Source organism: Sphingomonas sp. AX6, from assembly GCF_902506605.1.
GTDB lineage: Bacteria > Pseudomonadota > Alphaproteobacteria > Sphingomonadales > Sphingomonadaceae > Sphingomonas.
On the sequence record NZ_LR733979.1, the window covers coordinates 342,265 to 453,025 of the forward strand.

The 110,761-nt window shown below is 64.7% G+C and carries 117 protein-coding genes and 1 pseudogene (2 of these 118 running past the window's edge); 51 read left to right on the forward strand and 67 right to left on the reverse strand.

From position 1 onward, the window contains the following. Both ENHY17A_RS01655 and era read left to right on the forward strand, forming a co-directional pair. Positions 1 to 358, forward strand: partial view of a fumarylacetoacetate hydrolase family protein gene (locus tag ENHY17A_RS01655; RefSeq protein ID WP_159709482.1) — the end only. The gene continues 650 nt to the left of window position 1, outside the view; 358 of the gene's 1,008 nt are visible here — the last part of the coding sequence; the start codon falls outside the window, past its left edge; it ends in the stop codon at positions 356 to 358. Then, positions 355 to 1,260, forward strand: a complete 906-nt coding sequence (era, locus tag ENHY17A_RS01660) for a GTPase Era (protein ID WP_159709484.1) — start codon at positions 355 to 357, stop codon at positions 1,258 to 1,260. The genes ENHY17A_RS01655 and era overlap by 4 nt, the downstream gene beginning before the upstream one ends. Before the next feature lie 16 nt (positions 1,261 to 1,276). Here era and ENHY17A_RS01665 read toward each other — a convergent pair whose 3' ends face one another. Then, entirely contained in the window at positions 1,277 to 1,543 is a 267-nt protein-coding gene (locus ENHY17A_RS01665) for a hypothetical protein (protein WP_159709486.1), read from the reverse strand. Positions 1,544 to 1,623: 80 nt separating this feature from the next. Next, positions 1,624 to 2,688, reverse strand: coding sequence for a mannose-1-phosphate guanylyltransferase/mannose-6-phosphate isomerase (locus tag ENHY17A_RS01670; RefSeq protein WP_159709488.1), 1,065 nt, complete (start codon positions 2,686 to 2,688; stop codon positions 1,624 to 1,626). 164 nt (positions 2,689 to 2,852) lie between these two features. Between ENHY17A_RS01670 and ENHY17A_RS01675 the strand changes: the two genes are divergently transcribed. The 6 genes from ENHY17A_RS01675 (at position 2,853) to ENHY17A_RS01700 (ending at position 11,358) form a co-directional block, all read left to right on the forward strand. Beyond that, positions 2,853 to 4,241, forward strand: coding sequence for a TIGR03013 family XrtA/PEP-CTERM system glycosyltransferase (locus ENHY17A_RS01675; protein WP_159709490.1), 1,389 nt, complete (start codon positions 2,853 to 2,855; stop codon positions 4,239 to 4,241). Between the two features lies 1 nt (position 4,242). Beyond that, positions 4,243 to 6,300, forward strand: coding sequence for an XrtA/PEP-CTERM system histidine kinase PrsK (gene prsK / locus ENHY17A_RS01680; protein WP_159709492.1), 2,058 nt, complete (start codon positions 4,243 to 4,245; stop codon positions 6,298 to 6,300). Further along, the gene (prsR, locus tag ENHY17A_RS01685) at positions 6,297 to 7,658 is read left to right on the forward strand and encodes a PEP-CTERM-box response regulator transcription factor (RefSeq protein WP_159709494.1); all 1,362 of its coding nucleotides are present in this window, start codon (positions 6,297 to 6,299) and stop codon (positions 7,656 to 7,658) included. The genes prsK and prsR overlap by 4 nt, the downstream gene beginning before the upstream one ends. Positions 7,659 to 7,758: 100 nt before the next feature. Then, a complete protein-coding gene (locus ENHY17A_RS01690) occupies positions 7,759 to 9,762 on the forward strand; it encodes a tetratricopeptide repeat protein (RefSeq protein ID WP_159709496.1) in 2,004 nt (667 codons plus the stop codon). Between the two features lie 138 nt (positions 9,763 to 9,900). Next, positions 9,901 to 10,713: a DUF815 domain-containing protein gene (locus ENHY17A_RS01695; protein ID WP_159714013.1), complete on the forward strand. Its 813-nt coding sequence runs from the start codon at positions 9,901 to 9,903 to the stop codon at positions 10,711 to 10,713. A 60-nt stretch (positions 10,714 to 10,773) separates the two neighbouring features. Continuing rightward, positions 10,774 to 11,358 (forward strand): glutathione binding-like protein, encoded by a 585-nt coding sequence (locus ENHY17A_RS01700; RefSeq protein ID WP_159709498.1) that lies wholly within the window; start codon positions 10,774 to 10,776, stop codon positions 11,356 to 11,358. 44 nt (positions 11,359 to 11,402) lie between these two features. On the opposite strand, the gene ENHY17A_RS01705 is transcribed toward ENHY17A_RS01700, so the two are convergent. Then, complete coding sequence (locus tag ENHY17A_RS01705) at positions 11,403 to 13,178, reverse strand: ABC-F family ATP-binding cassette domain-containing protein (RefSeq protein ID WP_159709500.1); 1,776 nt, start codon at positions 13,176 to 13,178, stop codon at positions 11,403 to 11,405. 221 nt (positions 13,179 to 13,399) lie between these two features. Here ENHY17A_RS01705 and ENHY17A_RS01710 point away from each other — a divergent pair, with 221 nt between their 5' ends. The 7 genes from ENHY17A_RS01710 to ENHY17A_RS01740 all read left to right on the forward strand — a co-directional run bounded on the left by ENHY17A_RS01710 (position 13,400) and on the right by ENHY17A_RS01740 (position 19,930). Next, the gene (locus tag ENHY17A_RS01710) at positions 13,400 to 13,717 is read left to right on the forward strand and encodes a hypothetical protein (RefSeq protein WP_328799120.1); all 318 of its coding nucleotides are present in this window, start codon (positions 13,400 to 13,402) and stop codon (positions 13,715 to 13,717) included. A 35-nt stretch (positions 13,718 to 13,752) separates the two neighbouring features. Further along, the gene (locus tag ENHY17A_RS01715) at positions 13,753 to 14,433 is read left to right on the forward strand and encodes a response regulator transcription factor (protein ID WP_159709504.1); all 681 of its coding nucleotides are present in this window, start codon (positions 13,753 to 13,755) and stop codon (positions 14,431 to 14,433) included. Further along, on the forward strand, positions 14,402 to 15,832 hold the full coding sequence (locus ENHY17A_RS01720; protein WP_443018281.1) for a sensor histidine kinase: 1,431 nt from the start codon (positions 14,402 to 14,404) through the stop codon (positions 15,830 to 15,832). Before ENHY17A_RS01715 ends, ENHY17A_RS01720 begins: the two co-directional genes overlap by 32 nt. 209 nt (positions 15,833 to 16,041) lie before the next feature. Then, on the forward strand, positions 16,042 to 17,391 hold the full coding sequence (locus ENHY17A_RS01725; protein ID WP_159709506.1) for a M48 family metalloprotease: 1,350 nt from the start codon (positions 16,042 to 16,044) through the stop codon (positions 17,389 to 17,391). A gap of 15 nt (positions 17,392 to 17,406) precedes the next feature. Then, positions 17,407 to 18,147 carry a DsbA family protein gene (locus tag ENHY17A_RS01730; protein ID WP_159709509.1) on the forward strand — a complete coding sequence of 247 codons (741 nt, stop codon included), beginning with the start codon at positions 17,407 to 17,409 and terminating at the stop codon, positions 18,145 to 18,147. Between the two features lie 74 nt (positions 18,148 to 18,221). Next, on the forward strand, positions 18,222 to 19,157 hold the full coding sequence (locus tag ENHY17A_RS01735; protein WP_159709511.1) for an ABC transporter ATP-binding protein: 936 nt from the start codon (positions 18,222 to 18,224) through the stop codon (positions 19,155 to 19,157). Continuing rightward, positions 19,154 to 19,930 carry an ABC transporter permease gene (locus ENHY17A_RS01740; RefSeq protein WP_159709513.1) on the forward strand — a complete coding sequence of 259 codons (777 nt, stop codon included), beginning with the start codon at positions 19,154 to 19,156 and terminating at the stop codon, positions 19,928 to 19,930. Before ENHY17A_RS01735 ends, ENHY17A_RS01740 begins: the two co-directional genes overlap by 4 nt. Here the strand turns inward: ENHY17A_RS01740 and ENHY17A_RS01745 are convergent. Both ENHY17A_RS01745 and glpX read right to left on the reverse strand, forming a co-directional pair. Further along, on the reverse strand, positions 19,902 to 20,627 hold the full coding sequence (locus ENHY17A_RS01745) for a CPBP family intramembrane glutamic endopeptidase (protein ID WP_159709515.1): 726 nt from the start codon (positions 20,625 to 20,627) through the stop codon (positions 19,902 to 19,904). The two genes, ENHY17A_RS01740 and ENHY17A_RS01745, sit on opposite strands and share 29 nt — an antisense overlap. A gap of 123 nt (positions 20,628 to 20,750) precedes the next feature. Further along, entirely contained in the window at positions 20,751 to 21,722 is a 972-nt protein-coding gene (glpX, locus tag ENHY17A_RS01750) for a class II fructose-bisphosphatase (protein ID WP_159714015.1), read from the reverse strand. A gap of 130 nt (positions 21,723 to 21,852) precedes the next feature. On the opposite strand from glpX, the gene ENHY17A_RS01755 reads away from it, so the two are divergent. After that, complete coding sequence (locus tag ENHY17A_RS01755) at positions 21,853 to 22,215, forward strand: hypothetical protein (RefSeq protein WP_159709517.1); 363 nt, start codon at positions 21,853 to 21,855, stop codon at positions 22,213 to 22,215. Here the strand turns inward: ENHY17A_RS01755 and ENHY17A_RS01760 are convergent. The 4 genes from ENHY17A_RS01760 to ENHY17A_RS01775 all read right to left on the reverse strand — a co-directional run bounded on the left by ENHY17A_RS01760 (position 22,212) and on the right by ENHY17A_RS01775 (position 26,628). Beyond that, on the reverse strand, positions 22,212 to 23,396 hold the full coding sequence (locus ENHY17A_RS01760; RefSeq protein WP_159709519.1) for an NAD(P)/FAD-dependent oxidoreductase: 1,185 nt from the start codon (positions 23,394 to 23,396) through the stop codon (positions 22,212 to 22,214). The two genes, ENHY17A_RS01755 and ENHY17A_RS01760, sit on opposite strands and share 4 nt — an antisense overlap. 182 nt (positions 23,397 to 23,578) lie before the next feature. Continuing rightward, entirely contained in the window at positions 23,579 to 24,868 is a 1,290-nt protein-coding gene (locus ENHY17A_RS01765) for a homoserine dehydrogenase (protein WP_159709521.1), read from the reverse strand. A gap of 109 nt (positions 24,869 to 24,977) precedes the next feature. Beyond that, a complete protein-coding gene (locus ENHY17A_RS01770; protein ID WP_159709523.1) occupies positions 24,978 to 25,931 on the reverse strand; it encodes an isopenicillin N synthase family dioxygenase in 954 nt (317 codons plus the stop codon). A 214-nt stretch (positions 25,932 to 26,145) separates the two neighbouring features. Beyond that, positions 26,146 to 26,628 (reverse strand): hypothetical protein, encoded by a 483-nt coding sequence (locus tag ENHY17A_RS01775; RefSeq protein WP_159709525.1) that lies wholly within the window; start codon positions 26,626 to 26,628, stop codon positions 26,146 to 26,148. 112 nt (positions 26,629 to 26,740) lie between these two features. Here ENHY17A_RS01775 and ENHY17A_RS01780 point away from each other — a divergent pair, with 112 nt between their 5' ends. The 4 genes from ENHY17A_RS01780 to ENHY17A_RS01795 all read left to right on the forward strand — a co-directional run bounded on the left by ENHY17A_RS01780 (position 26,741) and on the right by ENHY17A_RS01795 (position 29,731). Beyond that, positions 26,741 to 27,970, forward strand: a complete 1,230-nt coding sequence (locus ENHY17A_RS01780; RefSeq protein ID WP_159709527.1) for a multidrug effflux MFS transporter — start codon at positions 26,741 to 26,743, stop codon at positions 27,968 to 27,970. Between the two features lie 116 nt (positions 27,971 to 28,086). Beyond that, complete coding sequence (locus ENHY17A_RS01785; protein WP_159709528.1) at positions 28,087 to 28,314, forward strand: hypothetical protein; 228 nt, start codon at positions 28,087 to 28,089, stop codon at positions 28,312 to 28,314. A 4-nt stretch (positions 28,315 to 28,318) separates the two neighbouring features. After that, positions 28,319 to 29,203 (forward strand): MliC family protein, encoded by an 885-nt coding sequence (locus ENHY17A_RS01790; protein ID WP_159709529.1) that lies wholly within the window; start codon positions 28,319 to 28,321, stop codon positions 29,201 to 29,203. A gap of 135 nt (positions 29,204 to 29,338) precedes the next feature. Next, positions 29,339 to 29,731, forward strand: a complete 393-nt coding sequence (locus ENHY17A_RS01795; RefSeq protein ID WP_159709530.1) for an acyl-CoA thioesterase — start codon at positions 29,339 to 29,341, stop codon at positions 29,729 to 29,731. A 134-nt stretch (positions 29,732 to 29,865) separates the two neighbouring features. On the opposite strand, the gene ppc is transcribed toward ENHY17A_RS01795, so the two are convergent. The 5 genes from ppc to ENHY17A_RS01820 form a co-directional block, all read right to left on the reverse strand. Continuing rightward, positions 29,866 to 32,541, reverse strand: a complete 2,676-nt coding sequence (gene ppc, locus ENHY17A_RS01800) for a phosphoenolpyruvate carboxylase (protein ID WP_159709531.1) — start codon at positions 32,539 to 32,541, stop codon at positions 29,866 to 29,868. Between the two features lie 59 nt (positions 32,542 to 32,600). After that, entirely contained in the window at positions 32,601 to 32,999 is a 399-nt protein-coding gene (locus ENHY17A_RS01805) for a septal ring lytic transglycosylase RlpA family protein (RefSeq protein ID WP_159709532.1), read from the reverse strand. Between the two features lie 140 nt (positions 33,000 to 33,139). Continuing rightward, entirely contained in the window at positions 33,140 to 33,508 is a 369-nt protein-coding gene (locus ENHY17A_RS01810) for a PilZ domain-containing protein (RefSeq protein WP_159709533.1), read from the reverse strand. Between the two features lie 99 nt (positions 33,509 to 33,607). Continuing rightward, the gene (locus ENHY17A_RS01815; RefSeq protein WP_159714016.1) at positions 33,608 to 34,078 is read right to left on the reverse strand and encodes a group I truncated hemoglobin; all 471 of its coding nucleotides are present in this window, start codon (positions 34,076 to 34,078) and stop codon (positions 33,608 to 33,610) included. Between the two features lie 29 nt (positions 34,079 to 34,107). Continuing rightward, complete coding sequence (locus tag ENHY17A_RS01820) at positions 34,108 to 34,998, reverse strand: DUF3034 family protein (protein WP_159709534.1); 891 nt, start codon at positions 34,996 to 34,998, stop codon at positions 34,108 to 34,110. A gap of 106 nt (positions 34,999 to 35,104) precedes the next feature. Here ENHY17A_RS01820 and ENHY17A_RS01825 point away from each other — a divergent pair, with 106 nt between their 5' ends. From ENHY17A_RS01825 to ENHY17A_RS01840, 4 genes and pseudogenes are all read left to right on the forward strand, one after another. Beyond that, positions 35,105 to 35,707 carry a cupredoxin domain-containing protein gene (locus ENHY17A_RS01825; RefSeq protein ID WP_159709536.1) on the forward strand — a complete coding sequence of 201 codons (603 nt, stop codon included), beginning with the start codon at positions 35,105 to 35,107 and terminating at the stop codon, positions 35,705 to 35,707. Between the two features lie 5 nt (positions 35,708 to 35,712). Beyond that, positions 35,713 to 38,022, forward strand: coding sequence for a putative bifunctional diguanylate cyclase/phosphodiesterase (locus tag ENHY17A_RS01830; RefSeq protein ID WP_159709538.1), 2,310 nt, complete (start codon positions 35,713 to 35,715; stop codon positions 38,020 to 38,022). 93 nt (positions 38,023 to 38,115) lie between these two features. Further along, positions 38,116 to 38,436, forward strand: a complete 321-nt coding sequence (locus ENHY17A_RS01835; RefSeq protein WP_268894004.1) for an HU family DNA-binding protein — start codon at positions 38,116 to 38,118, stop codon at positions 38,434 to 38,436. Positions 38,437 to 38,445: 9 nt separating this feature from the next. Next, a pseudogene (locus ENHY17A_RS01840) lies at positions 38,446 to 38,919 on the forward strand (YbaK/EbsC family protein). 143 nt (positions 38,920 to 39,062) lie between these two features. Here the strand turns inward: ENHY17A_RS01840 and ENHY17A_RS01845 are convergent. The 12 genes from ENHY17A_RS01845 to ENHY17A_RS01900 all read right to left on the reverse strand — a co-directional run bounded on the left by ENHY17A_RS01845 (position 39,063) and on the right by ENHY17A_RS01900 (position 47,435). Then, on the reverse strand, positions 39,063 to 39,545 hold the full coding sequence (locus ENHY17A_RS01845) for a hemerythrin domain-containing protein (RefSeq protein WP_159709542.1): 483 nt from the start codon (positions 39,543 to 39,545) through the stop codon (positions 39,063 to 39,065). Between the two features lie 83 nt (positions 39,546 to 39,628). Then, on the reverse strand, positions 39,629 to 40,036 hold the full coding sequence (locus tag ENHY17A_RS01850; protein ID WP_236547691.1) for a hypothetical protein: 408 nt from the start codon (positions 40,034 to 40,036) through the stop codon (positions 39,629 to 39,631). A gap of 66 nt (positions 40,037 to 40,102) precedes the next feature. Further along, positions 40,103 to 40,648: a demethoxyubiquinone hydroxylase family protein gene (locus ENHY17A_RS01855; protein WP_159709544.1), complete on the reverse strand. Its 546-nt coding sequence runs from the start codon at positions 40,646 to 40,648 to the stop codon at positions 40,103 to 40,105. Further along, positions 40,645 to 41,121 (reverse strand): disulfide bond formation protein B, encoded by a 477-nt coding sequence (locus ENHY17A_RS01860; protein ID WP_159709546.1) that lies wholly within the window; start codon positions 41,119 to 41,121, stop codon positions 40,645 to 40,647. The genes ENHY17A_RS01855 and ENHY17A_RS01860 overlap by 4 nt, the downstream gene beginning before the upstream one ends. 11 nt (positions 41,122 to 41,132) lie before the next feature. Beyond that, complete coding sequence (locus ENHY17A_RS01865) at positions 41,133 to 42,473, reverse strand: S41 family peptidase (protein WP_159709548.1); 1,341 nt, start codon at positions 42,471 to 42,473, stop codon at positions 41,133 to 41,135. 87 nt (positions 42,474 to 42,560) lie between these two features. Beyond that, positions 42,561 to 43,748, reverse strand: a complete 1,188-nt coding sequence (locus ENHY17A_RS01870; protein ID WP_236547692.1) for a murein hydrolase activator EnvC family protein — start codon at positions 43,746 to 43,748, stop codon at positions 42,561 to 42,563. A gap of 271 nt (positions 43,749 to 44,019) precedes the next feature. Then, complete coding sequence (locus ENHY17A_RS01875) at positions 44,020 to 44,442, reverse strand: 23S rRNA (pseudouridine(1915)-N(3))-methyltransferase RlmH (protein WP_159709550.1); 423 nt, start codon at positions 44,440 to 44,442, stop codon at positions 44,020 to 44,022. Positions 44,443 to 44,584: 142 nt separating this feature from the next. Next, positions 44,585 to 44,980, reverse strand: coding sequence for a ribosome silencing factor (gene rsfS, locus ENHY17A_RS01880; RefSeq protein WP_159709552.1), 396 nt, complete (start codon positions 44,978 to 44,980; stop codon positions 44,585 to 44,587). Between the two features lie 7 nt (positions 44,981 to 44,987). Then, positions 44,988 to 45,602, reverse strand: a complete 615-nt coding sequence (locus tag ENHY17A_RS01885) for a nicotinate-nucleotide adenylyltransferase (RefSeq protein ID WP_159709554.1) — start codon at positions 45,600 to 45,602, stop codon at positions 44,988 to 44,990. Further along, positions 45,599 to 45,886: a type II toxin-antitoxin system RelE/ParE family toxin gene (locus ENHY17A_RS01890; RefSeq protein WP_159709556.1), complete on the reverse strand. Its 288-nt coding sequence runs from the start codon at positions 45,884 to 45,886 to the stop codon at positions 45,599 to 45,601. The genes ENHY17A_RS01885 and ENHY17A_RS01890 overlap by 4 nt, the downstream gene beginning before the upstream one ends. Next, positions 45,874 to 46,137, reverse strand: coding sequence for a CopG family ribbon-helix-helix protein (locus ENHY17A_RS01895; protein WP_201296326.1), 264 nt, complete (start codon positions 46,135 to 46,137; stop codon positions 45,874 to 45,876). Before ENHY17A_RS01895 ends, ENHY17A_RS01890 begins: the two co-directional genes overlap by 13 nt. A 32-nt stretch (positions 46,138 to 46,169) precedes the next feature. Continuing rightward, positions 46,170 to 47,435 carry a glutamate-5-semialdehyde dehydrogenase gene (locus tag ENHY17A_RS01900; protein ID WP_159709558.1) on the reverse strand — a complete coding sequence of 422 codons (1,266 nt, stop codon included), beginning with the start codon at positions 47,433 to 47,435 and terminating at the stop codon, positions 46,170 to 46,172. A 92-nt stretch (positions 47,436 to 47,527) separates the two neighbouring features. Between ENHY17A_RS01900 and ENHY17A_RS01905 the strand changes: the two genes are divergently transcribed. From ENHY17A_RS01905 to ENHY17A_RS01915, 3 genes are all read left to right on the forward strand, one after another. Continuing rightward, complete coding sequence (locus ENHY17A_RS01905; RefSeq protein WP_159709560.1) at positions 47,528 to 48,586, forward strand: DUF3667 domain-containing protein; 1,059 nt, start codon at positions 47,528 to 47,530, stop codon at positions 48,584 to 48,586. A gap of 162 nt (positions 48,587 to 48,748) precedes the next feature. Beyond that, positions 48,749 to 48,958, forward strand: coding sequence for a cold-shock protein (locus ENHY17A_RS01910; RefSeq protein WP_159709562.1), 210 nt, complete (start codon positions 48,749 to 48,751; stop codon positions 48,956 to 48,958). Between the two features lie 78 nt (positions 48,959 to 49,036). Continuing rightward, the gene (locus ENHY17A_RS01915; protein ID WP_159709564.1) at positions 49,037 to 49,228 is read left to right on the forward strand and encodes a hypothetical protein; all 192 of its coding nucleotides are present in this window, start codon (positions 49,037 to 49,039) and stop codon (positions 49,226 to 49,228) included. Positions 49,229 to 49,269: 41 nt separating this feature from the next. Here the strand turns inward: ENHY17A_RS01915 and ENHY17A_RS01920 are convergent, their stop codons facing one another. From ENHY17A_RS01920 to ENHY17A_RS01960, 9 genes are all read right to left on the reverse strand, one after another. Beyond that, positions 49,270 to 49,644: a hypothetical protein gene (locus tag ENHY17A_RS01920; protein ID WP_236547693.1), complete on the reverse strand. Its 375-nt coding sequence runs from the start codon at positions 49,642 to 49,644 to the stop codon at positions 49,270 to 49,272. Between the two features lie 102 nt (positions 49,645 to 49,746). Then, positions 49,747 to 51,726: an ATP-dependent zinc metalloprotease FtsH gene (gene ftsH, locus ENHY17A_RS01925; protein WP_159709566.1), complete on the reverse strand. Its 1,980-nt coding sequence runs from the start codon at positions 51,724 to 51,726 to the stop codon at positions 49,747 to 49,749. Positions 51,727 to 51,809: 83 nt separating this feature from the next. After that, positions 51,810 to 52,790, reverse strand: coding sequence for a tRNA lysidine(34) synthetase TilS (gene tilS, locus ENHY17A_RS01930; RefSeq protein WP_236547694.1), 981 nt, complete (start codon positions 52,788 to 52,790; stop codon positions 51,810 to 51,812). A gap of 81 nt (positions 52,791 to 52,871) precedes the next feature. Beyond that, positions 52,872 to 53,765 carry a tetratricopeptide repeat protein gene (locus ENHY17A_RS01935; RefSeq protein WP_328799121.1) on the reverse strand — a complete coding sequence of 298 codons (894 nt, stop codon included), beginning with the start codon at positions 53,763 to 53,765 and terminating at the stop codon, positions 52,872 to 52,874. A 105-nt stretch (positions 53,766 to 53,870) separates the two neighbouring features. Further along, positions 53,871 to 54,680, reverse strand: coding sequence for a helix-turn-helix domain-containing protein (locus ENHY17A_RS01940; RefSeq protein ID WP_159709572.1), 810 nt, complete (start codon positions 54,678 to 54,680; stop codon positions 53,871 to 53,873). A gap of 102 nt (positions 54,681 to 54,782) precedes the next feature. Then, positions 54,783 to 57,065: a phosphoenolpyruvate--protein phosphotransferase gene (ptsP, locus tag ENHY17A_RS01945; RefSeq protein ID WP_159709574.1), complete on the reverse strand. Its 2,283-nt coding sequence runs from the start codon at positions 57,063 to 57,065 to the stop codon at positions 54,783 to 54,785. Positions 57,066 to 57,141: 76 nt separating this feature from the next. Then, entirely contained in the window at positions 57,142 to 57,897 is a 756-nt protein-coding gene (locus tag ENHY17A_RS01950; protein ID WP_159709576.1) for a hypothetical protein, read from the reverse strand. A gap of 131 nt (positions 57,898 to 58,028) precedes the next feature. Beyond that, complete coding sequence (locus ENHY17A_RS01955) at positions 58,029 to 58,511, reverse strand: hypothetical protein (RefSeq protein WP_159709578.1); 483 nt, start codon at positions 58,509 to 58,511, stop codon at positions 58,029 to 58,031. Between the two features lie 237 nt (positions 58,512 to 58,748). After that, positions 58,749 to 59,780, reverse strand: a complete 1,032-nt coding sequence (locus ENHY17A_RS01960) for an NAD(P)H-dependent flavin oxidoreductase (RefSeq protein ID WP_201296327.1) — start codon at positions 59,778 to 59,780, stop codon at positions 58,749 to 58,751. 106 nt (positions 59,781 to 59,886) lie between these two features. On the opposite strand from ENHY17A_RS01960, the gene ENHY17A_RS01965 reads away from it, so the two are divergent. Both ENHY17A_RS01965 and ENHY17A_RS01970 read left to right on the forward strand, forming a co-directional pair. Beyond that, complete coding sequence (locus ENHY17A_RS01965; RefSeq protein ID WP_159709580.1) at positions 59,887 to 60,696, forward strand: endonuclease/exonuclease/phosphatase family protein; 810 nt, start codon at positions 59,887 to 59,889, stop codon at positions 60,694 to 60,696. A gap of 54 nt (positions 60,697 to 60,750) precedes the next feature. Then, positions 60,751 to 61,125, forward strand: coding sequence for an energy transducer TonB (locus ENHY17A_RS01970; protein WP_159709582.1), 375 nt, complete (start codon positions 60,751 to 60,753; stop codon positions 61,123 to 61,125). Between the two features lie 3 nt (positions 61,126 to 61,128). Here ENHY17A_RS01970 and ENHY17A_RS01975 read toward each other — a convergent pair whose 3' ends face one another. Continuing rightward, the gene (locus ENHY17A_RS01975) at positions 61,129 to 62,385 is read right to left on the reverse strand and encodes an aspartate kinase (protein WP_159709584.1); all 1,257 of its coding nucleotides are present in this window, start codon (positions 62,383 to 62,385) and stop codon (positions 61,129 to 61,131) included. Positions 62,386 to 62,438: 53 nt separating this feature from the next. Here ENHY17A_RS01975 and ubiG point away from each other — a divergent pair, with 53 nt between their 5' ends. The 4 genes from ubiG (at position 62,439) to ENHY17A_RS14800 (ending at position 64,322) form a co-directional block, all read left to right on the forward strand. Then, positions 62,439 to 63,197, forward strand: a complete 759-nt coding sequence (gene ubiG, locus ENHY17A_RS01980) for a bifunctional 2-polyprenyl-6-hydroxyphenol methylase/3-demethylubiquinol 3-O-methyltransferase UbiG (protein ID WP_159709586.1) — start codon at positions 62,439 to 62,441, stop codon at positions 63,195 to 63,197. Between the two features lie 21 nt (positions 63,198 to 63,218). Then, positions 63,219 to 63,821 (forward strand): hypothetical protein, encoded by a 603-nt coding sequence (locus tag ENHY17A_RS01985; RefSeq protein ID WP_236547695.1) that lies wholly within the window; start codon positions 63,219 to 63,221, stop codon positions 63,819 to 63,821. Then, on the forward strand, positions 63,818 to 64,117 hold the full coding sequence (locus ENHY17A_RS01990; protein WP_159709588.1) for an alkylphosphonate utilization protein: 300 nt from the start codon (positions 63,818 to 63,820) through the stop codon (positions 64,115 to 64,117). Before ENHY17A_RS01985 ends, ENHY17A_RS01990 begins: the two co-directional genes overlap by 4 nt. A gap of 79 nt (positions 64,118 to 64,196) precedes the next feature. Next, positions 64,197 to 64,322, forward strand: a complete 126-nt coding sequence (locus tag ENHY17A_RS14800; RefSeq protein ID WP_268893983.1) for a hypothetical protein — start codon at positions 64,197 to 64,199, stop codon at positions 64,320 to 64,322. 196 nt (positions 64,323 to 64,518) lie between these two features. Here the strand turns inward: ENHY17A_RS14800 and ENHY17A_RS01995 are convergent, their stop codons facing one another. Next, complete coding sequence (locus ENHY17A_RS01995) at positions 64,519 to 65,283, reverse strand: MJ0042-type zinc finger domain-containing protein (protein ID WP_159709590.1); 765 nt, start codon at positions 65,281 to 65,283, stop codon at positions 64,519 to 64,521. 186 nt (positions 65,284 to 65,469) lie between these two features. Here ENHY17A_RS01995 and ftsE point away from each other — a divergent pair, with 186 nt between their 5' ends. Genes ftsE through ENHY17A_RS02015 form a run of 4 tightly spaced genes read left to right on the forward strand, consistent with a single transcriptional unit; the run spans position 65,470 to position 68,325 of the window. Continuing rightward, positions 65,470 to 66,177 (forward strand): cell division ATP-binding protein FtsE, encoded by a 708-nt coding sequence (ftsE, locus tag ENHY17A_RS02000; RefSeq protein ID WP_159709592.1) that lies wholly within the window; start codon positions 65,470 to 65,472, stop codon positions 66,175 to 66,177. Next, complete coding sequence (locus ENHY17A_RS02005) at positions 66,177 to 67,064, forward strand: cell division protein FtsX (protein ID WP_159709594.1); 888 nt, start codon at positions 66,177 to 66,179, stop codon at positions 67,062 to 67,064. Before ftsE ends, ENHY17A_RS02005 begins: the two co-directional genes overlap by 1 nt. Continuing rightward, positions 67,061 to 67,597 (forward strand): YdcF family protein, encoded by a 537-nt coding sequence (locus ENHY17A_RS02010; RefSeq protein ID WP_159709596.1) that lies wholly within the window; start codon positions 67,061 to 67,063, stop codon positions 67,595 to 67,597. The genes ENHY17A_RS02005 and ENHY17A_RS02010 overlap by 4 nt, the downstream gene beginning before the upstream one ends. Next, positions 67,594 to 68,325: a lysophospholipid acyltransferase family protein gene (locus ENHY17A_RS02015; RefSeq protein ID WP_159709598.1), complete on the forward strand. Its 732-nt coding sequence runs from the start codon at positions 67,594 to 67,596 to the stop codon at positions 68,323 to 68,325. Before ENHY17A_RS02010 ends, ENHY17A_RS02015 begins: the two co-directional genes overlap by 4 nt. 5 nt (positions 68,326 to 68,330) lie before the next feature. On the opposite strand, the gene ENHY17A_RS02020 is transcribed toward ENHY17A_RS02015, so the two are convergent. Beyond that, positions 68,331 to 69,239 (reverse strand): prephenate/arogenate dehydrogenase family protein, encoded by a 909-nt coding sequence (locus ENHY17A_RS02020; RefSeq protein WP_159709600.1) that lies wholly within the window; start codon positions 69,237 to 69,239, stop codon positions 68,331 to 68,333. Continuing rightward, positions 69,239 to 70,333, reverse strand: coding sequence for a histidinol-phosphate transaminase (gene hisC / locus ENHY17A_RS02025; protein WP_159714025.1), 1,095 nt, complete (start codon positions 70,331 to 70,333; stop codon positions 69,239 to 69,241). Before hisC ends, ENHY17A_RS02020 begins: the two co-directional genes overlap by 1 nt. Positions 70,334 to 70,412: 79 nt before the next feature. Between hisC and metX the strand changes: the two genes are divergently transcribed. Continuing rightward, complete coding sequence (gene metX, locus ENHY17A_RS02030) at positions 70,413 to 71,543, forward strand: homoserine O-acetyltransferase MetX (protein ID WP_159709602.1); 1,131 nt, start codon at positions 70,413 to 70,415, stop codon at positions 71,541 to 71,543. Between the two features lie 112 nt (positions 71,544 to 71,655). Then, on the forward strand, positions 71,656 to 72,240 hold the full coding sequence (metW, locus tag ENHY17A_RS02035) for a methionine biosynthesis protein MetW (protein ID WP_159709604.1): 585 nt from the start codon (positions 71,656 to 71,658) through the stop codon (positions 72,238 to 72,240). On the opposite strand, the gene ENHY17A_RS02040 is transcribed toward metW, so the two are convergent. From ENHY17A_RS02040 to ENHY17A_RS02065, 6 genes are all read right to left on the reverse strand, one after another. Further along, a complete protein-coding gene (locus tag ENHY17A_RS02040) occupies positions 72,237 to 73,022 on the reverse strand; it encodes a DUF1206 domain-containing protein (RefSeq protein ID WP_159709606.1) in 786 nt (261 codons plus the stop codon). The two genes, metW and ENHY17A_RS02040, sit on opposite strands and share 4 nt — an antisense overlap. Before the next feature lie 50 nt (positions 73,023 to 73,072). Further along, positions 73,073 to 73,606, reverse strand: coding sequence for a single-stranded DNA-binding protein (gene ssb, locus ENHY17A_RS02045; RefSeq protein WP_159709608.1), 534 nt, complete (start codon positions 73,604 to 73,606; stop codon positions 73,073 to 73,075). A gap of 33 nt (positions 73,607 to 73,639) precedes the next feature. Beyond that, positions 73,640 to 75,484, reverse strand: a complete 1,845-nt coding sequence (feoB, locus tag ENHY17A_RS02050) for a ferrous iron transporter B (protein WP_159709610.1) — start codon at positions 75,482 to 75,484, stop codon at positions 73,640 to 73,642. A gap of 4 nt (positions 75,485 to 75,488) precedes the next feature. After that, positions 75,489 to 75,749, reverse strand: coding sequence for a FeoA family protein (locus tag ENHY17A_RS02055; RefSeq protein ID WP_159709612.1), 261 nt, complete (start codon positions 75,747 to 75,749; stop codon positions 75,489 to 75,491). 73 nt (positions 75,750 to 75,822) lie between these two features. Next, entirely contained in the window at positions 75,823 to 76,485 is a 663-nt protein-coding gene (locus ENHY17A_RS02060; protein ID WP_159709614.1) for a COQ9 family protein, read from the reverse strand. Further along, a complete protein-coding gene (locus tag ENHY17A_RS02065) occupies positions 76,482 to 77,378 on the reverse strand; it encodes a DMT family transporter (protein WP_328799122.1) in 897 nt (298 codons plus the stop codon). Before ENHY17A_RS02065 ends, ENHY17A_RS02060 begins: the two co-directional genes overlap by 4 nt. A gap of 104 nt (positions 77,379 to 77,482) precedes the next feature. Here ENHY17A_RS02065 and ENHY17A_RS02070 point away from each other — a divergent pair, with 104 nt between their 5' ends. Continuing rightward, positions 77,483 to 78,568 carry an alkene reductase gene (locus tag ENHY17A_RS02070; protein WP_159709618.1) on the forward strand — a complete coding sequence of 362 codons (1,086 nt, stop codon included), beginning with the start codon at positions 77,483 to 77,485 and terminating at the stop codon, positions 78,566 to 78,568. Here the strand turns inward: ENHY17A_RS02070 and ENHY17A_RS02075 are convergent. The 9 genes from ENHY17A_RS02075 to gltX form a co-directional block, all read right to left on the reverse strand. Next, a complete protein-coding gene (locus ENHY17A_RS02075; RefSeq protein WP_236547696.1) occupies positions 78,565 to 79,083 on the reverse strand; it encodes a hypothetical protein in 519 nt (172 codons plus the stop codon). The two genes, ENHY17A_RS02070 and ENHY17A_RS02075, sit on opposite strands and share 4 nt — an antisense overlap. 175 nt (positions 79,084 to 79,258) lie before the next feature. Continuing rightward, complete coding sequence (locus ENHY17A_RS02080; protein WP_159709622.1) at positions 79,259 to 79,798, reverse strand: GNAT family N-acetyltransferase; 540 nt, start codon at positions 79,796 to 79,798, stop codon at positions 79,259 to 79,261. Beyond that, complete coding sequence (gene ribH / locus ENHY17A_RS02085; protein WP_159709624.1) at positions 79,798 to 80,217, reverse strand: 6,7-dimethyl-8-ribityllumazine synthase; 420 nt, start codon at positions 80,215 to 80,217, stop codon at positions 79,798 to 79,800. The genes ENHY17A_RS02080 and ribH overlap by 1 nt, the downstream gene beginning before the upstream one ends. A 2-nt stretch (positions 80,218 to 80,219) precedes the next feature. Next, a complete protein-coding gene (gene ribB / locus ENHY17A_RS02090) occupies positions 80,220 to 81,359 on the reverse strand; it encodes a 3,4-dihydroxy-2-butanone-4-phosphate synthase (protein ID WP_159709626.1) in 1,140 nt (379 codons plus the stop codon). Next, entirely contained in the window at positions 81,346 to 81,954 is a 609-nt protein-coding gene (locus ENHY17A_RS02095; RefSeq protein ID WP_159709628.1) for a riboflavin synthase, read from the reverse strand. The genes ribB and ENHY17A_RS02095 overlap by 14 nt, the downstream gene beginning before the upstream one ends. Before the next feature lie 13 nt (positions 81,955 to 81,967). Further along, entirely contained in the window at positions 81,968 to 82,963 is a 996-nt protein-coding gene (gene ribD, locus ENHY17A_RS02100) for a bifunctional diaminohydroxyphosphoribosylaminopyrimidine deaminase/5-amino-6-(5-phosphoribosylamino)uracil reductase RibD (RefSeq protein WP_328799123.1), read from the reverse strand. Next, complete coding sequence (locus tag ENHY17A_RS02105) at positions 82,951 to 83,301, reverse strand: hypothetical protein (RefSeq protein WP_159709630.1); 351 nt, start codon at positions 83,299 to 83,301, stop codon at positions 82,951 to 82,953. Before ENHY17A_RS02105 ends, ribD begins: the two co-directional genes overlap by 13 nt. A gap of 99 nt (positions 83,302 to 83,400) precedes the next feature. Beyond that, entirely contained in the window at positions 83,401 to 84,078 is a 678-nt protein-coding gene (locus ENHY17A_RS02110) for an energy transducer TonB (RefSeq protein WP_159709632.1), read from the reverse strand. Positions 84,079 to 84,310: 232 nt separating this feature from the next. Further along, positions 84,311 to 85,642, reverse strand: coding sequence for a glutamate--tRNA ligase (gene gltX / locus ENHY17A_RS02115; protein ID WP_159709634.1), 1,332 nt, complete (start codon positions 85,640 to 85,642; stop codon positions 84,311 to 84,313). A gap of 124 nt (positions 85,643 to 85,766) precedes the next feature. On the opposite strand from gltX, the gene ENHY17A_RS02120 reads away from it, so the two are divergent. Further along, entirely contained in the window at positions 85,767 to 86,702 is a 936-nt protein-coding gene (locus ENHY17A_RS02120) for a ribose-phosphate pyrophosphokinase (protein ID WP_159709636.1), read from the forward strand. A 129-nt stretch (positions 86,703 to 86,831) separates the two neighbouring features. Here the strand turns inward: ENHY17A_RS02120 and ENHY17A_RS02125 are convergent, their stop codons facing one another. Further along, a complete protein-coding gene (locus ENHY17A_RS02125) occupies positions 86,832 to 87,578 on the reverse strand; it encodes a sulfite exporter TauE/SafE family protein (protein WP_159709638.1) in 747 nt (248 codons plus the stop codon). Positions 87,579 to 87,665: 87 nt separating this feature from the next. Between ENHY17A_RS02125 and ENHY17A_RS02130 the strand changes: the two genes are divergently transcribed. After that, entirely contained in the window at positions 87,666 to 87,977 is a 312-nt protein-coding gene (locus tag ENHY17A_RS02130) for a PilZ domain-containing protein (RefSeq protein ID WP_159709640.1), read from the forward strand. Here the strand turns inward: ENHY17A_RS02130 and ENHY17A_RS02135 are convergent. Both ENHY17A_RS02135 and ENHY17A_RS02140 read right to left on the reverse strand, forming a co-directional pair. Beyond that, the gene (locus ENHY17A_RS02135) at positions 87,974 to 88,369 is read right to left on the reverse strand and encodes a hypothetical protein (RefSeq protein WP_159709642.1); all 396 of its coding nucleotides are present in this window, start codon (positions 88,367 to 88,369) and stop codon (positions 87,974 to 87,976) included. The two genes, ENHY17A_RS02130 and ENHY17A_RS02135, sit on opposite strands and share 4 nt — an antisense overlap. After that, positions 88,366 to 88,902 (reverse strand): sterol desaturase family protein, encoded by a 537-nt coding sequence (locus ENHY17A_RS02140; RefSeq protein WP_159714029.1) that lies wholly within the window; start codon positions 88,900 to 88,902, stop codon positions 88,366 to 88,368. The genes ENHY17A_RS02135 and ENHY17A_RS02140 overlap by 4 nt, the downstream gene beginning before the upstream one ends. A 145-nt stretch (positions 88,903 to 89,047) precedes the next feature. On the opposite strand from ENHY17A_RS02140, the gene sucC reads away from it, so the two are divergent. From sucC to ENHY17A_RS02160, 4 genes are all read left to right on the forward strand, one after another. After that, on the forward strand, positions 89,048 to 90,247 hold the full coding sequence (sucC, locus tag ENHY17A_RS02145) for an ADP-forming succinate--CoA ligase subunit beta (RefSeq protein WP_159709644.1): 1,200 nt from the start codon (positions 89,048 to 89,050) through the stop codon (positions 90,245 to 90,247). A 96-nt stretch (positions 90,248 to 90,343) separates the two neighbouring features. Further along, entirely contained in the window at positions 90,344 to 91,093 is a 750-nt protein-coding gene (locus ENHY17A_RS02150) for an electron transfer flavoprotein subunit beta/FixA family protein (protein WP_159709646.1), read from the forward strand. Continuing rightward, complete coding sequence (locus ENHY17A_RS02155) at positions 91,090 to 92,019, forward strand: electron transfer flavoprotein subunit alpha/FixB family protein (RefSeq protein WP_159709649.1); 930 nt, start codon at positions 91,090 to 91,092, stop codon at positions 92,017 to 92,019. Before ENHY17A_RS02150 ends, ENHY17A_RS02155 begins: the two co-directional genes overlap by 4 nt. 175 nt (positions 92,020 to 92,194) lie before the next feature. Then, positions 92,195 to 93,091: an HNH endonuclease gene (locus ENHY17A_RS02160; protein WP_159709651.1), complete on the forward strand. Its 897-nt coding sequence runs from the start codon at positions 92,195 to 92,197 to the stop codon at positions 93,089 to 93,091. A 200-nt stretch (positions 93,092 to 93,291) separates the two neighbouring features. Here the strand turns inward: ENHY17A_RS02160 and nhaA are convergent, their stop codons facing one another. Further along, on the reverse strand, positions 93,292 to 94,533 hold the full coding sequence (gene nhaA / locus ENHY17A_RS02165) for a Na+/H+ antiporter NhaA (RefSeq protein WP_159709653.1): 1,242 nt from the start codon (positions 94,531 to 94,533) through the stop codon (positions 93,292 to 93,294). 84 nt (positions 94,534 to 94,617) lie between these two features. Between nhaA and ENHY17A_RS02170 the strand changes: the two genes are divergently transcribed. Next, positions 94,618 to 96,114 (forward strand): DUF389 domain-containing protein, encoded by a 1,497-nt coding sequence (locus tag ENHY17A_RS02170; RefSeq protein WP_159709655.1) that lies wholly within the window; start codon positions 94,618 to 94,620, stop codon positions 96,112 to 96,114. Positions 96,115 to 96,302: 188 nt separating this feature from the next. Here the strand turns inward: ENHY17A_RS02170 and ENHY17A_RS02175 are convergent, their stop codons facing one another. The 5 genes from ENHY17A_RS02175 to ENHY17A_RS02195 all read right to left on the reverse strand — a co-directional run bounded on the left by ENHY17A_RS02175 (position 96,303) and on the right by ENHY17A_RS02195 (position 100,693). After that, entirely contained in the window at positions 96,303 to 97,889 is a 1,587-nt protein-coding gene (locus tag ENHY17A_RS02175; RefSeq protein WP_159709657.1) for a lysine--tRNA ligase, read from the reverse strand. 57 nt (positions 97,890 to 97,946) lie between these two features. Continuing rightward, positions 97,947 to 98,624, reverse strand: a complete 678-nt coding sequence (locus ENHY17A_RS02180) for a potassium channel family protein (RefSeq protein WP_236547697.1) — start codon at positions 98,622 to 98,624, stop codon at positions 97,947 to 97,949. Then, positions 98,614 to 99,942, reverse strand: a complete 1,329-nt coding sequence (locus tag ENHY17A_RS02185) for a TrkH family potassium uptake protein (RefSeq protein ID WP_443018282.1) — start codon at positions 99,940 to 99,942, stop codon at positions 98,614 to 98,616. Before ENHY17A_RS02185 ends, ENHY17A_RS02180 begins: the two co-directional genes overlap by 11 nt. A gap of 84 nt (positions 99,943 to 100,026) precedes the next feature. Beyond that, the gene (locus ENHY17A_RS02190) at positions 100,027 to 100,257 is read right to left on the reverse strand and encodes a hypothetical protein (RefSeq protein ID WP_159709663.1); all 231 of its coding nucleotides are present in this window, start codon (positions 100,255 to 100,257) and stop codon (positions 100,027 to 100,029) included. Positions 100,258 to 100,324: 67 nt separating this feature from the next. Then, a complete protein-coding gene (locus ENHY17A_RS02195) occupies positions 100,325 to 100,693 on the reverse strand; it encodes a DUF6481 family protein (RefSeq protein WP_159709665.1) in 369 nt (122 codons plus the stop codon). A gap of 192 nt (positions 100,694 to 100,885) precedes the next feature. Here ENHY17A_RS02195 and ENHY17A_RS02200 point away from each other — a divergent pair, with 192 nt between their 5' ends. Beyond that, positions 100,886 to 101,557 carry a spermidine synthase gene (locus ENHY17A_RS02200; protein WP_159709667.1) on the forward strand — a complete coding sequence of 224 codons (672 nt, stop codon included), beginning with the start codon at positions 100,886 to 100,888 and terminating at the stop codon, positions 101,555 to 101,557. Positions 101,558 to 101,596: 39 nt separating this feature from the next. Here the strand turns inward: ENHY17A_RS02200 and ENHY17A_RS02205 are convergent, their stop codons facing one another. Next, positions 101,597 to 103,420 carry a M61 family metallopeptidase gene (locus tag ENHY17A_RS02205; RefSeq protein WP_159709669.1) on the reverse strand — a complete coding sequence of 608 codons (1,824 nt, stop codon included), beginning with the start codon at positions 103,418 to 103,420 and terminating at the stop codon, positions 101,597 to 101,599. A 110-nt stretch (positions 103,421 to 103,530) separates the two neighbouring features. On the opposite strand from ENHY17A_RS02205, the gene ENHY17A_RS02210 reads away from it, so the two are divergent. From ENHY17A_RS02210 to ENHY17A_RS02220, 3 genes are all read left to right on the forward strand, one after another. Further along, positions 103,531 to 106,236, forward strand: a complete 2,706-nt coding sequence (locus ENHY17A_RS02210; RefSeq protein WP_159714031.1) for an ATP-dependent DNA helicase — start codon at positions 103,531 to 103,533, stop codon at positions 106,234 to 106,236. A gap of 9 nt (positions 106,237 to 106,245) precedes the next feature. After that, positions 106,246 to 106,785 carry a SixA phosphatase family protein gene (locus ENHY17A_RS02215; RefSeq protein WP_159709671.1) on the forward strand — a complete coding sequence of 180 codons (540 nt, stop codon included), beginning with the start codon at positions 106,246 to 106,248 and terminating at the stop codon, positions 106,783 to 106,785. Positions 106,786 to 106,901: 116 nt separating this feature from the next. Further along, positions 106,902 to 107,618 carry an energy transducer TonB gene (locus ENHY17A_RS02220; protein WP_236547698.1) on the forward strand — a complete coding sequence of 239 codons (717 nt, stop codon included), beginning with the start codon at positions 106,902 to 106,904 and terminating at the stop codon, positions 107,616 to 107,618. A gap of 12 nt (positions 107,619 to 107,630) precedes the next feature. Here the strand turns inward: ENHY17A_RS02220 and purH are convergent, their stop codons facing one another. The 3 genes from purH to ENHY17A_RS02235 all read right to left on the reverse strand — a co-directional run. Beyond that, positions 107,631 to 109,220, reverse strand: coding sequence for a bifunctional phosphoribosylaminoimidazolecarboxamide formyltransferase/IMP cyclohydrolase (purH, locus tag ENHY17A_RS02225; RefSeq protein ID WP_159709675.1), 1,590 nt, complete (start codon positions 109,218 to 109,220; stop codon positions 107,631 to 107,633). Positions 109,221 to 109,367: 147 nt separating this feature from the next. After that, the gene (locus ENHY17A_RS02230) at positions 109,368 to 109,949 is read right to left on the reverse strand and encodes an ABC-type transport auxiliary lipoprotein family protein (protein ID WP_159709677.1); all 582 of its coding nucleotides are present in this window, start codon (positions 109,947 to 109,949) and stop codon (positions 109,368 to 109,370) included. Between the two features lie 8 nt (positions 109,950 to 109,957). After that, a protein-coding gene (locus tag ENHY17A_RS02235; RefSeq protein WP_159709679.1) for an MlaD family protein crosses the window boundary here: on the reverse strand, positions 109,958 to 110,761 show its 3' portion. The gene runs 162 nt beyond the window's last position; only the last 804 of its 966 coding nucleotides appear in the window; the start codon falls outside the window, past its right edge; its stop codon occupies positions 109,958 to 109,960.

A 110,761-nucleotide genomic window follows, 5' to 3' on the forward strand; every position in this document is an offset into this window, starting at 1 on the left:
GCTCATGGTCGAGCTGAACGGCCAGCCGTTCGGCAGGGCCGATGCGGCCGAGGACATGACGTTCGATTTCGGAACGCTCGTGGCGCACGCCGCCAAGACCCGCGCGCTGGGGGCGGGCACGATCGTCGGATCGGGCACGGTCTCCAACCGCGACGCAGACGGCGGTCCCGGCAAACCGGTTGCGGACGGTGGCGTCGGCTATAGCTGCATCGCCGAAATCCGCACGATCGAAACCATCAAAGACGGCAAGCCGACGACCCCGTTCCTGAAGGCGGGCGACACAGTCCGCATCTGGGCCGAGGACGACAAGCATCATCCGATCTTCGGCACGATCGAACAGGCGGTGGTGGCCGCTTGACCCAACCTATCTCTCCCCATTGCGGTCTGGTTGCCGTTGTCGGCGCGCCCAATGCGGGCAAGTCGACATTGGTCAATGCGCTGGTCGGGCAAAAGGTCGCGATCGTCAGTCCCAAGGCACAGACGACGCGTACCCGGCTGATGGGCATCGCGATCGAAGGCGACACCCAACTGCTGCTGGTCGACACGCCGGGCATTTTCGAACCCAACCGGCGGCTCGACCGGGCAATGGTCGCGGCCGCGTGGGAAGGCGCGCGGGGGTCGGACGCGATCGTGCTGGTGGTCGACGCCAAGGGCGGGCTGCCCGAAAAGGTCCGCACCATCGCCGAGCGGATCGCCGAGCGCAAGGAGCCCCGCTTCCTGGTCCTCAACAAGGTCGATATCGCCGACAAGCCGCGCCTTCTCCGGCATGCGGAGCAGTTGAACGCGCATGTCCCGTTCGACGAAATCTTTTTCGTATCGGCCACAACCGGCGACGGCGTCCCCGAACTGAAGAAGGCGCTAGCGGCGCGGATGCCCGAGGGGCCGTGGCATTTCCCCGAGGATCAGGTGTCGGACGCGACCGACCGGATGCTCGCAGCAGAGGTCACGCGCGAACAGCTATACCATCAGCTCCATGCCGAATTGCCTTATTCGGCTGCGGTCACGACCGAACAGTATAAGGAACGCGAAGACGGCTCCGTCGAAATCCACCAGCAGATCCTGGTCGAACGCGACACCCAGCGCGCGATCGTGCTGGGCAAGGGCGGCCAGCGATTGAAGGAAATCGGTAGCAAGGCGCGCGCCGATTTGGCGGCGATCATGGGGGTACGCGTCCACCTCTATCTCCACGTCAAAGTCTCTCCGAAGTGGCAGGAGGACAAGAGCCTCTATCGCGACATCGGGCTGGATTGGGTGGAGTGAGCTGGACGCGTGACCATCACCAGTAAATCGTGACGCCGTTCCGACAAACGCCAACCTGGACCTGCTGCTCATAAGGCGTGATCGTGCCGTATGTGGGGCCGACCCCGGCATAACCTTGATAGCAAACGCCGGATTGGCTGCCGACCAGCTCGGAATAGGTCGCATCCGAGTAATAATTATAGTCGTAGAGCGGGATGTCGCCGCCAACTTGCGCTGCTGAGGTGCCGGTAACTGCGAATGCGGCGACGAGAGCAATTGCGCTCCACATCTTGGTCGATTTCATGGACTGCTCCTTTGCAAGAGCGACCAGTAGAAACAGCAATGCCGGGCGGATCAAACGCAAGTGCCTCCGCTATGGAGGGATCAACCGCCCCCGTCGTCCAGTTCGGCAATGATCCGCTTCACCTCTTGGCTGCGGCCGCGCGGCAGGATCAATATGTCGTTGCCGTTGGCGACCACGATCAGGTCGCTCACCCCGACCATCGCGATCCGCGCATGGTCGGTGCGCACCAGGCAATTCGTGGAGTCGATCGCGGTGACGTCGCCCGACAGCGCATTGCCGCCATCGTCATGCTTGCTGATCGCGTGAAGCGCGTCCCAACTGCCGACATCGCTCCAGCCCATCGAAACCGGAACGACGGCCACCCGCGTCGCCTTTTCCATCACCGCATAGTCGATCGATTCGGACGGCGACGCGGCGAAGGCGGCCGGATCGGGCAGGATGTGACGGTTCTCACGCGTTGCGCCATTTGTCGCCGCTGTCGCCGCTGCCAGAATGTCAGGCGCGTGTTCGCCGAGCGCATTCAGGAATGCATCGGCGCGGAACAGGAAAATGCCGCCGTTCCAGGCATGGTCGCCCGATGCGATCATTGCCTCGGCCGCCGCGCGCGGCGGCTTTTCGACGAAGCGCGCCACTTTGTGAGCCCCATCGGCGACCTGCTCGCCGATATGGAGATAGCCATAGCCGGTCTCGGGCGCGTCGGGCGCAATGCCGAACGTCACCAGCCAGCCGTCGCGCACCAGCGGCAATGCCAAGTCCACTGCGCGTTGAAATGCTGGTTGATCCGCGATGACGTGATCGGACGGCATCACCAGCAATGGTGCGTCGCCGCCGCCTGCCGCCAGTGCCGCCAGTGCGATCGCGGGTGCCGTGTTGCGCGCTGCCGGTTCGAGGACCAGGCAGGCATTGTCGATGCCGATCCCCGCCAGTTGCGCGTCGATCGCGTCGGCATGACGGGCGCTCGCCACCACGATCGGCGCGGCGTAACGTTTGCCGAATCGCACCCGATCGGCCGTCATCTGAAGCATCGTGTGCTCGCCGGTCAGTGCCAGCATCTGCTTGGGTGTATCGGGCCGCGACATCGGCCATAGCCGCGTTCCCGCGCCGCCGGACAGGATCACGGGGACAATCAGCGCATCGACGCCCATGTTCGGCGAACTCCCTCTGACGCCACGTTAATCGCTGGCGCGCTCGCGTCAAACGATGTCCGACGCCGAAGGGTTCTTCGGCATATTCAGAAAATCTTTGTCAATTATTGCGACAGAGGAAGGTGTCGGCGGGTTTTACACCCGCGCCCCGGACCCGTGCGCGCATGATCAGGTTGTTCAAACACTATATCCCGAACGCCGTGCTGCTGCTCGGCTTGCTGGATTTCATGCTGCTGCTGCTGGCGGCGGAGGCCGGGTGGCTGATCCGCGCGGATCAGATCGGGATGCTGGTCGAACCCATCCACACGCGGCTGCCGCAAATGTTCAGCTTTGCCGCCAGCCTGATGCTGGCGATGGTTGCGGTGGGCGTTTACGGTGCGCAGGCGACGCAATCGATCCGCTTTGCCGCCGCGCGCTTGCTCGTTGCGATCTCGCTGGGCGTCATCTTTCTCGCGCTCATTTTCTTCTTGGTCCCCGCACTGACGTTCTGGCGATCCAACCTGTTCTACGCGATGCTGGTGTCGATGGGGTTGCTGATCGGGCTTCGCATCCTGTTAGGCAAGACCTTGGGCGGACAGGCGTTCAAGCGGCGGATCGTCGTCCTGGGCGCAGGACCGCGCGCCCAACGCCTGAAGGTGCTGGCGCAACGTCCCGGCGCCGGGTTCGTCGTCGTCGGTTATGTGTCGATGAGCGAAGCCAACCGCGTCATTCCAGAGGCGATCGCGCGCGATGCGATCTACAATCTCGCCGACCATGTCGTGTTGTTGAACGCGTCCGAAGTCGTGCTCGCGCTGGAGGAACGACGCAATGCGCTGCCGCTCAAGGACTTGTTGCGGATCAAGACGACCGGGGTCCATGTCAACGAAATCTCGACCTTTCTGGAACGCGAGACGGGGCGCGTCGATCTCGACAGCGTCAACCCGAGCTGGCTGATCTTTTCCGACGGCTTTTCATCGGGTCGGATGTTTTCGAGCGCGTTCAAGCGACTGTTCGACATCGGCGCCAGCCTGTTGCTGCTGGTCCTGACGCTGCCGCTCATCCTGATCGCCGCGATCGCGGTCAAACTCGACAGCAAGGGACCGGCTTTCTACCGCCAGCGCCGCGTCGGGCTGTACAATCAGGGGTTCGACATCATCAAATTGCGCTCGATGCGCAGCGATGCCGAGGTCGCCGGGACCGCAGTTTGGGCGGAAAAGAACGACCCGCGCATTACCCGTATCGGCCGCATCATCCGCAAGATTCGCGTCGATGAACTGCCGCAATGCTGGAGCGTGCTGAAGGGCGAAATGAGCTTCGTCGGTCCGCGCCCCGAACGCCCGCAATTCGTCGAGGATCTCGAAACCCAGCTATCCTATTATGCCGAGCGCCACATGGTGAAGCCCGGCATTACCGGCTGGGCACAGATCAACTATCCTTACGGCGCCTCGATCGACGATTCGCGGCAGAAGCTGGAGTACGACCTCTATTACGCCAAGAATTATTCGCCGTTCCTCGACCTGTTGATCCTGCTTCAGACCATCCGTGTCGTGCTGTGGCCCGAGGGCGCGCGCTGACATGAGCGCATCCGCCGGCATCGTCATCTGGGGCCATGCCCTGACCGCTTTGCTGTTCGGTGCGTTGGGGGTGTGGACGCTTCGTCTCGATGCGAAGCGCATGCCGCGTATCCCGTTCGCGATCGCGTTGATCGCCACCGCGTTATGGGCGCTGTCCGTCGCGGGGATCGGTGAGCCGCAACCCGGCGTCGATCTGGCGCAGGGCGTGCGCGATCTTGCGTGGCTGGGGGTGTTGCTGTTGCTCCACCGTACGCTGAGGCCGGAAAACGGCTTTGCGCCGATCGGCAGCGTCTATGCCGTCGTGGCGCTGGTGCTCATTACGACGATGGTGCTGCGGTTGCTGGCTCGCGCGACCGAACAGGTGGCGGTCGCGGACGCGATCGATCAGGCCGCGACGATGCTGGCGATGATGACCGCGATTGCCGGGCTCTGGCTGGTGCAGGGGTTGATGAACGGCGCGGGCGGGCGCACGCGCTGGGCGATCGCGCTGGCCCCTGCGGCATTGTGGACGCTCGATCTGATCGTGCTGGTCGCTGGCCATGTCGCGAGCGATGCGGATTGGGCGCATGGCCTGCGCGGAATCGCGCTCGGATTGGTCGGTGCCCTGCTTGCGATCGGGCTGCACCGGGCCGACCAATGGAATCTGCGCGTATCGCGGATGGTCGCGCTGCAATCGATGTCGTTCGTCGCGGCAGGTCTATACCTCGTCTTCGTGGCGGCAGGCGCGACTGGAATCGCGCAAATGGGCGGTAGCCGCGCATTCCAGACCGTTTTCATCTTCGGCGCGACCACCACAGCGCTTGCCGCATTGTCCAGCCCGCATCTGCGCGCGTGGCTGCGCGTCAAGCTTGCTAAGCATTTCTATCGCCACCGCTATGACTATCGCGCCGAATGGATCCGTTTCACCGATACGCTGGGCAGTGGCGAAACCAGCCTTCAGGACCGCATCGTCAAAGCCGTAGCCGACCTGACCGAATCGCCCGGTGGTGTGCTGATGGTGCCGAGCGGTGCGGGGCTCGACATCGCTGCTCAGTGGCGTTGGGACGGTGCGGAGGTGCATCCGGGCGAGGGTGCCGATGTGCTGCTCGCGCATCTGGCCACCACGCGCCGCGTGATCGAACTTGACGCAGTGCGCGAGCATAAGGCCGACGCGGTGGACGCCGCCGCGGTCCCCGGCTGGCTCATCGACGTTGTCGATGGATGGGTGATGGTGCCGCTGCCGCATGGCGATCGGTTGGCGGGGCTGATCCTGCTGGCGCGCCCGCCAATCGAACGTCCGCTCGATTGGGAAGATTTCGATCTGCTCAAAATCGCGGGACGCCAGGTCGCGTCGCACCTGGCAGAGGCGCGCGCGCAGGAAGCGTTGGCGCAGGCTGAGCGGTTCGACGAGTTCAACCGGCGGTTCGCATTCATCCTTCACGACATCAAGAATCTGGTCAGCCAGTTGAGCCTGGTCGCGCGCAACGCTGAACGCCATGCCGACAATCCAGAGTTTCGCGTCGATATGGTCGCGACGCTGAACGAATCGGCGGAGCGCATGAACGCGCTGCTGGCCAAGCTGTCGCAGCATCATCAGGCCAAGGGCGAACCGATGGTGCCGGTGGCGCTCCATACGCTTGTCGACACCGTCGCGAGCCGACGCAAGGGCCAGCATCCGATCATCCTGTCGGGCGATGCGACCGCGACCGCATGGGGAGACCCTGCGCGGATCGAACAGATCGTGTCGCACCTGATCCAGAACGCGATCGATGCCAGCGCACCCGGCGAGGCGATCATCCTGCGCATTGGCGACGACGGCGACGGCGTGACCATCGATGTGGTCGACCGCGGTTCGGGCATGTCGCCCGGCTTCGTCCGCGACCGGTTATTCAAACCGTTCGATTCGACCAAGGCGGGCGGATTTGGCATCGGCGCGTTCGAAGCGCGACAGCTCGCCAGCGCGATGCATGGTCGGCTCGACGTGCATAGCCGCGAAGGCGAAGGCACGCGCTTTCGCCTCACCCTTCCGCGTTTGGGTTCGAATGGGGCCGATGCCAATCCGATGGAACATGCCGCATGACCGCACCGCGTCCCAAATTGCTGGTCGTGGAGGATGACGCCGGGCTTCAGCGCCAGTTGCGCTGGGCCTATGAAGGCTATGACATCATCGCCGCGACCGACCGCGAACAGGCGATCACCGCGTTGCGTGCCGAAGAACCGCCCGTCGTCACGCTCGATCTCGGCCTGCCGCCCGATCCCGACGGCACCACCGAAGGCTTCGCGACGTTGGAGGCGATCCTGTCGCTGGCGCCCGCGACCAAGGTGATCGTCGCATCCGGGCATGGCGAAGCGCAAAGCGCGGTAAGGGCGATCGCGGCGGGCGCGTGGGATTTCTATCAGAAGCCGATCGACATCGATGCGCTGGGGCTGATTGTCTCCCGTGCGTTTCACGTCGCCGCGCTCGAGGCCGAAAACCGCCGGCTTGCCGATCGCCCCGGTGGCGACGTCGCGCTGGGTGGGCTCATCACCGCCTCGCCCGAAATGCTCAAAGTGACGCGCACCATCGAACGCGTGGCGCAGGCCGATGTCAGCGTGCTGCTGCTGGGCGCTAGCGGGACCGGCAAGGAAGTGCTGGCGCGCGGGCTTCACGACACTAGCCCACGCAAATCCGGCCAGTTCGTCGCGATCAACTGTGCCGCGATCCCCGAAACGCTGCTCGAAAGCGAGCTGTTCGGCCATGAAAAGGGCGCGTTCACGGGTGCTGTAAAAACCACGCCCGGCAAGATCGAGCAGGCACAGGGCGGAACCCTGTTCCTCGATGAAATCGGCGATGTGCCGCTGGCGCTCCAGGTCAAATTGCTGCGTTTCTTGCAGGAACGCGTAATCGAACGCATTGGCGGGCGCGCGCAGATTGCGGTGGATACGCGGATCGTTTGCGCGACCCATCAGGATCTGGAGGCGATGGTCGCCGACGGGCGGTTCCGTGAAGACCTTTACTATCGCATCGCGGAGATCGTCGTGCGTATCCCTTCGCTGGCCGAACGCACCGGCGACGCGTCATTACTCGCGCGTCATTTCCTGCGCACCCACGCCAAATCGATGAACCCCGCGGTGAAGGGCTTCGCCCCCGATGCGCTGGCGGCGATCGATGGCTGGGGCTGGCCCGGCAATGTCCGCGAGCTGGAAAACCGGGTGAAGCGAGCCGTCATCATGGCCGACGCCAAACTGGTCGGTGCGACCGACCTCGACCTGTCCGAACCGGGCGAATCGGAAGCGCTGCCAATCAACCTGAAGGCCGCGCGCGAAGCCACCGACCGCCGCGTCATCGCCCGCGCGCTGGCGCGGTCTGAGGGCAATATCTCGGGCACAGCACGGTTGCTCGGGATCAGTCGCCCTACCCTTTATGATCTGATGAAAAGCTATGATCTTCAGCCTTGAAGCGAAACTCACCGTGCTCCCGCGCAGGCGGGAGCCCAGGGTTGGACAGGGCGACATTTGTGGTCCTGGGCTCCCGCCTGCGCGGGAGCACGGCCGGTTGTTGGGTATAGCGTTTTTTCTGGGAAGCCTGGCCCTTGCTTCGACGCCGCTACATGCCGACGACCAGAAAGCGCGTCAGGAACTGGCACAGGCGCTTGCGCTGCTCGACGCCGGAAACGCTTACGCCGCACGCGATCTGGCGATCGGGGCAGTCCGACGCGCGCCAGACTGGAACCTGACCCACGCGATCCATGCCCGAACATTGGTCGCGCTGGGCGACGGATTGGGCGCGGAGGCGGCACTGAACCGCGCATTCGATAACGGCTTTGCTCGCTCGCGCGGAGTGGCATTGCTGGGGGAGGCACAATTGCTGCGCGGTGCGCCCGAGCAGGCACTGGCGACGCTGAACGCCGCGCCGCCCGCCTATGCCGCCTATGCCTGGCGTATTCGCGGGCAGGCGCAGGCGGCGATGGGTCGAGGGGGCGAAGCGGCAGACGCCTTTGCCCGAGCACGCGAATTGTCCCCAGACAGCGCGGTGTTGTGGACCGACATCGCCCGCCACAATCTGGCCAATGGCGATATCGGCAATGCGATCCGCGCATCGGCGCGTGCGGTCGAACTCGACCCGCGTCAGCCCGATACGGTGCTGGTCCGCGCGCTGCTGGTGCGCGAGCAATTCGGATTGATCGCGTCGCTGCCGTGGTTCGAGCGTGCATTGGCACGCGATCCGCAACATCACGATGCGCTGATCGATTATGCCGCGACGCTGGGCGATGCCGGGCGCACGGTCGAGATGCTCGACACCGTGCGCCGCGCGATGCGGGTGCGCGGCAACAGCCCGCAAGGCTTCTATCTGCAAGCCGTGCTCGCCGCGCGCGCGGGCGACGCCGCCACCGCACGCAGCATCCTGGCGAAAGCGGGTCCGAGCATCGAGTCGGTGCCCGCGGCGATGATGCTGGCGGGGACGCTCGACCTCGAAGCCGGCGGCTATGGCCAGGCGATCGAAAAGCTCCGCCCGCTCGTCGCGCGTCAGCCGGGCAATGACGGCGCGCGCCGCCTGCTCGCCACCGCCTATTTACGTGCCGACGCGTCGCGCAATGCGGTCCAGTTACTTGCGCCCCTGATCGCGCGCGCCGATGCCGACAGCGAAACGTTGTTGCTCGCTGCGCGCGGTTACGAGCGAATCGGCGACCGGGTGCGCGCCGCGCAATTGAGCGACCGCGCCGCCGCCCCGTTCCGTCCGTCCGCTACCGTGCTACCCGAGGGGGGCATGGTCTCCGTGCTGATGGCCGAGGCCAATGCGCGGCCTGGCAATCCCACCACGACCGTCGCATTGGTGCGCGGCCTGATCGCCAGTGGCGACCGCGTCGGTGCGCTCGCCCGCGCGCAATCGCTTGTCGCAAGCAACCCCGGTGTACCCGAGGCGCATCTGGTGGTCGGCGACATCCACGCGCTGGTCGAAAACTGGGAAGCGGGGCGTACCGCCTACGCAACCGCCGCGTCGCTGCGGTTCGACGAACCGACGATGTTGAGGCTGGTCGAGGCGCAGGAAAAATCAGGCCGTGCCGCCGATGCCGCGCAAACGCTCGCCCTGTTCCTGTCGCAAAACCCGATCAATGTCGCCGCCCTCAGGCTCGGGGCCAGATGGCAGCTCGCCAGCGGCGAATATGACGCTGCGATTGACGCGCTGGAGGAGGTTCGCTTCCGCACCGGCAATCGCGACGCCGCACTGCTCGCTGAACTGGCGATGGCCTATGCCGGGGCCGAGGATCCCGACACCGCGCGCGTCTATGCCCGTGCGGCCTATCGCCTCGCACCGGGTAACCCGGCCGTCGCCGATGCCTATGGCTGGACGCTGACGAAAGCGGGCGAACCGCGACAAGCGGTCGCGTTGTTGGTGAAGGCGGCAATGCTAGCCCCCGACCATGCGGTCATCCGCTGGCATCTGGCGCAGGCATATGCCGCGACGGGCAATCGGCGTGCGGCAAGCGTTCATGCCAGGGCAGCGCTGCGCGACCCCAGTTTCACCGAACGCCGAGAGGCACAGGCGCTGGCGAGGGGGTGAACTGACCCAAAGCTCTCCTCCGCCCCGTTCGTTTCGAGCGAAGTCGAGAAACGTGACCTGGGCGTGCGCGTGCGTTTCTCGACTTCGCTCGAAACGAACGGGTTTCTGATGGCCGGGCTAGACCATATACCCCAACCCATGACCGACCCGCTCGACCGTATCGCCGCCGCCCTCGAACGCCTCAGCCCGCTGCCGCCTGCGCCTGCCGATCCGCACGCCCATCCCGGTTATTTGTGGCAGGGCGATGCCCTCACCGTCCTGACTCGGATCGCCGCGCGGCCGTTGAGTGCGCTGATCGGGATCGACGCGCAAAAATCGGTGTTCGTCGCCAATCTTCAGCGCCTGTCCGACGGCCATGCCGCGCAGGACGTGTTGCTGTGGGGCGCGCGCGGCACTGGCAAGTCGGCGCTGGTCGCAGCGGGCGTGGCGCATGTCCAGGCATCGGGCGGTGCGCTTGGATTGATCGAGGTGGCGGGGGATCGGTTGAGCACGTTGCCGCGTCTGTTCGACACGATCGCCGCGACCGACCGGCCTTTTGCGATCTTCATCGACGATCTGGGCTTCGATGCGCCGGGTGACGCGCGGGTGCTGCGCTCGCTGCTGGAGGGTGGCGCGCAGGCGCGGCCCGGCAATGCACGGCTGATCGTCACCGCCAATCGCCGCCACTTGGTGCCGCGCGACTTCGCCGACGATACGCACGCCGTGAACCCGCGCGACGCGCAGGACGACGCGCTGGCACTTGCCGACCGGTTCGGGCTGAGCCTGGGTTTCCACGCAATCGATCAGGACCAGTATCTTCGCATCGTGCGCGGCTATGCGGAGGCGCACGGTTTGGACTTCGATTCCGCAGAGGCGATCAACTGGGCGACGCGGCGCGGCAACCGGTCGGGGCGGATCGCCTGGCATTATGTCGTCGATCTGGCGGGACGCGCGGGCAAGGCGATCGGTTAGCGCGCAACTCTCGACCCGGACGCGCGTTCGCTAGACGACCTTCCCAACCGGAGAACCACCATGAAACTCTATTATTCGCCCGGCGCTTGCAGCCTGGCCGACCATATCGCGCTGCACGAAGCGGGCCTGAAGTTCGACCATGAAAAGGTCGACCTGAAGGCCAAGACCACGGAAAGCGGCGGCGATTTCACCGAGATCAATCCCAAGGGCTATGTCCCCGCGCTCGAAGTGGCGGACGGCGTCGTCCTGACCGAGAATATCGCGATCCTGGGCTGGATCGCGGACCAGAAGGCCTCGCTTGCCCCGGCGGGTGACATGGGCCGTTATTGGCTGCTCGAAATGCTCGCCTTCATCTCGACCGAGATTCACAAGAGCTTCAAGCCGTTCTTCTCGGGCGCGGGCGACGATGAAAAGGCCAAGGCCAAGGCAGCGATCGAAAAGCGCTTCGGCCAGATCGCCGACATGATGGAAGGCGATTATCTGTTCGGGGAGCAAGTGTCGGTGGCCGACGCCTATCTGTTCGTGATGCTGCTGTGGGCGGGCAAGACCGGCGTTGGCGTGCCCGACGATCTTGCCGCGTTTCACGAACGGATGATGGCACGCGATGCGGTGCATACCGCCATGAAGCATGAAGGGCTGAACTGACGACCGGCATCACCCCGGCGCCGGCGCCGGGGTGATGCGACGGATCAGCCGAGCGTTTCGATCTGTTCGGCCAGTTCCAGCCAGCGCAGTTCGGCTGCGTCCTTTTCCTCGCGCGCTTTTTCGATGTCGCGAGTCAGCGTCTGGAATTTCCCTGGATCGCGCGCATAGAGATCGGGGTCGGCGAGCGCGGCCTCGTCTTTCGCGATCCGCGCCTCGATCTCCTCGATACGCTTGGGCAGCAGGTCGTAATCGCGCTGATCCTTGTAGGTCAGCTTCGCCGTTTTCGGCTTTGGCATTTCCGCGACCGGTGCCGCTTTTTCCGCTTTCTTCCCCGTCCGCGGCTTTCGCTTGGCTTCCCAGTCGGCATAGCCGCCGACGATCACGTCCACCGTCCCGCTGCCGTCCAGCCCCAGCGTCATCGTCACCGTGCGGTCGAGAAAGTCGCGATCATGGCTGACGATCAGCACGGTGCCGTCATAGTCGGAGATCACTTCCTGAAGCAGGTCGAGCGTTTCGAGATCGAGGTCGTTTGTCGGCTCGTCGAGCACCAGCAAATTGGAAGGCCGTGCGAACTCACGCGCCAGCAAGAGCCGTGACCGCTCACCACCAGACAACGTCCCGACCTTGGCGTCGATCAGCTTGGGCTCGAACAGAAACTCCTTCAGATACCCATGGACGTGCTTGCGCACCCCCAGCACGTCGATCCACTCACCGCCATCGGCCAGCACGTCGCGCACGCTCTTTTCGGGTTCCATGCGGCTGCGCTGCTGGTCGATCACGACCGCATCCAGCGTCTTCGACAAACGGATGTGACCCGCATCGGGCTGAATTTCGCCGGTCAGCAATTTGAGCAGGGTCGATTTGCCCGCGCCGTTCGCGCCGACGATACCGATCCGGTCGCCACGTGAGACGCGCAGGTTCAGGTCGCGGATGATGGTGCGGTCGCCGTATCCTTTACTGACATTCTTTACGTCGACGACGATCTTGGTCTTTGAATCGTCGCTGGCGGTGACCAGGTTCGCGGCCCCCTGCGGCCCCTGCATCGCCGATCGTTCGGCCCGCATTTCGTACAGCTTGTTCAGCCGCCCCATATTGCGCTTGCGCCGGCCGGTAACCCCGCGCAGCAGCCAATGCTCCTCCAGCTTCAGGCGCGCGTCGAGCCGCTGGGCGGAGCGTTCCTCATCGGCATAGACCTGATCGGTCCATGCCTCGAACCCGCCGAAACCGATTTCGGCACGCCGCATCGATCCGCGGTCGAGCCATAGGGTCTGGCGCGTTAGCCGGGTCAGGAAGGTGCGGTCGTGGCTGATGACGACGAACGCGCCGCGAAAGCGGTTCAGCCATTCCTCAAGCCATTCGATGGCGTGGATGTCGAGATGGTTGGTCGGCTCGTCGAGCAACAGCACGTCAGGGTTCTGGGCCAGCGCGCGCGCGATCGCGGCCCTCCGGCGCTCACCCCCGCTGGCGGTTGCGGCCTCGCGGTCTAGGTCGATGCCCAGCTGGTCGGCGATCGCTTCTGCTTCGTGGACAACCGGCGCGTCGTCGCCGCCCATCACGTAATCGCGCAGCGTCTCGCAGCCGAGCATCCGGGGTTCCTGTTCCAGGATGATGACGCGCGTGCCGGGTACGATGACGCGGCGACCCTCATCGGCCTCGATCACGCCCGGGAGCAATTTCAGGAAGGTCGTTTTTCCGGCACCGTTTCGCCCGATCAGTGCCAGCCGATCGCGCGCGCCGACATGAACGTCCAGCCCGCGGAACAACCAGCCGGACCCCTGGACGAGACCAAGGCCCTCATAACTCAATATCGGTGCAGCCATGTCGGCGCGGTTAAAGGATTGTGCGGCGCGGCACCAGTAGAGTCATCTCATTCCCGTACTCCTGCGAAAGCAGGCGTGGTGGCCGCAGACGAGACGCTATGCGCCAACGCTCCTGCTTTCGCAGGAGCACGGGCAGGCGACATGGGCCCCTCAACCCGATTGCCATTGGCTGACGCGCCCATTCACAGGCTGTTCAACGCGCCACGCCTATGCCAAATCCCATGAAGATGTTGGTTTCCGTGTTTCTGGCCGCAGGTCTGATTGCCGCCACGCCTGCGCTGTCCGCGCAGACGGACGTGCAGTCGCGCCCGCGTTCGGACCAGGATGCCGCGCTCCAGGCGCGGATGCAGGGGCGAATCCTGCCCGTGCGCGAAATCGAGCGGCGCGTCGTGCCGCAGATGCGCGGAAGCCAGTATCTGGGCTTCGACTTCGATGCCGGAACCCGCATATACACGCTGAAGTTTATGCGCGACGGCAACGTCGTCTGGGTCCATGTCGATGGCGGCAGCGGTCGCGTCGTCGGACGCAGCGGTAACTGAGCCCGGCTTCGGCGACCAACAAGGGGAATGATTTCATGCGCGTGCTGATCGTCGAGGACGAACCCAATCTCCGCCAGCAACTCCAGAATACGCTCGAGGGCGCGGGCTATGCCGTCGATGCGGCATCGGACGGCGAGGAGGGGCATTTCCTGGGTTCGACCGAAACCTATGACGCGATCGTGCTCGACCTGGGCCTGCCCGAGATCGACGGGCTGACCGTGCTCGACCGCTGGCGCAAGGAAGGGCGCACTGCCCCCGTGCTAGTGCTGACCGCGCGCGATAGCTGGTCGGACAAGGTGGCGGGGCTGGATGCGGGGGCCGACGATTATGTCGCCAAGCCGTTCCAGACCGAAGAACTGATCGCCCGTCTGCGCGCGCTGATCCGTCGCGCGAGCGGAAATGCGTCGGCCGAACTCAACGCAGGCGACATCCGCTTGGACACGCGGTCGGGCAAGGTCACGCGTGCGGGTACGCCGATCAAGCTGACTGCGCAGGAATACAAGCTGCTCAGCTACCTGCTCCATCACAAGGGCAAGGTGGTCAGCCGCACCGAATTGATCGAGCATATCTACGATCAGGATTTCGACCGCGATTCGAACACCATCGAAGTGTTCGTGACGCGCATCCGCAAGAAACTGGGCTCCGACGTCATCACGACGATTCGCGGGCTCGGCTACAGCCTCGATGATCCCGACGAACCGCGGGCAACGGAATAATGATCGGCCTCCCGTGACGGAGGTTGCCGCAACTGCGCCCGACGTGCCCCCGCGCCCCTATGTCCGGGTAACGGGCTCGCTGGGTCGGCGGATGAGCTTCATCGCCGCGGCATGGATTATGCTGCTGCTGGCGGGCGGCGGCTTCGCGCTCGACCGCGTGCTGTCGAGCGCGGTGACGCGCAGTTTCGACGACAGCCTCGATTATCTGCTCACCTCGCTTATCGTCTCGGCAGAGATCGATTCGGAAGGCGAAGTCCGCTTCATCCGCGAATTGACCGATCAGCGCGCAGTCGAACCCTATTCGGGGCTTTATTGGCAGGTCTCGGGCGAGGGGTTCGACACGTTTCCGTCGCGTTCGTTGTGGGACCGGCGGCTGCGGACCGACCGCGCGCATCAGGACCGCGAGCTGCACACCTATGACAGCGACCAGTTTCCCGACCAGACACTACGGATCACCGAACGCGATCTGACCTTGCCGGGATCGGACGTCGTGTGGCGGTTCCAGGTCGCGCAAAGCCGCGAGTTGCTGGATGCGCAGATCGAAGCGCTGCGATCGACGCTGATCTACAGCTTTCTGCTGCTGGGCATCGGACTGTTGGTGATGGCGGCGCTCCAGACCTGGTACGGGCTGCTGCCGCTTCGCAAACTGCGCAACGCCATTGCCGATCTACGCGCCGGAAACGCAGCGCGGATCGAAGGCGACATGCCCGACGAAATCGCGCCGCTGGTCGAGGAACTGAACGCGCTGGTCCAGCACAATGACCGCCAGGCGGAGGAAGCGCGGCGGCATGCGGGCAATCTGGCGCACGCGCTGAAGACGCCGCTGACCGTAATAATGAACGCGGCCAGCGCGCAATCGGGCGAGTTGTCCGAAACCGTGGTGCGCGAAGCTCGCACGATGCGGCGTCAGGTCGATCATCATCTCGCCCGCGCGCGCGCGGTCGGCCGTCGCGGCTCGGCGCACAGCCGCGCCGATGTCTGGCCGTCGGTCGAGGCGGTCGAGCGCGCGGTCGGGCGGCTCTATCCGCATGTCCGCATCGATGTGGACGGGCCGAAAGACCTGGTCGCGCATATCGAGCGGCAGGATCTGGAGGAAATCCTCGGCAATCTGGTCGAGAACGCGGCGAAATACGGTGGTGGCAGCGTGTTCATCACCGTGAGGGCGGAAGCCGGATTCGTCGAAATCATGGTCGAGGACGATGGGCTCGGCATCCCCGAGGCCGACCGCGTCCGCATCTTCGACCGGGGCGTCCGGCTGGACAGCGGCAAGCCCGGCACCGGGCTCGGCCTGGCGATCGTTCGCGACGTGGCCGAGATTTACGAAGGCACCGCGAGCCTCGAGGAAAGCGAAGATCTGGGCGGGTTACTGGTGCGGCTGAGACTGCCTGCTGCGGGGTGAGCACTGCAAATTCCTCCCCCAACGGGGGAGGGGGGAGGGGTAAAGCCGCGAACGCCCGCTCTATGTGGTGAGTACCCCTCCGTCAGCACTGCGTGCTGCCACCTCCCCCGCCGGGGGAGGAATTTCCTTGCTTCACCCGCAGTTCATGCCTCCCACGCGATGACCCGAACCCACCCGCATTGCGCCCATCGGAGAATTCCGCTCAAACCATGACCATGCGCCGCGTCCTCGCCATGCTTTCGCTCATCACCCTGTTCGCCGCCCAGCCTGCGATCGCGCAATCGATCCTGCGCGACGCCGAGAGCGAAGCGCTGTTCAACGACATGTCGGCGGACATCATCCGTGCCGCAGGGCTTGAGCCGCGCAACGTCCAGATCGTCCTGATCAACGATCCATCCGTCAACGCCTTCGTCGCGGGCGGGCAGATCGTCTATCTCCATTCCGGGCTGATCGACGAGGCGGATACCGCCAACGAGGTCCAAGGCGTGATCGCACACGAAATCGGCCATATCGTAGGCGGGCACGTGCCGTTGATGGGTCGCGGATTTCAGCCTGCGATGGGCGTGTCGATCGTCAGCCTGTTGCTCGGCGTCGCGGCCATGGCAGCGGGTGCGGGCGAAGCGGGGGCAGGAATCATGGCGATGGGCCAGCGCGCGGCGCTCGGCACCATATTGGCCTTTACCCGTACGCAGGAATCGGCCGCAGATGCCGCGGGCGCGCGGTTCCTGAACGGCGCGGGCGTCAGCGGCAAGGGGATGATCGGCTTTTTCCAGAAGCTACAGCAGACCGAATATCGCCTCGCCGTGCCGCAGGACAATGGCTATGAGCGCACCCACCCGATGTCGGGGCAGCGCATATCGAACCTGCGCAACGACCTGCAGACCGCAGCCGCTTGGGGGAAGCCGAGCGACAGCGATATCGAAAGCCGCTTCAAACGCGTTCAGGCCAAGCTGCGCGGCTATGTCAACGACCCCGAACGTACGCTGAGCCTTTACCCGGCAAGCGATACCAGCGCGGCCGCGCGATATGCGCGCGCCTATGCCTATCACAAATCGGGCTACCCTCAGCAGGCGGCGGCGGAGACGACGGCGCTAGTCGCCAGCAACCCCGATGACCCGTATTTCCTCGAGTTGCAGGGACAGATCCTGCTGGAGTCAGGCAAGCCTGACGCGGCGCTGGTCGCGCTGCGCGAAGCGACGGAGCGGACGCGGTCGGCGCCGCTGATCGCCAGCACGCTGGGACACGCGCTGCTGGCAACCGAAAATACGGCCAATCTCGACGAGGCCGAACGCGTGCTCAAACAATCAGTCGCCAACGATCGCCAGAACCCGTTCGCCTGGGTTCAACTGGGCACGGTGTACGAGCGGAAGGGCGACGGCCCACGCGCCGCGCTCGCGACGGCGGAACGCGCCAACCTGACGCGCGACGTGCATGTCGCATTGGTCAGCGCCGAACGCGCAATGGCGGGCTTGCCCCAGGGCAGCGCGGAGTGGATACGCGCACAGGACATCCAGATGGTGTCGAAAACCGCGATCGAAGACGAAAAACGCCGACGCTGACGGGGAATACGACGAATGTCCGAACGATTGATGCGCAGCCCCTTGCTGCTGGCCGCCTTGCTGGTGGCGAGCGCGGCGATCGGTGCCGCGCTCTACGGACTGGTCGCGCCGATGCTGGGTGGCGGAGACGATGCGCGCGTCGAGCAACTGGTCAAGGACACGATACTCGAAAACCCCGAAATCCTGCCCGAAGCCATGGACAATCTGCGCAACCGCGAAGTCGGCAAGGCCGTCGCAAGCAACCAGGCGGCGATCACGCAAGCCTTCGGCAATGCATGGGAAGGCGACCCCGAGGGCGACGTAACGCTGGTCGCGTACATGGATTATGCGTGCGGATTTTGTCGCACCAGCCTGCCAATCATCGAACGGCTGGTGGAAAGCGACCCGAATCTGCGCGTTGTTTATCGCGAGCTTCCGGTGCTTTCCGAACAGAGCCGGATTGCCGCGCAGTGGAGTCTGGCCGCCGCCGAGCAGGGCAAGTTCATGGAATTTCACGATGCGCTCTACGGAGCAGGGCAATTGAGCGAAGCGACGATCGAGCGCGCGATTGCCAGCGCCGGACTCGATCGCACACGTGCCAGCGAAGTGGCGGGATCGCCGCGCGCATCGGAGGAAATCAACCGCAACCTGGGCGTGGCGGGGCAACTCGGCATGTCGGGGACGCCAAGCTGGGTGATCGGCGACCGGATGCTGTCGGGCGCACTGCCGTTCGAAGCGCTGCAGCAGGCGGTGCGCGAGGCGCGGTCGGCACGCTGATTTCGGGGGCGCTGCTTGTGAGCGGGCGTCGCGCACCCTAACTCCGCCCCTTACGGCGAAGGGGAACCGCACGCATGGCTGCCATCCTGTCGCTCCGCGGCGTAGGCAAGACCTACAAATCGGGGCACCGCGCGCTGGGCGCGGTCGATCTCGACATCGAAAAGGGCGAGATTTTCGCACTGCTCGGCCCGAACGGCGCGGGCAAGACCACGCTGATCTCGATCGTGTGCGGCATCGTCAGCCCGTCATCGGGGACCATCCTGATCGACGGCCATGACGCGATCAGCGATTACAAGTCCGCGCGCTCGATGATCGGGCTGGTGCCGCAGGAATTGTCGACCGACGCGTTCGAGACGGTGCGCGCGACGGTGCGCTTCAGCCGCGGCCTGTTCGGCAAGGCGCCCAATGACGCGTTTATCGAACAATTGCTGCGCGACCTGACGCTGTGGGACAAGCGCGACATCAAGATCATGGAGTTGTCGGGCGGCATGAAGCGCCGCGTGCTGATCGCCAAGGCGCTGGCGCACGAACCCGATATCCTGTTCCTCGACGAACCGACCGCGGGCGTCGACGTCAATCTGCGCCGCGACATGTGGAATCTGGTCAAGGCGCTGCGCCAGCGCGGCGTCACCATCATCCTGACCACCCATTATATCGAAGAAGCCGAGGAAATGGCCGACCGGGTGGGCGTCATCGATCGCGGCGAATTGCTGTTGGTCGAGGAAAAGCGCGCATTGATGGCCAAGCTGGGCAAGCGGCGCATGGAATTGACGCTGGCCGAACCGATGTCGGCGATCCCGAGCGACTTGTCCGACTGGGACTTGGAACTCGCCGACGAAGGCCACCGGTTGAGGTACACGTTCGATGCCAAGGCCGAGCGCACGGGCATCCCCTCGTTGCTCAGAAAGCTTGCGGACATGGGCATCGGCTTCACCGATCTGGAAACCGCCAAATCCTCGCTCGAGGATATTTTTGTCGATCTGGTCGAAAAGAAGGAGCGCGCGGCATGAGCGCCCCCCGGTTCAACGCGCGCGGCGTGTGGTCGATCTATCGTTTCGAAATGGCGCGGTCGCTGCGCACCTTGTGGCAATCGCTGGCGACGCCGGTGATCACCACCAGCCTGTATTTCATCGTCTTCGGCGGCGCGATCGGCAGCCGGATGCAGCAGGTCGGCGGCGTCGATTACGGCAGCTTCATCGTGCCGGGCCTGATCATGCTGATGCTGCTGACGCAGAGCATCGGCAATGCATCGATCGGCATCTATTTTCCCAAGTTCACTGGCACGGTGTACGAATTGCTGTCGGCACCGATTTCCGCGTTCGAGATGACGTTGGGCTTTGTCGGCGCGGCGGCAACCAAATCGATCGTGCTGGGGCTTATCATCCTGGCAACCGCCAGTTTCTTCGTCGACCTGACGATCCTGCACCCGCTGGCCATGATCGCATTCCTGGTGCTGACCGCGCTGACATTCAGCATGTTCGGCTTCATCATCGGCATCTGGGCGAAGGGGTTCGAGCAACTCAACTTCGTGCCCGCCTTGCTGGTCACCCCGCTGACGTTTTTGGGCGGCGCATTCTATTCCATCGATATGCTGGCCGAACCCTGGCGCACGGTCAGCCTGTTCAATCCGGTGGTCTATCTGGTCAGCGGCTTTCGCTGGTCGTTCTTCGGCCAGGGCGATGTGTCGCCTGCGATCAGCCTGGGCGTGACCGCGCTGTTCCTGTTCGCGTGCATGGCCGTGATCTTCTGGATTTTCAGGACCGGCTACCGGTTGAAGGACTGATGCGCCGCGCAAGCCAGGGACGGATCACGAGGCCGTTGAGGTTGATCGCCGCATGCGCCGCGATCGGCAGCCACAGCGTGCCGGTGCGCAGGTAAAGCAGGGTCAGGAACGCCCCGCCGATCGCGGTGCCGGCAACGCCTGCCCAGCGCTGATAGCGGTGGGCGAACGCAAACATTGCCAGCGCCACCGCAAAACCGATCCACGCATCGCCGGTCGCGCGCGACACCAGCAGCGGCACCACCAGCCGGAAGAACAGCTCCTCGGTCACCGCCGCGACGATGGACAGCAATGCGGCCCAGCCGAATGCGCCGGGTTCGCGCGGTTGGAGATGTGCGATCTGCCCGATCGTCCAGTCGCGCTTGCCTCGTCGCAATCGGCGCCACGCGATCAGGCCGCCGACGACCACGCCGCCCGCAAAGCCCAGCATCACCGCCAGTTCGATCCCTGCGCCCTCGACGGGGCCGAACCATTGGTCGAGGTGCGTGGCGACGGGTGAGAAAGCGTCTGAACGTTGCGATAATGCGCGCACGTCGCCCGACAGCGCCAGCAGCGCGACCCCGCCGGCGCCGAACGCGATCAGCGACCGTGCCATCGCGCCGCGATAGCGATCGATCTGCGTCGGCCCGCTGGCCACCCCGCGCAACCGCCACGCGTAAAGCGCCAGCCCAGCGAGGGTTAGGGCGATGTGAGCGATCATCGACACCCCTTATCCCGTTCGTTTCGAGCGTAGTCGAGAAACGTGGTCCAGGCGGTGCCAAGCGTTTCTCGACTACGGTCGAAACAAACGGAGGTTAGGAGTCGCGGATGACCTAGAACCGCGTCAATCCAGCTGATGTTCACCCTTTACCCAGCGCACCGTGCCCGACGATGCGCGCATCACCACGCTTTCGGTGGTCATCTTGGTACGGTGGCGCTTGACGCCCGCCAGCAGCGATCCGTCGGTCACGCCGGTCGCGGCAAAGATGCAGTCGCCCTTGGCGAGTTCGGACAAATCGTATTGCTTGTCGAGATCCTCGATGCCCCATTTGCGGGCGCGGGCGCGTTCGTCGTCGTTGCGGAACAGCAACCGGCCCTTGAACTGACCCCCGACGCACGCCAGCGCCGCACAGGCCAAGACGCCTTCAGGGGCGCCGCCCGAACCCATATAGACGTCGATCGTGGTTTCGGGGTCGGTCGTCGCGATCACCCCGGCCACGTCGCCATCGCCGATCAGCACCACCCCGCAGCCGATCTTGCGCAATTCGGCGATCAGCGTTTCGTGGCGCGGGCGATCGAGGACGCAGGCGATGATGTCGGCGGGCTTCACACCCTTTGCCGTGGCGATCGCGGTGATGTTTTCGGTCGGCGATTTGTCGAGGTCGATGAGGTTCGCCGGATAGCCCGGACCGACCGCGATCTTGTCCATGTAGACGTCGGGCGCGTTCAACAGATTGCCTTCCTCGGCAATCGCCAGCACCGCCAGGCTGTTCGGCCCCGCCTTGGCGCAGATCGTAGTGCCTTCCAGCGGGTCGAGCGCGATGTCGATCTTCGGCCCCTTACCGATCGCCGAGCCGACCTTTTCGCCGATGAACAGCATTGGCGCTTCGTCGCGCTCGCCTTCGCCGATGACGACGGTGCCGTCCATATAGAGCGAATTGAGCGCCTCGCGCATCGCCTCGACCGCGGCGGCATCGGCGGCCTTCTCGTCGCCGCGCCCGACCAGCTTCGACGCGGCGATCGCCGCCGCTTCGGTTACGCGCACCATTTCGAGGACGAGCACGCGGTCGAGCGTCTGGCTGGGCGACTGGTCCATATGGCGAAATCCCTCTCGAAACCCTTGTTTGCTGGGGCGATAGGCGAGCGTGTTCGGCTTGTCGAGCGAGAAGGGGTTGCGTCGGGCGCGTTCCCCGCTAGCCTGTTGCCGGGTCAGTCGGGAGGCGCAGATGCTTGCCATGCTAGTGTTGCTGTCGGCGCCGCAATCGGTGCCGCGAACGGTCGATCTGAACCGCGAGATGATCGCTTATCGCCAGCAGACCCGCGCCCGCGTCGAATGCGACCGCGACGTCGATGAGATCGTTGTTTGCGGTCGCCGCGAGGCGGACGAATATCGCGCGCCGCTGGTGATCCCCAATACCGGCGAACGCGACAATATCGGCGCGTTCGAAGCGCGTCAGGCGCTGCTTCGCCAGCCCAACGCCTGTGAGACCAAGATCGGCAACACCCCCTATGGCTGCGGATTTGCAGGCGTGACGATGACCAGCAACGCCAGCGGCACCCGCATCGTCGAACGCGAACGCGCGCCCTAAACCTGCTGTCCCGCTGCCCAGCCGCTGGACCACGCCCATTGGAAATTATAGCCGCCCAGCCAGCCGGTGACGTCCACCGCCTCACCGATCGCGTAGAGTCCCGGCACGCTGCGCGCTTCCATCGTCTGTGACGACAGCCCGGCGGTGGCGATGCCGCCGACGGTAACTTCGGCCTTGGCGAACCCTTCCGTGCCGTCGGGGCGGAATTGCCAGTCGCGCAACCTTGCTTCGGCTGCGCGCAAATTTGCGTCGCGCTGGTCGGCTAGGCCACCGTTCAGCGCCAGTTGGTCGGCAAGTGCTTCCGCTAATCGGTCGGGCAGATGTTCGCCCAGCACCGATCGCAGGCCCGCTTTCGGGCGCGCGGCTTTCGCCGCGATCAGCCAGTCGGTGGGCGCGTCGGGAATCAGGTCGATGCCGACTGCTTCGCCATGACGCCAATAGCTCGAAACCTGAAGGATAGCAGGGCCGGACAGACCGCGATGGGTGAATAAGGCAGCCTCTGCAAAGCGGGTCTTGCCCGCGCGCGCGACGACCGGGGTGGCGACACCCGACAACGACCGGAACAGCGCCTCGTCAGAAGGCAGTGTTAGTGGAACAAGGGCGGGGCGAGGCTCGACCACCTTCAGCCCGAAGCGGCGGGCGAGATCGTAGGCGAAGCCCGTCGCACCCAATTTGGGGATCGACGGACCGCCGGTGGCGATCACCAGCGACGGCGCGCGGGCGATGCGGTTGCCGTGCGCGACGCTGAACACGCCATCCGCATGGCCGACCTCGCCCATCGACGCGCCCAGCCGCACGGTGACATTGCCGCGATCGCATTCGTCGATCAGCATCGCGACGATCTGCTTGGCCGTTCCATCGCAGAAGAGCTGCCCGAGCGTCTTTTCGTGCCACGCGATGCCGTGGCGATCGACCATCGCGATGAACTCATGCTGGGTGTAGCGGCTGAGCGCCGACTTGGCGAAATGTGGGTTGGCCGAGAGATAGCGGTCGGGGGCGGTGTGCAGGTTGGTGAAATTGCACCGCCCGCCGCCCGAAATCAGGATTTTCTTTCCCGGCTCGGGTGCGTGATCGATCACCAGCACCCGCCGCCCACGCTGTCCGGCAGTCAGCGCGCAAAAGAGGCCCGCACCGCCTGCGCCTAGGACGATCGCATCGAAATGTTCGGGGGTGCTCGCCATCCTCGCGCACTGTCACGGAATGGTCGAATGGCCAAGAGGCCGTTAAATCCCATTCGTCACCCCGGCCAAAGTGCCGGGGTCCACCGGGCGGCATATCACCCGCTTAAAACTTGAACGATGCCCAAGCGGCTTAGTGGGCCCCGGCACTTCGGCCGGGGTGACGAAATGGGGCGGTGGCTAACTCAGTCCCCCAACAGGTGCATCCACATCGGCTGGCCCACCAGGCTCGACGACCCACGTAGTTTCTCCAGCGCCTGTGCGACCGAGCGTTCCGGCCCCTCATGCGTCACGATCGCGACCAGCACGCTGCCATCGGCCATCTGACCGCGCTGCATCAGGCTTTCGATCGATACCCCCGCATCGCGCATCGCGGCGGCGATTTCGGCAAGCACGCCGACCTTGTCCTGAACGGTGAAGCGCAGATAGGCGCGGCCCCGGCGATCGCCCGTCTCTGCCTGTGCAGGATGCGACAGCGACGCGACGGGCATCGCATAGGCCGGGCCATATTCGCCGCGTGCGATATCGATCAGGTCGGCAACCACCGCGCTGGCGGTCGGCCCGTCGCCTGCGCCTGCGCCCTGAAAGAACAGTCTTCCGACGAAATTGCCCTCGGCCACGACCGCGTTGATCGATCCCGAGACATGCGCCAGCGGATGGTCGATCGGCACCAGATGCGGGTGGACGCGCTGGAACAGCCCGGCCTCGCCCGCCTCCGCCATGCCGACCAGCCGGATGCGATAGCCGAGCGACGCGGCCTCGGCGATGTCGGCGGCGATGACGTGGCGGACGCCGGTTACGCGCACATCGCCGAACGCCGGTTGGGTGCCGAAGCAGATTGACGACAGGATCGACAATTTATGCGCGGCATCCACGCCGTCGATGTCGAACCCCGGATCGGCTTCGGCATAACCCAGCCGTTGCGCCTCGCCTAACACATCGTCGAAATCGCGTCCTTCTGCCTCCATCTTCGACAGGATGAAATTGCAGGTGCCGTTGAGGATGCCGTAAACGCGCGAAATCTCGTTGGCGGCCGCCCCTTCGCGAAGGCCCTTGATGACCGGAATGCCGCCCGCGACCGCGGCTTCGAATTTCAGCGGGGCGCTGGCCTTCTCAGCGGCTTCGGCGAGTTCGAGGCCGTGATGCGCCATCATCGCCTTGTTGGCGGTTACGAAGCCCTTGCCCGCGTCCAATGTCTTGCGCGCGAGTGCCAACGCGGGACCATCCGATCCGCCGACCAGTTCCACCACGACATCGGCATTGCTCGCGCTCAATTCGGTCGGATCGTCAATCCAGTCGAAGCGCGCGATATCGACGCCGCGGTCCTTGGCACGGTCGCGGGCGGAGACGGCGACGATCTCGATCGGGCGTCCGGCGCGCCGCGCGATGAGCGCGCCATTGGCGTCGATCAGGCGAATGACGCCCGCGCCCACGGTGCCCAAGCCAGCGATTGCGACGCGCAACGGTTCGGTCATTTCTGTCCCTCGTTCATCGGGCCGCACGGGGCGTCCCCTCGCGCTCGCTTCTGCGGCACGGTGGACCCCGGAACAAGTCCGGGGTGACGAAGGATTTTTTGGGCAGCCGTTACTTCTTGATCAACCCGATCTCGACCAGCCGCTCGTGCAGATAATCATGCGCGGTGATCGGGGTGTCGTAGCGGTTGGGGTTTTCGTCGGAAATGCACGACGGAAGCGTCTGAATCAGGAAATCGGGGGCAGGGTGGAGGAAGAACGGCATCGAATAACGCGAATGCCCGCGACGATCGACCGGCGGGTTGACGACGCGGTGGGTGGTCGATGGAAGGACATGGTTGGTCAGCCGCTGGAGCATGTCACCGACATTGACGACCATCGCGTTCTTTGGCGGCTTGACCGGCAGCCAGCGCCCGTCCTTGTCGAGCAGTTCCAGCCCGGCTTCCTCGGCACCCAAGAGCAGGGTGATGAGGTTGATGTCCTCATGCGCGCCTGCGCGGACATTGGGGGCGTCTTCGGTCACGGGCGGGTAGTGGAGCAGGCGCAGGACCGAATTGCCGTCCCTGACGGCGGGGTCGAACCAATGGGGATCGAGGCTCAGATAGCGCGCGATCGCCGACAGCAACTTGTCGCCCGCCGTATCGAACGCAGCGAACAGTTCGAGAAAGGTGTCGCGGAATCCCTCGGGCTTGTCAGGCCAGATGTTAGGCGACATTTGCGCTTCGAACCGGTGTCCGGCGGCAAGCTGGCGGCCAATGTGCCAGAATTCCTTCAGGTCGACATGGGTCGCGCCCTTGGCGATCTCGGTCTTGAACGGGGTATAGCCGCGCGCACCGCCGCCGCCTTCGATGAACAGCGCGCGCTTCTCTTCCTCTGGCAGCGCGAAGAATGCTTCGGTCATCGCCCAGGCACGGTCGATCAGACCCTGGTCGATGCCGTGATCGGTGACCATCGCGAAACCGAAGCGTTCGAACGAACGACCGAATTCGCGGGCGAAGCCTTCGGGATCGGCGGCCTGATCGGCCAGGCTGACGACAGGCATTTCTGCCATCGGGGTATCAAGCATGTCACTGTCCTGCGGGTGAGTCATTGCAGGATGAGATAGGCTATCCGGCTGCCCGCGAACAGGGGATGATATTAGAACCATCTACCCCAACCCCGTTCGTGCTGAGCTTGTCGAAGCACTGTCCTTTCTTGCGTAGCCAAGAAGGACAATGCTTCGATACGCGCCTGCGGCGCTACTCAGCACGAACGGATTTTGGGGAGAATGCGGTGCGAGCTTAGTTTCCGATCGTGATCGTGCCCTGACTGGCCTCTCCGCCATTATCGCCCAGCGCAATGCGGAACGGCTTGCCGCCTTCGGTCTGGCCCGACATGCCGTCGCCGGTGACGCGAATACCAGCGTCTGCCAGAGCGCCGCGATACCAGCTACGCACCACATCGGCGGGTGCAGGACTGTCGAACGCGATCTCGACACCACCTTCACCGCCGCGTGCGTTGACCTTCACGTCGCGGACCTTCGATCCGGGATAGAGGTCGAGCCCGTCGAGTTGCAGGTCCGCCCCATCGAGGGTGAAGGCGGGGAGGTTGATGTCGCCTTTGAACACCGGGGTATCGATCTTCACCGCGCCGTCGGTCGAGGTCGAAAACACCGTCTTTTCCGCGCCATTCTCTTCAGATTTGATCGAAATGCTGGTGCCGTCGCCATCGCCGCAACCGGCAAGCAGCACCGCGCCCGCACTCGCCAACAATATCGCCCGCATGATCCGCACTCCTTACTGTGTCACTGGATCAATACAGTGGGCATGGAAACGCTCGGTTTCAAGCAAATAGGGGCGTGACGAATGGACGCCACAGGTTCATGGGAACGCTGCAATGCAACAAGCGACCCCCCGACTCAGCGAGAATCAGGCGCCGATTCCCTTCGGCGAATTCGTCGCGCTGGCTGCCGCGCTGATGGCGCTGACCGCGCTCGGTATCGATTCGATGCTGCCCGCGCTCCCTGCGATCGGCGAGTCGCTCGGCGTCCTGCGCGACAATGATCGTCAGTTCGTCATCACCGCGTTTCTCGTCGGTTTTGCCGTTGCTCAGCTGGCGCATGGTCCGCTCGCCGACCGGTTCGGACGCCGCCCCGTACTAGCGGTCGCGCTGCTCGCGGCGGTCGCGACCAATTTGCTGGCGGCGATCGCAGGTAGTTTCGAATTGCTGCTGGCGGCGCGCTTCGCCTCTGGCATGGCGGTGGCGGGCGCGCGCGTCGTCACCATCGCGCTGGTCCGCGACTGTTTCTCGGGCCGGGCGATGGCTCGCGTGATGAGCCTGGTGTTCGTGGTGTTCATGGCGGCCCCGGTGCTCGCCCCCGCGTTCGGCCAGATCGTGCTGCTGTTCGCGCCGTGGCGCTGGATTTTCGTCGGTATCGCGGTCGTCGCGGCCATGATCCTCGCCTGGTTCTGGCTGCGGATGCCCGAAACGCTGAAGCCCGAGGATCGCCACGAATTGAGCGTTTCGCGCATCTCCAAGGGCTATGCCTTCGTCGCGCGCGACCGGATGGCGGTCAGCTATACGCTGGCCGCGGCACTCATTTCGGGCGGGCTGTTCGGCTTCATCAATTCAATCCAGCAGATCATGTCCGACATTTTCGGTCGCCCGGAGTTGCTGACCGTGATCTTCGCGTGCGTCGCAGGCACGATGGCGGTCGCCAATTTCCTCAATTCGCGGATCGTGATGCGGTTCGGCACGCGGCTGTTATCGCATTCAGCGCTGACCGGGCTGATCGTGATTGCCGGCATCCATCTGGTCGTGTCGTGGATCGGCGGCGAGCATCTGGTGGTGTTTGCCATCCTCCAGGCGCTGATGATGGCGTGTTTCGGGCTCGCCGCGTCCAATTTCTCGGCGATGGCCATGGAGAATATGGGGCATATCGCGGGCACCGCGTCGAGTGCGCAGGGCTTTGTCTCCACGCTCGGCGGTGCGGTCATCGGCGCGCTGATCGGCCAGGCGTTCGACGGAACGACGGTGCCGCTATACGGCGGCTTCCTGATCTGCGGGCTGATCGCACTGGTCATCGTGTTCATCGGCGAGCGCGGCAAGCTGTTCCGTTCGCACTGATCCCGCACGCACCGTCCAACCGTTCGTCGCAAGCGTCGGGAACGGAGTCGGCCCGCTCTCCGTTCGATCGCTACCGAGCGCGGCATTCCGCTGTGCCATCAAGATGGATGAAGCCAATGGGCGGACATCAGGTAACCGACCAGAATCCCGGCGACGACGGCTATGACGAGGATGGCTATGATGAAAGCCAGCGTGCCGAAATCCTCGAAGTGACACGCGATGGCCGCAGTGATGGCACGATTCTCGTCGATCTCGATCCCGATCTGGGGGCCGAAATCGATGAAGACGAAGATGAAGGGACGCTCGACAGCCTTGACGAAGAGGGCGAAGACGACGAGCGCTGATCGCATGATGCGAACCGGGGTGACCGGCCTCGCGCTGCTGTTGGCGGCGTGCGGACCGGGAGAGGATACGAACGCGGCGGCCGATGCGGCCGCGCGGATCGAACAGGGTGAGCGCAGCGATGCGCGACTGGAAGATCCGTTGCCGCCGCCGGAAAACACCGTCGGTGCCGATCCGGCGACCGGAACGGCGCCGCAACCCGGCGCAACGCCCGACCCCTATCCGATCGCCGAGCCCGAAGCCGAACAGGATGTTGCCGACGCCGTTTCGGTCGCGGAAACCTATTTCAAGCTGATCGGGGATCGCGAGTATCGCTCCGCCTATAATCTGTGGCGCGACCAGGGTCAGGCGACGGGGATGAGCGCGCGGCAATTCGCCCAGAGTTTCGAACGGTATGCGCGTTACTCTGGCGACATCGGCGAACCCGGTCGCGTCGATGCAGGCGCGGGGCAGCGGCATATCGAAATCCCCGTGACCATCGCCGCACGCCTGCGCGAGGGCAACAAGCCGGTGCGGATGGAGGGGACAATGATCCTGCACCGCACCGCCGCAATCGACGGCACGCTTCAGGTCGATCGGCGCTGGCGCATCCGCGACACCGATTTCGATCCGCAACCGCCCGAATCCGCCGATCCCGCACCTGCGCAGCCCAATCGCATCCGCGCCGAATATCGATGCGAAGACGACAGTCGCTACAACGCCAATTTCGACAATGATGCGAATACGGTCGAACTCGCGACCGGGCGCAGGCGGCTGGCGGTGCTCGACCAGCAGCGCAGCGGTTCGGGGATCGCCTATGAAGGCGGCGGATACGCCCTGCGCGGGCAGGGGACAGAGGCGTATATCAGCTTCCCCACCGGCAACCGGAAACGCTGTACCACCGACCCCTAAGGGCTAGCCCCTAAACCCGCTTGTTTCGAGCGAAGTCGAAAAACGTGGTGCGGGCGATTTGGTCACGTTTCTCGACTTCGCTCGAAACGAGCGGATATGTGGTTGCAACGTGGCGTGTTGTGATACCGAACCGGCATGAGCCGCTATACCCGCACCATCACCGCCACCCCTGAGGACATCGACGAACTCGGCCACGTCAACAATGCGGTGTGGGTGAAGTGGATTCAGGATGTCGCGGTCGGCCACTGGGTGGATGTCGCGCCACGCGAACATGCCGATGCCTATATCTGGGTCGTGACCCGACACGAGATTGACTATCGCGGCAATGTTTCGGCGGGCGAGACGGTGACGGCGGAAACCTGGGTACAGGATCCGCCGCGCGGGGCGCGGTTCGATCGACATATGCGGTTTACCGGGGCCGACGGACGGGTGAAGGTCGAGGCCAAGACCACCTGGGCGATCGTCGACCGCGCGACGGGGCGGATATTGCGCGTGCCGAAAGAAGTGGCGGAAACGTTTTTGCCCTAAATCCTCCCCATTTATGGGGAGGGGGACCGCTCGAAGAGCGGTGGTGGGGGTTGGCCATAAGCGCTGTGCTGCGTGGCGCACCCCCTCCGTCAGCGCTGCGCGCTGCCACCTCCCCACAATGTGGGGAGGATCTTCTACCCGCTATTCCTCAGCGCGGTGGCTATCGCGTTGATCGACAGCTGAATTCCTTCGGCAATGCGCGGGTCGTCCTCCCCGCTGCGGTGGCGTTTGAGCAATTCGATCTGGAGCAGGTTGAGCGGCTCGATATAGGGCAGCCGCAACCGGATCGAGGTTTCCAGACCGGGGCTGGCCTCCAGCAGGCGTTCCTGGCCGGTGACGGCGAGCAGGCAATCATGCGTCTGGTGCCAGCCATCGCGAATCTGCCCGAACACGCGGTCGCGCAGGGTTTCGTCCTCGACCAACTCGGCATAGCGCGCAGCGATGCCGATGTCGGATTTCGCCAGCACCATTTCCATGTTCGCCAGCGTCGATTGGAACAGCGGCCAGCCTGCCGCCATTTCGCGCAGCAGCCCCTTGTCCTCGAACCCGGCGATCGCTTGCCCGACGCCGTACCAGCCGGGCAGCATCACCCGCGCCTGCGCCCAACTGAACACCCAAGGAATCGCACGCAAATCCTCGATCGCGTCGGATTTCTTGCGGCTGGCGGGGCGGCTGCCGATCTTCAGCGTCGAGATTTCCGCGATCGGGGTCATCTGGCGGAAGAACTGGCGGAAGCCGTCGGTCTCGTAAACCAGCCCGCGATAGGCGCGGAACGCGGCGTTCGAGAGCGCGTCCATTGCGGCCGAAAAGCGGTCGTAATCGGACTGGCTCAGTCGCTGCGGCTCGAGACTGGCGAGCAACGTCGCCGATGCCATCGCTTCCAAATTGGTCTTGGCGCTGGCGACCGTTCCGTATTTCGCGGCGATCACTTCGCCTTGTTCGGTAATGCGGATGCGACCCTGGACGGTGCCCGGCGGCTGCGCCTGGATCGCGGCATAGGCAGAGCCACCGCCCCGTCCTACCGCGCCGCCGCGGCCGTGGAACAACTGCATGCCGACGCCCGCTTCGGCGAACACCGGGAGCAAGGCGGTCGATCCTCGGCTCAATTGCCAGGTGGAGGTCAGATAGCCGCCGTCCTTGTTCGAATCGGAATAGCCGATCATCACTTCCTGGAACCGGCGCGATTTCGATATTGCGGCGATTTCGGGCAGCGCGAACCAGGCGCGCATGATGTCGGGCGCGGCTTCCAGATCGGATACGGTCTCGAACAGCGGCACTGCCATGATGTGCGCTTTTGCCGGTTCGCCGGGCACATAAAGCCCGGCCTCTTTCAGCATCAGGTGAACCTCGAGCAGATCGGACACCGACTGCGCCATCGACACGACATATTGGGTAATCGCCGCCCGCCCGAACCGAACATGTGCCTCTGCGGCGGCATGCATGATCGCGATCTCGCCCTTCGTCTCGTCCGAATAATCGGCATAGGGGCTGGTCAGCGGACGCGGGCTGGCGAGTTCGTGACGGAGCAATGCGATCCGCGCCTCTTCGTCCAGCGCGGCATAATCCGCCTCGACGCCTGCGACCTTTAGCAATTCGCCGACGACGCGTTCATGCACCGCCGAATTCTGGCGCATGTCGAGCGTGGCGAGATGAAAGCCGAACGTCTCGACGCTGCGAATAAGGCGCCCCAACGCGCCACCCGACGCCAGCGCCCCGCCGCCGCCTGCGCTCAATCCGCGGGCGAGCGCGATCAGGTCGTCGCGCAACTGGTTCGGCCCTGCATAGGCCTCGGCATCGATCGGGGCAGGACGCGGCGCGCGCTTGCCGGTCAGCAATTTATGCGTCGCGCACAGCCGCGCATAGATGCCCGACAAGGCGCGGCGATAGGGTTCGTCGGCGCGGCTCGCGGCGTTGTCGCCCGATCCATTCGCAAGCGCCACCACCGCATCGCCGACATCGCTATGCCCGGTGGAAATCGACAGTTCGGCACCCAGCGCATGCACGCCGTCGAGATAATGGCCCAGCGCCACTTCGGCGGCACGCGATAGCGCCAGCCGCATCGAATCGGCGGTGACGAAGGGGTTGCCGTCACGGTCGCCACCGATCCAGCTTCCGGGTTTCAGGAAACTCGGAACGCGCTCGCCGATCGCGCGGTCCCAACGGGCATAAAGCGCGGGCAACGCGGGGACGAACACGTCGCGCATATAGGACAAAGCGGTCTCTACCTCGTCGGCGACATGCAGTCGGTCGCGGCGCAGCACGCGCGTCTGCCACAGCAGCGCGATCTGGCGCAGGATCGCCTCGTCCACGTGGTCGCCGTCGGCGGTTTCCTCGATCCCGCGGTCGCGCAGACCCATCAGTTCGGCGATCCGGTTGCGGTGGTCGATCATCGACTTGCGCCGCACTTCGGTCGGGTGCGCGGTCAGCACCGGCGCGATCAGCGCATGTTCCAGCAGGGCGCACACCGTCTTGCGGTCGATGCCGTCCGCGGCGAGCCGCTCCAGCGCGCTTTCGACATCGGCGTCGGGGTCGACCGCGATCCCCTGGCGATCCTCGGCCAGATTGGCGAGCATCGAGAACAACATGAAGCCGCGCACGAAATCGAGCGTCTCGTCGAGGCTGAGGCGTTCCAGTCCCGGATCGGTTGCCTCCGCACCCTCCAGGCCGCGGTGTCGGTCCACCGAAGAACGGCGGATATATTCGATCCGCTCGAACAACCGGTCCCCGCCATAGGCGCGGATGACGTCGCCCAGCTTTTGGCCGAGATATTGGATGTCGGGGTTGTTTGCGATTCCGGGAAGGCTAGCCATGCCCGCCATTGCTGCATTGCAACAGGTGCCGGGTCAACCGCCAGCAGGCTTGGCCGCGATCAACTCTCGCTATTCAGCCGATGCAGTTCGACATGCCCATGCCCGCGTTGGACGAGTCCGATCTCGGCAGCGGCGGCTTTCGACAAGTCGATCACGCGCCCGCGCGCGAACGGCCCGCGGTCGTTGATGCGGACGACGACGCTCTTGCCATTTGCCGGGTTGGTTACGCGCAGCTTGGTTCCGAACGGCAATGTCCGATGCGCAGCGGTCAGTGTCGCGGGGTCGCAGGTTTCGCCATTGGCGGTGCGGCGTCCGGCCATCTCTGCCGCGAAGAAGCTGGCCATGCCCAGTTCGAAAGGCGCGGCGGCAACACCGGCGGCTGCGGTCTGCGCGGAAGCTGGCGTGGCAAAAACACCCGCCAGCGACAGCGCAGCGGCGGCGATCGAAAATCGGTTCATGGCATGAGCCCCCTCATGGAAAGGGGGGATGCACGGGTCTCGCTAAGCCGGAAAGAGCGCTTCCTGGATTCTGCGGCGTGCGGTGCGCCGGACCCGACGAAGAGTCGTTTCGCGAACGAATCCGCCGCAGCGATAGACGATCAGGCGGTGGTCGAGAACCGTGACGCGAGTCGATCGAACGCCGAGCGTGCGGGCGACGTGGAGGCCGCAGAGGGTGCCATCAACGCGTCCAGTTCGGCATCGGTCAGCGGCACCATGAACTGCACCCCGCACCGGTCGGTGTCGCACCACACCACGCGTCCGCGCCGCTCTGCGGCACCCAGATCGAAAATCGCGACGGTGCCGACAGCGGGCGGTGCGTCGCTGCGCAGCATCAGGCCGCTGCTCGACAGGTTGACGACGTGCACCTTCACCCGCGCGTCGAGCACGCGCATTTCGGCGATGTGAAACATCTTGAAGCGCCGCGCACGGGTAGGCGCTGTCGTCAGGTTAAGTGCTTGGTCGGTCACAGGAAGTACGCCCCCTTGGTCCCAACAGAACACGAAAGGGGTTTCTACGTTCCCGCGAATCAGGGCTAACGCAGCGTTAACCGCGATTGTGGTGCTGCGTCAGCGTTCGACCACGTCGCCCCGCATCGGTGCAAGCTTCGACAGGAACCGGTTCTGCGCGGCAAACGGAACGCCTTCCGCCGCCATCGCGGATTGCAGGTTCTCGACCAGCCGGTTCATGTCGCCCTGTTGCACGCCCATATCCTTGTGGCTGCTCCGCATGTCGCGCCCGGTATAGGTGCAGCCCGCGTTCAAGATAAAACAGAACTGCTCGAATAGGGTGCGTTTCAGCCGCACCTGATCGTGGTTCGCGAAAATCTCGCCGATGCGGTCGTCGGCGAAGTTTACGGCGACGAAGCGGTCGACGATGCGGCGAATGCCGTCCTGTCCGCCAAAGGCGCGCGCCATGTTGTCGCCGGCAAAAGGTGTAGCCCCGGCATTGGCGGGATTAACCGTATAGGGTTCGACCGCTTCCTCGCCCGGCATCGCGTGCGCGGGCGGCGCGACTTGGTCCTGCGGGACGACCAGCATTGCGAGCGCGATCATCGAAATTTGGAGCATTAGAAACTTCCCTGAAGCTGAACGAGCACGCCGCGCTGGCCCTCGATCGTCGCGATCGATCCGAGGTCGGTATAGGCGACCGTCGCGGTAACATGACGGTTGAACGCATAGGCCGCGAACGCATCCCACCAATCGTCCTCGCGCGCGATGCCCAGATTGTCGGGCTTGGTGCGGTATTCCGCGCCGACCACGAATTTCCGCGAAAATTGATAGGCGAGCGATCCTTCGACCTGGACGCTGTGGCTGTCGCGCAGGTCGCCGCCATAGCCGAGCAGCCCGGTCTGGTTGGCCTTTGTCGCGCGAACGGTCACATTGCCCAGCACCGACCAGTTCAGGAACAGCTTGGTCGCCGAGAGGTAATAATCGACGCCTTGGTCCTGCGCCGCCCCCACCGCGCGAACGATCGGCGCATCCAGGCTTTTCTTGTATTGCACGCCCACGGCGATCGCGGGCATCCATTCGGGGCCGTAAACGACATCGCCGGCCAATTTGACTTTCAGGCCCCAGATGTCCTGATCGAATGTGTAATCCTCGCCCAGCCCCAGTGCGCCACCGACCCAGTTGGTGTCGAACATCTGGCGCGCATAGCTAACCTCGATCCGATCCCACGCGCCGATCGCAATGCCCGCACTGCGGAAATCGTAATCGGCGAGTTCGGCGACGGTGACATTGGCCTGCGCGCCGACGCCGTCGCGCGTGCCGTTGCCGGCGATCACAGCCCAGGGCGTCAGGCCACCGCCCGATGCGCCTTCGATTGTCGAGACGCCATTGGTCAGCAACAGCTTTCCCGGTTCGGCGACCTGTTGCGCGACGGCGGGCGTTGCCGCCAGCGAAAGTGCGGCGAGCGAAGCGAAGCGCGATCTGCGCGCGATCGAGACGAAGCGGTCCATGCCCGTCGGTTAACCGGGCGATGGTTAAAAAGCGGTTCACTGTCTTCGATCAATTTTGACCGCACCTGTTTACGAGAGTTTGACGATTTCGTCCGATACGGATGCGATGAAGACAGTTTTAGCCATCGCTGCCGCCAGCCTTGCCGCGTTGCCTGCCCAAGCCGGAAATGTCGGGGTTCGCGTCGTCGATTCGACTGGCAAGCCGGTGACGGACGCGGTGGTCACGATCCATCCTGCCGCTGGTGTGCCATCAGGGCCGATCCGCTTTCCCTGGGCCAATCAGGTGATTCAAGAGAACATCGCCTTCAATCCGGGCACGTTGATCGTGCCGGTGGGGGCGACGGTGACCTTTCCCAACCAGGACAAGGTACGCCACCATGTCTATAGCTTTTCCAAGCCCGCACGCTTCGAACTGAAGCTGTTCGGGCGCGAAGAAAGCCGCGGCTACACCTTCAAGACCGCAGGCGCGGTCGCGCTTGGCTGCAACATCCACGATTCGATGTCGGGCTTCATCAAGGTCGTCGATACGCCGTTCGCGGCCAAGACCAATGCCACCGGCGGTACGCTGGTCGAAGGGGTGACGGGCGGTGCCGCGAAGCTGACCGTGTGGCACCCGCGGCTGCGGGCCAAGGACAATGAAGCGGTATTCGACCTCGACGTGCCCGCAAGCGGTGAGATCGCCAAGCGTATCCAGATCGTGCTGCGCTGATCATCGTGGCGGGGGGCAGCTCCATTTTGCGGCGGGGCGCGACGAAGCTGGGCACGTCGCTCTCGGCCAAGCTAACCCTGTTCTATGCCGGGCTGTTCGCGCTGGCCGCCGCGCTCATCCTGCTGGGTGCGCAGACCGGGATCAGCGCCTATGCCGAACGTATGGTCGCCAGCGAGATGGCGGCGGGCGCCAAGGTGTTCGATCGCGTCACGACGATGCGCTATGCCCAGCTCGGCGATGCGGGCCGCGTGCTCTCCGCCGATTTCGGTTTTCGCGAGGCGGCGGCCACCGGCGATGCGCCGACCATCGCCTCCGCGCTCGATTCGCTGCGCGGTCGCCTCGACCTCGATCAGGCATTTTTCGTCGATATCGACGGCAATGTCACCGGGTTCATGGGCGCATTGCCACCTGCCGACGCCGAGACGCTGCGCGCGGCGCTCGATTCGGGTGCGGACAGCGGGGTGCTGAGGATCGGAGACGTGCGCTTCAACGCCGCTGCCGCACCGGTCGAGGCACCGGTGACGATCGGCTGGGTGGTGTTCGCCAATGCGCTGGATGGCGATGAAATGGCGGCGCTTTCCAAACTGTCGGCGATCGACCTTGCGCCGCGCATCGTACCGCTGGACAGCCTGCCCGCCGGTATGTCGATGAGGGCGGCGACCGAGCATATCGTGGCGGGCGAACGCATGCTGGCGCAGGCCTCTCCCATCGCGTCGTTCCGCAGCGACGATCCCCAGGCGCTGCTGCTCGAATACAGCCTGACGCACGCGCTGTCGCAATATGCGCCGATGCTGTGGTCGTTGCTGATCTGCGGGATCGTCGGCGTGATGATGGCGGTGGCGGGTAGCTGGCTGCTCGCTAAGCGCATCACCCGTCCGATTCGCGCGCTCGACGCCGCCGCGCGTCGAGTCGCGCAGGGCGATTACGCCCAGGTCGCAGTGGAGACGCGCGACGAACTCGGGACATTGGCCGACAGCTTCAACCGGATGGTCGACGATATCGGCGAGCGCGAGCGTCAGATCACGCACATGGCGCTGCACGATGGGCTAACCGGCCTCGCAAACCGCACCTTGTTACGCGAGCATTTGGCGACGATGGCTTCGCGCCCCGCCACCGATCGCAAACAGGCGCTGTTCTGCCTCGATCTCGATAATTTCAAGGTCGTCAACGATACCCTCGGCCATCCGACGGGCGACGCATTGCTGTGCGAAATCGCGCGGCGGTTGGCTACCTTTGCAGGCGACGGGTTCGTCGCGCGGCTGGGGGGCGACGAATTCGCGCTGGTGATCGACGACAGTCAGCGCCCGCTCGACCGTACCGCGCAGGAACTCATTCAAACGGTGGCGAGCCCCTGCATCGTCAACGGACATCGGATCGTGCCCGGCACCAGCGTCGGGATTTCGATTCTGGGGGCCGATGGGGTCGATTCGGTCACATTGGTCAAGAACGCCGACCTCGCGCTGTACCGCGCCAAGCATGACGGGCGCGGCGGTTTCCGCTTTTTCGAAGCCGAAATGAACGCAGAGGCGCAGCGGCGTCGCCAAATGGAACTCGACCTGCATGACGCGATTGCCGAAGGGCAATTGTTCCTGATGTTCCAGCCGCTGTTCAATCTGGCGGAGGGGCGGGTATCGGCGTTCGAGGCCTTGCTGCGTTGGAACCACCCGACGCGCGGGCTGGTGTCGCCGGTGGATTTCATTCCGCTGGCCGAGGATACCGGGCTCATCATCCCGATCGGCGAATGGGTGATCCGCGAGGCCGCGCGCGTCGCGTGCGGCTGGCCCGATCATGTGCGGGTTGCGGTCAACGTATCGCCGGTGCAGTTCCGCAACCCTGGGCTCAACACCGTGATCCTTCAGGCGCTGGCCGAAACCGGCCTGCCGCCCGGCCGGCTGGAGCTGGAAATCACCGAAAGCCTGTTCATCGACAATCCCGAAACCACGCTCGCATCGCTCCATTCGCTGCGCGCGCTGGGCGTCCGGGTCGCGCTCGACGATTTCGGTACGGGTTATTCCTCCCTCAGCTATCTGCGCAGCTTTCCGTTCGACAAGATCAAGATCGACCGCAGCTTCATCATCGACTTGCTGGGGTCTGACGGCGCGACCGCGATCATCAAATCGATCACCTCGCTGGCCGACGCGCTGGGGATGGAGACGACGGCGGAGGGCGTCGAGAATGCCGGCCAGCTCGATATCCTGCGCGAACAGGGCTGTAGCCATATTCAGGGCTATTATTTCAGCCGCCCGGTGACCGAGGACGCGGTCGCCGCGATGCTCGACAAACCCATCGATGATCGTCGCGTCGCCAACGGTTAGTGCGATTTTAGCGACGAAATGTGTGTTCGCCGTGCGGAATCGCCCGTTTTCTGGCGATTCTAGGCATTCCCCCGCTAGACCGGGGGCGTAACCATCGCTAACCCCGGGCATTCCGGTTCTTTACAGGAGGATGTCCAAGTGAATAATGCCGATCTCGCCGACGTTATTGCCAACGATCATGGCCTGACCAAAGCCGACGCCCGCAAGGTCGTCGATGCCGTTTTCTCGTCGATCACCGATGCCGCCTCGAAGGGCGAAGAAGTGTCGCTGAACGGCTTCGGCAAGTTCAAGGTCAAGGACAGCCCGGCCCGCGAAGGCCGCAACCCCTCGACCGGCGCGACCATTCAGATCGCCGCATCGAAGAAGCTGGGCTTCAGCCCCGCCAAGGCGGTCAAGGACAAGCTGAACGGCTAAGTCCTTCGCATGAGTATCGACAGCGTCCGGGCGTTCTTGCAGACAAGAGCCCCGGACGTTGTTTTTATCGACCAGGGTACAAGCACTGCAACCGTCGCCGAGGCTGCCCAGGCGCTGGGTGTGGAGCCCGCGCGGATCGCCAAGACGATTGCGCTTAAAAGCGGCGACACCGTGTAGCTGGTCGTCGCCAGCTGCAATGCCCGTATCGACAACCGAAAATTCAAAGCCCGCTTCGGCCAGCGTCCCCGGATGCTGGACGCCAAAACGGTCGAGTGCGGGACTGGCCATCCGGTCGGCGGCGTGTGCCCGTTCGGGCTGCCCACGCCGTTGCCGGTGTATTGCGACCGGTCGCTAGAGGGTTTTGCCAGCGTGTTCCCCGCGGCGGGTTCGCGGACGGCTTCGGTTGAAATGACCCCGGCAAGGCTCGTGGAAATCACCGGCGCTGTATGCGTGGATATATGCGTGATGCCGGACCCGGTTTGACCGCACTGGCGATTACGCTCCACACACATCCCGTTCGTGCTGAGCTTGTCGAAGCGCTGTCCTTCTTCATGCCAAGAAGGACAGCACTTCGATCCGCCGCTTCGCGGCTAGTCAGTGCGAACGGGGCATAAAAACTGTGAAACTTACTCGCGCTCGTCCGATTGCGGGTTGGCGATTGCGGCTTCCTTTTCCTTGGGTTTGTTCGCCTCGAAGGTCTTGGCCAGCTTCTTTTCGGTTGCAGCCGACAGTTCCTCGGCAGCCGCCGGGAACATTTCCTCCTCTTCCTCGTCGATATGGTGTTCGTAACGATGGCGCATATCATCGAATTTGCGCTTCCACGCGGAAGAGCTCATGTCGATGTCGGCCAATTCGCCCAGGAAATCGTCGATTTCCTTATGTTCGGACACCGAATGGCGCGCTTCGTCGCGCAAGTCGGGATTGCCGAGCATTTCGGCATAAAGCGATTCTTCTTCCGCAGCGGCGTGTGCGGTAACCTCGACGCGAAAGGCCTCGAACAAAGTCCGTCGGTCTTCGCTGTCGCCCGACGTCTCACCCAATTTGGCGAGCAGCTCGCGGTGGCGGTCGTGATCGGATTTCAGATCGGCGTAGATTTTTGCTTCGGCCATGAGAATTGCTCCTGTTGTTCAGGAGGCCCAACAACCGCCGCGCACGCTTGTTTCACCCGCGAATCGTTCGCAGGCGATATCGGTCAGTCGAGCGGCGACGCGGCGCGTTCGCGGTTCTGGCGCTCAGCCTTGGCGGCGGCTGCCGCCTGACCGAAACAGCCGATCTGGCCACCCGGCCCGACGGTCGAGCAGCTACCGATACCCTGCGACGCGGTGCCGCTGTTCAACACATCCTGTTGGCGGACCGCCCAGCTACGATTTTCGGGGGTGATTTCCAGATTGCGTAGCTCCTGCGGGATACGGAATCGCTCGGTTTCCGGGCGACGCGCGCACACGACGATTTCTTCACCATTGGCGTTGGTCGGACAAGCATCGTCCCCATAGATGACCAGCACGCCATTTTCGGTCGCACGCTGCGCCTGAGCAGGGGTGGGGACGAACGCCGCGGCAATTCCGGCGACTGCGATCAAGACCAAGCTACGCATCATCATTCTCCTGCTCCCTTCAACGCATGAAGCGCGGTTAGGGTCAATTCGTTTCGTCTAAATCCGTTTGGCCTAAATCCGCTTGGAAAGCCCGATCGCGGCGCGGCACCCCAGCCGGATCGCGGCGGCGAGCAGTGGATAGGCGGGGGCCTGCTCGGCACCGGCCTCCAGCGCCGCATCCTTGTGCTCCAGCTCCTCCTCGCGAAACTGGCGTACCGCGTCGCCAAGTTCGGGGTCGTCATTGCCCAATTCATCCAGCTGATGCTGGTAATGCCGGTCGATTTCGGTCTCCACCGCCACCGTACAGGCCATCGCCGCGCGCGGACCCATCGCGGCGGTCGCCGCCCCCAGCGCGAAGCCCGCGACCTTCCACATCGGCTGGAGCAGGGTCGGGCGCACGCCGCGCCGAGCGATCATCGCGTCGAAAAATGCGCGGTGGCGTTCTTCCTGCAGCGCCATGCCCGCAATCGATCGCCCCGCTTCGCTGCGGTCGCCCATCACTGCTAATTGCCCGGCATAGATCCGCGTCGCGCCATATTCGCCCGCCTGATCGACACGGATCATCGTCTCGGTAGCCTCGCGGCGGTCGCCGGGTCGCCAGCGTCTGGAAGCAGTCATGCGCGCCTCGCCTTCAACAGCCACAAAATGGCACCCGCCGCGCCTAGCGAAATGATCGCGTTGAACCCGGCGAGCGAAATGCCGATCAGGCTCCAAGGCGCACGGTCACAGCGGATGACCGGCGCAGCCATGATCGCTTCAAGAAAATTGTCGCCTGTGGGTAGGTTGGCAGTGCAGGCGGTGACGCCTTCCCACCAACCATATTCGACGCCCGCGTGAAACGCGCCGATCGCACCGCTGACCGCGATCAGGATCGCGGCAAGCGCCACCAGCGTCACGCGCGATCCCATGCGCGACACCGCCAGGAAGGATGCCCCCGCGGCGGCGATCGCGGCATAATGCGGCCAGCGTTGCCAATGGCACATCTCGCACGGCGGATATCCCGCGAGCTGGAACACCCATGCCCCGGCGATCAGCGCGCCTGGGACCAGCAGCGCGATCCAGCGCGCCAGGATCACCGGGTTCTGCTGCACCTCGTGTCAGCTCAGCGCTTGGTGGTGGCGGTCGTCGGGCGCGCGGCCAGCGCCTGACCAGGTTTCACCCGCCCGATGGTCTGGAGCGCATAGTGAAGCTGGAAATCCTCGATCCCCTTCGCCTTGACCTGTTCGGCGGTCATGTCGAAGCGCGGATCGGCCTTCACATCTTCTTCCAGCGTGCGGTCATCGGCGGCGGCTTCGTTGATCAGATGGCGACGCAGATCGGCCTCGCGGAACACGGGGCGCGACTTGTAATCGGGGTCGGAAAGCTGTGGCACCATCAGGTCGGGTTCGATCCCGCCTTCCTGAACCGACTTGCCCGAGGGCGTGTAATAGCGCGCAGTGGTCAGGCGCAGCGCGGTGTTCGACGATAGCGGAAGCAGCGTCTGGACCGATCCCTTGCCGAAGCTGCGTTCACCCATCACCAGCGCGCGGTGATGGTCCTGAAGCGCGCCTGCGACGATTTCGGAGGCCGAGGCGGAGCCTGCGTCGATCAGAACGACGATCGGCAACCCGCCGGTATCGTCGCCCTTACGCGCATAGAAACGCTCGATATCGCGCTTGTCGCGTCCGCGCTGCGACACGATTTCTCCCTGGTCGAGGAACACGTCGGTCACCTCGATCGCCTGGGTCAGCAATCCGCCGCCATTGTTGCGCAGGTCGATGACATAGCCTGCGGGCTTGCGGCCCAGCGACTTGTCGATCGCCGCAATCGCCGCGCGGGTATCGGCACCCGTCGCCTGGGAGAAGGTGTTGATCGCGATATAACCGATCCCATCCTTCACTTCCCATTTGACCGGCTTCTGGACGATGACTTCACGCTTCAACGCGACCTCGATCGGCCGATCGCGGCCCGGACGGACGATGGTGATGGTGATGTTCGATCCCGGAGGCCCGCGCATTTCAGCAACGGCCTCGTCCAGCGTCCCGCCGAAGATCAGCTTGCCGTTGATATGGGTGATATAATCGCCCGCCTTGATCCCGGCGCGGTCGGCAGGGGTATCGGCGGTCGGCGCAATCACCTTGACCGTCCGGTCCTCCATCGAAACCGTCAGGCCCAACCCGCCGTAATTGCCTTCGGTCGCGATGCGCAGATTTTCGAAATCCTTGGCGCTGACATAACCGGAGTGCGGGTCGAGCGCGGCGAGCATTCCTTGCACCGCGCCTTCGACCAGCGTCTTGTCATCGACCTGATCGACATAATCGGCGCGCACCGTGTTGAACACGTCCATGAACAGGTCGAGTTCGCGATAGGTGCCGCTATCGACCTGCGCCATCGCGCCGGTGGTGACGGGAACCAGCGCGAGCGCACCGGCAATGGCGGTAGCCTGAAGAAACGGACGGATCATGGAAGCGACTTTCGACATTTGCGAAGCAGGATAGCCGGTTTCGTGAGCGGGATCAAAGCGTAGCATGGATGAACCGCGACTGACCGTTCAGCCGATCAGGGCGGCGAGATCGACCGGTTGGCCATGACGGCGAAGCTCGACCGTGATCGGCAGCGCGTCGCCGCCGCCTGCGCGGCCCAGTGGCGCGCCCTGTGCGATCGGGGTGCCCGGTTCGACGTCGAGCGACGCGAGTCCCGTGACCAGTGTCGACCAGCCGTCGCCATGGTCGATGATGACGATCCGGCTGTAGCCGCGAAAAGTTCGAGCAAAGACGACTCGGCCCGAAGCGGGGGCGGCGACCGGGGCGTTGGCGCGCGCTGCCAGGCTGATGCCACGAGCGCGCACGCCGTTTTCCGACAGTTCACCGAAGCCGGTGGCGACGACACCTGCGACGGGAAGACGATACGGTGCTGCCCCCGCAGGAATCGGCGCAGGGCCTTCGCCCTCGGGACGCGGCAAAGGTCCGGCAAGCGCCGCCAGCCTGTTTTCGGTGACGGCGGCATCCTCGGCAATGTCGATATTGGCAATCAGATCGCGGGCCTGTTCGCCCAGCGCGATGGCGCGATCCGATTCGACAAGCGCGCCGCGCGCCAACTGGCCCGCGCGCAGGCGTTGGCGCGCCTCGGTTTCGATTAGCTGCATGCGTTCGTCGTTCAGCGTCTGGGCACCCTGACGCAGCGACGCGACCGCCAGTCCAGCTTGCCCGCGCAAGTTGCGCGAGCGGTCGATCTCGACGCGGACCGACCGGCTACGCGCGTCGATTACCGGGCCGATCGACCCCAGCAGCGCGCGGACATGGACCGCGTCGCGGAGCGATCCCGGCTGCACCACCCCCAGGATTTCAGGGCGCCGCGCCAGTGACTGGATCGCGGCGATCAATCGCACCATCGGTCCTTGCCGGTCGGCCAGCCGTTCGCGCTGCATGCCGATCCGGCGGTCGATGATTGCGATCCGCGCGCGCGCGGCGGCGATGTCGGCTTGTGCCGCGACGATGCGCGCTTCGGCAGCGGCGCGTTCGGCGCTGGCGCGGGTGGCGGCATCACGGGCGCGAGACGCCTGGACCTCCAGCGCCTGCGATCGTTTTAGGGCCGATGCGCTTTGCGCGCGCGCGATGCGGAGCCGGTCCTGCTGCGCCTCGATCGCGGGCGGCACTGGGGTTTGCTGCGCCGAAAGGCTTGCCGCGGCCAGACCCGTTGCCATCGGCAGGATCACGGCAAGGGCGAGCGCGCGCTTCATCGCGCTAAGGGTCCAAATTCAATCAGGAGATTGACGTGATCGCCCGGAGCGGCGGGTGGGCAAGGAAGGCTGCGCAGACGCGTAGCTACGCTACGCGCAAGCGGCCTGACGCCGCCCACCCGCCGCTCCGGGCGACCGCTTTGCGGCGGGCCGATTTGGGCACCAGTCGGCGTTGATCGTCGCGCACGATGCGCCGCATCGTGCCCTCCTCTCGCCTTGCCTGACACCAAAATCGCCTCCGTCACGTCAATCTCCTGGTTGAGTTTGGACCCTAACCTTCGCGGTGATAGGGGTGGTTGGCAAGGATGCTCGACGCGCGCCAGATCTGCTCGGCTAACATCGCGCGGGCCAGCATGTGGGGCCAAGTCATCCGCCCGAAGCTCAGCAGCAGGTCTGCCTGCGCTCGCTCGGCATCGTCGAACCCGTCGGCAGCCCCGATCATGAAGCGGATCTCGCGGACGCCGTCGTCGCGCCACTCCCCGATCCGGGTCGCCAGTTTGACCGATCCGGGCGACTCGCCGGTTTCGTCGAGCATGACGATCCGCGTGCTGGGTTCGACCGGGGGCAGCTTGCCGCCGGTGTCGGGGAGTTCGGTGATCTTGGTGGGCCAGGACACGCGCTTCAGGTAGCGATCGACAAGTTCCGCCTCTGGCGACCGCCCGATCTTCCCCCGCGCGACGATGTGGATCAGCACGCGGTAACGGCTTCCCAGAGCATCCCATCAACCGCTTGTTTCGAGCGAAGTCGAGAAACGTGACCAAAGCGCCCGATCAACGTTTCTCGACTTCGCTCGAAACGAACGGGAATTGTGGCGGCCCGTTTGCCGCTGCCAGTCCTCACTCCTCCGGCAAAACCGGGGGCGGAGGCGCATCGCCGAACGACCACATGCGTTCCAGATTGTAGAAGCTGCGAACCTCGGGGCGGAACAGGTGGACGATCACGTCGCCGGCGTCGATCAGCACCCAATCGGCATTGGGCAGCCCTTCGATCCGTGACGATCGACCGAACTCGGCCTTGATCTTTTCGGCCAGTTTCTGCGCCATCGAAGCGACCTGACGAGTCGATTTGCCCGATGCGACGACCATGTAATCGGCGATGCTCGATTTGCCCGCAAGCGGGATCGATACGGTTTCCACCGCCTGATCGTCATCCAGCGAAGCGAGGACAAGCGCGTGCAACGCCTCCACCTGATCGGTGTCGGTAGAACGCTGGACATTGGGGGTTGCGGGCATCGGGTTCCTAGAAATCGGGTACGGGCGCGGGGTTTGTAGGTCGTGTGTGCCAGTCGGGATCGGCGGCACGGATTGCCGTTGCGGAAGTTTTATCGGGGCGAAAGGTCAGCAACACCAGCGCCGGCAAACTCCAACTCGTCCAGTTCAACGCCTGACGTGCGGGCCGTCCGTGACGCCGCAGCCAGCCCATCGCGACACTCGCGCGGGCGGTGCGACCATAGCCCGGACGTGCGATCACCGCAATCGGAACCGTCCGCGCGATACCGCGCCAGTCGCGCCAGCGGTGAAATTGCGCCAGATTGTCGCTGCCCATCAGCCAGATGAACTGCGTGTCGGGGTAGAGCCGAACGAGTTTTCTGAGCGTGTCGACCGTGTAGCGCGTGCCCAGTTTCGATTCGATCGCGGTAGCGCGAATGCGGCTGCCGCGCGCCATCCGTTCGGCAGAGGCGAGCCGGGCAGAGAGGGGGGCCATATCGGTCCGCCCATCCTTGAGCGGATTGCCCGGCGACACCAGCCACCACACCTCATCTAGCCCCAGCGCGCGCATAGCGGCCAGCGAAATCGCGCGGTGCCCTTTGTGAGCGGGATTGAAGGAGCCACCGAGCAGGCCGATGCGGGTCATGGTTCGACGAACCAATCCTCGCGTTCGTGACGGATGCGAAGAAGCTGAACGTCGCCGCCGACGATCCGGTAGAGGATGCGGTACGCCGTGTCGGTGACTCGCAGCACGCGGCAATCGGTGCCGAACGGACGACCGCCACGCGGGAAACGTTCCAGAAACAGGGCGCGTGCGCGGATCGACGTCAACGTGCGCAATGCGATCTCGGGATGGGCGCGGTCAGTCAGCCACGCATCGATGGCACGAAGATCATCCAGCGCGGGCTGCGCCCACTCTATCGACTGCATCGTGCCTGATGCGCGGCAATCCGTTCGTCCAGTTCGGCCATTACTTGGTCGTGAGGCACCAGCTCCCCACGATTGGCGGCATCGATGCCCTTCTGGAGAAAGGCCATCATATCGGATTCGCTTTCGGCAATCCGCCGGATCGCCTCTGCAGCGAAATCGGCTCGACTACGACCCTGCGCGGCAGCGACCTGATCGACAAGGTTTAGCGTTTCGGTGTCCAGTCGAGTGGTGATGACCGCGCTCTTGCTCATGGACAGCAATGTATACTTTTGTATTCAGCCGATCAAGCGCGCGTCCGTCCGCCGCCATCGACCAGCCATTTATAAGTGGTCAGGCCTTCCAGTGCGACAGGACCGCGGGCGTGCAGTCTTCCCGTCGATATACCGATTTCCGCACCCAGTCCGAATTCTCCGCCATCGGCAAACTGGGTGGAGGCGTTCCACATCACGATTGCGGAGTCGACGCGCGCCTGAAATTCGGCGGCGCGGTCCGCATCCTCGGTGATGATCGCGTCGGTATGGTGCGAACTGTGCCGGGCGATGTGATCGATCGCGTCTTCCAGCCCATCGACCAGACGCACCGACAGGATCGGTTCGAGATATTCGGTATCCCAATCGTCTTCGTTCACCGGCTTTGCTCGCGGTTCGATCGATCGCACGCCTGCATCGCCGCGAACCTCGCAGCCAGCATCGACAATCGCGGCCAGCACTGGCGCGGGGTCGGCGAATGCCTTGTCGATCAGCAGCGTTTCGGTCGCACCGCAGACCCCGGTGCGGCGCATCTTGGCATTGACCGCAATGTCGCGCGCCATGTCGGCGTCGGCGGCACCGTCGATATAGGTGTGACAGATGCCGTCGAGATGCGCGAGCACCGGCACGCGCGCCTCTTTCTGCACGCGCGCGACTAGGCTCTTGCCGCCGCGCGGCACGATGATGTCGATCAGCCCGTCGGCCTTGAGCATCGCGCCCACCGCCGCGCGGTCCTGCGTCGGCACCAGTTGCACCGCGTCGGCAGGGAGCCCTGCGCTTTCCAATCCGCGCACCAGCGCCGCATGGATCGCGCGGTTCGAATGCACCGCCTCGGTGCCGCCGCGCAGGATCGCGGCATTGCCCGCCATCATCGCCAGTGCGCCGGCGTCGGCGGTGACGTTGGGGCGGCTTTCATAGATGATGCCCACCACGCCCAGCGGCACGCGCACGCGTTTCAACTTCAGACCATTGGCGGGTGTGCTCTGGTCGATCACGTCGCCGACGGGGTCGGGCAGTCCTGCCACTGCTTCGAGCGCGGACGCGATCCCCTCCAGCCGGGCCTCGTCGAGCGCCAGTCGGTCGAGCATTGCATTGGCCAGCCCCTTGTCGCGCCCCGCGGCCAGATCCTTTGCGTTGGCATCGAGGATCGCGGCGGCATCCTCGCGCAGCGCGGCGGCAGCGGCATTGAGCGCGTTCGCCTTTTGCGCAGCCGGGGTGCGGGCGAGGATCGCGGCGGCCTTGCGCGCGCGCTTTCCCATGTCGGTGATCAGGTCGGTCGGATTGGTTGTCGTATCAAGCATGCTGCAAATGCTAACATATCCGAGCCGTAATTGACACCGGAGCGCCCAAAAACCGTCTCGCAAGGTTGCTGTGGTCGCGTTACACCGAAGCGATGAGCGGGGAAATCGAAGGGGTCGGCGATGTCGCGACCGGGGTGTTGCTGGCGCGCGCCGTCGATCGCCAGGCGACGGGATCGGGCACGGGCGAAGGCCTGTGTCTGAACTGCGGCACCGCGCGGATCGGCCCGCATTGCCACGAATGCGGGCAGGGGGGACATATCCACCGTTCGATCGGTGCGATCTGGCACGACCTGCTCCACGGCGTCCTTCATTTCGAAGGCAAGTTGTGGCGCACCTTGCCGCTGTTGACCTTTCGGCCCGGCGAATTGATGCGCCGCTATATCGATGGCGAGCGCGCGCGGTTCGTGTCGCCAATGGCGATGTTCCTGTTTTCGGTGTTCAGCCTGTTCGCGGTGCTGACGATCCTGGGGATCGCGCCTCCCAGTGAAATCAGCGGCAACACCGCACAGGTCCAGGCCGGGCTCGAGCAGCAGCGAACCGCAATGGTCGCACGACGCGACCGCGCCGTCACGACCCGCGACGAGGGCAGTGCCGATGCCGCCGAACGCGCCGAAGCGACGCGCGACATCGCCGAGATCGACGAAGCGATCGCGGCGCTCGACCAGGTCGGCCCGGTGTTCGCGACCCGGACTAACGATAGCGGTCTTCGCACCGGCTGGGCACGGCTCGATAAGGGGATTGAGAAGGCGGAGAAAAATCCTGGGCTGATGCTCTACAAGCTTCAGGCCAACAGTTATAAATTCAGCTGGCTGCTGATCCCCATTTCGATTCCCTTCATCTGGATCATGTTCGCCTGGCGACGCCAATTTCGCGCTTACGACCATGCGGTGTTCGTCACCTATTCGATCGCGTTCATGTCGCTGTTGTTCATCGTGCTGATGCTGCTGAACGCGGCGGGGGTCGCATTTCCGTTGATCGCGACGATCGGCACCTTCGCCCCGGCCATCCATATCTATCGTCAGTTGCGGGGTGGCTATGGCTTGCGCCGCACGACGGCGATCCTCAGGATGCTGGTGCTGACGGCGGTGTCGATTCCGGTGATCATAAGTCTGTTTCTGGTCGCGGTGCTTGGGCTGGGAATCGTCGGTTGACGGCTGCGCATTTGTAGAATCGGTCGATCGGTGCCATATAGGGCGTGCTTCAGTCGCAAATCGACGGTTCCTGGCGCTTTGCGGCACCTCTTTCCTTCTTTCCCTGCCCTTGTCGCACCAGCGGTCCGACACGCGGGCCGTGTGAAACGAAGGAATACCCAAATGATCACCGGAACCGTAAAGTTCTTCAATGCCGACAAGGGCTTTGGCTTCATCAAGCCCGACGGCGAAGGCGATGACGCGTTCGTCCACATTTCGGCAGTCGAGCGTGCAGGCATGCCCACGCTGCGCGAAAATCAGCGCGTGAGCTACGAGCTCGAGCCCGATCGTCGCGGCAAGATGGCGGCCTGCAACCTGCAGCCGGCAGAATAAGCCGAAAAGGGGCCGGGGTGCAGATGCGCTCCGGCCCTTTTCTTTTTCCCAACTCCAATCAGCGAAAGGCGCACACGCATGTCCAGCCCCTCTCTCGCCTATCGCGATCGTGCAGCCCAGGCCCATCAGGAAGCCGAAGCCGCGACCCTCGACAATGTCCGCGACCGGGCGCTGCGCGCCGAAGCCGCCTGGACTCAGATGGCCGAACGGGCCGAACGCGTCGATGCCGCCCGCGCCGAACGCGAGGCGCCGAAGGAAGCCGCCGAGTAAACCAAGGGGTGGCGAAGGCGAAAGCGCAGGTCCGCCCCCGATCACTTGCAGGGGTAGCGGCGCCTCATCATCTCGTAGAACGCCGCCTTGGTGCTGACGCTGCGCCGGGCGGGCGGAATGCCTTCGAACTCGGCGAGCAGTTCCTTGCTCCCCAATTTGCCCTTGCCCTTGGGCGGCGGGCAACTGTGCGGCGCTTTGCCCGCAATGCGCGCGCCTTCGATGTCGCGGCGATAATCGGCCGCCACCGTCATCATGTGGTTTCGCAGCAATTTCAGGTCGGACGAGCCGAGCGCCATCACCCCCTTTGCCTTCAGCGCATTCGCCTTGGTCAGGAATTGATCCACGGTCATCGATTGCGCCGATGCGGCAGCGGGTAACAGGGCCATCAGAGCGGCACCAAGCAGGAGCGATTTCATGGTCGCGATGCTTGCCGCAAAATGTGGTGCGAGCAAGCCCAAAGAAAAGCCGCCCCGCATCGGTGGCGGAACGGCTTTAGAACAGTGCGTGCAGCGTGCCGTTCAGGCGGGTTGCGGATTTCCGAACGGCCCCTTTGGACGCCGCGTCTTGGGGATGGACGTGCCCGCCGCGACAACCGATGCCGCCTTGGCACCCGGATCGCCGCGTCCGATATCCTCGCCCGCGATCAGACGCTTGATTTCGTCGCCCGACAGCGTTTCATACTCGAGCAGCGCGCCAGCCAGCGTGTGAAGCTGGTCGATATGCTGAGTCAGCAGGTCGCGAGCGCGCTTCAGCCCACCCTCTACCGTAGCGCGGATTTCATGGTCGATCAGTTGCGCCGTTTCGTTCGACATGCGCGCGGGCTGAGACGAGGAATAACCCAGATAGGTCTCCCCCTCGGGCTGGGCATATTCTACGGGTCCGACCTTGTCCGACATGCCCCATTTGGTGATCATGTCGCGCGCCAAGCCGGTTGCATATTGAATGTCACCACTCGCACCCGACGACACCTTGTCGTGGCCGAAGATGATTTCCTCGGCGACGCGACCGCCCATGGCCACGGCGAGGTTCGCGTACATCTTGTCGCGGTGATAGCTGTACGAATCGCGTTCTGGCAGGCGCATCACCATGCCCAGCGCGCGGCCGCGCGGAATGATCGTCGCCTTGTGAATGGGGTCCGATGCCGGTTCGTGGACGCTGACGATCGCGTGGCCCGCCTCGTGATAGGCGGTCATCCGCTTTTCGTCCTCGGTCATGACCATCGAACGCCGCTCGGCGCCCATCATGACCTTGTCCTTGGCTTCCTCGAACTCGCTCATCGCGACCAGGCGCTTGCCCTTGCGCGCGGCGGTCAGCGCCGCCTCGTTGACCAGGTTGGCGAGGTCCGCGCCAGAGAAGCCCGGCGTGCCGCGCGCGATGGTGCGTGCATCGACGTCGGGGGCAAGCGGCGTCTTTTTCATATGGACTTCGAGGATCTTGATCCGGCCCTCGATATCGGGACGCGGCACCACGACCTGGCGATCGAACCGGCCCGGACGCAGCAATGCGGGGTCGAGCACGTCGGGACGGTTGGTGGCGGCGATAATGATGATGCCTTCGTTCGCCTCGAAGCCGTCCATTTCGACGAGCAACTGGTTCAGCGTCTGTTCGCGCTCGTCATTGCCATTCCCCAGCCCTGCGCCACGGTGACGACCCACCGCGTCGATTTCGTCGATGAAGACGATGCAGGGGGCGGATTTCTTGGCCTGTTCGAACATATCCCTGACACGGGACGCGCCGACGCCGACGAACATTTCGACGAAGTCCGAACCCGAAATGGTGAAGAACGGCACGCCCGCCTCGCCCGCGATCGCGCGTGCGAGCAGCGTCTTGCCGGTGCCGGGCGAGCCGACGAGCAGCGCGCCCTTCGGAATCTTGCCGCCCAGTCGCGCGAATTTCGTCGGATCCTTCAGGAACTCGACGATTTCCTCGAGTTCCTCGCGCGCCTCGTCGATGCCCGCGACATCGGCGAAGGTGACCTTCCCTTCCTTTTGCGTCAGCAGCTTGGCTTTGGATTTGCCGAAGCCCATCGCGCCGCCGCCTGAATTCTTCTGCATCTGCCGCAGGACGAAGATCGCGATGCCGATGAACAGCAGGAAGGGCAGCGACTGAACCAGCAGATATTGCCAGATGGACGGGCCTTCCTCGGGTCGCGCGTTGATCGTCACGCCCTTTTCGCGGAGATTCTGGATAAGGTTGGGGTCGGAAAGCGTGTTCGTCGTGAATTGCTGATCGTTCGCCAGCGTGCCGGTGATGCGGTCCTTGGTGACGTTGACCTCGCGCACTTCGCCCGCCTCGACCCGGTCGAGGAATTGAGAATAGGCGATCGAATTGCCGGCCGCGGCCGAATTGCGACCGTCGAACATCGACACGAACAAAGCGAGCGCGAGCAGGATGCCGACCCACACCAGCAGGCTCTTCATCCAGGGATTGCCGCCGCCGCCATTGTCGCCCCCGCCATTGTTGCCGCCGGGCTGCTGCTGCTTGTCGTTGTCGTTCATCGAATCCGGATACCTTCTCGTACGCCGATCAAGATAGGCGAGCGCAGGTTAATGGCAATGGAACGGGCGATGAATTCGGGCAATCAGTGTGATCGCCGCGGTGGTGCCGGCCCGAAATGCCAGATCAGGGCCTTGGGCGTCACCTTGATTCCGGCCTGCGTCGCCGCATTACCCTGTTCGAGCGCATCGAGCAGCGGTTCGATGTTGGTTGCGGGAGTGAATGCGGGCGAATCGATGCCTTCTTCGACGCGCACCCGTTCGATCGCTCGACGCGCCATCAGTCGGCGGACGCCGCGCGGCAGCCCGGCTGTGTCGAAGTCGCGCGGCGCAACTTTGCGGGTTTCGACCAGCCAGTCGGCGATCGCGTTCAGATCGCGCTCAGCCTCTGCCAGATGCGATGCCGAGCGCGCCAGCGCCGCAGCGGGCAATTCTGGAGTCGCGGCCAGAAGCGTGCGGAAATGCGCGCGATCGAATCGTGGATCGAGGTTGGAGGGATCGTCGACATGGGGGATACCGCCCGCCGCGGCCACCGCCAGCAACTCCGCGCGGCGCCAAAACAACAGCGGACGCACGATCGGCACGCGGTTCGGCGCGGCGTTGCGTGCGCGCACGCCAGACAGCCCTGCGAGCCCCGATCCGCGCGCGGCGCGCATCAGGAAGGTCTCGGCCTGATCGTCGGCATGATGGCCGGTGACGATCGCGAGGGCATTGGCGGTTCGCGCCCAGTCATCAAGCAACGCATAACGCTGGCTGCGTGCCCAGTCGTGTAGATTGGAAGCGGCGGGTAGGGTTTCGCGAACGGTCAGAATGTCATGCGGGGTTCCCGCTGGCGCGCACCACTCGGCAACCATTGCGGCTTCGTCGGCTGCTTCGGCGCGCAGGCCGTGATCGACGGTGGCTGCGATTGCCGCGCCGGGGAAGGCGGCGGCGGCCAGCGCCAACATCGCCATGCTGTCGGGTCCGCCGGAGACGGCGAGCGCGAGCGGTGCGGCAGCGGAAGGATCGCGATCCAGCAACGCGCGGCAATCGTCTCGGAACCGGGCGATCAGGGGATCAGGCAGCACGCGGCAACTCTGTTGTGATGTGGGCACCGGCCTTTTTCCCGGTGCCCAGCCTGAGCGCAGAGCCCTCGGCCCGGCCTGTTCCTAGCTGCACCGCGCCGCAGTACGACCGCGGGTGATGTCGGCCTTCATGCTTCCCGAAATCCGCGTCGGATAGACTTCCTCCAGCTCGGCATAAACGTCGCACGCTTCGGACGGTTTCTTCAACTGGACCAGCGCTTGCGCCAGATAGAACAGGCTGTCCGCCGCGCGCTCGCCATCGGGCATCTTCTTGTAATTGTCGTAGAAGGCGATCGACGCCAGGCTCGGCTTGCCGTCGTCGAGATAGGACCGTCCGATCAGATTCTGGGCATAGCTGGCGCGGCGGTGCGTCGGGTTCTTGTCCACCACCTGTTTCAGTGCGGCCTGCGCTTCGGGGTAGAGCTGCGCCTGCCACAAACGGAATCCATAAGTGTATTGATCCTCGACCGCATCGCCGGTGTCGGGCTTTTGTACGGCGGCAATGGCTTCGCGGCGCGCGGGGCTGGCGGCAGTCGTCGCGGTCGATGCGGAAACGCGCGGCGGGTTGGCTGCGGCCGGGCCACCGCTACCGTTCGTCGTTGCGGCGGGCGCGCTGCCCATGCCGGACAGCTTTGCGTCGGTGGCGCGCTTATAGGCCTCGAACTGCTGTTCGAGCTGGCGGATGCGGTATTCGCCTTGCTCGATCTGGCCGGTGATCGTCTGGAACTGGCTTTCGATCGCGCTGACCCGGCTTTCCAGATTGGAAATCGCGCCGGTCGCGGGCGAGCCCAGAATGTTGGTTTGCATCTGCGGCGCGGTGATGTCGGGCGTGACGATCTGTCCCGATCCGCCCGGAAACACCTTGCGCTGCACCGCGCGCATTTCGCGTTCCAGCCGGTCCACCCGGCCCTCGACCGCGCTCTGGGCGAGCGCGGGTGCGCTCCACGCCGAACCCGACGCCAATAGTGCAAGAGCCATGAAACTGCGCATCGACACCCCCCAGGTGCTGGTTGTTCGTGAAAGCGGCTATAACTGACAGATGCCAGCTTTCGCCAGCATTAAGCAGATGATGACGTCAGGGCGTCAGCCGGGATCGGATGCGGATGTCGCAACCCCAGGGCTGGCACCAGCGCCCCGCGCCTGAAGCGTCGCGGCACTCACGCCGACATTCTGGATCGCCTGACGCCCATCGCCGAGCGGCGGCACCACCGATCCATTCACGCGTACCTCGATCTGGTCGGCGCGACCGGTGTTGATCATCGGATTGTTGGCGGTCGCAGGCACATCATATTGTTCGCCTGCTTCCATCGTCTTCATCAGCAATGTCGTCCCTGCCGAATCATAGACACGGACCCACACTTCGTCGGTGGCGGTCAGCGTAACCTGACCCCCGGTCGCGGCGGGGGCTGCGGTGGCGACGGGGGCGGGCGTGGCCTCGCTTTGCGCGACTTCGGGGGTGGGCGGCGCGTCGCTGGTGCGGAACAGGTCGGTGCCATAGAAAATGCCGACCGCGATCAGCAGCAGCACCGCGACGACTACGCCGCCAACCACCACGCCGGGCGCGGGCATTCGGCGCGGATCGCTCGCTTCGTAGATTTCGCGCACCGGTCGCGAATAGGTCTGGCTAAGCTCACCGCGCAGATCGCGGCCCAGCTCTACGGTATCGACGCCGACGGTGCGGGCGTAAGCCTTGGCGAAGCCCATCGCATAGGTCGTGGCGGGCAACGCATTGTAATCGCCGGTCTCGATCGCGGCCAAATGACGCTGGGGGATGCGGGTGCGCTGGGCGATTTCGCTCAGGTCGAGGCCTTGGGCCTCTCGCGCGTCGCGCAGGCGTTCGCCAACGGTGCGCGGACCTTGCGGCGCGGTGTCGGCGAGTTCGCCCTGTTCCATGAATGTCTCCCACCCGGGGTGTGCGACCAGATGCCCCGATTGTGCGGTGTCTCTTAGCAGCCAGGCGCTGTCAACGCGAGCCCAAGTCGCCTCGTCGTCCGATCAAGCCAGTTCGACGCCATTGTCCTGAGCCCAGGCGGTCAGCGCCGCGCGCATATCGGCAGGCGGCGTGTCGAGCAGCGCGTGAAGCGCGGGTTTCAGCGCGGCGCGGTCGAGGCTGCGGACCATCGCCTTGATCGGGCCGATCGCGGCAGGCGTGATCGACAGCCGGTCGATGCCGAGCGCAATCAGCGTCATCGCCTCGAGCGGACGCCCGCCCATTTCGCCGCACACCGCGATCGGCACGCCCGCTTCGTGGCATTCACGCGACACTCGGCGCAGGAAGCGCAGGATGGATGGGCTTAGCCAATCATAGCGCAACGCGAGCTTGGGGTGCGCGCGGTCGGCGGCAAACAGGAACTGGGTCAGGTCGTTGGTCCCGACCGACAGGAAATCGATCTTGGGTAGCAATATGTCGAGCACCTCGGCCAAGGCCGGCACTTCCAGCATCGCACCGAAACGGATTTCGTTGGGCACTTTTTTCCCGCGTGCGATCAGCCATTCGCGCTGTGCATCGAAAATCGCCTTGGCCTCGTCGAATTCCCACGGTTCGGACACCATGGGGAACATGACGTTGAGCGTGCGTCCGGCGGCGGCCTCCAGCAATGCGCGCGCCTGCGCCTTCATCAACCCACCGCGATCGAGCGCCAGGCGCAGCGCGCGCCAGCCCATCGCCGGATTTTCCTCCTCCCCGCCTTCGTCATGGTCGAGATAAGGGAGTGCCTTGTCGCCGCCGATATCGACGGTGCGGAAGATCACCGGGCGGTGCTCGCCCGCTGCGTCCAGCACATCCTTGTATAAACGCTGCTGACGCTCGCGCTGGGGCAGCGTGGCCGACACCAGAAACTGGAATTCGGTGCGGAACAGGCCGATGCCGTCGGCACCCGTCAGGTCGAGCGCGGCGACATCGTCGCGCAATCCGGCATTGACCATCAGCGTCACGCGGTGGCCGTCGGTGGTCACGGGCGGCTCGCTTTTGAGCGCTGCAAATGCCGCGCGCCGCCTCTGGCTGATCTCGAGCTTCGCCTCGAATGCCTCGTCCATCGCGGGCGTGGGGCGGACGACGACGTTTTCGCTATTCACGTCGAGCAGCAGCCGGTCGCCCTCGGCGATCAGGCGGCGGACCTCGCGGACGCGGCCCAGCACCGGCACGCCCATCGCGCGGGCGACGATGGTAACGTGCGCGGTTAGCGACCCTTCCTCCAGGATCACACCCTTCAGACGGCGGCGATCATATTCGAGCAGCTCGGCCGGACCCAGGTTGCGCGCGATCAGGATCGTGTCCTGCCTCAACCCCATTTGCGCCGCGGTGCCCATCTGGCCCGATACGGTGCGGAGCAACCGGTTGGAGAGATCCTCCAGATCGTGCATCCGGTCGGCAAGCAAGGGGTCGGCGATTTCGCGCATCCGCATCCGCGTGCGTTGCTGGACGCGCTCGATCGCGGCTTCGGCGGTCAGGCCTGAATCGATCGCCTCGTTGATTCGCCGCGACCAACCCTCATCATAGGCGAACATCTTGTAGGTCGCGAGAACCTCTTCATGCTCGCCCGCCGCGCCGAATTCGGCCTGGCTGGTCATCCGGTCGATCTGTTCGCGCATCTTGTCGAACGCGGCATAGACGCGGTGGCGCTCGGCTTCAGTATCCTCGGCCACCGTGTGTTCGATGGTGATGCGCGGCTGGTGGAACACGGCGAACCCTGCCGCCATGCCGTCAACCAGCTTGAAACCGGGCACGCGCACCGGTGCGGTCGATTGCGGTTTGGCCTGGCCGCCGCCTTCGTGCCCGTCGATCAGCCCGGCATTGGCGATCAGTTCGGACAGCACCATCGCAACGGTCTGAAGCGCTTCGATCTCGACATCGTCATATTTGCGCGATTCGGCATGCTGGACCGCCAGCACGCCCACCGCGCGCTCGCGCCGGATGATCGGGACGCCGGCAAAGCTGTGAAAGCGTTCTTCGCCGGTTTCCGGCCGATAGGCGAAGTCGGGATGCGCGGCAGCTTCGTCCAGATTGAGCGTTTCGATATTGCCCGCGATGGTGCCGACCAGCCCTTCGCCGACCGCCAGCTTGGTGACGTGAACCGCCGCCTCGTCCAGTCCGCGCGTCGCGAACAGTTCCAGCACGCCTTCGCGAAGCAGATAGATCGAGCAAACCTCGCTATCCAGCGCCTCGCCGATGATCCCGACGACGCCGTTCAGCTTGGCCTGCGCATTGGTCCTGGCCGCCATCACATCGTGCAGGCGGGTCAGGATTTCGCGTGCAGAGGCAACGGCGGTCGTGGGCATGCGCTTGGGCTAACAGAAAGGCGCGCTGGGCGGCAAGCGACGCATCGCTGCGCCGCGTGCAATTATTGCTTTAGCGTCAGGGTTCGGGGGTGCCCGGAACCTGCTGGACGATGGGGGTCGACGGGGCGAAGCGCACCGCGCCCGCCGGGGCGGGTGACGCTGCGCCGACCGCGACTGCGGGCGCACCGCCGGGTTGTTTTGCCTGCCACGCTGCCAGATCGACGCGATAGCGATTATATTCGCCCCAGAAATCGGCAAAGGGCTGGTCGATCCGGGCAATGGCCGTGCGCGCGAAACCCTCGAACGCATCGGGCGCCACGGTTGCAACCTCGGCCAGCACCGGTACTGCCGCTTCGCAGAAGCTGCGCTGGGCAGGGGGCTGCGCGAAATAATTATAGAGCCGTGTCATCGTATCGTCGAATCGGTCCTGCCAGTCGCCGCCGCCGCTGCGATATTCGCCCTCTAACGATTTGAACGCAGTCGCCAGCGCGGTCTTATGGGTCTGGAGCATCGCATTATACTGATCCGAGGACGCGCCGCCGCACTGAAGTGCAGCGACATTCAGTCCCGAACGCAAATGCCAGATGCTGGCCGGACCCGACAGGTTGCGATTGGGGGTGGCGAAGCTGCCATCGGGAAGCGGTGTCGGGATGGCGAGCCGCGCCGCAGAGCCACGGGGCGGTTTGGGCATGACGAGCGGCGCGGGCGGTGGTGGCGGGGTGACGGCGATGATCTCGACCGGTTTCTGGGCGCAGCCCGCGAGCAGGCCGATGCCGACCAGCGCGGCCAGCGTGGACGCGCGAAGTGACCGCGATTGGTTGGACTGCTGCATTGAAATGCCCCCTTATACTCAAACAATCCGTGCTCCCGCGCAGGCGGGAGCCCAGAGTTACTGGTCGTTGCGCGTCGTTACCCTGGGCTCCCGCCTAAGCGGGAGCAGGGTGGCTAGAATATTCTGCGTCCTCATCGCCCCAATGCCCGATCGAGCGTCGCAAGCGACCGTACCGCATATCGCGGCAGGTCGCCGCGTTCCACGGTGGCGATTTCGACCAGGACCGGCCCAGCCGCGGCGCAAAAGGCGCGTTCGCCGCGCGGATGCGCGACATGGTTGTAAAGCTGGGTTTGGCGTTGGTCGAACCGGACCTGCCAGTCGCCACCGCCGCGGCGATATTCGCGCTGCAACCGCGACTGCGCGCGCGCGAACGATCGGCTGTGAACCTTGAGCATCCTATTGTAGCGATCGGGTGCGTCGCCCCCGCATTTGAGTGCGGCGACGTTCAACATGCCGCGCAGATTCCACAGCGTCCCCGCCGCCGACAGCCCGGCATTGGGACCGGCATAGATCGTCTCGTCCGGTCCCTGAGCCGTGAGCCGCTCGCGGCCAGAGCCGCAGGCGGTCAGCGCCGCGATCAAAGCGAGGGGGACTAGGAAGCGGCTTGATTTCATTGCCCTTTAGTCACCCCTAGCTGGAAAACGCGCGACGGCCCTGCGACAGAGCGACCGGCTTTTGCGGTGCGCGTCACCCCATCACCGACGTCACCCCGGCCGAAGTGCCGGGGTCCACTATGCCGCTTGCACAGCATTCAACCTTAAAACGCGAACCCAGCCGCCCGGTGGACCCCGGCACTTGGGCCGGGGTGACGGGTGGAGGATGCCGCGTGTCTCTCACCGTAACCCGATTGATTACGCAGCCCGCTTCTCGAGCGCATGTGCCGCCTCGGCCATCAGCGTGGCGAGGATATCGGCCAGCGGCTCTTCCTTCGTGACCATGCCGACCGACTGGCCCGCCATCACCGATCCGTTCTCGACATCGCCGTCGATCACTGCGCGGCGCAGCGCGCCTGCCCAATAATGTTCGATCTGGAGCTGGGCCTCCATCATCTCGACCTTGCCTTCGTCGAGCAAAGTGGCGACTTCGCGCTGCTTTGCGGTGAACAATTCGCCCGCTGCGTTCTTCAACGCGCGCACCGGAATGACCGGAAGCCGCGGGTCGATCTGCACCGACGCGGTGGCATCACGGGCAGAGGCGCGGATGAACGCCTTTTTGAAATTGGCGTGGGCGATGCTTTCGGTCGCGCAAACGAACCGCGTGCCAAGCTGCACGCCCGCCGCGCCCTGATCGAGATAGCCCGCAATTGCCTCTCCGCGCCCGATGCCGCCTGCGACGAACACCGGCACCTGTTCGGCGACTTCGGGCAGGATTTCCTGCGCCAGCACGCTGGTCGAAACCGGGCCGATATGGCCCCCCGCTTCCATCCCCTCGACCACCAGCGCATCGACGCCCGACCGGATCAGCTTCTTTGCCAGCGATAACGCAGGCGCGAAGCAGATGACCTTGGCGCCCGTCGCCTTGATCGCCTCGAGCGATCCCTTGGGCGGCAACCCGCCTGCCAGCACGACATGGCCGACCTTGTGCTTTCCGCACACCTCGATCAACGCGAACAAATCGGGGTGCATGGTGATCAGGTTCACGCCGAACGGCTTTGACGTCATGGCTTTCGTCGCGGCGATTTCGGCATCGAGCAGTTCGACCGTCATCGCGCCGCACGCGATCACCCCAAATCCGCCTGCGTTCGACATCGCCGACACCAGATTGCGTTCGGACACCCAGGACATGGCCCCCGCCATGATCGCAACTTCAGAGCCGAGAAATTCGATGCCGCGTGCCATTCGGCGCTGAAGGCGTTCGGCGCCCACTGATGCTGTTTGGTTCATGGCACCTCGCCTAGCCGCGAAACGCTTGGCACGGCAAGCGCCGTTCCGGGGTTCGCACGCGCGGCTCATGAGGTTAGAAGCCGCTGCCAGTTCAGGGAGTATCGCCATGTTCGACCGCCGCCGCCTGTTGACCGCCGCCGCCGCGCTGCCGCTTGCGGCGTGCGCCACACGTTATAGCGCGGGCTCGACGACGACTCTCAAGGTCATGACGCTCAACATCTGGCACGATGCGGGCGACTGGCCGACGCGGTTGAAATTGATCGCCGATGTACTGCGCGCAAGCGACGCCGATGTGATCGCGCTTCAGGAGATATTGGAGGACAAGGCGAAGAACCTGCCCAACCAGGCCGATACGATCGCCGCGTTGCTCGATGGCTACAGCGTGAATTTCACTGCGGTCGATCCCGAAGGATCGCCCAAACGCTATGGCAATGCGATCCTGTCGCGGCTGCCGGTGATCGAGACCGCGACGAAAAAGCTGGAGCCTTTGAACGATTTCCGTACCGCGATCCGCGCACGCGTCGATGTCGGCGGGCGTGTGGTGGATGTGGTCAACACCCACCTTGCGCATCAGCCCGATGCCGGACCGATGCGCGCCCGCCAGATCACCGACCTGCTCGCCTGGTTGCCGACCAACGGCACGCCTTTGGTCGTGATGGGCGATTTCAACGCGCCGCTGGAGGATTCGGGGCTTGCCGGGCTGGCTGCGCGCGGCCTGCAAACCGCACTGCCGCCGGGTGCGGCGCAGACCACGCTGGTCACGTCACGCGGCCACAGCGCGCGGGTGATCGATCACATTTTCGTCGAGCGCGATCGGTTCACGGTCAACGACGCGCGCACCATCGCTGACCAGCCGGTGGGCGGCGAATATCCGTCGGACCATTATGGGGTCGCGGCGACGCTCGCCTTGCGTTGAAAAGACGCGCGCGGCAGGATCGACCACGCCCTGTTTGATAGCGGAGCCGGTTTGATGAGTTTTAAGTTTATCCTGCCTGCCCTCTTCGCCTTGCTTGCCACACCTTCAATGACGGCAGCCGGGCAATCCCCGCATGACGATTTCGGCGGCGCGACCGCGCTCAACCGGGCCGAATGGTTCAAGGCCGAAGATTATCCCGAATCGGCGCTCTACAATGAGCGTCAGGGAACGGTTTACGTTGCGTTCGACATCCTGCCCGATGGCAGGGCGAGCGGATGCACCGTCGCGAGAACGAGCGGTCATGCCGATCTCGACCGCCACGCCTGTCGCCTGATTCAGAATCGCGCGCGGTTTCGGCCCGCGACCGATACGGCGGGCAATGCCGTGCCCGCGAAGGGCAAGACCCGGTTCGTGTACGCGCTGAGCTGAACCTCAGTCCGCGGCGTCCGGGGCATCCAGTCCGTACGCCGTGTGCAGCACGCGCACGGCGAGTTCGGTGTAATCCTCTTCGATCAACACGCTGACCTTGATCTCGCTGGTGGTGATGGCGAGGATGTTGATGCCGCGTTCGCCCAGTGTCGCGAACATCGTCGCGGCGACGCCTGCATGGCTGCGCATGCCCACCCCGACGATCGAAATCTTGGCGACGCGGGTGTCGTGGACCAGCTTGGAATAGCCGATATTGGCGCGCTCCTTGTCGAGCACGTCGAGCGCGCGGGCCAGTTCGGCTTGGGGCACGGTGAAGGTCACGTCGGTCGAACCGGACGAATGCGCGATATTCTGGACGATCATGTCGACATTGATGCTGGCGTCGGCCAGCGGGGTGAAGATCGACGCCACCGCGCCGGGCCGGTCGGGCACGTCGGCTAGCGTGATCTTCGCTTCGTTCTTGTCGTGCGCGATGCCGGTGATGAGCTGGCGTTCCATATCGTCGATTTCCTCTTCGCCCACGATCAGCGTGCCGGGTTCGGGGTTGGTGTCGTCGGCATCGACGAACGACGAGAGCACCTGCACGCGCACCCCCTCTTTCATCGCGAGTCCGACCGAGCGGGTCTGAAGCACTTTGGCCCCCACGCTCGCGAGTTCGAGCATTTCCTCATAAGTCACGCGCTTCAACTTGCGCGCGCGCGGCACGATGCGCGGGTCGGTGGTATAGACCCCGTCGACATCGGTGTAGATGTCGCAGCGATCGGCCTTCATCGCCGCCGCCATCGCGACTGCCGAGGTATCCGATCCCCCGCGCCCCAGCGTGCTGACGCGCTCGCCGACCGCGACGCCCTGAAAACCGGGGATCACGGCAACTTCGCGGTTTGCAAGACTCTTGTTGAGCGCAGTCGTGTCGATGTCGCCGATGCGGGCCGAAGCGTGGCCGTCGGACGTGCGGATCGGCAATTGCCAGCCCATCCACGACCGCGCTGGCACGCCGATTGCCTGGAGCGCGATCGCGAGCAGGCCCGAGGTGATCTGCTCCCCGGCAGAGACGACGACGTCATATTCCTTGGGGTCGTAGAGCGAGGATGCCTCGCGGCAGAAATTGACCAGCCGGTCGGTCTCGCCCGCCATGGCGGAGACCACGACCGCGACGTCGTTGCCCATATCCCATTCGCGTTTGACGCGGGCGGCGACCACGCGGATGCGTTCGATCCCGGCCATCGACGTGCCGCCGAACTTCATCACGATACGGGCCATGCGCGGCTGTCCTTGCCCTTTGGAATGGGTGCCGGGCCTGATAGGAGGGGGGCATGACCGTTGCAAGCATCACCCCCGGCGCGCTGGCCGCCGCGACCAGCACCATCGACGCGCGCGAGGCCGAGCATTTCGGCACGCTCGCCGCCGACTGGTGGAATCCAAAGGGCTCCTCGGCGATGCTGCATAAGCTCAACCCGCCTCGCCTGCGCTATCTGAGAGAAGCGATCGACGAACATTGGGGCAGCGATTCCAATGACTTCACGCCGCTCGGCGGCAAGACGGCGATCGACGTGGGCTGCGGCGCGGGGCTGCTCACCGAGCCGCTGGCACGATTGGGCGCGCGGGTAACCGGGCTTGATGCTGCCCAAGAAAATATCGGCGCGGCGCGCGCCCATGCGAACAGCGTCGGGCTGAACATCGACTATCGCCACGGCGGGATCGAGGCGCTGTCGGGCGAAGCATTCGATCTCGTCACGTCGATGGAGGTGATCGAACATGTGTCGGACGTGGACGCGTTCATCGCTGGTCTGGAGCGCGCGCTGGCACCGGGTGGGCTGATGATATTGTCCACGCCCAACCGCACGCCACTATCGCGGCTGGCGATGATCACGATCGGCGAAGGCGCGGGCATCATTCCCGAGGGCACCCACGATTGGGAACGGTTCCTGACACCAGACGAATTGACCGATCGGCTGGAGGCGGCGGGACTTCGCGTCGCCAACTTGCGCGGGCTGTCCTTCTCCCCGATGCTGGGCTTTCACATCAGCGACGACACCAGCCTCGACTATCTGCTGACCGCGACATGGCGCTGAACGAGATCAGAACAAGGGGGAATGGATATGCTGAAAGAGGCTTTGGCGGCAACCGCCGCTGCGATGCTGCTCGCGGGTTGCGCGACGACCGGGACGCCGATGGTCGACAGCGCCAACCCGCAGGATCAGTTCATGGCGCGCCTCAACGCCTTGTGTGGCAAGGCTTATGAAGGTCGCGTCGTCACCACCGAGGCCGCGGACAAGGATTTTGCCGCCAGTCGTCTGGTGATGCACGTTCGCGAATGTTCGCCGGCGCAAGTCAAAGTGCCGTTCCATGTCGGCGACAACCGCTCGCGGACCTGGATCTTCACGCGCACCGAAGGCGGCATCCGGCTGAAGCACGACCACCGGCTGGAAAATGGCAGCGACGATCCGGTGACGATGTATGGCGGCGACACCGCCGAACCCGGCACTGCAACGGCGCAGGCCTTTCCCGTCGATGCAGAGTCCATCGCCATGTTCCGCGCTAACGATCTGGGCGTGTCGGTGACGAATGTCTGGCATGTCGAGGTGACCGACGACACCTATGCCTATGTCCTGCGCCGTGCGAACCGGCATTTGCGGGTCGAATTCGACCTCGACCGTCCAGTCACCCCGCCCCCAGCACCTTGGGGCTTCGAGTGAGCGGAGACTATCGCTACGACGAGGCCAGAGGCGAATGGGTTCAGGCGTCGGATGCGACGCCCGAACCCGCCGCCGACGGAGGCACCGAGGTGCGCGACAGCGTCGGGAACGTGCTGACCGATGGCGATCAGGTGACGCTGATCAAGGATTTGAAGGTCAAGGGCGCGAACCAGGTGCTGAAGCGCGGCACGCTGATCAAATCGATCCGGTTGACCGGCGATGCGCAGGAAATCGACTGCAAGTTCGACGGGATCAAGGGGCTGGTGCTGCGCGCGGAGTTCGTCCGCAAACGCTGACTTGCCGATTTCGTGCGGGGTCAGGTCGTCAATGCGCCTAGCAGGGGTGCGGGACGACCCGTCCCTTCAGGAAATCGTCATGGCCAAGAGTCAGAAGAAATCGAACAAGGAAGTCCGCAAGCCCAAAGCGGAAAAGGTCAAGACCAATGCCGCCCAGCCATCGACCAAGGACCGCCCGGTCGGGATCGTCACGCTGAAGAATTAGGGCAGATCGACACCGCGACAGGCGCACGTCACCCCGGCCGAAGTGCCGGGGTCCACTAAGCCGCATTCTTGCGCTTGATCTTTCAGTGATTGGGGTGCCGCATGGTGGACCCCGGCACTTCGGCCGGGGTGACGATGTGGTTCAGATCGCGCACGAACTCAATTTGGATGGTCCCACGGGCGCTAACCGCAGGGTTTCAAATCCCCGAGACGAACGTCAGCTCGAGCATGTTCGAATTGGGGGGGATATCCAGCCGCGCCGAATTGAATTCGACCGATCCGCCCGGCGCGATGACGCGGTTGGGCGGCTCGATCGTCCAATCATAGACCCGCCTGCCCTGCGCATCGCGTAGTTCGGCGCGGATATTGGGAACGCGCTGGCTTTCCGCAGTCGGATTACGCACTGCGCCGGAAATCGAGAATAGCTCGTTCCCGCTCGACAGCACGCGACGGTCGATCGGATTGTGGACCAATGTCAGTGGGCTTTCGCTCGTGCCGATCGGTAGTCCGATCTGCGCAGCGATGCCGGGTGCGCCGGTGTAAAGGATGGCACCGGCTCCCACCAGCATCGACACGCCCGCCACGATCGCCGCCGCGGTCCAGCGCCGCGCGGGGTTGCGGCGCGGCTTGAAGGGAGCCCGGTGCGCGAAGGCGTCGAAGTCGCGCTTTCTGGCATGCGGGATCGCAGGGTCGGACAAGGGATCGACAAAGGTGCGGGCGGGTGTCGGCGCGGGTGGGCGCGCTGCGGGCACGTCATCGCGTTCAGCGACCGGCGCGATCGATTGCGGCTGGCCAGCGTCCGCAGGCGCCTCTGTCTCGGCGCGCAGGGAAAGGTCGAGGGGGGCGGGCGGCTGGAACCAGCTATGCTTGCAATTGGCGCAGCGCACCGTGCGCCCCTCGGCCCCGACGGCGGTGTCGGGAACCAGGTAACGCGTGCGGCACTCGGTACATTCGAGGATCATGGCGGCAATCGGCTTTGAATGAGCGGCGGATCGACGAGGATTTCGCCTGACGAATCTATGCATCCCCGATTCGCGCCATGCAAGCATTGAAGCCTGACGCTTGAGGGCCAGCGCGGGACATGCGATGTGAGCCTGACGAGCGGATGGGTGCCGCGAACCATTTGAAGCGGAGCGGCGCGGGCGCGCATGGCGAATATCGTGCAGTTCGAAAATGTTGGCCTTCGCTATGGCACCGGCGCGGAGACGCTGTCGGACGTCAGCTTCACGCTTGCGTCCAGCGGCTTTTATTTCGTCACCGGCAATTCGGGCGCCGGCAAGACGTCCTTGCTCAAGTTGCTTTACCTCTCACAGCGACCCACGCGCGGCGTGATCCACATGTTCGGCGAGGATGTGGTGACGCTGCCGCGCAAGCGCCTGCCCGGTTTTCGCCGCCGCATCGGCGTCGTGTTCCAGGATTTCCGGCTGGTCCCGCATCTGTCGGCCTATGACAATGTCGCCCTCCCTTTACGCGTCGCAGGCATGCCCGAGGTCGATATCGACGAGCCGGTGCGCGAGATGCTGGCCTGGGTCGGGCTGATGGACCGCGCCGACGCGCTCCCCGCGACGCTGTCGGGCGGCGAGCAGCAGCGGGTGGCGATCGCGCGCGCGGTCATCAATCGTCCCGACATGCTGGTTGCCGACGAACCCACTGGCAACGTCGATCCGGTGATGGCCGAACGGCTGCTGCATCTGTTCGAGGCGCTGCACCGGCTGGGCACCACCCTGGTCGTCGCTACCCACGACATCGCGCTGATCAACAGCGTGCCCAGCGCGCACATCATGCGGATCGAGGCCGGGCGACTGGACGATCCGTCGGGGGCGCTGCGTCACCCGCCCAAACGGGACGACGGCTGATGGCACGCAGCCGGGGGCGCCGGATCGCGGCCATGCTCGACCAGCGGCGCGCGACGCGGGCGATGGTCTGGATCATGGCGATCATGGTCTTTCTGACCGTGCTGGCGGTCGCGCTCGGTCTGGCGACCACGCGCGCGACGCAAACGCTGGACCGTGACCTTGCCGGGCGGTTGACCGTCCAGATCGTCGAGGGGAATGCGACCCGGCGCGACGATCAGGTTGCGCGTATCCTGACCAGCCTGCGCCGCGTGCCCGGCGTCGAGGCGGTGAGCGAAGTCGATCGCGCCGACCTTGCCGAACTGGTCCGTCCCTGGCTGGGCGATGCCGGGCTCGATCCCGATTTGCCGATGCCTGCAATGATCGACGTCGATCTGACCGATGGCGCAGAGGCCCGCGTCGCTGCCATCGAGTTGGTCGTGCGCGGGATCGCGCCGGGGGCACGGGTCGATCGCCATGTCGCATGGCTGGCACCGGTGCGCGATTTTCTTGCGCTGCTGACCTTGCTTGCGGGCGGGGTGGTGGTGCTGATGTTGATCGCGACGGGGGCGGTCGTGCTGTTGTCGGCGAAATCGGGGCTGGACACGCACCGCGATACAATCGACGTGCTGCACATGCTCGGCTCAACCGACCCCCAATTGTCGCGCCTGTTCCAGCGGCGTATCGGCGCGGACACGCTGCTGGGCGGCGCGATCGGCGCGACCGCGGGCATCGCCGTCGTGGCATTGCTCCAGGTGCAGGTCGCGGCGCTGGGATCGGGCGTGACGCAGGGCGCGAACCTTGCGACCGCCGACTGGATCGTGCTTGCTGCGATTCCCGTCGGCTTTGCGGTGATCGCGATGCTGGCCGCGCGTGTCGGCGTCAGTGGCCAGTTGAGGAAGACGTTGTGATCGTCCGCGCGTTGTCGACCCTGGCGATCGTCTGGCTGCTCGGGTTCGCGGCGTTCATGCTGTCGCTGGGCCGTCCGCTCGATGATGTGACGACCGACGCGATCGTCGTGCCGACTGGTTCGGCGGGACGGATCGACCGCGGGATCAAGTTGATCCAGGCAGGTGCGGCGAAACGCATGCTGGTAACCGGGGTGGCGCGTGATGTGCGTCCACAGGAACTTGCCGCGCAATATGATGCGCCGCGCAGGCTGTTCGATTGCTGCATCGACCTGGGGTTCGAGGCGGTGGATACCCGGTCCAATGCCAATGAGACCGCCGCCTGGGTAAACTCGCGTGGGGTACGCAGCGTGCGACTGGTTACCTCCGACTGGCACATGGCGCGCGCCGGGCTGGAACTGCGAAACTCGCTCGGCGACGATGTCGAGGTGGTCGGCGACGCCGTGCCCGAAAGCCCGCGGCTGGGGTTCCTGTTCCTCGAATATAACAAATATCTGATCCGGCTGGTCGCGATTACCTTCGGGATCGGTCAGTGACGACGCTTCGCCGCTGGCTCTACAATCTGTTCTTCTACGGCCTGTCGGTGCCGATCGTGCTCTTCGCGCCGATCGCGGCGTGGTTCGGGCGCAAGACGATCCAGCGCTATGCAGTCGGCTGGATGCGGTTGCAGCGTCGGCTGGTCTGGATTCTCGGCATTCGCAACCGGATCGAGGGCGGCGGGGCGGTCGGATATCCGGTCATCTATGCATCCAAGCACCAGTCGATGTACGAAACGCTGGAGTTGACCGCGATGCTCGACGGGCCTGCGGTCGTGCTGAAGCAGGAACTGGCGGACATTCCATTCTGGGGCGGTGCCGCACGTGGTTACGGCGCGATCGTCGTCAATCGCGAAGCATCAGCCCAGGCGCTGCGGTCGATGATGCGCGAAGGCAAGGCAGCGGTTGCCGAGGGCCGTTCGATCCTGATTTTTCCTGAAGGCACGCGCGTCGAACCTGGCACCATGCCCCCGCTCAAACCCGGCATGGCGGGACTATACCGGATGCTGGGGCTACCGGTGGTGCCGATCGCAATGGATAGCGGCGTTGTGTGTTCGCGCAGCGGCCCCGCACGGCCCGGTGTGGTGACTTTCCGCTTCGGAGATCCGATCCCGCCGGGCCTGCCGCGCGAAGAGATCGAGGCGCGCGTGTTTGCCGGGATCAACGCGCTGGAGATGGAGCGGGACGGGGGTGACCGCCGAGCGTTGAGCGGGGCCGGGACACGCTAAGCCGCTCAGTCGTGCTTGCGACCGAAATCCTCTGCTTCGTCGTCCTGGCCTGAATCGATGATCGACCGGCGCACGTCGCGGGTGCGCGTGAACAGGTCGAACAATTCGTCGCCCTTTCCCCAGCGGATCGCGCGTTGCAGCGCGGACAGATCCTCCGAGAAACGCTGGAGCATGTCGAGCACGGCTTCGCGGTTGGACAGGAACACGTCGCGCCACATCGTCGGGTCGGAGGCGGCGATGCGCGTGAAATCACGAAAGCCACCGGCGGAATATTTGATGACTTCCGACGCGGTCACTTCTTCCAGGTCGGACGCGGTGCCGACGATGGTATAGGCGATCAGGTGCGGCAAATGACTGGTCACCGCCAGCACGCGATCATGATGCGCCGCGTCCATGATCTCGACCTGCGAACCCAGCAGCCGCCAGAATGACGCAACGCGTTCGATCGCCACCGACGTCGTGCCCTCGGGTGGGGTCAGGATGCACCAGCGCCCCTTGAACAAGGTGGCAAATCCCGCATCCGGGCCGCTGCGTTCGGTGCCCGCCACCGGATGCGCGGGAACGATCTGGTTGTCGGGGAAGGCACCGCGCAACGCGATGACCACACTTTCCTTGCACGATCCGACGTCGCTGACGATGGCGTCGGCGGGCAAGTCGGCGGCGATCTCGGCTGCGACCTCCCCGATGGCCCCAACGGGTACGCACAGGATGACGAAATCGGCATCAGTGACTGCGGTGGCCGCATTGTCGGCGATGTCGTCGGCCAGATCGAGTTCGACCGCCCGCGCCCGCACTGCCGGGTCGGCGTCGTGGCCGGTCACCCGCACGGTCGGCATCTTCGCGCGGATCGCGTGCGCCAGCGACGAGCCGATCAGCCCCAGCCCGATGATCGAGACGCGGGCGAAGGGGAGCATCAGCGCGCCACGATCTCTCGAATCGCCGCCGCCACGCCGCGCACTTCATCCTCGGTGCCGATGGTGATGCGCAGGCCCTGCGCCAGTCCCTGTCCGGGCAGCCAGCGCGTGATGTAACCGCGGTCCATCAGGCCCTTATACGCGTCCTCGGCCGTCACTGGCCCTTCGAACAGCACCAGCGAGAAATTGGCCTTGGACGGCACCGCGCGCAAGCCGGCGTTGCCGAGCGAGGCGATTTCCGCTTCGAACCAGGTGAGCCATTGTTTGTTGTGCGTTCGGCTGGCGGCGACGAAATCCTTGTCCGCCAGCGCCGCGATCGCCGCTTGCTGGCCTGCCGTGGTCACGTTGAACGGCGCGCGGATGCGGTGCATCGCGTCGATCAGCGCAGGCGCACCATATCCCCAGCCGATGCGTTCGGCGGCAAGCCCGTGGATTTTCGAAAAGGTTCGCGTGACGAGGACGTTGTCGGTCTCCATCGCAAGCGCGAGCCCGTGGTCGTCCTCGGCGTCGTCGATATATTCGGCATAGGCCTGATCGAGGACGAGCAGCACGTCTTTGGGCAGCGCATCGTGCAGCCGGGCGATTTCCTCGCGCGGGGCAAAGGTGCCCGTCGGATTGTTCGGATTGGCGACGAAGACGATCCGCGTGGCATCCGTGACGCACGCCAGGATCGCATCGACATCGGTCGCATAATCCTTGTCAGGCGCGATCACCGGCAGTGCGCCGACGCGACGCGTGGCGATCTCATAGACCGCAAAGCCGTAATGGACGAAGATCACCTCGTCCCCCGGCCCCGCGAATGCGCCCGCCGCAAGGTGCAGCACTTCGTCCGACCCGGTGCCATAGATCACGCGCGCGGGGTCCAGCCCGTGGGCGGCGGCAATCGCCTCTCGTAACGCGCCTGCGCCCGCATCGGGATAACGTTCCAGCGTGACGTCGGCGGCATGAAAGGCGTCGCGCGCCTTTGCCGAGGTGCCGAGCGGGTTTTCGTTGGACGACAATTTGGCGACGACGCGCCCGTCATCGGTCTTGGAACGGCCCGGCACATAGGGGGCGATGTCCATGATCCACGGCTTGGGAATTGGTCCGGTCATGGCCGCGCGGGATGGCGGAAAGCGGGCGGGATGGCAAGGTGCGCTTGCCGCCAGCGCCACATCGCCGTAACGCGCGGACATGTCGACCGACCAATGCTTCGGCCTCCAGCGCCAGGTGACGCTTCCCGGACCGCTTGCGCTCGATGGCGGCGGCAGCCTGGCGGCGGTCGACGTCGGATACGAAACGTATGGCACGCTCAATCAAGACGCCTCCAATGCCATTCTGATCTGCCATGCGTTGACCGGCGACCAGCATGTCGCGTCGGTGCATCCCGTCACCGGCAAGCCGGGCTGGTGGGAACGGATGATCGGCCCTGGCAAGCCGGTCGATCCGGCGCGTGATTTTATCATCTGTGCCAATGTGCTGGGAAGCTGCATGGGGTCGTCCGGTCCCGCGAGCATCAACCCCGATACCGAAAAGCCTTGGGGGATGGCGTTCCCGGTCATCACCATCCGCGACATGGTGCGCGCGCAAGCGATGCTGCTCGACCATCTCGGCATCCGTACCCTGAAGGCAGCGGTCGGCGGATCGATGGGCGGGATGCAGGTGTTGAGCTGGGCTGCGAACTATCCCGAACGGGTACGCTCGGCGGTGGTGATCGCATCGACCGCGCGGCATTCGGCGCAGAATATCGCGTTCCACGAAGTCGGTCGCCAGGCGATCATGGCCGATCCGAACTGGGCAGGCGGCGATTATTACGACGGCGACACGCCCAGTGCCGGGCTGGCCGTCGCGCGGATGGCGGCGCACATCACCTATCTGTCGGAAGCGGGGCTGACCGCAAAATTCGGACGCAAATTACAGGCGCGACCCGACGGGACGGCAGGGGCCAAGACCTTCGGATTCGATGCTGATTTTCAGATCGAAAGCTATTTGCGGCATCAGGGGATCAGTTTCGTCGACCGGTTCGACGCCAATGCCTATCTCTACATCACTCGCGCGATGGATTATTTCGACCTGGCCGAGGAGCATGGCGGGCGGCTGGCCGATGCGTTTCGCGGGGCCGCAACGCGCTTCTGCGTTGTGAGTTTCGACACCGACTGGCTCTATCCCACCACCGAATCGCGCGCCATCGTCCATGCGCTGAACGCCGCCGGGGCGCGGGTCAGTTTCGTCGAACTGTCGAGCCCGTTCGGCCACGACGCCTTTCTGCTCGACGCACCCGAGATGAACCGCGTGGTGGACGGTTTCCTGAGGGCGGGTGAGTGAGACCCACCGTCCTCCACCCGTTTGTTTCGAGCGAAGTCGGGAAACGCGGCCAAAGCGCTCGCGGACGTTTCTCGACTTCGCTCGAAACGAACGGAGAGGTAGGGCGCACAATATGAACCTGCGCCCCGACCTTGCGATCATCGCCGATCATGTCGCAACGGGTGCGCGCGTGCTCGACATCGGCTGCGGCGACGGCGCGCTGATGGCGGCGCTGACCGCCAAGGGATGCGACGCGCGCGGACTGGAGATCGATTCCACTAAGGTCGCGACTGCCGTCGCGCGCGGTCTTTCGGTGGTTCAGGGCGATGCCGATACCGATCTGGCCGATTATCCCGACGCCAGTTTCGACGTCGCGCTGCTCAGCCAGACGCTTCAAACCACCCGCGCGCCCGACCGGGTGCTCGACCATCTGCTCCGCATCGGCCAACGCGCCTTCGTGTCGTTCCCCAATTTCGCGCACTGGCGCGTGCGCGCGTCCTTGCTGTGGGGCGGGCGGATGCCGGTGACCGAATTGTTGCCCGAACGCTGGTACGACACTCCCAACATCCACCACGTCACGATCGACGATTTCCGCGCGTTGATGGCCGAGCGCGGCGTCACGGTCGAACGGGCCTGGTTTCTAAACCACGGTCGCCAAACCGGGCCCGCCGCCGCCAATTTCCGCGCCGAACATGCGGTATTCCTCCTGCGATCCTAGTCCGCGAGGATACGCTTCACGAGCGGCGAATCGCAGATGTCGCGGTACCGCGCCATGACCAGGCTGAACACGCCGAACATCGCCAATCCCGCGGCAATCGTCCGGTAGAGGTCGTCCTCCTCGCGGTACATGGCCAGTGCGTCCTGAAACCCGATCTGGCCGACAGTGCCGCTCAATCCCGCATGGAGGACGGCCCAGGCCAATGCCGCGAACACCGCGGCGCGCGCCGCAAAGCCCACGCGACCGACCGTTTCCGCCCAGCGCGGCGTATCGCGCGACATCAGCGACATGAACTTGCCGGACCATGCTCTGCTGGCCTGGCTCACCGCGGCGATCGCAAAGCCGATCGCAACCACGACCACGAGCACCCAGCCGCCGGGCAGATCGATCACCGCGTCCGCTGCCGCGCCGCCCGCAGCACCGTCACTCGAGCCTTCGCCCCCGAAGCCGAGCTTGAGCGCGGCCCAGGCAATCCCCAGATGCGCCAGCCCGCTCAGCACATGGCCGAAGCGCTTGCCGCGCCCCTTCCAATCGTCGCCATCATTTTCCAGATCGACCCACGCGCCATAGAGGCGAAACAGGCCGTATGCTGCAAGTCCGACCGCCAACAGGACCATCAGCGCATTGCCGCCCGGCACGTCGGCCAAGGGATCGAGCACACTGGTCGTCCCCTCCGCCTCGCCCGTCGCCAGCGTCAGGTAACCGAGCGCGAAATAGACGGTGGCGCGCGCCAGATACCCGACGCGCGCCAACATTGCGATATGTTCGACCTTTGGATTCACCCGAAATTCCCCTTCGTTTCAGCAGCGAAACGCGAGAGGGGCAAAAAGGATCAGAACGGAACGTCGTCGTCGAGATCGTCGGGAAAGCTCGATCCGCCGCCTGAGCGCGCGCCGCCGCCCGAACCACCGCCGAATCCGCCGCCACCGCGCGACGAGGACTGGCCCGCAAACGCATCGTCGCCGCCGCCTGCGCCCCAGTTATCGCCGCCACCGCGATTGCCGCCACCGCCGGGTGCGCCATCGAGCATGGTCAGGACGCTGTTGAATCCCTGAAGCACGATTTCGGTCGAATATTTGTCCTGACCCTGCGCATCCTGCCATTTGCGGGTCTGGAGCGCGCCTTCGATATAGACTTTCGATCCCTTGCGCAGGAAGCGTTCGGCGACGTTCGCCAGCCCTTCGTTGAAGATCGCGACCGAGTGCCATTCGGTCTTTTCCTTGCGCTCGCCGCTATTCTTGTCCTTCCAGCTTTCGGAGGTGGCGATGCGCAGGTTGACCACCTTGCCGCCATTCTGGAACGACCGGCTTTCGGGGTCGCGCCCCAGATTGCCGACCAGAATTACCTTGTTCACGCTGCCGGCCATCTCACGTCCTTTGAATCGATTGAATGGCGACGCTTATAGCCCGGCGGCGGTTGCAATCCAGTAGGTCGCGCCCGCCGCGACGTAGGCCAGCACAAAAAGATATGCGAGCATGACGAGTGGCCATTTCCAGCCATTGGTCTCTCGCTTGGCGACGGCGATCGTCGACAGACATTGCGGTGCGAACACGAACCACGCCAGGAAGGCGAGCGCAGTCGGCAGCGGCCAGGCATCGCCGATCCGCGCGCCAAGTTCCTGCGCACCTGCATCCTCGTCCTCGGCGTCGATCGAATAAACCGTCTGGAGCGCGGACACCGCGACTTCGCGTGCCGCCATCGCCGGGATGATCGCCAGCGACATTTCATGATTGAAGCCGATCGGCCGCAGCACGACTTCCAGACCCGATGCGATTCTGCCGGCGATCGAATATTCGCTCTGTTTCACGCCCTCTGGCGCAACCGGATAGCTGGCCAGCACCCACAATGCGACGGTCGCGGCCATGATGATGGTCCCGGCACGGCGCAGGAAAATCCAGGCGCGCTGCCACAGGCCAAGCAGTACGTCGCGCACGATCGGCAATTGGTAACGCGGCAACTCCATCAAGAAGCTGCCATTCGCGGTCCCGCGTGCCGAGAAGCGTCGGATGACCAGCGCGGCGACTACTGCGCCGACCACGCCCGCGAGGTAAAGGATGAACAGCACCAGACCCTGCAACCCGATACCGGGGGCCAGAGAACGCGCTGGAATAAACGCGCCGATGATGACCGCATAGACCGGAAGTCGCGCCGCGCAGGTCATGAGTGGCGCAATCATGATCGTCGTCAGCCGCTCGCGCGGGTCGGAGATCGACCGCGTCGCCATGATGCCGGGGATCGCGCAAGCAAAGCTGGAGAGCAACGGAATGAAGGCACGCCCCGATAGTCCGACGCTGGCCATCAGCCTGTCCATCAGGAACGCCGCGCGGACCATGTATCCGCTGCCCTCCAGCAGCAGGATGAACAGGAACAGGATGACGATCTGGGGTAGGAACACCACTACCGATCCGACGCCGTTGATGATTCCCTCGATCAGCAAATCGCGCAAGAAACCTTCCGGCAGGTTCAGCGCGCTGTCGGCGAGGAAGCCCTGAAGCCCTTCGATCCAGCCGATCGGGGCTTCGGACCAGGAAAACACCGCCTGGAACATCACGAACAACAGCCCGAGCAGGATGATCGGCCCGGCCACCGGATGCAGCACCACGCGGTCGAGCGATTTGGACACGGCGCGCGAGCGCGGTTGCTCCACGGTCGCGGTCTTCGCCAGCGCGCGCGCGGGGCGCTGATAGGCGCGGATGTCGGGATCGACTTCGCGCGGGTCGCCGGCCTTCGCGCCCAGCACGCCCGCCAGCGCATCGCGAATCTCGTCCAGCCCGCGCTTCCTGACCGCCACCGTCGGAATCACGGGCACGCCGAGTTCGGCCGCCAGCACTTTAGTATCGATCGTCAGCCCATCGCGGGTCGCCATGTCGATCATGTTGAGCGCGACGACCATCGGCCGCCCCAGCGCCTTCAACTGCAACACGAAGCGCAAATGATTCTCGAGATTGGTGGCATCGACGACAACGAGCAGCGCGTCGGGCACGCATTCGAGGCCGCCCCTGCCGGTCACGACATCGCGGGTGACTTCCTCGTCGGGGCTTGACGGGTCGAGGCTGTAGCTGCCGGGCAGGTCGAGCAGTTCGACCGGGCGACCGTCGGACAGACTCATCCGGCCCGAATGGCGCTCCACGGTGACGCCGGGATAGTTGCCGACCTTTTGCCGCGCACCGGTCAGCGCGTTGAACAGCGCGCTCTTGCCTGCATTCGGATTGCCGACAAGCGCGATCAGGGGAGCGGGGTGCATCGCCTCAGGCTCCCGTGGTTTCGACGTGAATGGCATGCGCGACATGCGCGCGGATTGCGATCGTCATTCGTCCGATCCGACAGGCGAGCGGCCCGCGCCCGAACATCGACCGGTGGAGGATTTCGACCTCCACCCCTTCGTCCAGCCCGAATTCGCGCAAGCGGCGCGTCTCGCCATCGCTGAGCGCCGTCCAGTCGATACTGCGGACGGGGGCCGGATGGCGAATCGGTGCGCCCGATAGCGGCGCGGTCGTGGCAAGGCTCATATTGCGAGCCATTATCAACAGTTGCTTACAAACGAAACCGCAAAGTTGCGCGGCACGACTTTAGGGAAAGGGATTATACCGCGGGGTAGCGCAGCCGGCCGATGAACCGCGACAGGCTGGGGCGGTGCTGGCCGCGACCCAGCAGCTGCGCCTTGGTCTTTTCGAACCGCATGATTCCGTCGATCCGCCGCGCCAGGAACGCGCGGGTGTCGGCCAGGCCTTCGCTGTCGTCGTCCAGCATCACCGTCACGGTCGCGCCGTACACCGATCCCAGAATCGCCCGCTTGGTATAGTGATTGTAATCGGTCGCGGTATCGCCTGCCAGCCGCCACATATGATCCGCCGCGCGCCAACCGAGCCTGGCACCCTTTGCGACGTTCTGCGGCATGGTGAGGATCGCTAGCGCGCGGCGCAGCGCTTCCCGATTGGGGGCGACGGTATCGAGCCGTGCTTCCACCAATGCGGTGATGCGCTCGCGAATTTTCATCGATGCCAGCGTTTCCGGCGGCAGTTTCGCCGCCACTGCCAGATCGACGCTGTGGAACCACGCATCGATCATATCGACCGCCCCGCCGGGAAAGGCCACGCGCGCGACATCGGGATCGACGCCCATCTGCGTCGCGGTCGCGTCCAGCGCAGTTGCATTCCAGCCGTCGAACGCGGCATTCGCGGGGAGTTCGGGCGCGAGCGCCGCGCGTACCTCGTCCAGTGTCGGATCGTCGGGAAGGGCAGTCACGATGTCGTCTCCTTCTGCCCCGACTTAATGTCCTGAGCGTCGGTGGCAAGCTCGACCGGGCGTTCCCGCTGACTGCGCACCAGCACCAAAGCGACGGCGACCAATGCCGCGCCGATGAAGTCGAGCGTTCCCAAGCGCTCGTCATAGACGATCCACCCGACCGTCCCGGCAACGATTGGCTGGGTCAGCAGCGCAAGGCCCAGCAGCAACGGGGTGACGTGACCCAGCGCATAGATCATCAGCCCCTGGCCCAGCACTTGGCTCGCCAGTGCCAGTCCGACCAACACCGTCCAGTTGCCGCCGAACAGCGATTCACCCATGATGAACACCAGCGCCAGCAGCGGCAGGATCGAGGCGACCGACGAGACGGCGAGCGTCGACAACGGCGCCATTTTCTCGCGAGCGCGCGCCATGAAGATGAAATAGACGGCATACAGCACCCCCGCGAGCAGGCAGAGCAGGTCGCCGATCAGGTTCGCGCGCGACAATTCCGCAGATCGCCCCATCAGCATCGCCGCGCCGATTGCGGCGAGCAGCAATGCCGCGGCCTGCGGCCGGTTGGGCCACATCCGCGCGGCGATGAAGCCATAGATCGGGTAGATGAGCGTCGCCGAATTGCCGAACAACGTGGCGTTGGCCAGGCTGGTATAATGGATGCCGACATGCCAGCTCGCCAGATCGGCGGCGAACGCGACGCCCGCGATCAGCAGCACCGGCCACAATCCGCGCGCATCGCGAACCGGGCGCTCTCCCATCGAATAGGCGAGTGCGATCAGGATCGGGGCGGCCAGCGTGATCCGCCAAAATCCGGCCGCCACTGGCCCGATTTCGGCCGCGCGAACGAACCAGGGGCCAAACGCGAGCGCGACATTGCCCACCAGCAGCGCGGCCAACGCGGTTGGTGCGGGATTAGTTTTTCTTTGCAACGCGCTTTGATGCATATCGCCCCATAGCGCCCTATCTCCCGTCCTTCGCAATGCAAAAATTTGGAGGCACGATGCCCAGCCTGTTCGACCCCATCCAGCTCGGCGCGATCGCCGCGCCCAACCGCATCCTGATGGCACCACTGACGCGCGGCCGTTCGGGGCGCGACGGCGTGCCGGATGCACTGGTGGCGGAATATTATACCCAGCGCAGCGGCGCAGGCCTGATCATTTCGGAGGCCACTGGCATCAGCCGCGAAGGACTGGGCTGGCCCAATGCGCCGGGATTGTGGACCGACGCGCAGGTCGAGGGCTGGAAGCGCGTGACCGAAAGCGTGCATCAGGCGGGCGGGCGGATTGTCGCGCAGCTTTGGCATATGGGCCGCGTCGTCCATTCGTCGCTGGGGGGCGGACAGCCGGTGTCCTCGTCGGTGACGACTGCGCCCGGTCAGGCGCACACCTATGAGGGCAAGCAGGACTATGAAGAGGCGCGCGCGCTCGGTCTCGACGAGATTTCGCGCGTGCTCGATGATTATGCGCTGGCTGCCGAAAATGCCAAGCGCGCCGGGTTCGACGGGGTGCAGTTGCACGCGGCGAACGGCTATCTGATCGACCAGTTCCTGCGCGACAACGCCAATTTCCGCGACGACGATTATGGCGGCTCGCCCGAAAACCGCATCCGCCTGCTGGTGCAGGCGACCGAGCGGCTGGCCAGCGTCTGGGGTGCGGACCGCGTTTCGGTGCGCTTGTCGCCCAATGGCGATTCGCAAGGCGTGAAGGACAGCGATCCGGCCAGCGTGTTCGTGCCCGCCGCGGCGGAACTGGAGCGGATCGGCATCGGCTTCCTGGAATTGCGCGAACCCGGCCCCGACGGGACGTTCGGCAGGTCGAAGCAGCCGAAGCAATCGCCCGCGATCCGGGAGGTGTTCAAACGTCCGCTGGTGTTGAACAGCGACTATAATCTGGAGCGCGCGCAAGCCGATCTGGATGCCGGGCTTGCGGATGCGATCAGTTTCGGTCGCCCGTTCCTTGCGAATCCCGATTTGCCGGTGCGGTTGCAACGCGGTGCGCCGCTCAACCCCGACGATATGGCGACGTGGTACAGCGCAGGGCCGCAAGGCTATGTCGACTATCCCACGCTTGAGGATGCGACCGCCTAACGCGGTTCGGTGGTGCCCAGTCCGTCGATCCAGCGCGTGATCTGCGCGCGGATCGACGCTCGGGTCTTGCCGCTGAGCAAACCGAGCCCGACGAGCAGGATCAGCGGCGACGCGAAGACGGAGGCTGCGGCCCCGGCGCCCAGTCCGCCCAGCACGGTAAGCAATGCGACGTTGAGCTGGTCGCGTCCCGCCGCAGACAGCTTTACCCGGCGCGGCCCCTTTTCATCGAACCAGCGATGCGTATCGAAATATTCGGCCTCACCGCTCGGTGCCTTGCGGACCAGCGCATCGCCCATGCTGCCGCCCGCCTGCGCCAGCAGCCCCATGCCGGAGCGATCGTCGGATACGGGCGACGTACTGGGCTCGACTGTTCGGGCAACAGCGGGGTTCAGCGCATCGCCGGGCGGTACGCTTTCGATCCGCACCTCGGCGACATCGGCATCGGGTCGCGTGTCGATCACCACCAATTGGCGACCGCGTTCGACGATCCGGTAGCGGGAAGGCGGCATGTCCATCGTGGATCAGGCTAGCGTGGGGGCGTGCTCGCGGCAAATATTGGCTGGGGGAATACTGCGTGTTGTGCGAGGCAGACTTGCTTCTTCGTCATTCCGGCGAAGGCGAGAATCCATTGCTACTGGCCTGGATCATGGATTCCCGCCTCCGCGGGAATGACGGCTTGAAGGGGCTTGCCTAAACCCCCCGCCGCGCGCGCCATTGGTCTGCGCTCTGGCCCCAGGCATCGACGACCGATTCCTCATAGGGCTGGGGCAGGGTCACGCGCCCGCCATTGGTCGATCCCAACCGCTTGGCCAGCGCAATCGAGCGGACGTTTTCGGGGTCGATACTGTGGATGATATGGGTCCAGCCCAGCACATCGACGGCATAATCCATGCAGGCGACCGCTGCTTCATGGGCATAGCCCTTTCCGGCAAAGTCGTTCGACACGCCCCAGCCGACTTCCTTGCCCGGCCAGCCCTCCGGCTCCCACGGGCCGATGCGGCCGACCCAGCGCCCGGTGTCGCGTTCGATGACCGAGAACATCGCAAAACCGCGAATGTCCCACGCGCCGCGCATCGCGCACAGGTCGCGCCAGCATTCGGCGCGGCTCTTGGCCCCGCCGATAAAGCGCATCGCCTCCGCATCCGCCGCCATCGCTGCCCAGCCGTCGAGGTCGCTCGCCTCGGGCAGGCGAAGGATCAGGCGATCGGTGAACAGAATGGGCTCGGCCATCAGCCGAACCGGGATTTGAGGTCGAGCATCGCGATCGCGGCGCGCGCGGCGTCGCCGCCCTTGTCCTTGTCGTCAGGACGCGCGCGGACCAGCGCCTGTTGCTCGTCCTCGGTGGTCAGGATGCCATTGCCGATGGGGGTGCCATCCAGCGTCAGCGCCATGATCGCCCGCGCGCTTTCGCCCGCGACGATTTCGAAATGATAGGTCTCTCCGCGGATGACGACGCCCAGCGCGACATAGGCGTCGTAACGGTCGCTTTCGGACGCCATCGCGATCGCGCCGGGCACTTCGAGCGCGCCCGGGACGGTCACCGTTTCATGGCTATGCCCGGCGGCTTCGATCGCGGCGCGCGCGCCTTTGAGCAAGAGGTCGTTGAGATGCGCGTAGAAGCGCGCTTCGACGATCAGGATATGGGCCATGTTCAGTCCGCCTTCAAATCGATGGGCCGCTCGCCGACGATCGACAGGCCATAACCGTCCAGCCCGACCAGCGTGTGATGCGTGTTGGTCAGCAGCACCATTTCCTCGACGCCCAGTTCGGTCAGGATCATCGCGCCGACGCCATAGTCGCGCAATTCATCCATGTCCTTGGGCGGAAGCGTTCCGGTCTTGGCTTGCAGTGCGACGGTGAACTGGTCGGGGCGGGGGCGGTTGATGACGACGATGATGCCTGCGCCTTCCTCGGCAATGATTTCCATCGAGCGCTGGAGCAGCGCCGACCGCTCGCCACTTTCGCCGAAGAGGTCGGTGAAGGTGTTGAGCGCGTGCATCCGCACCAAAGTCGGCTTGCTCGGATCGACGCGGCCTTTGACCAGCGCGATCTGTTCGCTGCCCGTCGCCTTGTTCCAGAAGGTCATCGCGGTCCAGTCGCCACCCCAGCGGCTGTGGAATTTGGCCTCGGCACGCTTTTCGGCAAGGTGATCGTGGCGGAACCGGTACGCGATCAGGTCGCGGATCGTGCCGATCTTCAGCCCGTGCAGCTGCGCGAACGACACCAGGTCGTCCATCCGCGCCATCGTGCCGTCGTCCTTCATGATCTCACAGATCACGCCCGCAGGGGTCAGTCCGGCGAGCCGCGAGACATCGACTGCGGCCTCGGTATGGCCCGCGCGGACCAGCACGCCGCCGTCGCGCGCGACCAGCGGGAACACATGGCCCGGCGTCACGATCTCGTCCGCACCCTTCGACGCGTCGATCGCAACCGCAATGGTGCGCGCCCGGTCGGCGGCGGAGATGCCGGTGGTGACCCCGTCGCGCGCCTCGATCGAGACGGTGAAGGCGGTTTCGTGCCGCGTGCCGTTCTTGCGGCTCATCAGGTCGAGCCCGAGCTGTCCGACGCGGCCCTTCGACATGGCGAGGCAGATCAGGCCGCGGCCATGCTTGGCCATGAAGTTGATCGCATCGGGCGTCGCCATCTGGGCCGGGATGATCAGGTCGCCTTCATTCTCGCGGTCCTCGTCATCGACCAGAATATACATGCGGCCGTTGCGCGCCTCATTGATGATCTCTTCGGGGCTAGAGAGGAAGGCGTGCGGAAGGCGGGCGAGTTCAGGCTTTGCCACGGAGCTGCTCCATGCGTTGAAGATAGCGTGCGAGCACGTCGATCTCGATATTGACGGTCTGGCCCTCGGCGAATGCGCCGAGCGTGGTGACCGATTGCGTGTGGGGGATGAGATTAATTGCGAACTGCGCGGTGCCGTCCGCCTGGTCGCTCACTTCGTTGACGGTCAGCGACACCCCGTCGATCGTCACTGACCCCTTGGGAGCGATGAAGGGGGCGAGTGCGGCGGGGACGGAAAAGATGATCTTCTTCGAATCGCCCTGTGGGGAGATGCGAACGATGGTGCCGATGCCATCGACATGGCCGGTGACGATATGCCCGCCCAGTTCGTCGCCCAGCTTCAACGCGCGTTCGAGGTTGAGGGCACGGCCGACGCCCCATTGATCCGCGGTGCGCGATACGGTTTCGCCGGACACATCGACCGCGAACCAGCCCGGCCCCTTGTCCACCACGGTCAGGCACACGCCCGAGCACGCGATCGACGCGCCGAGATCGACAGTGGTCGTATCGTAGCTGGTGGCGATCCGCACGCGCAGGTCGCCGCGTCCTTCCGCGGACTCGATCTTGCCGATGTCGGTGACGATGCCGGTAAACATGGCGGTCCTTAATTCAGTCTCGCACGCGCTCGTAGACTTCGAGGGTGTCGCTGCCAAGCATTCGCGTGTCGACACGCCGCCAGCGGCCATGCGCGTCGGCAAGCGACGCCAGCCCGATATCGCCCAGCGCAGCGCGCCCCTCGCCGATCAGGATAGGGGCGCGGTACAGCAGCAGGCGATCGACCAGATCGGCGTTCAGGAACGCCGATGCTGCGCCCGCGCCACCCTCGACCATCAGGTGATCGACGCCGGGGTGCGCAGCGGCGACCTCAGGCGACGCCACCGCGGTCCAACCAGCGGTCGCGGTGCCGCGGGTGAGCAGCAACCGCATCGGTGCGCGATCCTCGAACCCTTGCAAGCGCACGTTTAGGCGCGGTGTATCGGCGTCGAGGGTTCCGCGCCCGACTAAGATGGCGTCATGACGCGCGCGTTCCACATGACCATGGGCGCGGGCGGCTTCGCCCGTGATCCATCGGCTTTCGCCATCGCTGCGGGCAATGCGGCCATCGAGCGACGTGGCCAGTTTCAGCGTGACATGCGCGCGGCCAAGATGCTGTCGCGAAAGGAACCCCTGCATCGCGCGTCGGGCTTCATTCGCACCGATGCCCGTGGAAACGGCAATGCCAGCGGCCTCCAGCATCGCGATTCCCTGCCCGTCGGTGCGCGGATCGGGATCGCGCAAGCCGATCACGACGCGCGCAATGCCCGCTTCGATGATGCTCGCGGTGCAAGTCGGTCCGCGCGGCGACACATGCGCGCAGGGCTCGAGGCTAGTGTAGAGCGTCGCGCCCCGTGCCGCGTCGCCCGCCTGTTCGAGCGCGACCGCCTCGGCGTGCGGGCGTCCGTGGGGGCGCGTCCAACCGCGCCCGATCACGCTGCCGTCGCGAACCACCATCGCGCCGACGCATGGATTTGGCGCGGTTCGTCCGCGTCCACGCTGCGACAGCGAAATCGCCGCACCCATCCACCGCGCGTCGTCATCTTTCGAGATTGGGGTCAGATGCCCCATGAATTGAGCTTGTCGTCTAGCCGCTTGAATTCGGCCTGACGCTTTTCCTGACGCGCCTTGTAATCGGCGATCAGCTTGTCGCGCTCGACCTTCATCACTGCCTGGCGCGCGATGATTTCCTCGTCGGTGCGGTCCAGCCGCCAATCCTCGACATATTGAATGTCGCGTTTGTAGGCGCGTTCGAAGAACGAGTCCTTCACGAACCCGGCGATCAGCAGCGATGTGATGCCCACCGAAATGATCAGGAAAAGCAACCGGTGCGGCTGTTCGCGCTTGGCGACATAATCGCGCAGGTCGCGGTACGCATGGGCGGGGGAGAGGAATCGAAACAGGGACATGGTACTGACAAAGATAGGGGCTGATCGCCGATGCGACCAGCCCCTTCCCCCGGAACCCCATGGGATCGGTCGAGGATGCCGATCAGTTCAGGACACCAGTCAGTTCAGAACAAACGTCACCGACATCCGATACCAGCTCTCGATCGCCGCACCGTCGCGCGTGGCCGGGCGGAACCGCCATTGCGATAGCGCTTGTCTGCGCGTGGCGGTGAAGAAGGCGTCACTGGTCGCGGACACGCGCTCGACCGCCTTCGCCCGGCCATCGGCGCCCACCAGCACGCGCACCACGACCTGACCATCGCGACCCTCGCGTTGTTCGGACGGCGGATAGGCAGGCTGGAACCGGTCGGCGAAGCGCGGGTCTGGGGACACGCCGACCATGACTGGCGCGGGCGTCTCAACTGGCCGTGTTCCGGTGCCCGTGCCGCCGGGGCCGATCGGGGGGAGCGGCGGACGGAGCGGTCCGAAATCGATGATCGGGCCGGTGTTCGGAACATCGACCATCGGCCGGGGCGCATCGGGACGTGGCAATGGCGCAGGCGCGGGTTGCAACAGCGGCGTGGTATCGGTGGTCGGCAGGGGTTCGGACGGAATCGGGATGGGTTCGGGGGGCAACGGGATGTTGCGCGTGGTCAGCGCGGGCGGCTCGACATAACCCTGCACCCATTCGGGCGCGGCGAGGAACAAGGCGGCCAGCACGCCGCCGTTGATCGCAACCGCAATCGAAAGGCTGGCGGGGTTGATGTGGAAACGACGATTTGAACGGTCTGCGTACATCGTGTTGCACTCCTGATTGTTGCCAGGACGTGCAATGTTAGATCATGATCGGGTCATCACCTAAGCGTTTCGTTTCGCAACGAAAAGGGCCAGCGACAGGATATGTCCCTTGTGAGTGGCACGCTGTTGCCAAATTCGTCATTCCCGCGAAGGCGGGAATCCATATCCTCCGACTTGGCTTATAGATTCCCGCCTTCGCGGGAATGACGAACTATTCAGTCGGTGCTTGTATTCAACGATGCTTCAACCGCTCGATCGTCGCCTCGCGCCCGATCAGGGGCAGTAGCGCCGCCATGTCCGGCCCGGCATCCCTGCCGGTCAGCGCCAGGCGCAGCGGCAGGAACAACGCCTTGCCTTTCCGCCCGGTCAATTCCTTCAGATTGTTCGTGATCTGGTGCCAGGGATCCGCCAGCCAGTCGGCGACCGCCGCTTCCATTACCGCCGAGTCGAGCAGCGCGTGGTCTGCCTCGCTCGCCACCGGCGGCGTAAACGGCCCGGTGATGATCGCCCACCAGTCGGCGGCCTCGTTCAGCGTCGACAAATTCGCCTTCACCGTGTTCCACGCCATGCCGTTCATCCCCTTGGGCAGGCGGCGGACGACGCGGGTATAGGGAAGCTGGTGGACGATCCGCGCATTGACCTGCGCCAGTTCGGTCTCGTCGAAGCGCGCGGGCGCACGTCCGAAATGCGAAAAATCGAATGTGTCGATCAGCGGCTGGGGATCGACCATCGGCTCCACCGGCTGACTGGTGCCGATCCGCGCGAGCAGGGAGATCAGGGCCTGGGGCTCGATGCCGATGTCGCGGAAATGATCGACGCCCAGCGAGCCGAGCCGCTTCGACAATTTGCCTTCGCTACCGGTCAGCAGCGCGGCGTGCGCAAACACCGGCGGCTTGGCCCCCAGCGCGCCGAACATTTGCACCTGCGCGGCTGTATTCGACACATGATCCTCGCCGCGCACGACATGGGTGATGTTCATGTCGATATCATCGATGACGCTGGGCAGCAGGTAGAGCCACGACCCGTCGCCGCGCCGGATCACGGGATCGGAGAGCGATGCCGCATCGAACTGCTGATGCCCGCGCACCAGATCGTCCCAGTTGATGGCGGTTTCGGGATCGAGGCGGAAGCGCCAGTGGGGCGAGACGCCATCGGCCTCCAGCTTCGCGCGGTCCGCGTCGGTCAGTTTCAGCGCAGCGCGGTCGTACACCGGGGGCAGGCCGCGGCTGAGCTGCACCTTGCGCTTGAGCGCCAGTTCCTCGGGCGTTTCGTAACAGGGATAGACGCGTCCGCTCGCCACCAGCTCGGCGAAGCGCGCATCGTAGCGATCGAACCGGTCCGACTGCCGCGCCTCGCCGTCGGGCTTCATGCCGAGCCAGTCGAGATCGGCGCGAATCGATTCCACGAACCGTTCTTCCGATCGCACGGAATCGGTATCGTCTATGCGCAGCAGGAATTTGCCGCCCTTGGAACGTGCGAACATCCAGTTGTGGAGCGCGGTCCGCAGATTGCCGACGTGAAGCTGGCCCGTGGGGCTGGGGGCGAAACGAGTGATGACGGTCATGGACCGCGCCCTAACCCAAATTCGTGGGCGCGGAAACGCCTTCGCCCTTTGCGTTCGCGCGGGCTGCGGATAAGGGGTGCGCGTTCACGCCTTCCATGACAGTTCGGTGAAAAGGGTCCCTGCCATGAAACTCCTCGCGGGCAATTCCAACCTTCCGCTCGCGCAGGCCGTGGCCAGCTATCTCGAATCGCCGTTGACCCAGGCCAATGTGCGGCGGTTCGCGGACGAGGAAATCTTCGTCGAAATCCTCGAAAATGTCCGCGGCGAAGACGTGTTCGTGCTCCAATCGACCTCGTTTCCGGCGAACGACAATCTGATGGAATTGCTGATCATGATCGACGCGCTGCGCCGCGCGTCGGCTCGCCGGATCACTGCCGTCCTCCCCTATTTCGGCTATGCGCGTCAGGACCGGAAGCCCGGACCCCGCACGCCGATCTCTGCCAAGCTAGTCGCCAATCTAATTACTACGGCCGGTGCCGACCGGGTGTTGTCGGTCGATCTCCATGCTGGGCAGATCCAGGGTTTCTTCGATATCCCGACCGACAATCTCTACGGCGCGCCAGTGATGTCAGAGGATATCAAGGCGCGGTTTTCCGACAAGAATCTGATGGTCGTATCCCCCGATGTCGGCGGCGTGGTGCGCGCGCGGGCGCTGGCCAAGCGGCTCGACAACGCGCCGCTGGCGATCGTCGACAAGCGCCGCGAGCGCGCGGGCGAATCGGAAGTGATGAACATCATCGGCGATGTGGAAGGACGCTTCTGCATCTTGATCGACGATATCGTCGATTCGGCGGGCACGCTTTGCAATGCGGGCGCGGCGCTGAAGGCGGCGGGGGCGGAGGGCGTGGTCGCCTATTGCACCCACGGCGTGCTGTCGGGTGGCGCGGTCGCGCGCGTCGATGCGTCGGAACTGCATGAGCTGGTCATCACGGATTCGATCGGCAACCACGACGTCATTGCCCCCAGCGACAAGGTCCGCCATTTGACCATCGCGCCGCTGATCGCAGAAGCCATCCGCCGGATCGCCGACGAAAGCTCGGTCTCCAGCCTGTTCGACTGAGGTTCGCGCACGCCCCAAAACCGTTCGTGCTGAGTAGCGCCGCAGGCGCGTATCGAAGCACTGTCCTTCTTGGCTACGCAAGGAAGGATGGTGCTTCGACAAGCTTAGCACGAACGGGGTTGGTAGGTTCTACAAAACCCCATCCCAGACCAGTTTGGCGCCCACCGCGATCATCAACACATAGATTGCGGTATAGAACCGCGCTGCGCTCACCCGGCGCACCAGCCATACGCCTGCAAAGGTTGATGCGATCGCCACCGGCATCAACACGGCCGCGGTCAGCATATTCTCACGCGTGAACTGGCCCAGCGCAGCATAGGCGGGCACTTTGAGCCAATTGACCGCGAAGAAAAAGAACGCGCTGGTGCCGACCAGCATGTCGCGCGTCAATTGGCGGGGCAGCACCCAGAACTGAAACGGCGGCGCGCCGGCATGGGCGATCTGGCTGGTGAAGCCCGATGCCACACCGAACGCCTGTCCGCTCCATCCCGGCAAATGTCGGGGCGCGGGTGGATCGCCGCGTTCGACCCAAAGCCGATACGCGCCGAACAGAATCGAGATCGCGCCCACCGCCGCCATCACCGCGGCAGGCGACACGCTGGCGGCATAGAAATAGCCGACACCGATGCCGAGCGCCGCCCCCGGGAGCATCGCCCGGATCACGCTCCAATCGATGCTGCGGCGAAACGCCCAGACGCTGACCACATCCTGCACCATCAGGATGGGGAGCAGGATCGCGGCGGCCTGAACCGGATCGACCGCGAACAACAGCATCGGCAGCGACAGCGCGCCCATTCCCGAAAACCCGCCCTTGGCAAGGCCGAGCAGGATCACCGCAGGGACCGCGAGCAGATAAAAAATCGGATCGGACAGCATCGTTTTTTCGCCTAGCACGCGCGACAAAGATTGCGAGCGCCAGGAAATTGGGCATTAAGGGCTTAGGTCGCGTGTAACGGAGTAACGATGCGTCATCCTTCTGACGGTGCGCTGGGCGAGAATCGCCGCGCGCTGCGCCAGCCGATCGCGGTCACCGCGCAGATTCGCGATGGCCGGGGTCCGAAATTCGCCTGTCGGCTGCTCGATCTGTCGACCACTGGCTTTCGTGCGGAAGCGGTGCACCCATTGAGCATCGGCGACACCGTCTGGGTGACGCTTCCCGGCATGAGCGGGCTGGAGGCGGAAGTCGCTTGGCGCGACGAATTCACCATCGGCTGCCGCTTCAAACAGCCGCTATACGGCCCGATCTTCGACAATCTGATCCGCGCGAACGGTTAGCGCTCGGCGATCCGCGCCAGCAACGCGGTGATTCGCAGCAGTACCAGCAACGCCGCGGCCATGAACCCGGCGAGTGCCAGCACCGCATAGGTCAGCGATTCGAGCCAACGGGCGATTTCTCCGTCCTGCGCGTCGCTCGCGGACAGGGCGGCGAGCACGCCGGTTTCGTCTGCGGAAGCAAACGGTGCTTCGCTGGCGATGCGTTCGCCCGGTTCGATTGGCGGCGTCTCGGGCATCTCGAAGCGCTCGGCAACGTTCTCGCTGCCGGGTCGCGAGGGTGATGATGTTCCGTGGATGTTGGACACCGATGCGACCGAGGCGATGATCGACAGCGTCGCCAGCCCCGCCATCACCAGCAACAGCGTGCGGCCCAGCCAGTCGAACACCCTCATGCGGCCAGATCGTCCGCGGGTTCGGGGGCCAGATTGCGCCCGACCGGCGCGCGCACCCCCGCATGGCCACGAAGCTTGAGTTCCGCCTTGAGCGACTCGGGTTTGGGTGCCCACAAAAACCCGAAGCTGACCGTACCGTGCTTGGTCTCCACCACATGGTGCAGCCGGTGCGCCTGGATGATGCGTTTCATATAATCGGATTTGGGCAGATAGCGGTGGTTCAGGCGCTTGTGGACGATGACGTCGTGAAACCCGAAATAGATCGCGCCATACGCCGCGATGCCCGCACCGACCCACGCATAACCGACCCACCAGCCAAGCTGCACCCCGCCCAGCAACAACACGATGCTGGGGATGGCAAAAATCACGGCATAGAGGTCGTTCAATTCCCAATTGCCGGTGCGCGGTTCGTGATGGCTCTTGTGCAGGAACCAGCCGATACCGTGCATCACCCAGCGGTGCATGACGTAAGCGAACACCTCCATCGCAAGGATGGTGCCGAGGAACAACAGGATGCCGAGCGACCAGTGCATCGCCCCCATATAGGCTAGCCGTCGCGACGCGTCACCCGGTGCGATCATCGCCAGCGTGATTCTAAAAGGCTGCGGGGTGGATTCGCCCGCCCCGATATGCTTTAGGCCCAAGCAAACCCGCTTTTCGAAAAGGTCAGGCGCACTCATGAACATTCACGAATATCAGGCCAAGGAATTGCTGGCGAAATTCGGCGTCCCTGTCCCCGCAGGCTATGCCGCGCTGACCGTCGAGGAAGCCGTCGCCGCGTCGAAAAAGCTGCCCGGACCGCTTTACGTCGTGAAGGCGCAGATTCACGCGGGTGGCCGCGGCAAGGGCAAGTTCGTCGAACTCGGCCCCGACGCCAAGGGCGGCGTCCGCCTGGCAAAGACCGAGGACGAAGTCCGCGCGGCGGCGACCGACATGCTCGGCAATACGCTGGTGACGATCCAGACCGGCGACGCGGGCAAGCAAGTCAACCGCCTGTACGTCACCGACGGCGTCGATATCGCCAAGGAATTCTACCTCGCGCTGTTGGTCAATCGCGCCACCGGCCGTGTGTCGATGGTCGCATCGACCGAAGGCGGCATGGACATCGAAGCGGTCGCGCACGACACGCCCGAAAAGATTCACTCGATCGACATCGACACCGCGACCGGCTTCATGCCGCATCATGGCCGTGCTGTCGCTGCCGCGCTTGAGCTGACCGGCGACCTCGCCAAGCAGGCCGCATCGACTGCATCGAAGCTGTACGACGCGTTCCTGGGCACCGATGCCGAGCAGATCGAGATCAATCCGCTGGCCGTCACCGACGACAACAAGCTGATGGTGCTCGACGCCAAGGTCGCGTTCGACGGCAATTCGATGTTCCGTCACAAGGATTTGATGGAACTGCGCGACGAGACCGAGGAAGACCCCGCCGAACTCGAAGCGTCCAAATACGACTTGGCCTATATCAAGCTGGACGGCGACATCGGCTGCATGGTCAATGGCGCGGGTCTCGCCATGGCGACGATGGACATCATCAAGCTGAACGGCATGTTCCCGGCCAACTTCCTCGACGTCGGCGGCGGCGCTTCGAAGGAGAAGGTGACCGCGGCGTTCAAGATCATCCTCGCCGATCCGAATGTGAAGGGCATCCTCGTCAACATCTTCGGCGGGATCATGAAGTGCGACATCATCGCCGAAGGGATCGTCGCGGCGGCGAAGGAAGTGAACCTTTCGGTGCCGCTGGTCGTTCGCCTGGAAGGCACCAATGTCGAAAAGGGCAAGGACATCCTGGCCAATTCCGGCCTCGCCATCGTTCCCGCGAACGATCTGGGCGATGCCGCGAAGAAGATCGTCGCAGAGGTGCAGAAGGCGGCTTAAGCCTTCGTCCGAACGGTACGAATTTCTCCCCCGCACCCCACGTGCGGGGGCCAGCCTTCCTCCCCAGGAACGGTTGGGACATGGGAGAGAGATCGAATGAAAGTGTTGGTCCCGGTCAAGCGCGTGCTTGACTATAACGTAAAGCCCCGCGTGAAGGCGGACGGATCGGGCGTCGATCTGGCGAACGTCAAGATGTCGATGAATCCGTTCGACGAGATCGCGGTCGAGGAAGCCATCCGCCTGAAGGAAAAGGGCGCGGTGACCGAAATCATCGCAGTGTCGATCGGTGAGGCCAAGTCGCAGGAAACTTTGCGCACCGCGCTCGCAATGGGTGCGGATCGTGCGATCCTGATCACGGCGGAAGAACGCGTCGAGCCACTGGGTGTCGCCAAATTGCTCGCCAAGGTTGTCGAGGAAGAACAACCGCAGCTGGTCATCCTGGGCAAGCAGGCGATCGACGACGACAACAACCAGACCGGCCAGATGCTTGCGGCACTGCTTGGCTGGGGCCAGGGCACGTTTGCATCCAAGGTCGAGATCGAGGGCGAAGCCGCAAAGGTCACGCGCGAAGTTGATGGCGGGTTGGAGACGGTATCGCTCAATCTGCCCGCGATCGTCACCACCGACCTTCGTCTTAACGAGCCGCGCTATGCGTCGCTCCCGAACATCATGAAGGCGAAATCCAAGCCGCTCGCGAACAAGACGCCTGCCGATTACGGCGTGGACGTTTCCGCCCGGCTGACCACGCTCAAGGTCGTCGAGCCCGCCAAGCGCAGCGCGGGTGTGAAGGTCGCGGACGTGGACGAACTGGTCGCCAAGCTCAAGTCGATGGGAGTTGCCAAGTGAAGACGCTCGTCTGGGTCGAACACGACAACGCATCCGTGAAGGATGCCACCCTCGCCGCGGTCACCGCCGCATCGCAACTGGGTGAAGTGCATCTGCTGGTCGCAGGGCAAGGCTGCGGCGCGGTTGCCGAACAGGCTGCCAAGATCGCTGGCGTGGGCAAGGTCCATGTCGCCGACGACGCGGCTTACGGCCATGCGCTCGCTGAAAACATCGCGCCTTTGGTGGTCGAACTGATGGGTCATCACGACGCGTTCGTGGTGCCCGCGACCACCACCGGGAAGAATGTCGCGCCGCGCGTCGCCGCTTTGCTCGACGTGATGCAGATCAGCGACATCCTGTCGGTCGAAAGCGAAGACACGTTCACGCGGCCCATCTATGCGGGCAACGCGATCGCGACCGTTCAGTCCAAGGATGCCAAAAAGGTCATCACCGTACGCGGCACCGCGTTCGAAAAGGCCGCGATGGAAGGCGGATCGGGTAAGGTCGAGGCGGTGTCGTCGACCGGCGACAAGGGCCTGTCGAGCTTCGTCTCGCAGGAAATCGCCAAGTCCGAGCGGCCGGAATTGACCAGCGCCAAGGTGATCGTCTCGGGCGGTCGTGCGCTGGGTTCGGGCGATCAGTTCCATGCGCTGATCGATCCGCTGGCGGACAAATTGGGCGCAGCCGTCGGCGCGAGCCGTGCGGCCGTCGATGCGGGCTATGCCCCCAACGACTATCAGGTCGGCCAGACCGGCAAGATCGTGGCCCCCGAAGTCTATATCGCGATCGGCATTTCGGGCGCGATTCAGCATCTGGCGGGCATGAAGGATTCCAAGACCATCATCGCCATCAACAAGGATGAGGACGCACCGATCTTCCAGGTCGCGGATTACGGGCTGGTGGGCGATCTGTTCAAGGTCGTGCCGGAACTGACTGAAAAGTTGTGACGGTGCGAGCGGGATAGCGGCACGCTATCCCGCGGTCGCAGTCGGTCAAGGGCTAGACTGCGACGCACCGGCACGGCCGGCGGGGCTGCAGCCCCGACCGACGGGACGGGACTTGCTCCCGCGGTGTTGCCGCACCAAACAGAAGCATTGAGGTGGGGCGATTAGGGAAAACGCGGTGGCGAATGGCGTCTTTATCCACCGCGAGGATTCAATCTATCGCGATACACCGTCTGAGCGATATCATTTCCCGAAATCTTACCTCAGTCGCGCCGAAAAATGTGTCGGCGATTGGATCCTATATTATGAGCCGGTGAAGGTTAGAAATACCAAAGGATACTGGGCGGTTGCAAAGGTTGCGGCGATAGTGCCCGATCCCGAGGATCAAAATATGTTCTACGCCATGATCGAGCCGGGTGAGTTCGTTCAGTTTGGTTCAAACGTTCCATTCACCATTGACGGTGCGGTAGTCGAACAGGGACTACTTAATGACGTCGGTATTCTGTCAGGACGTGCGCAATCTGCTGTTCGGCCGCTCAATCGGGAGGATTTCGTCCGGATCGTAAAGCTTGGTCTGACGGCTGAAGACGACTTACTCCCTCGGACTGCTTGGTACTCCGAAAACGGACTGCTCCGAGAAGATCGAGTGGCATTTGAATACGGTGAACGCGAGCGTGTTCCACAATTATCGTCACGGGTTGCACGCGATCGAGCGTTTCGCCGGACCGTTCTAAGGGCCTACGACGAGCGTTGTACGTTGACTGGGCTAAAGCTGATCAACGGTGGAGGCCGTGCGGAAGTGGAGGCTGCACACATCCGCCCCGTTGCCGCGAACGGGCCTGACATTGTGACAAATGGGCTAGCGCTTTCAGGCACGGTTCATTGGATGTTCGATCGCGGGCTAGTTTCGGTAGCTGACGACCTTACAATTTTAGTTTCGCGGCACGTAAACGACCGCGACGGGGTAACAAGCTTATTGAATCGCGACGGTCGCGCCCGATTGCCCAGCAATCCCTCGGAGCGCCCGCATCCGCATTTCTTGGAATGGCATCGACAAAACTGCTTCAAAAACTAACGACTGGAGTTGAAAGTCGGTGTTTACCTAAACCCACCAACCCCAGAAACAGGTAAGGCCCGTCGCTTTCGCGGCGGGCCTCCCTAGACGATCCGTGGCCGAAGCCTTGGTTCGTCATAATGCTTTTTCTTTCGATCAAGCCGTTACAAAACCATCGACATCGCTAAAGGTTCCGCGTTCGAGAAATTATTTTCAGCGGCTCAGAAATCCGGCTCCCCGGTTGCCTCCTGCTCGGCGTTGGTGCCCCGCTTTACCGGCGCCGTCCGAAGGACGAGATACCCGCCAATCGCCGACAGGATCGACCCGAACAGCACGCCGATCTTCACATCGTCGATCAGCTCCGCATTGCCGGGAAAGGCGAGCCCGCCGATGAACAGGCTCATCGTGAAGCCGATCCCGGCGATCATCGACATGCCGTAAATCTGACGCCAGCTGGTGCCGCGCGGCATCGTCCCAAGCCCCAGCTTTATTGCCACCCAGACGGTGCCGAAGATGCCGACCTGCTTGCCGATGAACAAACCCGCGGCGATGCCGAGCGGCAGCGACTGGACCAGCACCGACGGCTCCACCCCCGCCAGGCTGACCCCGGCATTGGCGAACCCGAACAGGGGGACGACGAAGAAGGCGGACGGCCCATGGAGCTTGTGCTCCAGCCGATGGAGCGGTGAATCGACCGCCTCGGGCGCGCCCGGCGTTTTCTTGATCGGGATCATCATCGCCAGCGCGACGCCCGCGATCGTCGCATGGACGCCCGACAAAAACACGAAATACCAGAGCACCGCACCGAGCAACAGATAGGGCCATAGCTTCTGCACGCCGCTGCGCCCCATGACATACATGACGCCCATGATGAGGGCTGCGGCACCCAGCGCCAGCGACGAGATGCTTTCGGTATAGGCGATGGCGATGATCGCGACCGCGCCCATATCGTCGACGATCGCGACCGTGACCAAAAACAACTTAAGCGCGGTCGGCGCCCGCGGGCCGAGCAGCGCGAGCACGCCGATCGCAAAGGCGATGTCGGTCGCCGCCGGAATCGCCCAGCCATTGGTAAGCCCCGGCGTTCCCGAGCTAAGCCCTAGATAGACCAACGCCGGCACCAGCATCCCGCCTGCCGCCGCCAGGATCGGCAATCGCCGATGTTCCCAGGTGGCCAACCGTCCGTCGACGAACTCGCGCTTTATCTCCAGCCCGACGAGCAGGAAGAAAATCGCCATCAGCGCGTCGTTGATCCACAGATGGACGGTCATCGGACCGTATTTGGGAGAGATGACCGGCCCGGTTTCCCAGTGGAGGAAACCGAAATACGCCTCCGATATGCCGGGTAGATTGGCGAAGAGCATCGCCAGCGCAGCCGCCGCCATCAGGACGATGCCGCCCGATGCTTCGCTTTTCAGAAAATCGCGTAGTGCCGATTGCGGCCGCGTGGCTCGATTGGCCATGGTCGCTCCCTGTTTTGGTTTCGTCGCTGGATTGCCCCTTCCTACCGACTGGCGTCGGCGGGTCAAATCACTTACGCCGCGGGCATGGCTACGGTTCCCCTGAACGCGAACGATCCGCATCCCGTCCTGCATTGGTGGCGCAATCACGTCGTCGCGACGGTCGATCACATGAAGGTCGTCGAGAAGGTCGAGGAAGAGGGTGGCTTCGACGGACGCTATGTGTTCATGACGCTGATGTCGGCGGGGATCGCAGTGCTGGGGCTGCTCTTGTCGTCGCCGGCGGTGGTGATCGGGGCGATGCTGATCTCGCCGCTGATGGGGCCGATCATCGGCCTGGGCTTCGGCGTGACCCTGTTCGATTCGCGCGAGATCAAACGTGCGCTGATGGCGTTGGCGCTGGGTACGGTGCTGGCGATTCTGTTCACCGCGGCCATCGTGCTGATGTCGCCGCTCCAGACGCTGACCAGCGAGCTTGCCGCGCGCACCCGGCCCAACCTGTTCGATCTGCTGGTGGCGCTGTTTTCGGGGCTGGCCGGTGCCTATGCGATGATCCGCGGGCGCGAGGGTGCGGTCGTCGGCGTCGCCATCGCCACCGCGCTGATGCCGCCGCTCGCGACCGTGGGATATGGTCTGGCGACGTGGAACGGTACGGTGTTCTTCGGCGCGTTGCTGCTCTATTTCACCAACTTCATGGTAATCGCGGCATCGGCGGCGATCATGGCCCGACTGTACGGGTTCGGCCCGCGATTGTCGCCGCGACAATCGATGTTTCAGACCTTTGCAATGCTGGTCATCTTTGCTGTGCTCGCGGTGCCGCTGGGATTCACGCTGCGCCAGATCGCATGGGAAGCGACCGCGCAGCGCCAGGCACGCGACGTGGTGGCGGCGGAATTCGGCGACAATTCTCGGGTCAGCCAGCTTGAGATCGATTATAGCAGCGAACCGGTTCAGGTGACCGCCACGGTCCTGACCCCCGGCTTCATCCCCCAGGCCGAGCAGGAAGTGTCGGCGACGCTGGCCAAGGCGTTCAGTCGCCCGGTTGATGTGCAGATCGAACAGTTCCGCGTCGGCGTCGGCGATGCCGAGGCGACCCAGGTCGCCCGTGCCCAGGCCAACGAACAGGCGACGCGCGAGGCGCGAACGGTGACGCGGTTGGCCGAACAACTCGCATTGGTCGCGGGCGTGCCTGCCGAGGCGGTGCTGCTCGACCGCGGCAATCGGCGCGCGGTGGTCAGCGCGAGTGCGCTGCCGGGCGCAAGCCTGGCATCCTATCGCGCGCTGGAGCAGCGGGTCGGCGGGGCTGCGCAGGGCTGGTCGGTCGAACTGGTGCCGCCTGCGGTCGCGCCTGCCAGCGTGTCGTTCGGCGAGGACGGACCGGACGCCCAGGGCCAGGCCGCGCTCCAGACCGCGATCTGGGCAGGGCGGCGATTGCGGCTGCCGCTGGGGGTGAGTGGGGCTGCGGACAATGCCGATGCGGTGGTCGCGGCGTTGATCGAGGCCGGGGTCGCGGCGGAGCGGTTGCCCGGCGGGGGGCCGGTGACGCTCCAGTGGCTGGCGCCGAGCGTGGAGGGGCAACCCTGACCCCGCTCCCTTTGGTTTCGAGCGAAGTCGAGAAACGCTTCCGATTGCTTAAGTCACGTTTCTCGACTTCGCTCGAAACCAACGGATGGTGAGGATGGTTAGCTGTCCCGTGCTCCGGCGAAAGCCGGAGTGGTAGCGATCGGCGACTTCCCTTTCCAGCGCTCCGGCTTTCGCCGGAGCACGGTGGGTTATGCCGCCTTCGCCAACGCCTCCGCGATCAGCTTGCGGCTGTTCTCTACCCCGTAAAGCGCGATGAAGCTGCCCATGCGGGGGCCTTGCGACGACCCCAGCAGGGTTTCGTAGAGCGCCTTGAACCAGTCGCGCAGCGCCTCTTTGCCGAAATGCGTCTTGCCGATCTCATAGACGTGGTTCTGGATATCCTCCGCGCTTGCCGGACCATCGGCCAGCGCCGCATCCAGGTCGCGTAGCGCTGCGACTTCCACGCCCTCGGGCGCACGACGCACCAAGGTCGGCGTCACGAAATCGCGTCCATAGGCCAGCGCATAGCCGATCAGGTGATCGAGCGCCGGATTGGCCTCGGGCGACGCATCGGGGACGTAGTTCTTGAGGTAAGCCCAGACCTGATCCTTGGTCGCGTCGCCCATCACCCCGACCAGGTTGAGCAGCAGGCCGAAGGTGACCGGCAGCACTTCCGCAGGCGGCGGGCCGCCATGGATGTGGTGGACCGGATTGCCCAGCCGCTGTTCGACCGCCTGTCCCGCATAATTGCCGCGGAACTGCCAATATTCGTCGACCGCGCGCGGGATCACGCCCATGTGCAGCGCCTTGGCCTTTTTGGGCTCGCGGAATGCGAAGAAGGCGATGCTCTCGTCAGGACCATAGGTCAGCCATTGTTCGAGGCTGAGGCCATTGCCCTTGGACTTCGAGATCTTCTCGCCCTTTTCATCTAGGAACATCTCGTAGATGAGCCCCTCGGGCTTGCGGCCGCCCAGGATGCGCGCGATCTTGCCGCCCAGCATCGCGCTGTCGATCAGATCCTTGCCGTGCATCTCGTAATCGACGTCGAGCGCGGCCCAACGCATCCCCCAATCGGGCTTCCATTGCAGCTTGGCCTTGCCGCCCAGCACCGATTGCTCGATCCGTTCGCTCTCATCGACGAACGCGATCATGCCGGTTTCGGCGTCGAGCACCTCTACCGGCACCTGAAGCACGATTCCCGATGTCGGGCTGATCGGCAGCACCGGCGAATAGGTCGCCTGGCGTTCGGCACGCAGCGTCGGCAGCATGACCGCCATGATCGCATCGTAATTGCGCAGGACATTGCGCAACTGATCGTCGAACTTGCCCGATGCGTAATAGTCGGTCGAGGACGCGAATTCATAGTCGAACCCGAACTGGTCGAGGAACGCGCGCAGCCGGGCATTGTTGTGCGCGGCAAAACTGTCATGCGTGCCGAACGGGTCGGGCACCTGCGTCAGCGGCTTGCCGAGATGTCGGCTGAGCATCTCGCGGTTCGGCACATTGTCGGGCACCTTGCGAAGCCCGTCCATATCGTCGGAGAACGCGATCAGCCGCGTCGGAATATCCGACATTTCTTCGAAGGCGCGGCGAACCATCGTCGTGCGCAGCACTTCGTTGAAGGTGCCGATATGCGGCAGGCCCGACGGCCCGTATCCGGTTTCGAACAGCACATGGCCTTTCGCCGGGGGCGCGTCCTTGTAACGGGCAAGGATCTTGCGCGCTTCTTCGTAAGGCCATGCCTTTGAGGTGAGCGCGGCGGTGCGGATATCGGCGGGGGTCGGCTGATCGGTCATGCTGAGCATCTGGCGCGTGTGCCGCCAAATCGCAATCGCGATTCTGGCCAGCGCCGATCAGGTGAGCGCTGCGAACCGCTCCACCAGATCGACGCGACCCGATACGATCAGCAGATCGTCGGCCGCCAGCATCGTATCGGGCCGGGCATAGGTGAAATCCTCGCGCGGGCGTTTGATGCCGACGATCGTCACGCCGTGATTGGTGCGGATCGCGGAATCGCCCAGCGTCATATCCGCCATCGACGCCGGTGCGCGGGTCTTGGCGATCGCGAAATCATCGTCGAATTCGATGTAATCGATCATGCGGCCAGTCACCATGTGCGCGACGCGTTCGCCCATCCGCGCTTCGGGATAGACGACGTGATGCGCGCCGGTCCGCTCAAGGATGCGGCCATGGCGTTCGTTGGTCGCTTTTGCCCAGATCGTCGGCACCCCCAGATCGACCAGCGCCAGCGTGGTGAGCACGCTGGCCTCCACATCGCTGCCGATGCCGACGACGGCGCTGGCGAAATCGCCCGTGCCCAATTCGCGCAGCGTCTCCACATTGGTGGTGTCGGCCTGAACCAGATGGGTCAGTCGGTCCGTCAGGCGCTGAACGCGCTCCGCATCCTCGTCGACGCCGAGCACTTCATGTCCCATGCGGATCAGCGATTCGGCGACTGCGGTGCCGAACCGACCGAGGCCGATGACCAGAACCGTGCTGGAATTGCGCGATTTGCCGCGTTTAGCCGACAATGGGAGTCTCCTCGGGATAGCGATAGGGTTTGCGCTTGCCGCCCAGTGCCAACGCGGTGGCGACGGTGATCGTGCCGACGCGCCCGACATACATCAGCACGATCAGCACCAATTGGCCCGCGGGCGGCAGATCGGCGGTAATGCCGGTGGACAGGCCGACGGTCGAAAAGGCGGAAATCGTCTCGAACATCACATCGCTGAGCGGCAGCGGCGTGATCGACAACAGGATCAGCGTGCCGATGCCGATCAGCGCGACCGCCAGCAGGACGACGGTCAACGCCTGGCGTTCGACATGCGACCCGATCCTGCGTCCGAAGATGGCCGCATCCTGCCGGCCTCGAATTTCGGACCAGACGACGATGCCGAGCAGGAAGAAGGTCGTGACCTTGATCCCGCCCGCCGTGCCCGCGCTGCCGCCGCCGATGAACATCAGCAGATAGTTGATCGACAATGTCTCGATCCGAAAACTGCCGACGTCCAGACTGTTGAACCCGGCGGTGCGCGGCATCGCCGAGTGGAAGGCGGCATTGAGCAGCTTGCCCCCCATATCCATCGGCCCCAGCGTATCGGGATTGCCCCATTCGGCCAGCAGGATCGCGATAAAGCCGACAAGGAGCAGGACGATCGTGCCGAGCACGGTGATTTTGCTATGCAGCGACCAGGTCCGCGGGCTTCGCGCGCGCATCCGCAATTCCTGCATGACCGGAAAGCCGAGCGCGGTAATGATCACCGCGATCATCACGGGCATCAGGATCAGCGCATCGGCCTGATACCCCATCAGGCTGTCCGAATAGATCGAGAAGCCGGCATTGTTGAACGCCGATACCGCATGGAACACCCCGCTCCATAGCGCTTCGCCCCATGACTGGTCATAGCCGAAGCGCAGCCGCAGCGTCAGGATGGCGGCGACCACCGCCTCGACGATCAGGGTGACGGCAAAGACCAATTTCAGGACGCCGACCGTGTCGCCGGTTTCCAGCCGGCTGCGCTCGGTCTGGGTGAGCAGGCGATTGCTGAGGCGAAGGCCGCGCCCCGCAACCAGGCCCAGCAAGGTCGCCGCGGTCATGATCCCGAACCCGCCGATCTGGAACAGCGCCAGGATGACGACCTGGCCGAACGGCGACCAGTAGGTGGCGGTATCGACCGTCACCAGCCCGGTCACCGCGACGGCGGAAGTGGCGGTGAACAAGGCGGTGATAAGCGGCGCGGCACCGGGTCCGGCACGCGCGACGGGCAAGGCGAGGATCAGCGTGCCGACCAGAATCGCGACGAGAAACACGATCGGGACCAGCCGGGTGGGATGCCGGATGCCGCTCAATTGCATCGAAAAAGCATCGTCATCGTCGTCTGGCCCTATCCGAGGGGCAGCGTGGCGGCAATGGTCGCAGCGATTCCGCTTTTTTCAGGGTGTGTCGACGATCGGATGGGTCAGGCGGACGCGGTCGAGCAAGGCTTCGATCTCGGCGATCTCGTAAGCGGAGCCCTCGGGTCGGACCGCCCAGTTGCAATGCGGGTGCGTGTCGATCGACAGCGCGCGGACAGGACCGAGCGCAAGTCGCCAGCGTCGCTGGGTGCCGCCGCAGCGGCGTGCCAGTGCGGCGACCAGCATGTCCTGAAGCTCGCTGGCGGTCATGAACGGATCTGTGCCTATCGATAAGCGGGCATCGGCCATCCATGACGGTGTCCGATGCCTGTTTCGCTTATTTCTTGCCCAGACGCTGCTTGCGCGCGGCGTAGCGCGCGTCGCGGGCTTCCTTCAACTCGGCAGCGGTGGGAAGTTTGGGGCGCGCCTTTTCGGCGGCTTCGGCAGCGGCGATGCGTTCGGCCTCGGCAGCGGCTTCGGCAGCCTCCTCGGCGGCCTTCTTTTCGGCGGCGATCCGGTCGCGCTCGGCCTGCTTCTCGGCGCGCTTTGCGGTCTGGGCGGCTTCCTTGCGCTCGGCGGCGGCGCGGCGTTCGGCGAGCACGGCTTCATCGACCGGCGGCTTGTTGCGCAGCTTTTCGAGCGCGGCCTGCTTGGCTTTGGCGGAGCGCTCTGCGCGTTCTTGGAAGGTTTGGTTGAACGAAGGCATAAGAGGATGCGGGTTCCTGATTTCGACGACGGACTCGGGGTCGCTCGCCAATCGAGCGCGGTCCGTCGCGGTTCCGATAGGGCAAAACGCGGCGTTTCGCAAAGTCGGTGATGTACTGCGGTGCGAAATCTCGCCTTTGCGGTCCCGTGCGGCTATCGGCGGGAGCAACCGGACCGATGCGAAAGTGACGCGATGACCCCCAGAGAATTGCTCGGCACCGCGCAGGTGCCCGGCGGCGAAACACTGACGCTGTATCGCCGCGGGCGCGATTTCATGATCGTGCTCGACCGCAACGAATTGATGAGCAGCCGGATGAGCGGGTCGGAGGAGGCGCTCGCGAACATGACGATCGACCGGTTGGGTGGGCGGCAAGCGCCGCACCTGCTGATTGGCGGGTACGGCATGGGATTCACACTGCGCGCAGGTCTGGCGCGTCTGGGGGCGGATGCGCGGGTGACGGTCGCCGAACTGGTGCCCGAGATCATCGAATGGGCACGCGGGCCGATGGTCGAGTTGATGGCCGGATGCTTGGACGATCCCCGCGTGGCGCTGGCGATGCAGGATGTGGCGGATGCGATCGCCGAGGGGCGCGGGCGGTACGACGCGATCCTTCTCGATGTCGATAACGGTCCCGACGGGCTGGTGCGCGGTGCGAACGATCGAATCTACACGATGCGCGGGCTGGCGGCGGCAAAGGCGGCGTTGAAGCCGCGTGGGGTGCTGGCCGTCTGGTCGGCGGGGGCGGACGCGGCCTTCACGCGGCGGCTGGGAGATGCAGGTTTTGCTGTGGACGAGGTGAAGGTGCGCGCCAGAAGCAACGGCAAGGGGCCGCAGCATGTGATCTGGTTCGCGCGGCGGGGATAAGGGGTTCCAACGAACGGGGATGGGGTTTGCGCATCCTTGTCAGGGCTGCGCCCCCAACCACCCCGTTCGGAACTTGGTCTGTGCCGGCGTCAGCGTGCCGCCGATCGCCTCGTTCCTGACCACCTCCAGCGTCGGATCGGCCGCCAGCGTCATTGTCGCGCGGTGATCCTGCCCCAATCGCGTGAAGCCGATCTCGACCCGATCCCCCGGCTTGCGCGCGGCAAGTCCGGCCGACCAATCAGCCTCGCTCGTGATCGGCGTTCCGCCCAGGCTGGTGATCCGCGCGCCCGTATCGACGCCAACAGCATAGAGCGGCGTGCCCGGCGCAGGATAGGTGCCGACGACCACGCCGCCCTCACCACCGCGGATCGGCGTAGGGCCTACCCAGGCGCTGCCCGGATTGGCGAGGCGCAGCGTCAACCCGGCCTGCGCGAGCAGCGGCGCGAAGTCGGGAAGTTGGCTATCCTCGATCTGGGTGGCGAAGAAGGTATCGGCGAAGCGCAGATCGGTGACCGTCGCCAATGCGGCTTTCAGGTCGGCGGTAACGAAGGGCCGCTCGGTGACGCCATGGCTGCGCCAGAGCGTCTGCATATAGGTGTCGAGTGTCGTCCCGCGCTGGCGGAGCGCGAGATCGAGCCCGGCGGCGATCACCGCGCCATAGAGATAATAGCTGGTGAAGATATGATCCTGGCGCGGGTCGATCGCGGTCGCGGCATCGACGAACGGCGCCCGCAGGCTCATCTCCTTCGGGCCGTGATAGCGCCTACCCGGACGATTTAGCGTGTAGTTGAGCGCGCCCGAAAGCTCGCCCAGATACTGGTCCACATCCGACACGCCCGCGCGAACGATGGCGAGTGGCCCGTAATAGCTCGTGAATCCTTCGGCGAACCAAAGGCTGGGGGTCGGATTGGCACGGGTGAAATCGAACGGTTCGAGTTCCGCCGGACGCAGTCGTTCGACCAGCCAGGCGTGGAAGAATTCGTGGGACAGCGTGCCGATCTGCGAATAATTTGCCTCCGCCAGACCCCGGTTGCCGGTCAGGATCGTCGAATTGCGGTGCTCCATCCCGTCGCCCGACGCCTGCGGCACGTAAGCGGCGATGAAGGTGTAGGCGTTGTGGTCGAAATCGGGGACGTCGCCGCCGAACACCTTGATCTGTTCGTCCACCACCTTCTTGGCCATGTCGGTGAAGCGATCGACTTCGGCCTCCGCGCCATTGTGGTGAACGGCGAGGCGGATGGTGCGCGGGGTGCCGCGATCATCGACATTCCACTCGCGCACATCATGGTCCGCCAGGCTGGTCGGACTATCCATGAAATATTGCAGGTCGGGCGCGCCGAACGTCCAGGGGCGGTTGGTCGGCACCAACTGCGTCGCTGCTTTCCAGCTATTGTTGGGCGGACGGAACCGCACGGTGATCGGGCGATCATCCTGCCCCGCCGCCCACAGGAAGGTCGCGGGCATGTTCAGATGGGAGTGCGTGGGATCGACCTGCGCATAAGTGCCGTCGGCGCGATCGGCGAACAATGTGTAGGTGACGGCGACGGTGCCGTCATGCTTGGCGACGCTCCAGCCATAAGGATCGGTGCGGGTGACGGGCAAATCGCGGCCCCGGCTGTCCTTTGCAGTGACCGAATAGACGTTCTTGGCGAATTCATGGATCGCATAACGACCGGGGGATGAGCGCGACATCTGAAACCGGACGGGTTCTGCGGGCAAGTCGGTAACGGTGACGGTGATGCGCGCTTCGTGATGCACCGCGTTTTCGAAACTGACGTCATATTCGATCGGGCGCGGCGCGTTCTGGGCACTCGCCGATGTGGCAAGTGCGACGGCGGCGGTGCCGATCAGGAAGCGGCGCATCAGTTGGTCCCCTCATTGTCTGTGGACAGGGCTAAGCGGGAACACGTCTTTGGGCAACCGTCTCGATCGAGGTGGTTGCCAATCTGTTCCGGATCGCCGACAGGAGGGGCGTGCTGCCCTATCCCGCCCTTCACGCCAGCCATGCCGGGGTCTGGATCGCAACGCCCGCTGGCGAAACCCGCGCGATCGGGCGGGGCGAGGCGATCCGGCTGGCGGCGGATATGCCGGTGCTGGTGCTGAACGCGCCGCTGGTTGGGCAACGGTTGGGGCATCCCGAACTGAACGGACTCGACCTGCTGGAACTGTTCGCGTTTCTGCACCCTGCCAAGTTTCTGGTGCCGACGCCCAAGGGTCTGGCCCGCGAAACCGGGCTGGATGAGCCGTCCGGGGATGCGGAGATAGCCGCTTTCCTGCGCGAGGTCGCTGCGCGGCTGCTGGCGGTCCCGACCGGCAATTGGGCCGAGCGCGAAGGCGCATGGCACGGGCTGCAATCGCTCGCACGCCTGCGCTGGCCCTGGGCACCGGTGCTGACCCAGGTCGTGGACAAGCCCGAGCGTGCCGAACGCTGGCTGTTCTCGAAACTGCTCGAATGGGACGAGGCAGCCCCCCGCCCTGCGCCGCGTCAGGTAACGCTGGCCGACGATGTCGTTGCCGAACGCCTTGCGATGCTGACCGGATCGGGGGCGGAACGACGTCAAGGCCAGCGCGATTTCGCGCGGGTGGCGGCAGGGGCGTTCGCGCCGCGCGCCACGCCCGACGCGCCGCATCTCGTGCTGGCCGAGGCGGGGACCGGCATCGGCAAGACGCTGGGATACCTCACCCCCGCATCGCTCTGGGCGGAGCGATCGGGCGGCGCGGTATGGATTTCCACCTATACCAAGGCGCTGCAACGCCAATTGGCACGCGAGACCGAACGACTGTTCCCCGACCCCGCGGTCCGCCGCCAGCGGGTGGTGACGCGCAAGGGCCGTGAGAACTACGTTTGCCTGCTCAATCTGGAGGATGCGCTGCAAGGCGGGTTCGCCGGACGCGCGGCGGTGCTGGCGCAGTTGGTCGCGCGCTGGGCGGCGTTCACGGCGGACGGCGACATGGTCGGCGGCGACTTGCCCGGCTGGCTGCCGGTGCTGTTCCGCCGCAATGGCGCGACCGCGCTGACCGACCGGCGCGGCGAGTGCGTTTATGCGGGGTGCCCGCATTACCGCAAATGCTTCATCGAACGCGCGGCGCGAGCGTCTGCCGAGGCCGATATCGTCATCGCCAATCACGCGCTGGTGATGGTCAACGCCGCGCGCGGGCGAGAGACCAATGCACGCCCCAGCCGCTACATCTTCGACGAAGGCCATCATCTGTTCGAGGCGGCGGATTCGATGTTCGGCGTCGCGCTGTCGGGGCAGGAGACGATCGAACTGCGCCGCTGGGTGATCGGCCCGGAAAGCCGCGCGCGCGGGCGGCGACGCGGGCTGGCGGCGCGACTGTCGGACGTTGCGAGCTATGACGAGGCCGGCGGCCGCGCGATCAACGACGCGGTGGCGGCGGCGAATGCGTTGCCGTCCGAGGGCTGGCTGGGGCGGATTGCCGAAGGCGAGCCGTACGGCGCGATCGAGGCGCTGCTCGCCGCCGTGCGCGGCTTCACCTATGCCCGCGACGAAAGCGGCGGCGCGGATGCGGGATACGGGCTGGAAACCGAGCTGGCGGAGCCCGATGCGGCGTTGGTCGAGGCGGCGGGCCCGGCGGCGGTGGCGCTCGACGCGCTCGTCCGCCCGATGATCGCGCTGGGGCGGCGGCTGGAAGCGGTGCTGGCCGAAGGACCGGACTGGATGGACGGACCCGCACGCGCGCGCATCGAAGGGGCGATCGCCTCGGTCGCATGGCGCGCGGAGACGGTGGGGGCATGGGCGGCGCTGCTGGCACGCATCGGTGGCCCCGCCGATCCCGATTTCGTCGACTGGCTGGCGGTCGATCGCATCGAAGGACGCGAAGTCGATATCGGCATCCACCGCCGCTGGTTGGACCCAACGCGCCCCTTGGCGGCGACCGTCCTGAAACAGGCGCATGGCGTGCTGGTGACCAGCGCGACGCTGCGCGCGGGCGACGACTGGGATGTGGCGGAAGCGCGATCGGGCAGCCGCCATCTGGAGCGTCCCTCGACCCATTTCGAGGCGCAGAGCCCGTTCGATTACGCATCCCAGGCAGAGGTGCTGATCGTGACCGATGTGAAGCGCGGCGATCTGGCGGCGCTGGCCAATGCCTATGGTCGGTTGATCGTGGCGAGCGGGGGTGGGACGCTGGGTCTGTTCACCGCGATCCGGCGGCTGCGCGGCGTTCACGCGCGGATCGCCGACCGGCTGGCGCGCGAAGGGCTGCCGCTGCTCGCCCAGCATGTCGATCCGGTCGATCCGGGGACGTTGGTCGACATCTTTCGCGACGATCCGCGCGCCTCGCTCATCGGCACCGATGCCTTGCGCGACGGCGTGGACGTGCCCGGCCATTCGCTGCGTCAGGTGGTGATGGAGGCGGTGCCCTGGCCCAAGCCGACCGTACTCCACGCCGCGCGCCGCATCGCCGAAGGGGGCAAGGCGTTCGACGACCGCGTCGTCCGCGCGCGGCTGGCGCAGGGGTTCGGACGGTTGATCCGCCGAGCCGACGATCGCGGCCAGTTCGTGCTGCTGTCGGCCGCGATGCCCAGCAGGTTGCTTAGCGCCTTTCCCGCAGGCACCCCCATCCGCCGCGTGACGCTGGACGAAGCGGTCGAGGCTGCAACACGGCTTTCATCCAACGCTGCCATCGGGCATGAGGAGATCAAGGTCGACGGGTAGAGGGTTTGGATGAAGACGCTGACGATATTGCGCCACGCCAAATCCGGCTGGGACGATCCCGTGCTTCGCGATTTCGACCGACCGCTCAATGCCAAGGGCCAGCGCGCCGCGCGGCTGATGGGGCATCATCTGGCGTCGCTGGGGCTGCGGTTCGATCTTGTCGTGGCTTCATCGGCGGTGCGGGTGCGAGAGACGATCGACGATTTCGCGCGCGGTTATGGCGATCTGGCCGAGCCGGAGTGGGACAAGACGCTCTATCTCGCCTCCGCCGACACGCTGCTCGACCATATCCACGCGCTGCCCGACAGTGCCGACCGGGTGCTGATGATCGGCCATAATCCGGGTCTGGAAGATCTCGTGCTGCTGCTCACCCCCAACGATGGCGGCCACGCCCGCGACGCGGTGGAGGTGAAATTCCCGACCGCCAGCGTCGCGGAAATCGACTTCGCGGTGGAGCGCTGGGCCGATGCCAAGGCAGCCGGTGGCGTGCTGGTGCGGTTTATCCGGCCACGCGATCTGGATGTCACGCTGGGGCCGGACGGGGACTGAGCCATACCGGGTAGGTATAATGATTGGGGAACGGACAGATGTGGGTAACGATGATGCTCGCCATTGTGCAGGACCTTCCCGTCGCAGAGCCCGTGGATCTTCCTAGTTGGCTATCGATGTCGGACTATCCCACGGAAGCACGTACGAACCGACAATCCGGCAATGTTCGTGTGAAGATCGATGTCGATGAAACGGGAAAGGTTCGGCGATGTGCGGTGACGCGCTCGTCCGGCCACGACGCGCTAGACGATGGGACGTGCCGCTTGGTGTCCGACAATGGCAAGTTTGTGCCTGCAACGGACAGCGCGGGCAAAATGATCGCAGGGCGTTTCACATGGTCGATGCGATGGGCCATGCCGGACACGTTAATATTGCCGCGAATGTCGTGGGAGGAAAAGGCCCTGATCCGGTTTTCCGAAGATCGCGAGATCGAAAGCTGCGAGGGCGACGGGGATGGCGAACTCCCGGCAGGCATGACCCTTTGCCTCTACTTCCATCGCGCATCGAATCTTGCCGAGGGCCAACCGATCTTTCGTGCGATTGGCAACAACAGCGTAGTTGATGCACGGAAGCAGATCATCTTTCGCGACGATAATCCGCAAGCCCTGCCGCTATTCCTGACACCGGTCACGGGATATATCAGCTACGGCACTGCGAAGATCGAGATCGCGGATGATGGCTCCATCTCCAATTGCCTGGTAGAGGATGGTGGGATTCGACCCAAGCTTTTCGACCTTTGCGCGGCAGCCCATTCGTTTAAATTCGAACCTGCGAAACAACCGACCAGTTACCGTGAAGCCATCTACCTGCAATCGATCGCAGCACCAAAATAGCGCGCAGCTCTCTCAGTGCCGGAAGTGGCGCATCCCCGTAAACACCATCGCCAGTCCTGCCTCATCCGCTGCTGCAATAACCTCATCGTCGCGGATCGAGCCGCCGGGTTGGATGACGGCGGTGGCACCGGCTTCCACCGCGGCGAGCAGGCCGTCGGCGAAGGGGAAGAAGGCGTCGGAGGCGACGGCCGAGCCGATCGTGCGGGGTTCGGACCAGCTCGCTTTTTCGGCAGCGTCCTTGGCTTTCCAGGCGGCGATGCGGGCGGACTCGAGCCGGTTCATCTGGCCTGCGCCGATCCCTGCGGTCGCACCATCCTTCGCATAGACGATCGCGTTCGATTTGACGTGCTTCGCGACGGTCCAGGCGAAGCGGCAGTCGGCGAGTTCTTGGGGCGTGGGCGCGCGCTTGGTCACCACCTTCAGCGCGTCGTCGGCGAGGACGCCGTTGTCGCGGCTTTGCACGAGCAACCCGCCTGCGATCGTCTTGACCATCAGGCCCGGACGTGTGGCATCCGGCAGGTCGCCGGTTAGCAGCAGTCGCAGATTCTTCTTCGCCGCGAACACCGCGCGGGCTTCGTCATCGGCATCGGGGGCAGCGACGACTTCGGTGAAGATTTCGGTGATCGCACGCGCGGTTTCGCCGTCGAGCGTGCGATTGACCGCGACGATGCCGCCGAATGCGGAGACGGTGTCACAGGCGAATGCCGCTTTATACGCGTCGATCAGCGTGTCGGCGCTTGCAACGCCGCAGGGGTTGGCGTGCTTGACGATGACGACCGTGGGTGGCCCGCCCGCGAACTCGGCGACCAGTTCAAGCGCGGCGTCGGCGTCGTTGTAGTTGTTGTAGCTGAGCGCCTTGCCCTGAAGCTGCTCGCTTTGTGCGATGCCGCGCGCGGCGGGGCCGTTCGAGAGATAGAGCGCGGCGGACTGGTGCGGGTTCTCGCCGTAGCGGAGTTCCTCGGCTCGCTTGAACGAGAGGGGCAGGGTCTGCGGGAAGCGCTCGCCCTGATCGGCGAAGGCGAACCACTGGGCGATGGCGGAATCGTAAGCGGCGGTGGCGGCGAACGCCTTGGCCGCGCAGCGCTTGCGGAAAGCGAGGCTGGTCGCGGCGTTGTTGGCGTCGAGCGCTTCGATCAGCTCGGCATAATCCGCGGGATCGGTGACGATGGTGACATGCGCGTGGTTCTTGGCGGCCGATCGCACCATGCTGGGGCCGCCGATGTCGATATTCTCGATCACCTCGTCGCGGCCCGCGCCGCGCGCGACGGTCTGGGCGAAGGGGTAGAGGTTGACGACCACCAGATCGATCGCGCCGATCGAGTGTTCGGTCATCGCCGCTGCGTGCTCGGGGTTGTCGCGCACCGCGAGCAAGCCGCCATGGACCATCGGGTGCAGCGTCTTAACCCGCCCGTCCATCATTTCGGGGAAGCCGGTCAGGTCGGACACGTCGCGGACCGTCAGCCCGGCGTCACGCAGCGCGGTGGCGGTGCCGCCAGTCGACACCAGTTCGATGCCGTGGCGGGCGAGCGCGGTTCCGAGGTCGACGATGCCGCTCTTGTCCGAAACGGAAAGGAGCGCGCGGGCGAGGGGGCTGTCGGTCATGCGCGCCCCTTTCGCGCGAGGGGCATATCAGCGCAACCCCCCTTGATCCGTTCGAAACGAACGGGACGGGTGCGGCGCGGATGATCAACAGCGCTGGCGCTTGCCGCGCGGTGGACCCCGGCACGGGGGCCGGGGTGGCGATTTGTCTTAGCGCCCGACCCAGTCTGCCACTTCGCTGGCGACCGTATTCGCGGCCTGGTTCAGCGCTGGGCCGACCGTGGTCGCGTCGATCGCTGTTACCGGCACCCGCGATTCGAAGCGGCGGCGTTCCAGCGCGCCGTTTTCACCGCGTTGAAGGGCGGCGTCATAGGTGACGACGGCTTCCAGTCCGGCCTCGTCCATGCCGAAATTGCGCAAATCGCCCTCGAGCCGCGCGGTCGGCGGGACAGGTGCACCGACGGGCGCGACGACGACGCGGCCCGTGCGTGCGGTGATCGTGTCGCCGAGCAGGCGCGCGAACAAGCGCGAGGGCACTTCGACCCAGACCGCGTCCTTGACATAGGCGACCTGCGTATCGCTCGACCGCACCGGCACGCGGGTCACACCGATTTCCTGCGGCGTCGCAGGCTCGGCAATGGCGATGGTCGATGCGCTGGCGCTCGACTGGCTGGCTCCTGCCTGCAATGTAGCGGCGCTGTTGAGCGTCAGCAGCGAGGGCGGCGGTTTCGCGCCGAAGCTGATGCAGCCGGCCAGCAGCAGGGCGGGGGTGAGCGCGAGGAGCTTTTTCATATGCGTTCTCACTTGGGTTCGTAGTCGGGCAGCTTGGGCTGCGAGATGATCGAGGTCGCGCCCTGTTGATCGACCTTCTCGGCGACATTGGCGAGTGCCGACGACATCGTGCGCAGATCTGCGACCAGTCGATTGACCTCAGGCACGGTCTGTTTGGAGAAAGTCTGGAGGCCCGGCCGCGCATCGCCGATCGCGGCATCCAGCGTCTCCATCGAATTCTGCGCCGATGCGATCGTCTTGTTCAGATTGGCCATTGCCGGGCGGATGTCCTGGGCGATCATCTCGTTGCTGGTCGCGGCGAGCCCACCGATTTCCTCCGCCGCAAGTCCTGCGCGCTGGATGGCGATGCGGGTTTCGGCCAGCGTCGCAGCGATTTCGGGACCACGATCGGCGAGCGCATCGGTCAAACGGTTGGTGTTCTCAAGAATACCCGCGATCGACACCTGATTGCGATCGGAGAGGAGTTCGGTCAGCCGCTCGGTCAGTGACGTCAGGCGTTCGAGCAATTGCGGCGCTGAGGAAAGCAGCGCGCCCAATCCGCCTTGGCGAGTGGGGATCACCGGCACGCCTTCGGGACAGGCAGCCTTGGTGTTCACCTCGGGGCAGGCGAGTGGACGGGCACCCTTTACCGCGCCGTCGAGCTGGATTTGGCTGACTCCGGTAAAACCAATGCCCTGGATCGAGGCGACGGTGCCCTCAAGGATCGGCACATCGGCATTCACCGAAATGCGCACGCGGACGAATTGGGGATCGGGCTGGTAGAGCGTGATTTCCTTCACTTGGCCCGACGGCACGCCCGAAAACGCCACCGG

Bases quoted from the DNA above. Each gene is read 5' to 3' on its own strand.
- ENHY17A_RS01955 (WP_159709578.1), bottom strand. From the start codon at position 58,511: ATGAAATCAAGCCGCTTCCTAGTCCCCCTCGCTTTGATCGCGGCGCTG.
- ENHY17A_RS01995 (WP_159709590.1), bottom strand. From the start codon at position 65,283: ATGATCCTCGAATGTACCGAGTGCCGCACGCGTTACCTGGTTCCCGAC.
- ENHY17A_RS01770 (WP_159709523.1), bottom strand. From the start codon at position 25,931: ATGCTTGATACCCCGATGGCAGAAATGCCTGTCGTCAGCCTGGCCGAT.
- ENHY17A_RS01670 (WP_159709488.1), bottom strand. From the start codon at position 2,688: ATGGGCGTCGATGCGCTGATTGTCCCCGTGATCCTGTCCGGCGGCGCG.
- ENHY17A_RS01940 (WP_159709572.1), bottom strand. From the start codon at position 54,680: ATGGAACAGGGCGAACTCGCCGACACCGCGCCGCAAGGTCCGCGCACC.
- ENHY17A_RS01820 (WP_159709534.1), bottom strand. From the start codon at position 34,998: ATGGACCGCTTCGTCTCGATCGCGCGCAGATCGCGCTTCGCTTCGCTC.
- ENHY17A_RS02080 (WP_159709622.1), bottom strand. From the start codon at position 79,798: ATGGCCGAGCCCATTCTGTTCACCGATCGCCTGATCCTTCGCCTGCCC.
- ENHY17A_RS01825 (WP_159709536.1), top strand. From the start codon at position 35,105: ATGAAGACAGTTTTAGCCATCGCTGCCGCCAGCCTTGCCGCGTTGCCT.
- ENHY17A_RS01700 (WP_159709498.1), top strand. From the start codon at position 10,774: ATGAAACTCTATTATTCGCCCGGCGCTTGCAGCCTGGCCGACCATATC.
- ENHY17A_RS01855 (WP_159709544.1), bottom strand. From the start codon at position 40,648: ATGACTGCTTCCAGACGCTGGCGACCCGGCGACCGCCGCGAGGCTACC.
- nhaA (WP_159709653.1), bottom strand. From the start codon at position 94,533: ATGGCCAATCGAGCCACGCGGCCGCAATCGGCACTACGCGATTTTCTG.
- ENHY17A_RS01675 (WP_159709490.1), top strand. From the start codon at position 2,853: ATGATCAGGTTGTTCAAACACTATATCCCGAACGCCGTGCTGCTGCTC.
- feoB (WP_159709610.1), bottom strand. From the start codon at position 75,484: ATGCACCCCGCTCCCCTGATCGCGCTTGTCGGCAATCCGAATGCAGGC.
- ENHY17A_RS01920 (WP_236547693.1), bottom strand. From the start codon at position 49,644: ATGAAATCGCTCCTGCTTGGTGCCGCTCTGATGGCCCTGTTACCCGCT.
- ENHY17A_RS01905 (WP_159709560.1), top strand. From the start codon at position 47,528: ATGAGCGGGGAAATCGAAGGGGTCGGCGATGTCGCGACCGGGGTGTTG.
- ENHY17A_RS02215 (WP_159709671.1), top strand. From the start codon at position 106,246: ATGAAGACGCTGACGATATTGCGCCACGCCAAATCCGGCTGGGACGAT.
- ENHY17A_RS02070 (WP_159709618.1), top strand. From the start codon at position 77,483: ATGCCCAGCCTGTTCGACCCCATCCAGCTCGGCGCGATCGCCGCGCCC.
- ENHY17A_RS01730 (WP_159709509.1), top strand. From the start codon at position 17,407: ATGTCCGAACGATTGATGCGCAGCCCCTTGCTGCTGGCCGCCTTGCTG.
- ENHY17A_RS01695 (WP_159714013.1), top strand. From the start codon at position 9,901: ATGACCGACCCGCTCGACCGTATCGCCGCCGCCCTCGAACGCCTCAGC.
- ENHY17A_RS01705 (WP_159709500.1), bottom strand. From the start codon at position 13,178: ATGGCTGCACCGATATTGAGTTATGAGGGCCTTGGTCTCGTCCAGGGG.
- metW (WP_159709604.1), top strand. From the start codon at position 71,656: ATGAACCTGCGCCCCGACCTTGCGATCATCGCCGATCATGTCGCAACG.
- ENHY17A_RS02105 (WP_159709630.1), bottom strand. From the start codon at position 83,301: ATGTCCCTGTTTCGATTCCTCTCCCCCGCCCATGCGTACCGCGACCTG.
- ENHY17A_RS01885 (WP_159709554.1), bottom strand. From the start codon at position 45,602: ATGACCCGCATCGGCCTGCTCGGTGGCTCCTTCAATCCCGCTCACAAA.
- ENHY17A_RS02095 (WP_159709628.1), bottom strand. From the start codon at position 81,954: ATGTTTACCGGCATCGTCACCGACATCGGCAAGATCGAGTCCGCGGAA.
- ENHY17A_RS01745 (WP_159709515.1), bottom strand. From the start codon at position 20,627: ATGATCGCTCACATCGCCCTAACCCTCGCTGGGCTGGCGCTTTACGCG.
- ENHY17A_RS01970 (WP_159709582.1), top strand. From the start codon at position 60,751: ATGAGTTTTAAGTTTATCCTGCCTGCCCTCTTCGCCTTGCTTGCCACA.
- prsR (WP_159709494.1), top strand. From the start codon at position 6,297: ATGACCGCACCGCGTCCCAAATTGCTGGTCGTGGAGGATGACGCCGGG.
- metX (WP_159709602.1), top strand. From the start codon at position 70,413: ATGTCGACCGACCAATGCTTCGGCCTCCAGCGCCAGGTGACGCTTCCC.
- ENHY17A_RS14800 (WP_268893983.1), top strand. From the start codon at position 64,197: ATGGCCAAGAGTCAGAAGAAATCGAACAAGGAAGTCCGCAAGCCCAAA.
- ENHY17A_RS01715 (WP_159709504.1), top strand. From the start codon at position 13,753: ATGCGCGTGCTGATCGTCGAGGACGAACCCAATCTCCGCCAGCAACTC.
- ENHY17A_RS01965 (WP_159709580.1), top strand. From the start codon at position 59,887: ATGTTCGACCGCCGCCGCCTGTTGACCGCCGCCGCCGCGCTGCCGCTT.
- sucC (WP_159709644.1), top strand. From the start codon at position 89,048: ATGAACATTCACGAATATCAGGCCAAGGAATTGCTGGCGAAATTCGGC.
- ENHY17A_RS02120 (WP_159709636.1), top strand. From the start codon at position 85,767: ATGAAACTCCTCGCGGGCAATTCCAACCTTCCGCTCGCGCAGGCCGTG.
- rsfS (WP_159709552.1), bottom strand. From the start codon at position 44,980: ATGCCCGCAACCCCCAATGTCCAGCGTTCTACCGACACCGATCAGGTG.
- ENHY17A_RS01805 (WP_159709532.1), bottom strand. From the start codon at position 32,999: ATGAACCGATTTTCGATCGCCGCCGCTGCGCTGTCGCTGGCGGGTGTT.
- ENHY17A_RS01915 (WP_159709564.1), top strand. From the start codon at position 49,037: ATGTCCAGCCCCTCTCTCGCCTATCGCGATCGTGCAGCCCAGGCCCAT.
- ENHY17A_RS01780 (WP_159709527.1), top strand. From the start codon at position 26,741: ATGCAACAAGCGACCCCCCGACTCAGCGAGAATCAGGCGCCGATTCCC.
- ENHY17A_RS01950 (WP_159709576.1), bottom strand. From the start codon at position 57,897: ATGCAGCAGTCCAACCAATCGCGGTCACTTCGCGCGTCCACGCTGGCC.
- ENHY17A_RS02125 (WP_159709638.1), bottom strand. From the start codon at position 87,578: ATGCTGTCCGATCCGATTTTTTATCTGCTCGCGGTCCCTGCGGTGATC.
- ENHY17A_RS02055 (WP_159709612.1), bottom strand. From the start codon at position 75,749: ATGAGCCTTGCCACGACCGCGCCGCTATCGGGCGCACCGATTCGCCAT.
- ENHY17A_RS01760 (WP_159709519.1), bottom strand. From the start codon at position 23,396: ATGGCGAGCACCCCCGAACATTTCGATGCGATCGTCCTAGGCGCAGGC.
- ENHY17A_RS02020 (WP_159709600.1), bottom strand. From the start codon at position 69,239: ATGCTCCCCTTCGCCCGCGTCTCGATCATCGGGCTGGGGCTGATCGGC.
- ENHY17A_RS01910 (WP_159709562.1), top strand. From the start codon at position 48,749: ATGATCACCGGAACCGTAAAGTTCTTCAATGCCGACAAGGGCTTTGGC.
- ENHY17A_RS01725 (WP_159709506.1), top strand. From the start codon at position 16,042: ATGACCATGCGCCGCGTCCTCGCCATGCTTTCGCTCATCACCCTGTTC.
- ENHY17A_RS01765 (WP_159709521.1), bottom strand. From the start codon at position 24,868: ATGACCGAACCGTTGCGCGTCGCAATCGCTGGCTTGGGCACCGTGGGC.
- glpX (WP_159714015.1), bottom strand. From the start codon at position 21,722: ATGGACCAGTCGCCCAGCCAGACGCTCGACCGCGTGCTCGTCCTCGAA.
- ENHY17A_RS01985 (WP_236547695.1), top strand. From the start codon at position 63,219: ATGGATATGCTGAAAGAGGCTTTGGCGGCAACCGCCGCTGCGATGCTG.
- gltX (WP_159709634.1), bottom strand. From the start codon at position 85,642: ATGACCGTCATCACTCGTTTCGCCCCCAGCCCCACGGGCCAGCTTCAC.
- ENHY17A_RS02150 (WP_159709646.1), top strand. From the start codon at position 90,344: ATGAAAGTGTTGGTCCCGGTCAAGCGCGTGCTTGACTATAACGTAAAG.
- ENHY17A_RS02130 (WP_159709640.1), top strand. From the start codon at position 87,666: ATGCGTCATCCTTCTGACGGTGCGCTGGGCGAGAATCGCCGCGCGCTG.
- hisC (WP_159714025.1), bottom strand. From the start codon at position 70,333: ATGACCGGACCAATTCCCAAGCCGTGGATCATGGACATCGCCCCCTAT.
- ENHY17A_RS02135 (WP_159709642.1), bottom strand. From the start codon at position 88,369: ATGAGGGTGTTCGACTGGCTGGGCCGCACGCTGTTGCTGGTGATGGCG.
- ENHY17A_RS02200 (WP_159709667.1), top strand. From the start codon at position 100,886: ATGACCCCCAGAGAATTGCTCGGCACCGCGCAGGTGCCCGGCGGCGAA.
- ENHY17A_RS01755 (WP_159709517.1), top strand. From the start codon at position 21,853: ATGCTTGCCATGCTAGTGTTGCTGTCGGCGCCGCAATCGGTGCCGCGA.
- ENHY17A_RS01935 (WP_328799121.1), bottom strand. From the start codon at position 53,765: ATGGCTCTTGCACTATTGGCGTCGGGTTCGGCGTGGAGCGCACCCGCG.
- ribD (WP_328799123.1), bottom strand. From the start codon at position 82,963: ATGGGGCATCTGACCCCAATCTCGAAAGATGACGACGCGCGGTGGATG.
- ftsE (WP_159709592.1), top strand. From the start codon at position 65,470: ATGGCGAATATCGTGCAGTTCGAAAATGTTGGCCTTCGCTATGGCACC.
- ENHY17A_RS01775 (WP_159709525.1), bottom strand. From the start codon at position 26,628: ATGCGGGCGATATTGTTGGCGAGTGCGGGCGCGGTGCTGCTTGCCGGT.
- ENHY17A_RS02190 (WP_159709663.1), bottom strand. From the start codon at position 100,257: ATGACCGCCAGCGAGCTTCAGGACATGCTGGTCGCCGCACTGGCACGC.
- ENHY17A_RS01975 (WP_159709584.1), bottom strand. From the start codon at position 62,385: ATGGCCCGTATCGTGATGAAGTTCGGCGGCACGTCGATGGCCGGGATC.
- ENHY17A_RS01720 (WP_443018281.1), top strand. From the start codon at position 14,402: ATGATCCCGACGAACCGCGGGCAACGGAATAATGATCGGCCTCCCGTG.
- ubiG (WP_159709586.1), top strand. From the start codon at position 62,439: ATGACCGTTGCAAGCATCACCCCCGGCGCGCTGGCCGCCGCGACCAGC.
- purH (WP_159709675.1), bottom strand. From the start codon at position 109,220: ATGACCGACAGCCCCCTCGCCCGCGCGCTCCTTTCCGTTTCGGACAAG.
- ENHY17A_RS01665 (WP_159709486.1), bottom strand. From the start codon at position 1,543: ATGAAATCGACCAAGATGTGGAGCGCAATTGCTCTCGTCGCCGCATTC.
- ENHY17A_RS02140 (WP_159714029.1), bottom strand. From the start codon at position 88,902: ATGCACTGGTCGCTCGGCATCCTGTTGTTCCTCGGCACCATCCTTGCG.
- ENHY17A_RS02195 (WP_159709665.1), bottom strand. From the start codon at position 100,693: ATGCCTTCGTTCAACCAAACCTTCCAAGAACGCGCAGAGCGCTCCGCC.
- ssb (WP_159709608.1), bottom strand. From the start codon at position 73,606: ATGGCCGGCAGCGTGAACAAGGTAATTCTGGTCGGCAATCTGGGGCGC.
- ppc (WP_159709531.1), bottom strand. From the start codon at position 32,541: ATGGCTAGCCTTCCCGGAATCGCAAACAACCCCGACATCCAATATCTC.
- ribH (WP_159709624.1), bottom strand. From the start codon at position 80,217: ATGGCCCATATCCTGATCGTCGAAGCGCGCTTCTACGCGCATCTCAAC.
- ENHY17A_RS01710 (WP_328799120.1), top strand. From the start codon at position 13,400: ATGAAGATGTTGGTTTCCGTGTTTCTGGCCGCAGGTCTGATTGCCGCC.
- ENHY17A_RS01890 (WP_159709556.1), bottom strand. From the start codon at position 45,886: ATGCAGTCGATAGAGTGGGCGCAGCCCGCGCTGGATGATCTTCGTGCC.
- ENHY17A_RS01815 (WP_159714016.1), bottom strand. From the start codon at position 34,078: ATGCTGGTCGTCCCGCAGGACCAAGTCGCGCCGCCCGCGCACGCGATG.
- ENHY17A_RS02170 (WP_159709655.1), top strand. From the start codon at position 94,618: ATGGCTACGGTTCCCCTGAACGCGAACGATCCGCATCCCGTCCTGCAT.
- ENHY17A_RS01895 (WP_201296326.1), bottom strand. From the start codon at position 46,137: ATGAGCAAGAGCGCGGTCATCACCACTCGACTGGACACCGAAACGCTA.
- prsK (WP_159709492.1), top strand. From the start codon at position 4,243: ATGAGCGCATCCGCCGGCATCGTCATCTGGGGCCATGCCCTGACCGCT.
- ENHY17A_RS01900 (WP_159709558.1), bottom strand. From the start codon at position 47,435: ATGCTTGATACGACAACCAATCCGACCGACCTGATCACCGACATGGGA.
- ENHY17A_RS02220 (WP_236547698.1), top strand. From the start codon at position 106,902: ATGTCGGACTATCCCACGGAAGCACGTACGAACCGACAATCCGGCAAT.
- ENHY17A_RS01845 (WP_159709542.1), bottom strand. From the start codon at position 39,545: ATGGCCGAAGCAAAAATCTACGCCGATCTGAAATCCGATCACGACCGC.
- ENHY17A_RS01735 (WP_159709511.1), top strand. From the start codon at position 18,222: ATGGCTGCCATCCTGTCGCTCCGCGGCGTAGGCAAGACCTACAAATCG.
- ENHY17A_RS01740 (WP_159709513.1), top strand. From the start codon at position 19,154: ATGAGCGCCCCCCGGTTCAACGCGCGCGGCGTGTGGTCGATCTATCGT.
- ENHY17A_RS02005 (WP_159709594.1), top strand. From the start codon at position 66,177: ATGGCACGCAGCCGGGGGCGCCGGATCGCGGCCATGCTCGACCAGCGG.
- ENHY17A_RS02205 (WP_159709669.1), bottom strand. From the start codon at position 103,420: ATGCGCCGCTTCCTGATCGGCACCGCCGCCGTCGCACTTGCCACATCG.
- ENHY17A_RS01850 (WP_236547691.1), bottom strand. From the start codon at position 40,036: ATGATGATGCGTAGCTTGGTCTTGATCGCAGTCGCCGGAATTGCCGCG.
- ENHY17A_RS02110 (WP_159709632.1), bottom strand. From the start codon at position 84,078: ATGTACGCAGACCGTTCAAATCGTCGTTTCCACATCAACCCCGCCAGC.
- ENHY17A_RS01870 (WP_236547692.1), bottom strand. From the start codon at position 43,748: ATGAAGCGCGCGCTCGCCCTTGCCGTGATCCTGCCGATGGCAACGGGT.
- ENHY17A_RS01790 (WP_159709529.1), top strand. From the start codon at position 28,319: ATGATGCGAACCGGGGTGACCGGCCTCGCGCTGCTGTTGGCGGCGTGC.
- ENHY17A_RS01960 (WP_201296327.1), bottom strand. From the start codon at position 59,780: ATGAACCAAACAGCATCAGTGGGCGCCGAACGCCTTCAGCGCCGAATG.
- ENHY17A_RS01795 (WP_159709530.1), top strand. From the start codon at position 29,339: ATGAGCCGCTATACCCGCACCATCACCGCCACCCCTGAGGACATCGAC.
- ENHY17A_RS02075 (WP_236547696.1), bottom strand. From the start codon at position 79,083: ATGGACATGCCGCCTTCCCGCTACCGGATCGTCGAACGCGGTCGCCAA.
- ENHY17A_RS02175 (WP_159709657.1), bottom strand. From the start codon at position 97,889: ATGACCGATCAGCCGACCCCCGCCGATATCCGCACCGCCGCGCTCACC.
- ENHY17A_RS02230 (WP_159709677.1), bottom strand. From the start codon at position 109,949: ATGAAAAAGCTCCTCGCGCTCACCCCCGCCCTGCTGCTGGCCGGCTGC.
- ENHY17A_RS01785 (WP_159709528.1), top strand. From the start codon at position 28,087: ATGGGCGGACATCAGGTAACCGACCAGAATCCCGGCGACGACGGCTAT.
- ptsP (WP_159709574.1), bottom strand. From the start codon at position 57,065: ATGCCCACGACCGCCGTTGCCTCTGCACGCGAAATCCTGACCCGCCTG.
- ENHY17A_RS01865 (WP_159709548.1), bottom strand. From the start codon at position 42,473: ATGATCCGTCCGTTTCTTCAGGCTACCGCCATTGCCGGTGCGCTCGCG.
- ftsH (WP_159709566.1), bottom strand. From the start codon at position 51,726: ATGAACGACAACGACAAGCAGCAGCAGCCCGGCGGCAACAATGGCGGG.